This is a genomic window from Stenotrophomonas sp. RIT-551, from assembly GCF_026241915.1.
Lineage (GTDB): Bacteria > Pseudomonadota > Gammaproteobacteria > Xanthomonadales > Xanthomonadaceae > Stenotrophomonas > Stenotrophomonas bentonitica_A.
In genome coordinates, this window is the sequence record NZ_JAPJIU010000001.1 from 1 (window position 1) to 115343 (window position 115343).

The following is a 115343-nucleotide window of genomic DNA, read 5'->3' on the forward strand; positions in this document are numbered from 1 at the left end:
TTTTTGTCCGCGATTCAGCGCCTGGCTCCGCCGCCTTCCGGCAACCAGGCACGCCCTGCCGGTGTCTGGCGCAGCTGTCTGTAAAGCACGTCGCCATGCAGACGTACCGTCATGGCTGCTGATGACGGACAACTCCACCCCGCTGACCTGCGTGATTCTCGACGACCACCCGGGGGGCGTGGCGATCTCGTCCGCCGATTGGCGCTGGCTCGCCGATGCCGTGCAGATACGCAGGTCGGCGACGCCCCACACCGGGGATGCGCTGGTGACCGCACTCGCAGGATGCCGGGACACGGGGGTGATGCGCATGCGCACGCCGATCACCGCCGCGAAGGCGCAAGGCGTGGTCGTGTGCGGAACCGACAGCCATCCCCAACCGGCGATGGAACTGACCTGGGTGCTGATCCTGGCGGTAATGCGGAATCTGGTGCCGGAGGCGAACGCGCTGCGTGTGCAAGGACCGTGGCAGCAGAGCGTCGGTCGTGATCTGCACGGCGCACGCCTGGGGCTGCCGACTGGGCGGGATCGGTCAGCGGGTCGCGCGGATCGGCCCGGGAGTCGGCTTGCAGGTCAATGCGTGGCGTTTGAATCTGGATGCTGGCCAAGCAGAGGCCGCCGGCGTGCACCTGGCGGTATCCAGGCAGGCGCTGTTCGCCAGCAGAACATACTGGCGACGCGGCAATGGGGCGAAGTCACCGAGCGCAACGATCGCGATGCCTTCAGCCAGGCGGTCGAACGCATCGCCGCCTGACTGCAGGACGCGCCGCGGCGCGTGCTGGGCTGACGCCGATCAGGCCACTGCGGCCGCGCGGTAGGCCTGTTCCTGATGGCGGAACACCGCGACCGCCTGGGTCAGGTCGGCAGCCTGCGCTTCCAGCAACCGCGCCGCAGCACTGGCTTCCTCGACCAGCGCCGCGTTCTGCTGGGTGGCATCGTCCATCTGCGCCACGGTCTGGTTGACCTGGTCGATGCCGGCCGCCTGCTCCTGCGACGCAGAAGAGATCTCGGCCATGATGCCGCTGACACTGGCGACGCGGGTGACGATCTCGCCCATGGTCTGTCCGGCGTCCTGGACCAGACGGGCGCCCTCGGCGACCTGTTCCACGGAGGCCTCGATCAGGCCCTTGATCTCCTTGGCCGCTTCGGCCGATCGCTGCGCCAGGCTGCGCACTTCGCTGGCGACCACGGCGAAGCCCCGGCCCTGCTCGCCGGCGCGCGCGGCTTCCACCGCCGCGTTGAGTGCCAGGATGTTGGTCTGGAAGGCGATGCCGTCGATCACCCGGGTGATGTCGCCGATCCGGTGGGAGGCGCTCTGGATGGCGTCCATGGTGGTCACCACCTGGCCCACCACCTGGCTGCCGCGCGTGGCGACGTCATGTGCGCCGTGGGCCAGCGCGCTGGCCTGGCGCGCATGCTCGGCGTTCTGGCGGACGGTCGAGGTCAGCTCTTCCATCGAGGCGGCGGTTTCCTCCAGATGTGCGGCCTGGCGTTCGGTGCGCTCGGAGAGGTCATCGTTGCCGCTGGCGATCTCGCTGGCGGCCAGCGAGATAGAGCCGGTGCACCGCTTGATCCGCTCGACCATCGCGGTCAACTGTTCGGCGGTCGCGTTGGCATCGCGTTGCATGGCTTGGAACGAGCCGTGGAAGTCGCCGCGCATGCGCTGGCCCAGGTCGCCGTCGGCCAGCGCGGAAAGCATGCGGCGGATCTCGCCGACCGTACCACCAACACTGTCCAGCAACTGGTTGATGCCGCCGGTCAGGCCATTGAGGAAGCCGGCGCCGCCGTCGGTGGCCTGCAGGCGACGATCGAGGTCGCCCTTGCTGGCCGCCTCGACGATGTCGGCCACGGCGGTCTCCAGCAGCAGCTCGTGGGTACGGTCATGCCACTCCACCGCGAAGCCCTGGCGCTGGCCCTGCGCATCGAACACCGGCGTCACCACCTGGGCGAAATGCACCGGGCCGATCCGCACGCGGCCATGATGGGTGGCCATCAGGGTGTTGAGGATGCCGCGGATACGGTCCGGGTTGGCATGGAAACGGTGGATGCTGCTGCCGACCAGGCGCTCGGCGTCGAAATCGGGGAAGGCCTCGCGCAGACTGGCCTGCTGGTTGCGCAGCAGCGTCACCACCGACTGGTTGACGTAGCGGATCACGTGGTCGTTGTCGGCAATCATCATCGCCGTGCGGGAGACATCCAGCGCCTGCCGCACCTGGGCATCGTGGGCGTGGTAGACGCTGTCGCGCGCCTGCGCGCGCGCCGCCTCTGTGGCCAGCGAAAGCGCTCGCGTCTCTGCCTGCCGCAGGGCATGACCCTGCTGCCTCACACGCAGCGCCACCAGGCCCAGCAGCAGCCCCGCGATCGCGACCGGAAGCAGCGCCCAGGGCTGCCGCTGCCAGACCGCAGCGATCACGGCCGCGGCGATCAGCAGCCCCGCGGTGATCAGACAGGCCGCGTCCGCGAACGGTCGGGACGTGCGCGTGCGCAGCAGATCGGGTGGGCGGGTCGAGGCAACGGGAAGGGCGGACATGGCGGCTCCAGAATCATCAGAAAGCAGAAATCCTGCGGCGCTCGCGCGCACAGGCGGGTGCCGCACCCCTCACCGGCGATTCGGTGGGCGCAGCAGCGAAAGGAAGCAGGGAGGCGCGTAGGGAGCACACAGCGAACGCCGCGTCGGCGGTGGCGATCACCGCCGGCATGGCCCGGTCCTGTGGGCGATGGCACGGCCAATCCGGCATTGCGACGACGTTCCCTGGAAGCCTGGGTGATGCGCGGCTTCGCAACGGCGGAGCAAGCGACGACAGTGCAGTCGAGAAAATCGCCTGCACCCTCGGTATCGGTCGCTGCCGGGATAAGTTGAGTGCGACCGTGTGTCGCACCGTGCAGGCTTACCCGGCGAGGAAGCCCTGGATCACCTCGGCCACCACCTGCGGGTGCTCCATGTGCAGGTGATGGGTGCCCGGGAACACGGCCAGGCGGCCTTCGCGCAGCAGCCCGATGCGCTGGCTGCGCAGCGGCTCGGGGTAATACGGCTGCGCCGGCGTGGCGTAGATCACCTGGGTCGGGCACTCGATCGCGGCGAGCAGGTCGTCGATCTGCGCCTCACTCAGGCGCATCGCGGTGGGCAGCATCAGGCGTTGATCGCTGCACCAGCTGTACCCGCCCTCGACCGGTTTGACGCCACGTTCGACCAGCAGGCGCGCGCACGGCTCGCTGAGCTGGTTGGCCATCATGCGGGCGCGGATCGGCGCAGCCAGATCGGGAAACACACGCAGCCTGCGGGTGGACAGTGCACGCGCGGCGCGCACGTGTTCGCGAAGACGCTGTGCTGTCTCATTCTCCGGACCGCGCAGGCCGCCGAGCGCCTCGATCGCGATCAGGCGCTCCACGCGCTCCGGTGCGGCTGCCGCGGTGAGGCTGGCGATGCCCGCGCCCATCGAATGGCCGAGCAGCACGAAGCGATCCCAGCCCAGCGCATCGGCGACTTCAAGGACATGGCAGATCGCACCGGGCGTGTTGTATTGCGTGCCGGGCGGCAGATGCGCGCTGTGGCCGTGCCCGGGCAGATCGATCGCCACCAGCTCGAGCCCGGGCAGCTGCGCGGCCAACGGCACGAAGCTGGCCGCGTTGTCGAGCCAGCCGTGCAGCGCCAGCACACGCAGGCCACCGCTCACAGGCGACCGCAGCCCGGCCACGGTGCTGCCGGCGACCGCCAGGGAGAACGGCTGCAGGGTCATGCCAGCGCCGCGATGCTCAGTCGCGACAGCGCCAGTGCATGCGCCTGCGCATCGTTGAGGCAGGGGATGTAGCGCATGGTCGCGCCGCGCTGGGCCACGGTTTCGGTAAAGCCCATCGCCACTTCCTCCAGCGTTTCCAGGCAGTCCGTGGCAAAGCCAGGGCAGACCACGTCCATGCTGCGCACGCCGCTGTCTGCCATTGCCCACAGGGTGGGCTCGGCATAGGGCTGCAGCCACTTCTCGCGGCCGAACCGCGACTGGTAGGTCAACTGCCAGGCATCGTCGGTCAGCTCCAGGGCCTGCGCGATCGCCCGCGCACTGGCCTCGCAGCGTTGCGGATACGGATCGCCGGCATCGGCCAGGCGCTGCGGGATGCCATGGAAAGAGAACACCAGCTTCTCGCCGCGACCGTGGTGCTCCCACCACTGGCGGATGCTGCCGGCGACGGCGGCGACCCAGTCCGGATCGACCGCGTAATCGCGCACCAGGGTCACGGTGACGCCGGGATGTGCCGGCTGCCACTGACGCACCTGATCCTCGATGGAGGCGGTGGTGGTGGTCGAATACTGGGGATACAGCGGCAGCACCACGATCCGCTTGATGCCCTCGGCGGCCAGCCGATCCAGCTCGGCCGGCAGCGCCGGCGCGCCGTAGCGCATCGCATGACGCACCCGCAGGTCCGGCATGAGGCCCTGCATGGCCTCGGCCAGCCGGCGGGTGTAGACCATCAGCGGGGAGCCGTCCGGCAGCCAGACCTGGGCGTACTTGGCGGCCGAGCGACCACTGCGCAATGGCAGGATCAGCCCGTACAGCAAGGGTTTCCAGAACAGTGGCGGAATCGCGACCACGCGCGGATCGCTGAGGAACTCAGCCAGGTAGCGACGCACCGCCGGGGCGGTTGGCGTCTCGGGCGTGCCTAGATTGACCGCCAGCACGGCGGTGTCGGGTGCGTCGAGCATGTCGCCATTCTCGCAGGTCTGCGCGATTGGCGGGATGGATTTGGATGATGAACACGATCCAGCAGGGATATCGATAGCCCGGAATACTCATTGCCGATTCATCGCCGGGCTTCTAACGTCCAGAAGCGTATCGACCCCGGTCGAACGTGCCGCTATCTTGTATGAATCGACTTTCTGGAGCCCACCCATGCGCCGCCTCAGCCTTGTACTGCTGATCACCGCCAGCCTGCTGTCGACCCAGGCCATGGCCGGGCCACAGGAGGACCAGCGCGCCCGCAATGCCGTGCGCGTCCTGAATGAAATCCAGGGCATCCCCGAGCAGGGGATTCCCGACAAGCTGCTCGACGAAGGTCGCGCGGTCGTCGTCATCCCTGACACCATCAAAGCCGGCCTGGTGATCGGTGGCCGTCGCGGCCACGGCCTGATGTCGGTCAAGACGCCCGACGGCAGCTGGTCCAACCCGGTGTTCGTGAAGCTCACCGGCGGCAGCATCGGCTTCCAGGCCGGTGTGCAGTCCTCCGACGTGGTGCTGGTGTTCCGCAATGACCGCAGCCTGGACAATCTCGTCAACGGCAAATTCACCCTGGGCGCCGATGCCGGTGTCGCCGCCGGTCCTGTCGGCCGCAACGCCGCGGCCGCCACCGATGGCCAGTTGAAGGCCGAAATCTGGTCCTGGTCGCGCGCCCGCGGGCTGTTCGCCGGTGTGGCGCTGGATGGCGCCGTGCTGCAGATCGACGATGCCGCCAACCTGGATGCCTACGGCAGCAATACCACGCCGCGCATGGTGTTCGAAGGCCGCGTCGGCGAGCCGCCGTCGGTGGACGTGGTCGCCTTCCGCGATCGCCTGGAAGAAGCCACCTACACCGCCCGTGAAAAGCGCGGGACCGCAGGCAGCGCGCCTGCACCGGCCCCGGCACCGCGCGCGGCCACCGTGCCGGTTCGACCTGAACAGGCGCCGGCTCCGGCCGCTGCCGGCGCGACCACCGCCCCGTTGCAGTCCGTGCCGGCGCAACCGGCCCCGCAGCAGGGCTTCCAGCCGGTCGGTGACGGTGAAGTCCGTACCGAATCGCTGGACGGCAACTGACTTTTGTCACGCGCGCCGGCTTACCGCCGGTGCGCTATGCTCAACCGTCTGATCACTACGTAACGCGAGCGGCTCATGGGCACTTTCAGCATCTGGCATTGGTTGGTCGTGCTGGTCATCGTTCTGCTGGTGTTCGGCACCAAGAAACTGACCAGCGGCGCCAAGGACCTTGGCAGCGCCGTCAAGGAATTCAAGAAGGGCATGCGCGACGAGGACAAGCCGAACGCGCAGCTCAGCGACAGCTCGCGTCCGCAGGACTCGACGACGACGTCGCAGACCGAGCACGACCGCGACCCGCGCTGATCCGGGCGGCTTGGCGTGTTCGATATCGGTTTCAGTGAACTGCTGGTCATCGCGGTGGTGGCCCTGGTCGTGCTCGGCCCCGAGCGGCTGCCCAAGGCGGCCCGCTTCGCCGGGTTGTGGGTGCGCCGTGCCCGCAACCAGTGGGATTCGGTGAAGCAGGAGCTTGAGCGCGAGCTGCATGCCGAAGAGATCAAGCGCCAGTTCGATGATGTGAAGTCTTCGGTACGCGATACCGAGTCGCAGCTGCGCGCCAGCGGCGAAGCGGTGCGCCGCGAGGCCGAGCAGATGCGCCAGGACGTGGCGCGTCACGGCGAGGGTGTTGCCGCCGCGGACGACGCGCCGGTGATGACCGGCCCGGCGCCGGGTTCTCCGGCCAGCGTGGCCCAGCATGCGGTGGCGACCGATGAGGTCGAGCCGCCGCGCGATGCGATGGCTCCGCCCGGGATCGATGGCAGTGCGCCCCGTGCGGACGTGTCGGCACCGCTGCCGCCATCGACGGATACCGCGGCGCCTGCGCCCACGCCCACGCCGCCCAACGACGAGGCACCGCGATGAGCGAGCATGAAAGCAGCGAGAGCTCGCTGGTCGAACACCTGATTGAACTGCGTGCGCGCCTGGTGCGCGCGTTGATCGGCCTGGGCGTGGTGCTGCTGGGGCTGATGCCGTTCTCGCGTCAGATCTACACGATGGTCGCCGAACCGCTGATCTCGCAGCTGCCGAACGGGCAGACGATGATCGCGACCAATCCTGCGGGTGCCTTCTTCGCGCCGTTGAAGCTGACCTTCTTCGTAGCGGTGTTCATCGCCGTGCCGTGGCTGCTGTTCCAGCTGTGGTCGTTCGTGGCACCGGGCCTGTATGCCCGCGAAAAACGCCTGGCCGTGCCGTTGCTGGCCTCGTCGGTCCTGCTGTTCTATCTGGGCTGCGCGTTCGCGTACTTCCTGGTGCTGCCGGCGGTGTTCCACTTCCTGACCACGTTCCGCCCGGAGGTGATCGCGATCACTCCGGACGCAACGGCTTACCTGGATTTCGTGCTGGCGATCTTCTTCGCCTTCGGCACCAGTTTCGAGCTGCCGGTGGCGATGGTGATCCTGGTGCTGCTGGGCTGGATCACGCCGCAGCAGTTCAAGGAAGGCCGCGGCTACGCGATCGTCGGCATCTTCGTGCTGGCCGCGGTGCTGACGCCGCCGGACGTGGTCTCGCAGCTGATGCTGGCCATTCCGATGTGCCTGCTCTACGAACTGGGCATCCATGCGGCACGCTGGCTGGTGCCACGCCCCGGTGGGAAAGCACAGCCGGAGTAATGGCGCGAAAAATGCATCCGGTTGCAGCGAGGCAACTTGTTGCCACGGCCACGTCAATCTGCACAGCGACGTAGACCCAGGGCTCTTTTTCGGCTGAGCGTATTTGAACAGCCATGAATGGCTGCGCTGAGCACCAGCCGTCACGCCGAGCAGCGTTACCTGTGTCTTCGCGCCACGAAGAGCAATGACCAGAGTGATCAACGCGTAACGCCCCGCTTTTCGACTGCTCCGCTGCTGAGCGGGTAGTGGGGGGATTTCTAAAAGGTCCCGACACGGTTAAGAGCCCTTTAAGCGGCGGTGGCATGGAATACAGAGGCGCAAGCGGGCAGGGCGTACGGTTTGAGGCAGACGGTTCCTTCAATACTTTCTTGGATCCAAAAAAATAGGTGTGCTATGAGCGGTTTTTCAGTGGACTTTGTAAGTCCTGCGAAATTCAATTCACTTGCTGCGGAAGTTTCATTTGAGTCTCAGATCCTCTGCCGTATCGACAAGGAGCGCGCAGACGGGGCTTTGGAGATCGAGTTTTTCCACGAAACCCGACTGCTCGGCGTTGACCCCAAGATGAAGTTCCCGATCAAGGATTTCCTCGAGGTCGTCGAGCAGGCTTGCACGGATCTTCGAAACATCCCGGAGTGATGTTTTCGGATGCTGCAATGCATGGACCGAAAGCGAAGAATCTTGTGACCACTCCGACAGCAATTTCGTAAATCTTCAACGCCCTCCGCGCAACAAGCGTCAAATTGCTGACCGGAGTGATCCCCCGGCGCTGCAGAAATGTGTACTCCCACCGCCGTCAGCAACGTTGAACAGCGAAGTGCGCCGACATCGAGCTGTTCGCGTAGAGAGGACACAGAACCGTACCAGCGAGATCGGGGGTGGAATTTTGTGTAGCACAATCGCTTTGGCGGACAGCACTACGGCCAAAGCCGGGGTTTTGTGTTGATCAGGCGGCGAACACGTTGTTCGGGCCCGGCATCGGCGGCGGGGTCTGCGGACCCTGCTGGCCGAACATCTGCTTCCACGCGGTGTAGATGGCACCGGCGAACACCGGCATCACCACCCCCATCAGCAGCAGCTGCGCGACGAACAGGGCGAGCATGGTGCCGCCGATCAGCTGCGCGATCAGGGCCACCAGCATCACGCCGAAGTAGATCGCAAACACCGCCACGAAGGCGAGCAGGAAGAACACCAGCATCGCCAGCACGTTGTGCAGGCAGGCGCGCAGGCTCAGGCGCATCGCCTGCAGACCGTTGCGGTGCTCGAACATCACCTGCGGCGGCAGGGTGAACAGCGCCAGCGCCATGGCCAGGAAGGTGACCACCACCAGCGCCAGCCACAGCAGGATGCGCATCGCCGGCAGGCTCGCCATCAACTCTTCGATCTGCGCCGGGTCCGGCTGCGCGCCGGACTGGCTGATCGTGTTGAGCTGGACCATCACCTCGCTGAGGTGCTGCAGGCCGCTGCTACCGATCAGCACCAGCAGCAGCACGCCCAGGAACAGGCCGGCCACCAGCTGCGGCAGCAGCGAGGCGAGCAGGTTCAGGGCGCGGCCTTCATGCAGCCCCTGCAGCAGGTGCGCAGGCTGTGCAACGCGCCCCTGGTCCACTTCGCGCACGGCCCAGACCAGGCCACCGAAGAACAACGGGCCGGCCAGCGCCATCAACAGCTGCGCCAGTGTGCTCAGTGCCGGGCTGACCATCGCCAGCGACATCACCAGCAACGCGGCCACGGCCCAGATCACGCCGAGCAGGCCCAGCGCCAACGGCGCCTTGCGCAGCAGGGTGAAACCCGACACCAGCCATTCCGCGCCGGCGGAGGCCGGCAGCTTGCGAATCTCGCTCATAACATTCCGGGGACAGGGGAGGAGGCGCGAACGCCCGATTGCGGTCGATTATCCCTGTTTTCCCGGCGCGTGACCTGAAGGCCGCCCAGCGCGGCGCGGACGCTGCGTTGCGCCCGGTGCCTTGCCGGTGCTGGCCTCAGGCGTTGCGCGCCTGGCGGACGAAACGGCGCAGCAGCTGGCGGGCCAGCGGCGCGGCGCTGACCTCGCGGGCGACGCGGCGCGCGCAGCCGCCGTGCTGGCGGATGCACTCGGCGCGGGCGCGGACATAGCCGCGCATGTGGTGGGTGGCGAACTCGGGGTGGAACTGCACGCCCCAGGCATGCGCGCCCCAGCGGAAGGCGTGGCAGTTGTCCTGCGCCGAGCGCGCCAGGATCGCCGCGCCCTCGGGGGCGCGCAGGACCGTCTGCAGGTGGGTGGCGTGCGCCGGGAAGCGCGCGGGCAGGCCACTGAACAGCGGATCGTCGATCGCTGACGGATCGAGCGCCAGCTCGATCGTGCCCGATTCGCGGCCTGCCGGGTTGTAGGCGACTTCGCCGCCCAGCGCGTGGGCCAGCAGCTGGTGGCCGTAGCAGATGCCGAACACCGGGCGGTCGTCGTGGGCGGCATCGCGCAGCCATTGCGCGCTGCGCTCGCTCCAGTCGGCGCGGTCGGTGACATAGGCGGCCGAGCCGCTGACGATCACGCCGGCGAAATCGCGGTGGCTGGGCAGGGTGCCGCCGTGCTCGACATCGACCACCACGGTCTCGTCGGCGCCGAGCCCGGCCGCGACCCGGATCCAGTGCGAAAACCGCCCGTAGCGGCGCAGCGAGGCGACGGGTTGGCCGGTTTCAAGAATCAGGAACGGGGCGGAATTCATCCGGGGGAGGCAGGACCGAGAGGACTTCCTCGATTGTAGTCAGCCCTGCCGCTACCTTTTCAAGCCCTGCGCGGCGCAGGGTTCGTACCCCTTCAGCACGTGCGGCACGGTTGAAGGCGGCCAGATCCATGTCCGCGCGGATGTGCCGGCGCAGGCTGGAACCCAATGGCAGCAACTCATACAGGCCCACGCGGCCGAGGAAACCGGTGCGCCGGCAGTCGATGCAGCCGACCGGTGCATATGGCGTGGGTGCCTCAGGTAATGCCGCATCGGCATCAGCCAACACCGCCCATTGCTCGGCCGAGAGCACCGCGGGCACCTTGCAGTGGGTGCACAGGGTGCGCACCAGACGCTGGGCCAATACCCCGTTGAGGGTGGAGGCGAGCAGGTAGTGCGGCACCCCCAGGTCCAGCAGGCGGGTGATCGCCGAGGGCGCATCGTTGGTGTGCAGGGTGGACAGCACCAGGTGGCCGGTCAGCGAGGCCTGCACCGCCATCTGCGCGGTCTCCAGGTCGCGGATCTCGCCGATCATGATGATGTCCGGGTCCTGCCGCAGCAGGGTGCGCACGCCGCTGGCGAAGTCCAGATCGATGTTGGTCTGCACCTGCATCTGGTTGAATTCCGGCGCGATCATTTCGATCGGGTCTTCCACCGTGCAGACATTCACGTCCGGTGTGGCCAGCCGCTTCAGCGTGGAATACAGAGTGGTGGTCTTGCCCGAGCCGGTCGGCCCGGTGACCAGCACGATGCCGTGCGGGCGCTCGACCAGGGCGCTCCAGCCAGCCGCTTCCTGCGGGCTGAAACCCAGCTGGTCGATGCTCTTGAACGCCGCATCCGGGTCGAAGATGCGCATCACGCACTTTTCGCCGAACGCGGTGGGCATGGTCGACAGGCGCATCTCCACCTCGCGCCCGCCCGGCGAACGGGTCTTGATGCGGCCATCCTGCGGGCGGCGACGCTCGGCCAGGTCCATCCGGCCCAGCACCTTGATGCGGCTGACCACGGCGGTCATCACCGCCGGCGGCACCTCGAACACCTTGTGCAGCACCCCATCGATGCGGAAGCGCATGCGGCCCATGTCGCGGCGCGGCTCCAGGTGGATGTCCGAGGCGCGCTGCTCATAGGCGTACTGCAGCAGCCAATCCACGATGTGCACGATGTGCTGGTCGTCGGCGTTGACGTCACCGGCGCGGCCCAGCTCGACCAGCTGCTCGAAGCTGGGCAGGGTGCTGCTGGCCTCGCCCCGGACATCGCCGCGGGCGCCGCGCACCGAGCGCGTGACCCCGTAGAACTCCATGGTGTAGCGGTGCAGGTCGAGCGGGTTGACCATCGCCAGCTCGATCCGGCGGCGGCTCAGGTGCTGCAGGTCGCGCAGCCACTCCTGGGCCAGCGGTTCGCTGGTGGCGACCAGCACGCGCTCGCTGTCCACGGCCAGTGGCAGGAAGCGGTGGCGGCGTGCATAGGCATGGGAGACCAGGGCGGTGACCGCCGAGACGTCGACCCGGGTCGGGTCCACCCGCAGGTAGCGCACGCCCGCGCGCTGGGCCAGCCATTCGCTGAGGCGCTCCAGGCCGAGTTCACCGCCGCCGCTGGCGCCCAGCTTCAGGTTGGCCAGCAGAACCAGTGGATGGACCTCGCTGGCATTGCGTGCGCCCGGGGCGGAGAAGCGGATCCGCTCCAGATCGGCAGGGGCGACCAGGCCATCGGCGACCAGTGCTGCAGCGACCTGGTCGAAGTCCAGGCGGCCGTGCGGCAGGGGCACGGCCGGCGCAGGAACACGGGCAATGGCCGCGGGCAGGCGTGGATCCATCCTCCAATTCCCCAAGGCACGGAAGGCCCGTGCGGTCGGTCGCTATACTAGCGCACCCCTCCTGCAGGCAAGAATCCGCCGCATGTCCGTCACGAAGAGCGTTCCGATCACTTTCCAGGGCCTGATCCAGACCCTCAACCAGTATTGGGCACAGCAGGGCTGCGTGCTGATCCAGCCGCTGGACCTGGAGGTCGGTGCCGGTACGTTCCACCCGGCCACCTTCCTGCGCTCGATCGGTCCGGAAAGCTGGAACGCCGCGTACGTGCAGCCCTCGCGCCGCCCGACCGACGGCCGCTACGGTGAGAACCCCAACCGCCTGCAGCGCTACTACCAGTACCAGGTGGCGATGAAGCCGAGCCCGGACAACATCCAGCAGCTGTACCTGGATTCGCTCAAGGCGCTGGGCATCGATCCGCTGGTGCACGACCTGCGCTTCGTCGAGGACAACTGGGAATCGCCGACCCTCGGCGCCTGGGGCCTGGGCTGGGAAGTGTGGTTGAACGGGATGGAAGTCACCCAGTTCACCTATTTCCAGCAGGCCGGTGGCCTGGAGTGCAAGCCGGTGCTCGGCGAGATCACCTACGGTCTGGAGCGCCTGTGCATGTACCTGCAGAACTGCGACAACGTCTATGACCTGATCTGGACCTACGGTCCGGATGGCACCCCGGTCACCTATGGCGATGTGTACCTGCAGAACGAGATCGAGCAGAGCACCTACAACTTCGAATACGCCGACGTGGATGAAATGTTCCATCGCTTCGATGCCTGCGAAAAAGAGGCGCAGAAGCTGGTCGATGTCGGCCTGCCGCTGCCGGCCTATGAGCAGGTCTGCAAGGCCAGCCATGCCTTCAACCTGCTGGATGCGCGCCGCGCGATCAGCGTGACCGAGCGCCAGCGCTACATCCTGCGCGTGCGCGCGCTGGCCCAGGCCGTGGCCAGGCTGTACGAGGCCAAGCGCCTGGAAGCCGTCGCCGCCAAGGAGGTGCAGGCATGAGCACGATGCAGCCGCTGCTGATTGAACTGGGTACCGAAGAATTGCCGGTCAAGGCGCTGCCGGGCCTGGCCCAGGCCTTCTTCGATGGCATCGTCGACGGCCTGACCAAGCGTGGCGTGGCCATCGAACGTGGCGATGCCAAGCCGCTGTCGACCCCGCGCCGCCTGGCCGTGCTGCTGCCCGGCGTGGCCGTTGAGCAGCCGGAACAGCACAGCGAAGTGCTGGGCCCGTACCTGAACATCGCGCTGGATGCCGAGGGTCAGCCGACCAAGGCGCTGCAGGGCTTCGCCGCCAAGGCCGGGATCGACTGGACCGCGCTGGAGCGCACCACCGATGCCAAGGGCGAGCGCTTCGTGCACCGCTCCACCACGCCGGGCGCGCGCACCGCGACCCTGCTGCCGGAGATCCTGCGCGAGGCGATCGCGGCGATGCCGATTCCCAAGCCCATGCGCTGGGGCAGCCACACCTACGGCTTCGCCCGCCCGGTGCATTGGCTGGTGCTGCTGCACGGCCCGGACATCATCGAGGCCGAGGTGCTGGGCCTGAAGGCCGACCGCATGAGCCGCGGCCATCGCTTCATGCACGACAAGACCGTGCGGCTGAGCGCGCCGGAGGACTACGTCGCCTCGCTGCAGGCCGCCTACGTGCTGGTCGATGCCGACGCGCGCCGCGCGCGCATCGTCGAACAGGTCAACGCGGCGGCCGCGCAGGCCGGCGGCCAGGCGCGCATCACTCCGGACAACCTGGAGCAGGTGGTCAACCTGGTCGAATGGCCGGCGCCGGTGCTGTGCAGCTTCGAGCGCGAGTTCCTGGCGGTCCCGCAGGAAGCGCTGATCGAGACGATGGAGATCAACCAGAAGTTCTTCCCGGTGCTCGATGCCGGCGGCACGCTGACCGAGAAGTTCATCGGCATCGCCAACATCGAATCCAAGGACGTGGCCGAAGTGGCCAAGGGCTACGAGCGCGTGATCCGTCCGCGGTTCTCCGATGCCAAGTTCTTCTTCGACGAAGATCTGAAGCAGGGCCTGGACGCCATGGGCGACGGCCTGAAGACCGTCACCTACCAGGCCAAGCTGGGCTCGGTGGCCGACAAGGTCGCCCGCGTGGCCGCACTGGCCGAGGCCATCGCGCCGCAGGTCGGCGTGGACCCGGTGCTGGCCAAGCGCGCGGCGCTGCTGGCCAAGAACGACCTGCAGTCGCGCATGGTCAACGAGTTCCCGGAACTGCAGGGCATCGCCGGCCGGCATTACGCCGTGGTCGGCGGCGAGTCGCCGGAGGTGGCGCTGGCCATCGACGAGGCCTACCAGCCGCGCTTCGGTGGCGATGACATCGCGCTCTCGCCGCTGGGCAAGGTGCTGGCCATCGCCGAGCGCCTGGACACGCTGGCCGGTGGCTTTGCCGCAGGCCTGAAGCCGACCGGCAACAAGGATCCGTTCGCACTGCGCCGCAATGCGCTGGGCCTGGCCCGCACGGTGATCGAGAGCGGGTTTGATCTGGATCTGCGCGCGCTGGTCGCCACCGCCATCGCCGGTCTGCCGGCGGGCGTGCAGCCCAGTGCCGAGCGCAAGACCGAGGCGCTGCCGCAGGAGCTGTACGACTTCGTGATCGATCGTCTGCGCGGCTATTACGCCGACAAGGGCGTGCCGGCCACGCACTTCAACGCGGTCGCCGAGCTGAAGCCGGTCTCGCTCTACGACTTCGACCGCCGCATCGATGCCATCGGCACCTTTGCCGCGCTGCCGGAAGCGGAAGCACTGGCCGCGGCCAACAAGCGCATCCGCAACATCCTGCGCAAGGCCGAGGGCGCGATCCCGGGCATGATCGACCCGGCGCTGCTGGCCGAGCCGGCCGAGAGCGAACTGGCCGAAGCGGTGGAAGCGGCCATCGATGACAGCAACGCCAGCCTGCACCAGAAGGACTACGTGAGCGTGTTGAACCGGTTGGCGCGCCTGCGCCCGCAGGTGGATGCGTTCTTCGATGCGGTGATGGTCAATGCCGAGGACCCGGCGCTGCGGGCCAATCGCCTGGCCCTGCTCAAGCGCCTGGGCGACCGCCTGGGCAGCGTGGCGGCGATCGAACACCTGTCCAACTGACGCTGCGGGGCAGGACGCCCCGAGGCTCACCAGAAGGCGCGACGGCTTCGGCGGTTCGCGCCTTCTGCGTTTCCTAGGGGTGGCCGGCGCAATGCGCACCATTCGCGCCGGGAACGTCATGAGCCGTCGCGGACGGTTCTGTCCGACACCGTGTCGGCATCGCTCAGGGCCGATGCGTCCGCAGCGACTTTCTCGCGGAATTTAACGGCTTCTTCACCGCCGTTCTGAAACAGCCACGCCGATTTCGCATGCTCGCGATGGCCCGTTATGCTGTCGCCATGCAGCCAACGAAATTCGCCCTTCCGCTGATGTTCCTGTCCTTTGCCACCGTCTCGGTGGCACATGCACGGGGGACCATCGAGAAAGTGGACATCAAAGGATTGGACAAGGGCGACGACGCCGAGATGATCGAGAACATCGAGGTCTCGCTGTCCCTGTACGACACCATCGGCAAGGTCCAGGGCGAGTCGCGGCTGGAGTACCTGTTGTCCCAGGCCGAGCGCCAGACCCGCGAGGCGCTGGAACCGTTCGGCTACTACAACCCGACCATCACGGTGGAAAGCCCCCGCGAAGGCGAGAACCTGCGCGTGGTGATCCAGGTGGACAAGGGGCCGCCGACCGTGGTCCGTCGCGAGCACATCGACATCACCGGCCCGGCCCAGCTGGACCAGTACCTCCAGGAAGACCTGGAGAACTTCAAGCCGCGCAAGGGCCAGCGCTTCGAGCACACCGAGTACGAAGCCAGCAAGATCCGGGTAACCCGGCGCCTGGCCGAACGTGGTTACTTCGATGCCGACTTCACCCAGCGCCAGGTCCAGATCACCCGTGCCGAGAACGCGGCCGACGTCGATCTCACCTGGGACAGCGGCCGCCGCTACAACATGGGCGAAATCCGCTTCCACCAGGATTACTTCGTCGACAAGCTGTTCGACCCGCTGGTCTATTGGGACGAAGGCAGCTACTTCCACGAAGGCAAGCTGGACCGCCTGCGCGAATCACTGACCAAGCTGGATTACTTCAGCGTGATCGACATCCAGCCGCGCCCGGACCAGGCCGATGAGAACGGCGATGTGCCGGTGGACGTCAACCTCACCCGCGCCAAGCGCACGATCTACACGGCCGGCCTGAGCTACGGCAGCGAGAGTGGCGCCGGTGTGCGCGGCGGCCTGGAGCGGCGCTTCCTCAACAGCCGCGGGCACAAGATGAACACCCAGCTCGACTATGCGCAGAAGCGCAAGAGCCTGGTCACCAGCTACCGCATTCCGGCCTTCAACTGGCTCGATGGCTGGTATGCGTTCACCGCCAGCGCGTATGACGAGCAGACCGACTACATCGACCTGCGCAACTTCAAGCTGTCGGCCAGCCGCAGTGGCGAGATCAACGAGTACTGGACCGCGATCGCCTCGATCAACGCCCTGCGCGAGCGCTGGCGTTACGCTTCGGGCACCGAGTTCACCGATGCGGTCTACAACACCTCCACGCTGGTCTACCCGCAGCTGGTGGCCGACTACGTCAACGTTGACGATGAAATGTTCCCGCGGCGTGGCCTGAGTGGCAGCGCGACGCTGCGCGGCGGCATCGAAGGCGCCGGCTCGGACACCAGCTTCGTGCAGGCCAACATGGTGCTGCGCTGGTATGTGCCGATCGGCGACACCGACCGCCTGATCCTGCGCGGTGAAGGCGGCAGCACCTGGACCAGCGACCTGGTGGCGATGCCGCCGAGCCTGCGCTTCTTCGCCGGTGGCGACCGCAGCATCCGCGGCTATGCCTTCCGCGAAGTCGGCCCGCGCACCGCACCGCCGGACAAGTACGCGCTCGGCGCGAAGAACCTGGTGGTCGGCTCGGCCGAGTATGAGCATTACTTCAAGGGCGGGCCGTGGGGCGCGGCGGTGTTCGTCGATACCGGCAGCGCGTTCGACAACACCATCGACCTGCACACCGGCGTGGGCTTCGGCGTGCGCTGGAAATCGCCGGTGGGCCCGGTGCGCGTGGATATCGCGCACGGCCTGAACAACCCGGATTCGCAGTTCCAGCTGTACCTGAACATCGGAGCGGACCTGTGAGCACGCCGACGCCTTCCGCACCCGCCACCCCGCCGCCGCCGCGCGTGCGTTTCTACCGCAGGCGCCGCTTCTGGGCGTGGTCCGGCTTCACCGTGCTCGGCCTGGTGCTGCTCGCGCTGCTGCTGGTGTACTGGCTGCTGCAGACCGTGGCCGGCCGCGATGTGCTGCTGGCGCAGGTGGTCGCACGCTTGCCGGTCGGCGCGTCGCTGACGTGGAGCAAGGTGGATGGTCCCGTCGCCGGGCCGCTGGTGCTGCACGATCTGGACTTCCGCTACGACGATATCCATTTCACCGCCGAGCGCGCCTATCTGGATCCGGACATCCGCCCGCTGCTGGGGCGCAAGCTGCAGCTCGATGCCCTGCAGATCAAGAACGCGACGCTGAACCTGGCCAAGAGCGATGAGCCGTTCGAGCTGCCCTCGTGGCCGGACTCGCTGCCGCAGATCGAAATGCCCCTGGCGATCCAGGCCGACACGATCATCATCGATGGCTTCCGCATCACCCAGGCGCAGCAGCCGCTGATCGACATCGCCAAGGTGCGCGGTGGCGTGGAGATCGCCAATGGCGAATTCCGCGCGACCCAGCTCAAGGTCGACAGCGACATGGGCGATTTCCGCGTGGACGGCCGTTATCTGCCACGCAGCGATTACGACACCGACATCACCATCGGCGCGCTGATGCCGGCCCCGCGCGGGCGTACCCCGGCGCGGCTGGGGCTGGTCGCACGCGGCGACCTGGGGCACATGGAAGTGGCGATCGCCGGCAACGCACCGGCGCCGCTGCAGGCCAGCCTGGTCTTTGATGGCCGCACCGATCCGGTCTGGAAACTCACCGCACGCAGCAAGGAACTCGACCTGGCACTGCTGGTGCCGGGGATGGACGCGAGCACCAGCACGCCGATGGCGCTGGATGTGCAGGCCGACGGCAAGGGCGGCCAGGCCAATCTGCAGGGCAGCTTCAAGCAGGGCGACATCGCGGTGGAACTGGCGCCCTCCAAGGTCGGCCTGGCCGACCAGGTGCTGACCGTGGCGCCGCTGCAGGTGAAGGGCTTCGGTGGCCAGGCGAGGCTGGAAGGCATCGCCGATTTCACCGACAAGGAAAACGCGAGCCTGCGGTTCTCCGTCGTCGCCAACGACCTGACCTTCGTGCCCGCCGCCGACACCACCACCCCGGGCGCCGCTGCGCCGGTGCCGGTGACGCTCAAGGAAGCGCGCATGGGCCTGGCCGGCACGCTGAAGGCCTGGGCGGCGGTTGGCCGTGCCTCGGTTGAGCGCGAGAAGCAGGTCGCCGACCTGACGTTCGACGTGCGCGGCAACGACCAGGTCGCCGTGATCAAGCAGCTGCAGGCGAGCACGCCGGGCGGCTCGCTGGATGTCACCGGCCAGGTCGCCTGGGCACCGCAGCTGGATTGGGACGTCGCCGCCAAACTGGCCGGCTTCGATCCGGGTTACTTCGCGCCGGGGTGGGACGGCAAGCTGTCCGGTTCGTTCGCATCGAAGGGCCGCCAGTTGCCGCCGCCCGCCGGCAGTCCGGCCGGTACCGCCGGCAGCTATGAAGCCACCGTCGATGTGCCCGGCATCAAGGGCACGCTGCGCAAGCGCGCGCTGGATGCACAGGGCAGGTTCGCCCTGCGCGGCGAGCAGGGCGAGGGCAACCTCAAGCTCGCGCTGGGCAACAGCCGCCTGACCGCCAAGGGCTCGGTCGGTGACCGCCTGGATATCGATGCACAGCTGGAACCGGTGCAGCTGGCGGACCTGTTGCCCAACAGCACCGGCAGCCTGCGCGGCCACGTGCTGATCAAGGGCGCTCGCACCGCACCGGACATCACCGCCGATCTGGTCGGCAGTGGCCTGCGCTGGGACGACTGGAGCGCCGAGGCGATCAGCATCAAGGGCCGCCTGCCATGGCAGGGCGACAGCGGCACGCTGGCGGTGCAGGGCAGCAAGCTGCAGGTGGGCATGCTGCTGGACACGCTCAACGTGGATGCGCGCGGCAGCCTGTCCAACCTGCGCGTGGATGCGCAGACGAAAAACGAACTTGGTGCCGTTGCGCTGCAGGGCGGTGTGCGCCAGCAGGGCCAGGCCTGGCGCGGTGACCTGACCGCGCTGCGCATCGCACCGATGAAGGGCGATGCCTGGAGCCTGCGTGCGCCGGCCACCTTCAGCGTGCAGGGCAGCAACGTCACCCTGAGCGATGCCTGCCTGGGGGCGGCCACCGGTGGTGCGCTGTGCGCCAGCGCGAACTGGCCGCGCGAAGGCCTGCTCGTACGTGGCGATGCATTGCCGCTGGCGCTGGTGCAGCCCTGGCTGCCGCCGCAGTCCGGCCGCCGCATCTTCCTGCGCGGTGAAGTGAATCTGGACGGGCGCATCCGCCCCCGCGGCAACGCGTGGGAAGGCAGTGCCTCGGTCACCTCGCGCGAAGGCGGCGTGCGCCTGGGCGACAACGCCCGTGGCGAACTGGTGCGCTACGACCAGTTCTCGGTGAACCTGGAGATGACCCCGCAGCAGATCAACGCCAAGCTCGGTGTCGGCTTCCAGGGCGACGGCTTCGTCGATGCCAAGGTGCAGACCGGCTGGGATGCCAACGCACCGCTGACCGGCGAGCTCTACATGAACATCGCGCGCCTGTACTGGCTCGAACTGTTCTCCCCGGATATCGTGCGCCCGACCGGGCTGATCGAAGGCCACGTCAGCCTGCGCGGCACCCGTGGCACGCCCTCGCTGGGGGGGGAGGCCACGTTGAGCAAGTTCAATGGCGAGTTCCCCGCGCTGGGCCTGACCTTCGCCGAGGGCAAGGGCAGCTTCACCGCACAGCCGGACGGCTCGGCCAAGATCACCGCCCAGGCCAACTCGGGCAAGGGCACGCTGTACGTCGATGGCGGGCTGTCCTGGTTCGGTGACGCGCAGCCGCTGCAGCTGCATATCCACGGCGAGAACGTGCTGCTGGCCAATACCAGCGAACTGCGCGTGGTGGCCAACCCCAACCTGGACTTCACCCTGGCCGGCAGCGCGATGCAGCTGCGTGGCACGGTGCATGTGCCCGAAGCGGATCTGGACCTGGAGCGCCTGGATCGCGGTACCTCGGTCTCTGAAGACGTGGTGGTGCTTGATCCGGTCGATCCGGAAGAGGGCCCGAGTTCGCCGCTGGACATGGACCTGACCGTCAGCCTGGGCGACCAGGTCAAGATGGCCGGGTTCGGGTTGAAGGGCGCGCTGACCGGCAAGATGCAGGTGTGGGCGCGCCCCGGACGCGAGATGACCGCCAACGGCGGGCTCGAAGTCAGTGGCCGCTACAAGGCCTACGGCCAGGACCTGACCATCACCCGCGGCAACTTGAACTGGAACTACAACGCGGTCTCCGATCCGCGCATCAACATCCGTGCCCAGCGCACTGTCGGCGACATCACTGCCGGTATCGATGTGACCGGGCGGGCGCAGTCGCCGCGCGTGGACGTGTGGTCGGACCCGGCCATGTCGCAGTCCGAAGCACTGGCCTACCTGGTGCTGGGCCGCAGCCTCACCGGTGCCAGCAGCGACCAGGCCCAGCAGGTCAACGCGGCCTCGGCGGCGCTGTCGGCCGGCAGTGGCCTGCTCGCTTCCCAGCTGGGGGCCAAGCTCGGCCTGGACGATGCCGGCGTGAGCCAGTCGCGCGCGCTGGGCGGCTCGGTCATCGGCTTCGGCAAGTACATCTCGCCCAAGCTCTACATCGGCTACGGCGTCTCGCTGGTCGGCAGTGGTTCGGTACTGACGCTGAAGTACCTGCTGCGGCGTGGCTTCGATGTGGAGCTGGAATCGAGCACGGTGGAGAACCGCGGGTCGCTGAACTGGCGGCGGGAGAAGTAAGCCGCGGCCGGTGGTTCAGGTGCCCCTGACCATCGGCCGTTGCCCTGCCGGGCCTCAGTGGCTAAGGTCTCGGGCTGTTCTGACGTACCGGAAGTGCCCATGTCTTCACGCAAACCCCTCACCGCCGCGCTGGCGCTTGGCCTGACCCTCGCCGCCGGCGCCCATGCCGATGAAGGCATGTGGATGCCGACCCAGCTGCCAGAACTGGCCAAACCGCTGAAGGCAGCCGGCTTCAAGGGCAACCCGGGCGACCTGGCCAACGTTACGGCGCCCCCGCTGAGCGCGGTGGTGCGGGCCGGGGGCGGCACCGGTTCATTCGTCTCCGACGACGGCCTGCTGCTGACCAACCACCACGTGGCCATGGGTGTGATCCAGTACAACACCTCGCCCGAGCACAACCTGATCAACGACGGTTTCATCGCCAAGGGCCGCAGCGACGAGCGCGCGGCCAATCCGGATTTCCGCGTGCTGGTCACGGTCGGGTTCGACAAGGTCACCGATGAGGTGCTGCGCGATGCGCGCGGCAAGACCGGGCGGGCGTACTTCGATGCCGTCGACCGCGCCAGCAAGCAGCTGGTGGCCGAGTGCGAGAAGGAAGGCAACATCCGCTGCAGCGTGGCGGACATGTACTACGGCACCGATTTCTACCGCATCCGCCAGCTCGAGCTGAGCGATGTGCGCCTGGTCTACGCGCCGCCGCGCGCGATCGGCAACTACGGCGATGAGATCGACAACTTCATGTGGCCGCGCCACACCGGCGACTTCACCCTGCTGCGTGCCTACGTCGGCAAGGACGGCAAGCCTGCGCCGTACAGCGTGGACAACGTGCCCTACCACCCGCCGGCGCACCTGAAGATGGCGATCGACGGCCCGAAGACCGGCGATTACGCGATGTTGGCCGGTTACCCGGGCATCACCTACCGCCATCGCACCGCCGCCGAATTCGCCAGCCAGATCGATGCGGTGTTGCCGCGCCGCGTGTCGGTGTTCCAGCAGATGATCGACACCATCGAGTCGGCAAGTGCCAAGGACGCGCAGGCGCGTACCCGGTACGCCTCGCAGCTGCAGTCGCTGAAGAACAACCGCAAGCGTGCCGCTGGCGAGCTGGAAGGGCTGCTGCGCAGCGATGCCAAGGCCCAGCGCGCCGCGGATGAAGCGGCGATGCTGCAGGCCACCGACGCGCGCTACCAGGGCGACATCCAGTCGCTGCTGACCTCGCTGTCCAGCGGTGCCTCGGTGGGCGAGCGCGACCTGCTGCTCGACCTGGTGGCGGCGCAGAGCCAGCTGCTGCGCTCGGCACTGACCCTGGAGCGCCTGCGCATCGAATCGGCCAAGCCCGACGCCGAGCGCGACAGCGGCTACCAGCAGCGCGATCTGGCGCTGATCGAAGGCGTGCTCAAGCAGGTCCAGCGCCGCTACGATCCGGCCATCGAAAAAGCCCTGCTGACCACGCTGCTGACCCGTTACCAGCAGCTGCCCGACGCGCAGCGCGTGCCCGAGTTCGACGCTGCCTTCGGCCGGACCCCGGCTGCGCTGGCCAAGACCCTGGATACGCTGTACGCCAGCACCCGCCTGGGCGACGAAGCCGAGCGCCTGTCGCGCTTTGCCGCGGCCAAGGAGGGCAAGGCGCTGGCGCGCGATCCGCTGATCGACCTGGCCGGCCCGCTGGTGGCCGCGCAGCTGCGCCTGGATGACGAACGCAAGACCCGCGAAGGCGAGCAGCTGCGCCTGCGCCCGGCCTACATGCAGGCGCTGTTCGCCTGGCGGGCCAAGCAGGGCCGCGCGGTGTACCCCGACGCCAACCGTACGCTGCGCATCAGCTACGGCAAGGTCGAGGCGCTCTCGCCGCGCGATGCCGTGCATTTCGACCCGGTGACCACCGTGGCCGGAATCGTGGAGAAGAACACCAACGCCTACCCGTTCGATGCGCCCAAGCCGCTGCTGGCCGCGATCGCCAAGGGCGATTTCGGCTCCACCGCCGACCCGGTGCTCAAGACCCAGACGGTCAACTTCCTGACCAATCTGGACACCACCGGCGGCAACTCCGGCTCACCGGTGCTCAATGCCAAGGGCGAGCTGATCGGCCTCAACTTCGACAGCAACTGGGAGTCGGTCAGCGCCAGCTGGTGGTTCGACCCGCGCTTCAAGCGCGCGGTGCACGTGGACATGCGCTACCTGCGCTGGCTGCTGGCCAAGGTCTACCCGGCGCCGGAGCTGTTGAAGGAAATGGGCGTCCCCGCCGAGTAAGCGACGCCGGCCGGCCCTGTGGCGCCACGACCAACGGTCGTGGCCTACACTGCGGGCTGCTCTTGCGGAAACAACCCTGTGGTTTCTAGCTGGATCCTGCTGCTGGTCTCGGTGGTCTACGCCGCGCTGCTGTTCGCCGTGGCGTGGTGGGGCGACCGCCGCCCGATGTATCCGGACCGGCCATGGCTGCGCCCGGTGGTCTACAGCCTGGCGCTGGCGGTGTACTGCTCGTCGTGGACGTTCTACGGGGCGGTCGGCACGGCGGTGCGCAACGGCATCGGCTATCTGCCGATCTACCTGGGGCCGCTGCTGCTGTGGGTGTTCGGCTGGCGCATCATCGAGCGCCTGGCACTGATCGCACGCAGCCAGAACGTGGTGTCCATCGCCGATTTCATCTCTTCGCGGTTCGGCCGCTCGCGGCGCCTGGCCGCGCTGGTGGCGGTGATCGCACTGATCGGCATCGTGCCGTACCTGGCATTGCAGTACAAAGCCGTGGCGATGAGCCTGCAGGTGCTGACCGGCAACGTCGGCCCGACCGGCTTCTTCACCGACCCGGCGCTGTACGTGGCGCTGCTGATGGCCTTGTTCGCCACGCTGTTCGGCACCCGCCAGGTGGACGCCACCGAGCACCACCACGGCATGATGCTGGCGATCGCGCTGGAATCGATGATCAAGCTGATCGCGATGGTGGCGCTGGGCCTGTTCGCCTACCTGTGGCTCAACGACCGCACCGATGCGGTGATCGAGTCGGCGCATACGCTGTTCACCGGGCTGCCACCGGTCGGCTTCATCTCGCAGACGCTGCTCAGCTTCCTGGCGATCATCTGCCTGCCGCGCCAGTTCCATGTAGCGGTGGTGGAGTGCGGCGACGTGCGCGACATCCGCCGCGCGCGCTGGATGTTCGGGGCCTATCTGGTGATCATTTCGGCGATGGTGATTCCGATCGCCACGGCTGGCGTGACCCTGTTCGGGACCGGCGGCAGCGTCGCCGACGACAGCATGGTACTGGCGCTGCCGCTGGCCGAGGGGCGCAAGTTCCTGGCGCTGGTGGCCTACGTGGGCGGCTTCTCGGCCGCGACCGGGATGGTGATCGTGGCCTCGATCGCGCTGGCCACCATGGTCAGCAACGATCTGGTGATGCCGGTGCTGCTGCGCCGCAGTGGCGACCACCAGGAGGCGGCCGACGTTGCCTCGCGCGTGCTGTGGATCCGGCGCACGGCGATCCTGCTGCTGGCCCTGGTGGCCTACAGCTACTACCGCGGCAGCAGCAACGACAGCACCCTGGCCTCGTACGGGCTGATGGCCTTCGCTGCCGTGGCGCAGTTCGCGCCAGGCTTGATCGGCGGCCTGTACTGGCGGGGAGCGAGCCGCCGGGGCGTGGAGGTCGGCATGCTGTTCGGCTTCGCCACCTGGGTGTACACGTTGCTCTTGCCCGCGCTCACGCATGCCGGCTGGATGGACGAGGCCTGGCTGGTGCACGGGCCGTTCGGGATCGGCTGGCTGCAGCCGCAGCATCTGTTCGGCATGAGCGGCTGGGACCCGTTGACCCACGGCACGTTCTGGTCGCTGCTGGTCAATGTCGCGGCGATGGTGCTGGTCTCCGTGCGCTGGCGCCCGGGCGTGGACGAGCGCCTGCGTGCCGCGCCCTTCCTGGACCCGTACGCGCAGCGGCCTTCGGTGGCCGGTGTGTGGCCCGGCAACGTGCATGTGGGCGACCTGCTGGCGCTGGCCTCACGGGTGGTCGGTGACCGCCATGCGCGCCGGTCCTTCTTCGAGCAGGCGCAGTCGATGGATCGTGAGCTGCAGGCCTCCGCGCCGGCGGACCGGGCGTGGGTGCAGTTCACCGAGCGCCTGCTGGCGGCCTCGATCGGCGCCGCCTCCGCGCGCCTGCTGCTGACCAGCCTGCTGCGCGGCTCGGGCATGGACCTGGGGGAAGTGGTGGCGGTGCTCGACGAAGCCGGGCAGGAGCTGCGCTTCAACCGCGAGATTCTGTCCACCACGCTGGAGAACATCAGTGCCGGGGTCAGCGTGGTCGACCCGGACATGCGCCTGACCGCCTGGAACCGCCGTTACCAGCAGATGTTCGGGTACCCCGACGGGATGCTCTACGTCGGCCGCCCGGTGGCCGACCTGATCCGCTACAACGCCGAGCGTGGCGAGCTGGGCGAGGGCGACATCGAAGTGCAGATCAACCGCCGCATCGGCTACATGCGTGCCGGTTCACCGCACATCTTCGAGCGCACCCGCAGCGACGGCAAAGTGATCGAGATGCGCGGCCAGGCACTGCCCGGCGGTGGCTATGTCACCAGCTACAACGACATCACCGACTACAAGCACGCCGAGCGCGCGCTGCTGGAAGCCAACGAGACGCTGGAGCAGCGCGTGGCCGAGCGCTCGCACGAGGCCGAGATGGCGCAGCAGTCCAAGACGCGCTTCCTCGCGGCAATCAGCCACGACGTGCTGCAGCCGCTCAATGCTGCGCGCCTGTTCGCCTCGGCGCTGCGTGAGAGCCACCACAACAACGAAGAGCAGCGGCACCTGGCCGAGCGCGTGGATGCCTCGCTGCGCGCCGCCGAGGAGCTGCTGGATGGCCTGCTGGATGTCTCCCGCCTGGACGCCGGCGGCCTGCACCCGGTGATCGGCGATTTCGATGTCAGCCTGCTGATGCGCGAGCTGGCGGCGCAGTACTCGCCCGTCGCCGCCGGGCGCGGCCTGCGCATGGATCTGTTCGCGCGCCCGGCCTGGGTGCGCAGCGACCGCCGCCTGCTGCGGCGCGTGCTGCAGAACTTCCTGGCCAACGCACTGCGTTACACCCGCCAGGGGCGCATCGTGCTGGCCGTGCGCCATCGTGGGCCGGAGGTGGAGCTGCAGGTCTGGGATACCGGCCCGGGCATCCCCGAGCACCACATGCAGCAGATCTTCGACGAGTTCCACCGCTACCAGCAGCCGTTCGACTGGGGCGAGCAGGGCCTGGGGCTGGGCCTGTCGATCTGCCAGCGCATCTCGCGCCTGCTCGATCACCGCCTCAACGCCCGCAGCCGCGTGGGCAGCGGCAGCATGTTCTCGATCCTGCTGCCCCTGGTGGCCGCGCCGCAGCTGCCGGCCGCGACGTCCTCGCCGGCGCCCAGCCCGGTCACCCGTGCCGATTCGCTGGCCGGGATGCGCGTGCTGTGCGTGGACAACGACCAGGAAATCCTGGACGGCATGCGCGCGTTGCTGGGGCGCTGGCAGGTGCAGGTGATCACTGCCAGTACCGTCGACCAGGCGCTGGAGAAAGTCGTCGAGCGCCCGGATGTGATGCTGGTGGATTACCACCTGCATGACCGCCTGGATGGGCTGGATACGCTGGTGGCGCTGGGCCAGAAGGCCGGCCGTGCGATCCCCGGTGCGCTGCTCACCGCCGATGGCCGCGATGAGCTCAAGCGGATGGCGCGCGACCGTGGCTACCGGTTGTTGACCAAGCCGATCAAGCCGGCCTCGCTGCGCGCCTTCCTGGCGGCCTTCCACGACACCCGCGGCGATCTCTAGCCGCAGGCGTCCTGGGGAGGCGGCGGCAGGCGGTCAGGCCATGGCACCGCTGAGGTGTTCGTACAGGATGGTCGAGCCGATGATGATCAGGATCAGGCCGCCGATGATCTCCGCGCGCTTGCCGACCATGCCGCCCAGCACGCGGCCGAGCATGATGCCCATCGTCACCATGGTCAGCGTGCACAGGCCGATGATCAGCGCCATCACGCCGATATGCACATCGAGGAAGGCCAGACCGATGCCCACCGCCATCGCATCGATGCTGGTGGCGAAGCCGGTCACCGCCAGGCGCCAGAAGCCATGGTGTTTGCTGGTGTCTTCGTCCTCGGCACCGTCATCCGGGCGGAGCCCGTTGATGATCATGTGCACGCCCAGCGCACCGAGCAGGCCGAAAGCGATCCAGTGATCGAAGGCCTCCACGTACTGCAGCGCGGCGCGGCCGAGCAGCCAGCCGATCACCGGGGTGATGCCTTCGATGACACCGAAAATGAGGCCGGCGCGCAGCGCGTCGGAGAAACGGGGCTTGCGCATCGCCGCGCCTTTGCCGATCGCCGCGGCGAAGGCATCGGTGGACATGGCAAAGCCGATCAGCAGGATCGAAACAGGCGACATTGGGGTACGCGGCAGGTCGGGCGATATCGAGCAACGGACCGCGAACGCGCCCAACCTGTCGTTGCGCACGCGGACCGCTGGTCTCGCCAACCATGATGGTTGCCCGCACCACGGCGCACTGGCCGAGTATGTTGATGCGGGCGATTCCTGCAGCAGGAATCCGGCTACTCCCCAAGGGGACGCGAAGCTTAGCACCGGGGTTGTGGCGTGGCGCGTCTACCGGCAATTGCGCAGGTCACGCTGGATTTCATAGCCCCGGCTATAAGCCGTGGCGGGTAGAGCCGACCGTTGGTCGGCTGCACGGCGTGATCGGGCTCTGCAGCCGACCAACGGTCGGCTCTACGCCACCGATCCGCGTGGTGCCCTCACTCCTCTTCGGGCGGCAACACGATCTGCTCGTCATCAATGGCCAGCTTGCCGGCCATCAGCACCGCCTGGGTGCGGTTGGTGACGCCCAGCTTGCGCAGGATCGCGGTGACGTGCGCCTTGATCGTCGCCTCGGAGACATTGAGGTCGTAGGCGATCTGCTTGTTGAGGCGGCCGGCGCCGAGCATCTGCAGCACGCGGAACTGCTGCGGGGTCAGCTCGCGCAGGCGCTGGCCGATCTCGCGCTCTTCGCGGCCGGTCGGTGGCACGTTGTGTGCCTCCGGCGGGGCCCAGGTTTCGCCATCGAGGATGGTGCCCAGCGCATGGCCGATCGTGTCCGAATCGGCGGATTTGGGGATGAAGCCGAACGCACCGTGGTCCAGCGCACGGCGCATCACGGTCGGTTCCTCACGCGCGGAGACCACCACCACCGGCAGCTGCGGGTGCAGGGCACGCATATGGACCAGCGCATTGAAGCCCTGCGCACCGGGCATGTTGAGGTCCATCAGGACCAGGTCGGCGTCGGTGTGCTGGTCGGCCAGCTGGTACAGCGCTTCCACGCTGTCCGCTTCGTACAGCTGCACGCCGGGGATGACACGGCTCACGGCGCCGCGAAGGGCTTCGCGGAACAGCGGGTGGTCATCGGCAATCAGGAGGGTAGGCATGGTGGGGGCCATGTTGCGAAAGGGGTAACACGCTGAAACGGAACGAGTGTATCGAGACGGCAGCCCCCTGAGTCAGGGGGCGGCCGCGCGGCGGCGGGGGTGTGGGTGATCGTGAGAAAGGGCCCACGGTCCGCTTGCGGACCCCTCACTTCACCTTGCGTTCTTCCACCAGCGAGGCCACGACCGACGGATCGGCCAGGGTCGAGGTGTCGCCGAGCTGATCCGGCGCGTTCTCGGCGATCTTGCGCAGGATGCGGCGCATGATCTTGCCCGAGCGTGTCTTCGGCAGGCCAGGGGCCCACTGCAGGTGGTCGGGCGCGGCGATCGGCCCGATCTCCTTGCGCACCCAGGCGACCAGTTCCTTGTGCAGCTCCTCGCTCGGCGTCTCGTCGGCGATCAGGGTCACGTAGGCATAGATGCCCTGGCCCTTGATGTCGTGCGGGAAGCCGACCACGGCCGCTTCGGCCACCTTGGGATGCGAGACCAGCGCGCTTTCCACTTCGGCGGTACCAATGCGGTGGCCGGAGACGTTGATCACGTCGTCCACGCGGCCGGTGATCCAGTAGTAGCCATCCTCATCACGACGGCAGCCGTCGCCGGTGAAGTAGCTGCCCGGGTAGGTGCGGAAGTACGTATCGATGAAACGCTGATGGTCACCGTAGACCGTGCGCATCTGGCCCGGCCACGAATCGCGGATGATCAGGTTGCCTTCGGTGGCCCCTTCCTGGATCTCGCCATCGGCGTTGACCAGGGCCGGCTGCACGCCGAAGAAGGGCAGGGTGGCCGAGCCCGGCTTGAGATCGACCGCGCCGGGCAGCGGCGAGATCAGGATGCCGCCGGTTTCGGTCTGCCACCAGGTATCCACGATCGGGCAGCGGCTGTCGCCGACCACCTCGTAGTACCAGCGCCAGGCTTCGGGATTGATCGGCTCGCCGACGCTGCCAAGCAGGCGCAGCGAACTGCGCGAGGTGCGCTTGACCGGTGCATCGCCTTCGCGCATCAACGCGCGGATCGCGGTGGGGGCGGTGTAGAAGATGGTGACCTGGTGTTTGTCGATCACCTCCCAGAAGCGGGACGTGTTCGGGAAGTTCGGCACGCCTTCGAACATCACCGAGGTTGCGCCATTGGCCAGCGGCCCGTACACGATGTAGCTGTGGCCGGTGACCCAGCCCACGTCGGCGGTGCACCAGTAGATGTCGTCCTCGCGCAGGTCGAACACCGCTTCATGGGTGTAGGCCGCATACAGCAGGTAACCGCCGGTGGTGTGCAGCACGCCCTTGGGCTTGCCGGTGGAGCCGGAGGTGTAGAGGATGAACAGCGGATCCTCGGCATTCATGCGCTCGGGCTCGCACTGGGTCGGCTGCGGGTCCACCACATCGTGGAACCAGCGGTCGCGCGGGGCCTGCATGTCCACCGCGCCGCCGGTGTGGCGCACCACCAGCACCGTTTCCACGGTGGTGGTGCCGGGCAGCTTCAGCGCCGCATCGACGTTGGCCTTGAGCGGGATCTTCTTGCCACCGCGCAGCCCTTCATCGGCAGTGATGATCAGCTTGCTGCCGCAGTCGATGACGCGGTCGGCGATCGAGTTCGGGGCAAAGCCGCCGAACACCACCGAGTGGATCGCACCGATGCGTGCGCAGGCCAGCATGGCCACGGCGGCGTCGACGATCATCGGCAGGTAGATGGTGACCCGGTCGCCCTTCTTGACGCCGAGGTTGCGCAGCGCGTTGCCGAGGCGGCAGGTGCGCTCATACAGCTCGCGGTAGGTCACGCCCTGGGCGGGTGCATCGGGGCTGTCCGGTTCGAACAGCAGGGCGACCTTGTCACCGCGTTTGTCGAGCTGCCGGTCCAAACAGTTGACGCTGGCGTTGAGTTCGCCGTCTTCGAACCACTTGATGCGGAAATCATCGAGCTGGTAGCTGACGTTCTTGATGCGGGTCGGTTTCTTGAACCAGTCCAGGCGCTCGGCGGCCTTGCCCCAGAAGGCGTCCGGGTGCTCCACCGATTCACGGTAGCGCTGCTGGTACGTGTTCCTGTCGATCCGCGATGCCGCGGCGAACGCGGCGTCGACGGGGTAAAGATCAGCCATGGCACCCTCACTTGCACGTTGACTTGGGTTGTGCGGTCGCAGCATAAGCGGCGACCTCTCCCCCTCAGTTTGCCGCATCCACCCGCCTGCGCGGTGTCGAGGTGGTTAGACCATGGTCGAACGCCGCATGCCCTGGTATGACAGGGCCGTCGAGCCCGGCAGCTCACGACCGTTCGCTGCGGTAGCTCGCGACCATTGGTCGTGAGGCACTGCGTACCGGCCAACGGTCGGTACCTGCGCGGTGCCTGCGGCACCTGCCGGTCGCCTGCCGGCGCCCGGGTCGTACTCGCCCCTTGGGGCGAGTACGACTAATGGCCAATAGCTTCGGTGCGTCAACGCGCCGCACCCTCGGCTCGACCGTGCCCCACGCGCGGCATCACTTTGCCACCCGGGAGAGAGGGCAACATGAGCCACCGTTTGCTGAGGACGACACGCCGGCCGTTGGCCGCCGCCCTGTTCGTCGCACTGATCGCGCCAGGCATGGCGTTCGCTGAAACCGCAAAAGAGAAAGCGCTGGAAGCCCGCGTCGTCGAGCTTGAACGCCAGGTCCAGCTGCTGCTGAACAACCAGCAGCAACAGCAGGCCCAGATCAGCCAGGCCCAGACCGATGTCACCGCCGTGCGCACGGTGCAGGCGCAGCAGCCGGTGGCGGCCACCGTGCCGGCCGGCAAGCAGCCGATCCAGGTCACCACCATCACCCCCGGCGCCGCGCCGGGCACCACGGTCAAGATCGGTGGCTTCATCAAGGCCGACTTCCTGGCCACCCAGACCGGCGATGGCCAGCTGGCCGACGACGCTACCGGTCGCGCGCTGTACCTGCCGGGCCAGACCCCGGTGGCCGGTGCCGGCGGCAGCGGCAAGCGCTCGGACGTGGACTACAACGCCCACGCCAAGTTCTCGCGCTTCAACCTTGGCATCGACAATGTCAGCGAGGCCGGCAACAAGTCCGGTGCGTTCTTCGAGATGGACTTCTTCGGCAACTCGCTGGGCAACCAGACCGCGACCAATACCTACGGTGCGACCCTGCGTCACGCCTACATGTACTGGAACAACTGGATGGCCGGCCAGACCTGGTCGAACTTCATGGATGCGGCCTCGCTGCCGGAAGCGGCCGACTTCGTCGGTCCGACCGATGGCGTGATCTTCGTGCGCCAGGCCCAGATCCGCTACACCCAGGGGGGCTTCAGTGTCGCGCTGGAAAACCCGGAAACCACGCTGCTCACCGGCACCCGCAACCCGGTCACCGGCGTGTGGACCAATGTGGCCAGCAACTCCGACCGTGGCGCACTGCCGGACCTGACGCTGCGGTATGGCTGGAAGGGTGACTGGGGCACCTTCGGGGTCGGCGGCGTGGTTCGCCAGCTCAAGGTCGACAACCAGACCACCGGTGCCGACGCGGACAAGATCGCCGGCGGCCTGACCCTCGGCGGCAAGTGGGTGATGGGCCCGACCGACACCCTGCATTACCAGGTCACCGGCGGCGAAGGCATCGCGCGCTACATCGGCCTGGGTGTCACCGCCGATACCGCGTATGACATCGCCCGTGACGAACTCAACCCGACCGGTGTGCTGGCCGGTTACGTGGGCTGGCGCCACGCCTTCACCCCGAAGCTGCGCACCAACCTGATCTACGCGCGCAGTGATTACGACAACGACGGCAGTCTCGGCCCGCTGGTCACCAAGAGCGTGCAGAGCATCCGCGGCAACGTGTTCTACACGCCGATGCCCAAGGTCGATGTCGGCGCCGAGCTGATGTACGGCGTGCGCGAGATCGAGGATGGCCGCAAGGGCGATATCAGCCGCCTGCAGTTCACGACGAAGTACAGCTTCTAAATGCGTGCCGACCAACGGTCGGCACCTACCAACAACGATTGCTTCGGAGGGGAAGCGTCCCATGTCAACAACACCTGCACCGGCGAAAGCCCAACTCACCCAGGGACACAAGAAGGTCATCTTCGCGTCCAGCCTGGGGACCGTCTTCGAGTGGTACGACTTCTTCCTGTACGGCTCACTCGCCGCGATCATCGCCAAGCAGTTCTTCAGCGGTGTCAATGAAACCACCGGCATGATCTTCGCCCTGCTGGCGTTCGCGGCCGGCTTCTTCGTGCGCCCGTTCGGCGCGGCCTTCTTCGGCAGCCTCGGCGACCGCATCGGCCGCAAGTACACCTTCCTGGTCACGATCCTGATCATGGGCATCTCGACCTTCCTGGTCGGCGTGCTGCCAAACTATGCCTCGATCGGGTTCGCCGCCCCGGTGATCCTGATCATCCTGCGCCTGGCCCAGGGCCTGGCGATGGGTGGCGAATACGGTGGTGCCGCGACCTACGTCGCCGAGCACGCACCGGCCGACAAGCGTGGCCTGTACACCAGCTTCATCCAGTGCACCGCCACGCTCGGCCTGTTCATGTCGCTGCTGATCATCCTGGCCTGCCGCTACTTCCTGGGCAATGAAGCGTTCGAAGCCTGGGGCTGGCGTATTCCGTTCCTGGTCTCGATCGTGCTGCTGGGCATCTCGGTGTGGATCCGCCTGCAGCTGAGCGAATCCCCGCTGTTCCAGCAGATGAAGGCTGAAGGCAAGGGCTCCAAGACCCCGTTCCGTGACAGCCTCAAGGACGGCAACCTCAAGCTGATGCTGCTGGTCCTGCTCGGTGCCGCAGCCGGCCAGGCCGTGGTGTGGTACGGCGGCCAGTTCTACGCGCTGTTCTTCCTGAGCAGCATGCTCAAGGTCGACGCCACCACCTCCTATCTGCTGATCGCTGCAGCGCTGGCGCTGGGCGTGCCGTTCTTCATCTTCTTCGGCTGGCTGTCCGACCGTATCGGCCGCAAGAAGATCATCCTGGCCGGCTGTCTGTTGGCCGCGGTCACCTACATCCCGATCTTCAAGGGCCTGACCCACTTCGCCAACCCGGCCATCGAAGAAGCCCGCACCAACTCACCGGCGCTGGTCAATGCCGATCCGAACACCTGCTCGTTCCAGTTCGATCCGGTCGGCCTGCGCAAGTTCACCAGCTCCTGCGACGTGGCCACCGCGGCCCTGACCAAGGCCGGTGTGCCCTACGACGTGAAGCCGGCCCCGGCCGGTACGCTGGCCACGGTCAACGTGGGCAATACCGCGGTGACCTCCTACGAGGCTGCAGGCCTGACCAAGGAAGAACTCAAGGCCAAGGGCGATGCCTTCGGCGGCGAGCTCAAGGGTGCATTGGGTGCGGCGGGCTACCCGGCCAAGGCCGACAATGCGCGCATCAACATCCCCGGCACGATCTTCATGCTCTGGCTGCTGGTGCTGTATGTGACCATGGTCTACGGCCCGATCGCCGCCTACCTGGTCGAGCTGTTCCCGACCCGCATCCGCTACACCTCGATGTCGCTGCCGTACCACATCGGTAACGGCTGGTTCGGTGGTTTCCTGCCGGCGATCTCGTTCGCACTGGTGGCCGGTACCGGCAACCTCTACTACGGCCTGTGGTACCCGATCATCATCGCGCTGATGACGGTCGTGGTCGGTGGCCTGTTCCTGCATGAAACCAAGGACGTGGACATCACCAAGTAACGGTGATCCACCCGGCAGGACGAAGGGGCCGCGATGCGAATCGCGGCTCTTTTTGTTTGCGGTTCGCGCGGTTTGGGGAGCGGGTAGAGTCGACTGTCAGTCGACTCTCCGCGGCGCTTGGTTGAAGCCCCACGCTGCGAACGATGGACGTCTGCGTCTGCCCTGCTTTACGAAGTTCTGCACGGGTAGACACCGCGCTGGCGCGCAGATGCATCCGGTACGCTGCGCTGCCAACGCGAAAATTCATCCAGGCAGGCCTGATGCTGGCTACTTTCGTCGCCGGCCTGACTAAGCCGCTTGAGCACGGCATCACTCTCTGAGTAGGCCTCGGTCACTGCGGCGACGAGGTTGCACACAGGTACAAAGGGGAAATGAACCTCGTGGTGCGGAAGCCCGACTCTCTCGCCCCAGGCATTGAACGGGAAGAGCAGGTGCAGCAACCCGTCCGCGGCTTCGTCTTCGCTTGGCCGGGTCAGGACGATGTCCGGCGCATCCCTGAGCAAGATCTCATACGCCCCGAGGAGGCGGCGGCCATGCTGTTGGTGCTATGTCGGCGTCGTTGCTCTCCCAGCGAGCTGAGAACCGTGTTGATGGTGGCGCCGGGCGTAGCATCTCCTTCGAGCTCGCCCACGATGGCAATCTGCGCTTTCCTGACGCGGACACGAGTTGACGTGATTGGTCGGGTGCCTGAGGGAGTGTCTGGTTGAATCCGACAATCCACGACGTACGTGGCTTGAATCCGGACCGCGCATCCACGCGCCACGTAGCATGAAGGAACCATCGAACCAGAGTGGATCATGTACGGCCTCCTTCTAGTTGCAGCGTCCGTCATGGCGACGGCAGCACCGGCACCGGCCGCAGCGCGCGAAGCAGCCAATAGAGTGACTGGCGTGCGAAAAGGCATGGAATACGCACAGGTGCGCAGGATGCTGCTTGACGCAGGGTGGGTGCCGCTGGACGCAGAATACCTGCGACCGTCGCCCGCTTATCCGGACTATCCGGAGGTCAATTGTGGCACCGGGTGGCAAGCAACCTGCTCCGCATTCTTTTTTCGCGGTGACTATTACTTCGGGGTGGGACTGAACCCCCAGGATTCCCGACGCCATCTGCCCGTGGAGTGGACGTGGAGGTCGCATGATCCGGCCGGATTGGCACGCGATCGACAGGTTGTGAAAGCGGTCATCAGCACGACGCGCCAGGGCAACGTGCAGGTTGAGGAAAGATCACCCGTGATCAAAGCGGCGTGCGGAACGAACAAGGTCTGGTTGTCCTGGAACAACGCAGTACCAAACGCAACATTGGTGACCTGCGACTACGGCGGTACGGCGCATGACAATTGGGGTTGGTTGATCGAGACGGGGTTGGATGACGATGAGACGCAGGTGCGCCGTTTCTCTCTGGGCAAGGTGACCAGCGTCGCGGAGTTCAGTCGGATTGGCGCGCAGGTACCAGATGCTTTCACCTCGCATCCCTGGTGCTCAGGCGTCAAGCCGAAGACCCCATTGAATGCGGTATTTGCAACATTGGTGAAGACGCCCAGCGAGAGTGGAGATGCGCCGTACTGCTTCATGCCCCACTTCTTCGCAGGCAACACGGGTACGCCGTTGCGGAGGATGCCGGCGGCCGACGAAGTATCGCCGGACGTTCCGTGGGAAGAGGCTCGCCTGATCGCGAGGGAGGTCGAGATGCTGCGTGATTGGAGGCGGGAGTATGAGTCCGAGTAAGCCTGCGCGGGCCATTGATGCCCTCGGCCAGCACGTGAAGGTTGGCATGGGGGGAGAGCGTGACCCGCCTCTACAATCGGCCCATGACCATCACCACCGCAGCCGAACTCCCTACCGTCCTGCAGCGCCTACGTACCGCCTGGCAGGCCAACCGCCCGACGCTGGAACAGCGCCGCGATGACCTGCAGCGCCTGCGCGTCGCGCTCAAGGCGCGCCTGCCCGAAATGGCCGCCGCGATCTCGACCGACTTCGGCCACCGCTCCACCCACGAATCGCAGATCGCCGACGGCATGACCGTGCTCGGCGACATCGACCATCTGTGCAGCCACCTGCGCGGCTGGATGCGGCCGCGCCGGGTCGGGGTCGGCTGGCGGTTCTGGCCGGCACGCGCCCAGACCCGGCCGGTTCCTCTGGGTGTGGTCGGAGTGATCTCGCCCTGGAACTACCCGGTCAACCTGGCGTTGATTCCGCTGGCGACCGCGATCGCCGCCGGCAACCACGTGATCCTCAAGCCGTCCGAGCACACGCCGCGCACCAGCGCCTTCCTGCAGTCGCTGCTGGCGGAGGTGTTCCCCTCCGATCGCGTGGCGGTCGTGCAGGGCGATGGAGACCTCGCCAGCGCCGTGGCCGGCTCGCCGCTGGACCACCTGGTGTTCACTGGCTCCACCGCCATCGGCCGCAAGGTCATGGCGGCCGCCGCCGAGCACCTGACCCCGCTCACGCTGGAGCTGGGGGGCAAATCCCCGGCCATCGTCTGCAGCGATTACCCGTTGGAGAAGGCGGCCGCGCGGCTGGCCACCGGCAAGTTCTTCAATGCCGGCCAGACCTGCATCGCGCCGGACTACGTGCTGATCGACGGCCATCGCCAGCGCGAACTGGTGCAGCAGCTGCAGACCCAGGTGCAGGCGCGCTATGGCGATTTCAGCGACGCCGCCGATTACACCCGGATCATCCACGACGGCCAGTACCAGCGCCTGCGTGGCTATCTCGAAGAGGCCCGCGCGCGGGGCGTGCCGGTGATCGAACTGGCCACGGTCGATCCCGAGCGAGCGCAGCGCGAGCGGCTGATCGTGCCGACCATCGTGCTCGATCCGCCGGCGGATCTGGCGCTGATGCGCGAAGAGATCTTCGGTCCGATCCTGCCGGTCTGCGCGTATCCGGATCTGGACGCCGCCATCGCAGAGGTACAGTCCCGTGACCGCCCGTTGGCGCTGTACGTCTTCAGTCACGAACGTGCGCAGGTGGAACGGGTGCTGGCGCAGGTCGTGGCCGGCGGCGTCACCGTCAACGACACGCTGCTGCATTTTGCGGTCAATGGCCTGCCGTTCGGCGGGGTCGGCCCGAGTGGCATGGGCGCGTACCACGCGCGCGCCGGTTTCGATGCGATGAGCAAGCAGCTGCCGATCCTGTGGCAGTCACGTTGGGCGGCCAGCGATCTGCTCAAGCCGCCGTATTCGAAGATCGCCGGGATGTTGAAGGCGATGGTGCGTTAAACCCCAGCGTGTTGCACGGTAACGTCGAGACGTGCTCGGCTGCCGGGGTCCCGCGCAAGTAAAATCGGACCGATGCGCTGGTGAGCCGATTACCACGCCTATTCGGCTCACGCGGCCGTGCCTGAGCATCGGGCCTGCTCGAGCTTGGCGTTGCGCAAAGCACCCTCAACGCCCCGGCTGCGACGATCGGTCTTCGTGGAACCACGCATGGGCCGCAGCTTCCAGATCGCCTTCCTCGGCGATCACCGAACCGTCCTCGTCCAGCAGGGTGTAGTGGCGCTGGTCACCGCCCAGCGCAGCGCTGCCATCCAACCCGAGCAGCAGGGTATAGAGGGTGTCGGTGGTGAAGACATCGAGCATCTCCCGCAACAGCTGGGTCTGCTCGGGTGACAGGTCCATCGCGGCGATCCTTGCTGCGCACGCCGTGCCTGGGGTCCATGCCATGGCGAGCAGGTTCGCTTTCTCCGCGTACCACCTTGCTACGAAGGCATCTGCGTTCATTGAATATCTGCGCTACCGGGGGTGGGCCACAGCCTAGCGGCGACGCAGGCGTGTGGCAAAAATCTGCGTGCCCGGACGCGAGAGGCTGCCGGCCAGCAGCCGGCAGGGCGTGCGCCCACCGACCCACGGTCGGTGGCTACCGGTAGAATGCCTGCATGAAAATCGCCTCCTGGAACGTCAATTCGCTCAACGTGCGCCTGCCGCACCTGGAACAATGGCTCACGGCGTTCGCGCCGGACGTGGTCGGCATCCAGGAAACCAAGATGGAGGACCACAAGTTCCCCGATGCGGTGCTGGCCGGGCTGGGCTACCGCAGCGTGTTTGCCGGGCAGAAGACCTACAACGGCGTCGCGCTGCTTTCGCGCGAACCGGCGCAGGACGTGCAGATCGGCATTCCCGGTTTCGAGGATGAGCAGAAGCGCGTCATCGCCGGGACCGTCAACGGCGTGCGCATCATCAATCTGTACGTCGTCAACGGTCAGGACGTCGGCACCGACAAGTACGCCTACAAGCTGCGCTGGCTGGAGGCCGTGCATGCCTGGGTCGAGGCCGAACTGGCCAGGTACCCGGAACTGGTGGTGATGGGCGACTTCAACATCGCCCCCGATGCCCGCGACGTGCACGACCCGCTGGTCTGGAACGAGAACCACATCCTGACCTCCACCGCCGAGCGCGGCGCCCTGAACAAGCTGCTGCAGCTGGGCCTGCACGATGCGTTCCGCCTGCATAGCGAGGAAGAAGGTGTGTTCAGCTGGTGGGATTACCGGGCGGCCGGCTTCCGCCGCAACCTGGGCCTGCGCATCGACCTGACCTTGGTCTCCGACGCGCTCAAGGCGCGCGCGCTGGCCTCGGGCATCGACCGCGAGCCGCGCACCTGGGAGCGCCCCAGCGACCATGCGCCGGCGTGGGTGGAGCTGGCGCCGTAAACAACAAGGCCCGACAGTGCCGGGCCTTGTTGATCGAACGAAGTACGTGAGCGCGTCAGCGGACGCTTCGACGCGTAAACAGATTCACGATCGCCAGCAGAATGACTGCGCCGATCAACGAGAACAGGAACGTGCGGATGGTGATCGCTTCATTGATGCCACCGCCGAACAGCCAACCGGCCAGCAATGCGCCGACGATGCCGACCACGATGTTGAGGATGATGCCTTGCTGCGCGTCCCGCTTCATGATGATGCTGGCAAGCCAGCCCACGATGCCGCCGACGATCAACCAGATGATGATGCCCATAGCGTTGACTCCCTCTGTGCGGATGCGACCTGTGCAGTTGACGGCACACCCCGTGAAGTCGTCGTGCAGCCGGTATGGCGGGGGCGTGGCATGACCCTGCCTGCGACCTTGGACGGCCCCTGGCGCTTCGGCCCGGTCACGGTCTGGCGCCTGCCGCATGTGCCGGGCACCCGCGGCGAGCCCCAGGCCCGGGTCCTGCTGGCCGAGCAGCTGGGCGGGGCGCCGCAGGACCTGCCGCTGCAGCGTGACCCGCGTGGCCGCCCGGCGCTGCATGGTCCGTTGGCCCATGTGGGCACCGGCTGGAGCCACAGCCACGGCCTGCTGCTGGTCGCGATGGGTGAGGGGGTGCGGCTGGGCGTGGACCTGGAACCGCTGCGCCCGCGCCCGCGGATGCTGGAGATCGTGCAGCGCTTCTTCCACCCGGCCGAAATCGCCTGGCTGGAATCGCTGGACGAGAACGCCCGCAACCACTGGTTCTTCCGGGTGTGGTGCGCCAAGGAGGCGCTGCTTAAGGCGCAGGGGCAGGGCATCTCGTTTGGTCTGCACCGGCTGCAGCTGGCCCCCGGCATCGACGGAGGCCTGTACCTGGCCTGGTGCGACCCGGAACTGGGGCCGGCCGAGCGCTGGCACCTGCATGAGTGGCAGGCGGCGGATGATTTCCGCGCGGCGCTGGCCTGGCATGCGATGTGAAATCGAGGGCGTGGCCAATGATTGGGTGTGCGGGCGGAGGCAGCCGACCAACGGTCGGCTCTACCGACCTGCGATAATGGTGCCATGACTGAACACATCCTCCCCGCTGGCGTGGCCGACGCGCTTGAGCGCGGCCTGGCCGCCATGCAGCTGGACGCCGCGCTGGCACCGCCGCTGCTGACCTACCTGACCCTGCTCGACCGCTGGAACCGCACCTACAACCTCACCGCGATCCGCGACCCGCTGGAGATGGTCACCCGCCATCTGCTCGATTCGCTGGCGATGCAGCCGTACCTGGAGAGCGGCACCCTGGCGGACCTGGGCACCGGCCCCGGGCTGCCCGGCATCCCGCTGGCGATCGCGCGCCCGCAGCTGCAGGTGACCCTGGTCGAAAGCAATGGCAAGAAGGCCCGCTTCATGCGCGAGGCCGTGCGCCAGCTGGGCCTGGGCAACGCCCGCGTAGCCGAGTCGCGCGCCGAGGCACTGGCCGAACCGGCCGCGTATGACCATCTGACCGCGCGCGCGATGGACACCCTGGCCGGGATCATCCGCGTCGGTGGGCACCTGCTGCGCCCGGGCGGCCGCCTGCTGGCGATGAAAGGCGTGTACCCGCACGACGAGATCGCGCAGCTGCCGGCCGGTTGGTCGGTCGAACAGGTGCTGCCGTTGAGCGTCCCTGGATTGACCGGCGAGCGCCATCTGGTGGTGGTCACCGGCCCGTGAGCCGGTGACTCCCGCGCCCGCATCGCCCGCCCCAGCGTCGTCCCGGCGCCCTCCCGCGGTGGCCCCATGCGGCGCCACCGGCGTGCCCGTGGGCGTCGTTGCGGCATTGCGGCGCATGCCTGCCGCGCATCTCACAGTGCATGACACGCCCCATATACGCATAATGACCAGTCCCACTCCCTGCCGATGAGGCTCACCCGCATGGCCCGCATCATCGCCATCGCCAACCAGAAAGGTGGCGTCGGCAAGACCACGACCGCCGTCAATCTGGCCGCCTCCCTGGCTGCTGCACCCAAGCGCGTGCTTCTTGTCGACCTCGATTCCCAAGGCAATGCGACCATGGGCAGCGGCGTGGACAAGCGCGAAGTCGCCGCCTCCACCTGTGATCTGCTGCTGGGCGAAAGCACCGCGGCCGAGGTCCGGGTCAAGACGCCGGAGGGCTTCGACCTGCTCCCGGGCAACATCGACCTGACCGCCGCCGAGATCCAGCTGATGGACCAGAGCGAGCGCGAGCAGCGCCTCAAGCGCGCGCTGGCCCCGATCCGCGACGAATACGACTACATCCTGATCGACTGCCCGCCGGCGCTGTCGCTGCTGACGCTCAACGCGCTGGCCGCCGCCGATTCGGTGATCGTGCCGATGCAGTGCGAGTACTACGCGCTGGAAGGCCTGAGCGCGCTGGTGGAAACCATCGAAGCGCTGCGCGCCAACCTCAATCCCGCGCTGGAAATCGAGGGCGTGCTGCGCACCATGTTCGATGTGCGCAACAACCTGGCCAATGCCGTGTCGGCCGAGCTGACCGAGCACTTCGGCGAGCAGGTGTTCCGCACCATCGTGCCGCGCAACGTCCGCCTGGCCGAGGCGCCCAGCCATGGCCAGAGCATCGTCGGGTACGACCGTGCCTCGCGCGGTGGCGTTGCCTATCTCGGCCTGGCCGGCGAGATCATCCGTCGCAACAACCAACGCAAGAAGGCCGACAAGGCCATGGAGACCGCCTGATGAGCACCAAGCCTGCCCTCGGCAAGAAACGCGGCCTCGGCCGTGGCCTCGACGCGCTGTTGGGGCCCAAGGGGGCGGTGACACAGGTGCAGGCAGCGGCCGTGGTCGAACCGCAGCCGGGTGAACTCCTGCGCAAGCTGCCGGTGGGCCATCTGCAGCCGGGAAAATACCAGCCGCGCCGCGACATGGATGAAACCAAGCTCGCCGAGCTGGCCGAGTCCATCAAGGCCCAAGGCGTGATCCAGCCGATCCTGGTCCGCCAGCTCGGCCCGGACAGCTTCGAGATCGTGGCCGGCGAACGCCGCTGGCGCGCGTCGCAGCTGGCCGGCCTGGACGAAGTGCCGGTGGTGGTGCGCGAGCTGGAAGACCGCACCGTCATCGCGATGGCGCTGATCGAGAACATCCAGCGCGAAGACCTCAACCCGCTCGAGGAAGCCGAAGCCCTGCAGCGGCTGATCAGCGAATTCGCCCTGACCCATGCCGAGGCCGCCCAGGCCGTGGGCCGCTCGCGTGCGGCGGTGTCCAACCTGCTGCGCCTGCTGGAGCTGCCGATCGCGATCCGCCTGCTGCTGGAAACCCGCCGGCTGGAAATGGGCCATGCCCGCGCACTGCTGACCCTGGCGCCGGAACTGGCCAGCAAGCTCGCCCAGGAAGCGGCCGACCAGGGCTGGTCGGTACGCGAAGTGGAACACCGCGCGCAGCAGTTCGCTGCCGGCAAGGTGCCCGGCGCGCTGCGCAAGAAGCCCTCCGCCGCTGCACCGCAGGCCGACATCGCCTCGCTGGAAACCGAACTGTCCGAGTCGCTGGGCGCCCGCGTGGCAATCAACCACGGCCGCGGCGGCAAGGGCAAGCTGATCATCCATTACACCGACCTGGACACGCTGGATGGCGTGCTCGACCGACTTCGCGCACAGAAGGGCTGAGTCCCCCGCAGGCGTCAGAGGATTTCCCCCCAGCAATGAACCCCACCAAGGTCGACCGCAACCATCTGTTGCGTCTGACCGACCTGCCGAATGTCGGGCCGGCCTGTGAGAAAGATCTCCGTCTGATCGGCATCCGCGTGCCAGCGCATCTGCGCGGTCGCGATGCCTATGACATGTACGCGCAGCTGTGCCTGCGCACGGGGGTGATGCACGACCCCTGCGTGATCGATGTATTCCTGTCGGTGCTGCGTTTCATGCAGGGCGAAGCGCCGCGGCCGTGGTGGGATTTCAGCAAGGAACGCAAGGCCACCCTGGCCAAGGAAGCGCCGCTCAGCCTCTGGTGAAGCGGACCACCGGGACGTGTGCAACGCCACGCGGGCGTCCCGGGAAAGCACTGTATTGATACGTGGCAAGTAGGACGGACGGACCCCATGACCATTCTCGTGACCGGCGCTGCCGGCTTCATCGGCGCCAACACCTGCAAGGCCCTGCTCGCGCGCGGTGAGCGCGTCGTCGGCCTGGACAACTACAACGACTACTACGATCCGCAGATCAAGCGCGATCGCGTGGCTGCGCTGTGCCCGCAGGCCGATATCCGCGTGCTCGACCTGACCGACCGCGACGGCCTGGCCGCGCTGTTCGACGAGGTGCAGCCGACCCGGGTCATCCACCTGGCTGCCCAGGCCGGCGTGCGGTACTCGCTGGAAAACCCGCATGCCTACGTCGACAGCAACCTGACCGGCTTCGTCAACATGCTGGAGCTGTGCCGCCACCGCGGCGTGGCCCATCTGGTGTATGCCTCGAGCAGCTCGGTGTACGGCGATTCGGCCACCCCGCCGTTCTCCGAAGACCAGCGCATCGACAAGCCGCGCTCGCTGTACGCCGCGACCAAGGCCGCCAACGAGCTGATGGCCTACACCTACGCCCAGCTGTTCGGCCTGCATGCCACCGGGCTGCGCTTCTTCACCGTGTACGGCCCGTGGGGCCGCCCGGACATGGCGCCGCTGCTGTTCTCGCGCGCGGTCCTGGCCGGCCGTCCGATCGACGTGTTCAACGACGGAAAAATGCAGCGCGACTTCACACATGTCTCCGACATCGTGGATGGCATCCTCGGCGCGCTGGCGCATCCGTCCAGCGACACGGTGCCGCACCGGGTGTTCAACCTCGGCAACCACACGCCGATCGAACTGGAGCACTTCATCGGGGTCATCGAGTCCGCCGCCGGACGCCCGGCGCAGAAGGTCTACAAGCCGATGCAGCCCGGCGACATGGTCCGCACGATGGCCGATACCACGCGGGCGCATGACGCCTTCGGGTACGAGCCGGCGATGCCGATCGAGCGCGGTCTGCCGCCGGTGGTGGCCTGGTGCCGGGATTATTTCGGGGATCACGCCTGACACACACGCCTCGATTCATCTTCGGATAACCTCGGGTGCGGAAAATGCGCGCTCTTTTTCGATCCTGGCCATTCGCAGAGCCCGACCATGAGCCAACCCCAGTTGTCGGTCGTCGTCCCGGTCTTCAATGAACGCGACAACGTCACGCCCCTGATCAACGAGATCACCACCGCGCTGCGCGGGCAGGTCGATTTCGAAATCGTCTACATCGACGACCATTCGCGCGACGACACCCTGGCGGTCCTGCAGGCCCTGAAGGCCATCACGCCCGAGCTGCGGGTACTGCACCACGTCACCCAGAGCGGGCAGAGCACCGCGGTGCGCAACGGCGTCAAGCACGCCCGCGCGCCGTGGATCGCCACCCTGGACGGTGACGGCCAGAACGATCCGGCCGACATCCCCAAGCTGCTCGCCGCGCGCGCGGCGGCCGCTACCGAGGTCAAGCTGTTCGCCGGGTGGCGTGTGAACCGCCAGGATTCGGGCAGCAAGCGCTGGGCCAGCAAGTGGGCCAATGCGATCCGCGCGCGCATGCTGCACGACGATACCCCCGATACCGGCTGCGGCATCAAGCTGTTCGAGCGTGCGGCGTTCCTGGAGCTGCCGTACTTCGACCACATGCACCGCTACCTGCCCGCGCTGATGCAGCGGGCCGGCTGGAAGAGCACCAGCGTGCCGGTCAACCATCGGCACCGCACCGCGGGTGTGTCCAAGTACAACAACCTGGGCCGCGCGCTGGTCGGCATCCGCGACCTGCGCGGCGTAGCCTGGCTGATCACGCGCAGCAAGCGCACCGCCGTGGAAGAGCGCTGATGGAACTGCACTGGCTCGACCAGCCACTGACGTGGCTTTACTGGACCGGCCTGCACGTCACCGGCTGGAAGTTGATCGGCTACACCGGCGCGCTGATGTTCGGTGGCCGCTGGCTGGTCCAGTTCATCGCCTCGCGCCGGGCCGGCAAGCCGGTGATCCCGCGCCTGTTCTGGTACATGAGCGTGGTCGGCAGCCTGATGACGCTGAGCTACTTCCTGTTCTCGGCCAAGCAGGACTCGGTGGGCGTGCTGCAGAACCTGTTCCCGGCGTTCACCGCGCTGTACAGCCTGAAGCTGGATATCGACCATCGTGGGTGGAAGCGGGACAAGGCGGCGCATTGAGGGCGTGCCGACCGACCAACGGTCGGTGGCTACCTCGCGCCTTCGGCGCTGGGGTCCCAGCCTGCGGCCGGTCCCCGGTCCTGCCCGCGACGCGGGCAGGACCTTTGATCCATGCGCGGCCCCTTCGCCGGGTGCCATGATCGGGGTTTGCCGTCCCCCGGGAACCCTGATCGTGAAATCACCGCTCGTTGCTGCGCTGCTGCTCGCCCTGGCCCTTCCTGCCGGCGCCGCCCTGGCCGCGCCTCCAGCTGCCCCGGCCGCCGCCCCGGCCAGCCTGGCCACCGAAAGCCCCGCCGATGCACAGTTCCGCGCCATCTACGAGAAGGAATGGGCCTGGCGCGAAGCCGGTGGCGGTGAGGCCAGCGAAGACGGCGACGGCCCGGCCAACGCCACCCGCATGCCCGATGTCGGCGCGGCCGCGCAGCAGGGCCGGTTGAAGGTCTGGGACGACGTGCTGGCCCAGCTGGACAAGGTCGACACCCAGGCGCTCTCGGCCGAGAACCGCATCAACTACGCGATCTACCGCGACCAGGTGTTCAACCTGGCCGCCGATGTGCGCCTGCGTGCCTACGAAATGCCGTTCAACGCGGACTCCTCGTTCTGGTCCAACCTGTCCTTCATGGCCCGGCGCGAGATGAAGACCGCGCAGGACTACCGCAACTACATCGCGCGCCTGAACGATGTACCGCGCTACTTCGACCAGCAGACCGACAACATGCGTGCCGGCCTCAAGCGTGGCTTCAGCGTGCCGCGCGCGGTGCTCGATGGCCGCGAGGTGTCCATCGCCACGGTCTCCGAACTGAAGGACCCGACCCAGTCGCCGCTGTACGCGCCGTTCAAGAGGCTGCCGGCCAGCATCCCGGCCGCCGAGCAGGCACAGCTGCAGGAGCAGGCCCGCCAGGCCATCGGCGGCAGCGTGGTGCCGGCCTTCGCCAAGCTGCGCACCTTCTTCGTCAGCGAGTACGTGCCGCAGGCGCGCACCACCCTGGCCGCCGAAGCGATGCCCGGCGGCAAGGCGTACTACAAGCAGCAGATCCACGAATACACCACGCTGGACCTGACCCCGCAGCAGATCCACGAGATCGGCCTGAAGGAAGTGGCGCGCATCCAGGCCGAGATGGACGGCATCATCAAGCAGGTCGAGTTCAAGGGCAGCTTCGCCGAGTTCCTGACCTTCCTGCGCACCGATCCGCAGTTCTATGCCAAGACCCCGGACGAGCTGCTGCACCGCGCGGCGTGGATCTCCAAGCGCGTGGATGGCGTGATCGGCAAGTACATGACCCTGCCGCGCGCGCGCTTCACCATCGTGCCGGTACCGCCGGACATCGCCCCGTTCTGGACCGCCGGCCGCGGTGGCATGGGCACCTACTGGCTCAACACCTACAACCTGCCGGCACGGCCGCTGTACAACCTGCCGGCGCTGACCCTGCACGAGTCCGATCCGGGCCATGCCCTGCAGGGCGCGCTGGCGGCCGAGCAGGGCGAGCAGCCCGCGTTCCGCCGCAACAACTACATCTCCGCCTACGGCGAAGGGTGGGGCCTGTACTGCGAGAAGCTCGGCGTGGAGATGGGCATCTACGAAACCCCGTACGAGGATTTCGGCCGCCTCACCTACGAGATGTGGCGTGCCGCGCGCCTGGTGATCGATACCGGCGTGCACCACAAGGGCTGGACCCGCGAGCAGGCGCTGTCCTACCTGCGCGACCACACCGCGCTGAGCGAGCATGAAGTGACCACCGAAGTGGACCGCTACATCTCCTGGCCGGGCCAGGCGCTGAGCTACAAGCTCGGTGAGATCGCGATCGTGCGCCTGCGTGCGCAGGCCGAGCAGGAGCTGGGTGACCGCTTCGACGTCAAGGCCTTCCACGACGCCGTGCTGAGCCAGGGCTCGGTGCCGCTGCCGGTGCTGGAGGCGCAGATCCAGGCCTTCATCGCCCAGCGCAAGGCTGCCGCCAGCTGAGGTGCGCGGGGGCCGGCCGTCGCGCCGGCCCCGCCAACGTGAACCAACCTGCCGGCCTGCGATTGTGTAACGGCTTCACGCCCGGCTACCCTGCGGGCCATGTTCCGTCGTGCCCGCCCGCGTCCGTCCCTGCTGCTCCGCCTGCTGATGCTGGTGGTGGTCGGTGTGGGCGTGTTCGGCAGTTCGCTGGCCTCGGCCCTGGCCGATATCCACCTGAGCGTGCATGCCGACAGCAGCGAGCTGCATGGCAGCGATGACACCGCCGGCACCGCCTCCAGCGACGACGACGGCAACGAAGACTGGCTGCATGCCCTGGTGCATTGCGGCCACTGCCATGGCCACGGCGGCGTGCTGCCGATGGCGGCGATGGCCTGGAGCCTGCCCGCCGCCCCCAGCCACGGCGTCCCTGCCGGGTTGGTCGCGCAACTGCGCACCCAGCCGCCCGAGAACCTGCTGCGTCCTCCGATAGCGATCTGATGCCCTGCGGCCGCGTGCCGCCGTTTGCCATCTGATTGTTTTCTGGAGACTCCCATGTGGATGCGTCTGGCAGCGTTGGCTGCCATTGCGTTCGTGCCGTGCGTATACGCACAGGGCACGACACCTGCTGCACCGTTGACCCTCGACGACGCCATCGCGCGCGTCGCCCAGTACCACCCCGACCTGCGCCTGGCGCAGGCCCAGCGCCCGGTGTGGGAAGCCCGCCGTGACGCGGCCGGCCTGTCGCCGCCGTTGACCGTGGGCGTGGAACTGGAGAACGCGCTCGGCACCGGCGAGGCCCGCGGCGTCGATGCCGCCGAGGTCACCGTCACCCTGGCCGGCGTGCTGGAGCGGGGCGGCAAGCTGGATGCCCGCCGCGCCGTAGCCCAGGCCAACCTCGACAGCCTCGCCCCGCAACGCGAAACCGCGCGGCTGGACCTGATGGCCGAGGTCGCCCGCCGCTACCTGGCGGTGACCGACGCGCGCCAGCAGCTGCGCATCGCCGAGACCGATATCGAACAGCGCAGGCGCGCGGTGGCCGCCGCGCGGCTGCGCCTGCAGGCCGGCGCCTCGCCGGAATCGGTGCTGATGACGGCCCAGGCGATGCTGGCCCAGGCTGAGCTGGACCGCGATCGCGCCACGCAGATGGATCAGTCCGCGCGTGCGGCACTGTCGGCGTTGTGGCGCCAGCGTGATCCCGGGTTCGATGTGGTGAGTGGCGACCCGATGCAGCTGCCCGCGCTGCAGGACTTTGCCGTGCTCGCCGACGAACTCCAGCGCACGCCGGAACTGGCGGTGCTGGCCGGTGAGCGCCGCATCCGCGAAGCGCAGGTGCAGCTGGCCCGAACCGAAGCACGGCCCGACGTCAGCTGGCAGGTGGGCGTGCGCAACAGCCGCGATACCCGCGATACCTCGCTGGTGGCTGGTTTCAGCCTGCCGCTGGGCAGCGTGCGCCGCGCCGAGCCGGAGATCCGCGCGGCCGAGGCCGAGCTGGCGCTCAACAGCGTGGAGCGCGAGGCGCGCGGGCTGCAGCTGTACGCCACGCTCGCTGAAGCGCATGGCCGCTACCTGACCTCGCGATTGGAAGTCACGCGCATGGCGCGCGACGTCCTGCCCCAGCTCAAGCGCGCCGAGAATGCCGCCGAGAAGGCCTGGCGTGCCGGCGCCATCAGCTACATGGAATGGGCCCAGCTGCAGGCGATGCGGATCGAAGCACGCCAGCGCCAGCTGGAAGCGGCCATCGCCGCACAGACCGCCCTCATTGAAATCCAGCGGCTGACCGGCCAGAGCATGGTCGCCGCCACCGACACCGTGTCCACGGAGGACCGCCGATGACCGCTTCCCTGACCCGTACCGTGCTGGCCGGCAGCCTGTTGATCGCGCTGATGGCGCTCACCGGCTGCGGCAGCAGTGACCCCGCGGCAGCGCCGACCAAGGCCGCTGCGACGGACGCCGGCCATGGCGAGGCCGGGCATGACGATGATCATGACGATCATGACGCACCGGAAAGCACCACCATCGCCGCAGCGATGGCCGAACAGGCCGGCATCCGGGTGGCGCCGGTGGTGGCCGGCACCATCGCCGACGAGCACGACGTGCAGGGCCTGCTGACCCCGGTCGATGGCCGCGTCGCGCAGGTAATGGCGCGCTTCCCCGGGCCGATCCGCTCGCTGCGCGCCAATGTCGGCGACCGCGTGCGCGCCGGCCAGGTGCTGGCCAGCATCGAGAGCAACCTGAGTCTCACCACCTACACCGTGACCGCACCGATCGGTGGCGTGGTGCTCGCGCGCCAGGCCCAGGTCGGCGGCGTGGCCGGCGAGGGCACCCCCTTGTTCGAGATCGGTGATCTGTCCACGTTGTGGGTGGACCTGCATATCTTCGGCAACGACACCCAGCACATCACCGCCGGTGTGCCGGTCACGGTGTCGCGGATGACCGACGGCGTCAGCCAGGCCACCACGCTGGAGCGTGTGCTGCCCGGTACCGCCACCGCCAGCCAGAGCACGGTCGCCCGTGCCACGCTGCGCAACGATGATGGCCAATGGCGGCCCGGTGCCGCGGTCAAGGCCCGCATCGTGGTCGCTACCACGCCGGCGGCGCAGGTGGTGCCGCTGAGCGCCCTGCAGACGATGGACGGCAAGGACGTGGTGTTCGTGCGCGAAGGCGAGACCTACACCGCACGCGCGGTGACGCTGGGTGCACGCGATGCCGGCAAGGTGGAAGTGCTCGATGGCCTGACCCTCGGCGAAGAGGTGGTCGTCGAGCAGAGCTACGTGGTCAAGGCCGACATCGGCAAGGCGGGGGCATCGCATGAACATTGACGCCTCGCCACGCCCCGCATCCGGAGGGCGCCGTCATGCTTGAGCGCATCATCCGCGCCGCCATCGCCCATCGCTGGTTGATGATGGCCCTGACGTTGGTGCTGATCGCGCTGGGCAGCTGGAGTTTCACCAAGCTGCCGATCGACGCCACCCCGGACATCACCAACGTCCAGGTGCAGATCAACACCGCCGCGCCGGGCTACTCGCCGCTGGAGACCGAACAGCGCATCACCTATCCGGTGGAAACGGTGATGGCCGGCCTGCCGGCGATGGAGCAGGCCCGGTCGCTGTCACGCTACGGCCTCTCGCAGGTGACCGTGGTGTTCAAGGACGGCACCGATATCTACTTCGCCCGGCAGCAGGTCGCCGAGCGCCTGCAGCAGGTCAAATCGCAGATCCCCGAGGGACTGGATCCGCAGCTGGGGCCGATCTCCACCGGCCTCGGCGAGATCTTCATGTACACCATCGACGCCGATCCCAAGGCGCGCAAGGCCGATGGCACGCCCTACACCGCCACCGACCTGCGCACGCTGCAGGACTGGGTGATCCGCCCGCAGCTGCGCAACGTGCCGGGCGTGACCGAGGTCAACACCATCGGTGGTTTCCAGCGCCAGGTGCACATCACCCCGGATCCGGCACGCCTGCGCGCGCTGGGCTTCACCCTGGAAGATGTCGCCCAGGCGGTGGAAACCAACAACCAGAACGTCGGCGCCGGCTACATCGAACGCAACGGCCAGCAGTTCCTGGTGCGCATCCCCGGGCAGGTCGCCAACCTGGAGGAGATCGGCAACATCGTGCTGGCCCGCCGCGAAGGCGTTCCGATCCATGTGCACGATGTGGCCCAGGTGCAGGACGGCCCGGAACTGCGCAGCGGCGCGGCCACCCAGAACGGCCATGAAGTGGTGATGGGCACGGTGGTGATGCTGATCGGCGCCAACAGCCGTGATGTCGCCCAGGCCGCGGCCGCGCGCCTGCAGCAGGCGCAGGCCAGCCTGCCCGAGGGCGTCACCGTCACCGCCAGCTACGACCGCACCGCGCTGGTCGACCGCACCATCGAGACTGTCGCCAGGAACCTGATCGAAGGCGCCCTGCTGGTGATCGTGGTGCTGTTCCTGCTGCTCGGCAATTTCCGTGCGGCGTTGATCACCGCGGCGGTGATTCCACTGGCGATGCTGTTCACGCTGACCGGCATGGCCCGGGGCGGTGTGTCGGCCAATCTGATGAGCCTGGGCGCGCTGGACTTCGGCCTGATCGTCGATGGTGCGGTGATCATCATCGAGAACTGCCTGCGCCGCTTCGGCGAACGCCAGCACCTGCTCGGCCGCGACATGACCCGCGAAGAACGCTTCGCCGAAACCGCCAGCGCCACCGCCGAAGTGATCCGCCCGAGCCTGTTCGGGCTGGGCATCATCACCGCGGTGTATCTGCCGATCTTCGCGCTCACCGGCGTGGAAGGAAAAATGTTCCACCCGATGGCGATCACCGTGGTGCTGGCCCTGACCGGTGCGATGGTGCTGGCGCTGACCTTCGTGCCCGCCGCGATCGCGCTGTTCCTCGGTGGCCGTGTGCAGGAGAAGGAAAACCGCCTGATGGCCTGGGTGCGTCGGCGCTATGAGCCGATGCTGGCCTTCGCCCTGCGGCGCGGCCGCTGGATGGTCGCCGGCGCGCTGGTGCTGGTGATCGGCTGCGGCCTGCTGGCCACGCGGCTGGGCAGCGAGTTCGTGCCGAACCTGGACGAAGGCGATGTCGCCATGCACGCCATGCGCATCCCCGGCACCAGCCTCACCCAGTCCATCGAGATGCAGAAGCAGATCGAGAACCGGCTGGTGCAGTTCGCCGAGGTGGACAAGGTGTTCTCCAAGATCGGCACGCCGGAGGTCGCGTCCGATCCGATGCCGCCCTCGGTCGCCGATACCTTCATCATGATGAAGCCGCGCAAGGCCTGGCCGGATCCGCGCAAGACACGTGCGGCGCTGCTGGCCGAACTGGAAGACGCGGTCGAGCAGTTGCCCGGCAACAACTACGAGTTCACCCAGCCGATCCAGATGCGCACCAACGAGTTGATTTCCGGCGTGCGTGCCGACGTGGCGGTGATGCTGTTCGGCGATGACCTGGAGACGCTGCTGTCGGTCGGCAAGCGCATCGCGGCGGTGGCCGGCAGCGTGCCGGGTGCGGCCGACGTGCGGGTAGAAGAGACGAGCGGCCTGCCACTGCTGACCGTTACCCCCAACCGCACCGCGTTGGCCGGGTATGGCTTGAACCCGGGCCAGGTGCAGTCGACCGTGGCCACTGCGGTGGGTGGCCAGGTGGCAGGGCAGCTGTTCGAAGGCGATCGCCGCTTCGATATCGTGGTGCGCCTGCCCGAAGCGTTGCGCCAGGATCCGGCCGCGCTGGCGGACCTGCCGGTGTCGTTGGAGACTGCACTGGCCGATGACGCTGACGAGTCCAGCCGCCCCGGCAGCTGGACCAGTGGCAGTGCGCGCACGGTGCCGCTGCGTGAGCTGGCGACGCTGAGCAACAGCGAAGGGCCGAACCAGATCAACCGCGAGAACGGCAAACGCCGGATCGTGGTCACCGCCAACGTGCGTGACCGCGACCTTGGTGGATTTGTCGGTGATCTGCAGCAGGCGATCGGGCGCGATGTGCAGGTGCCCAACGGCTACTGGATCGAGTACGGCGGCAGTTTCGAGCAGCTGATCTCGGCCAGCCAGCGCCTGTCCATCGTGGTGCCGGTGACGCTGGCGATCATCTTCGCGCTGCTGTTCTGGGCGTTCGGCTCGGTCAAGGATGCGGCGATCGTGTTCAGCGGCGTGCCGCTGGCGCTTACCGGTGGCGTGCTGGCGTTGGCGCTGCGCGGCATTCCGCTGTCGATCTCGGCCGGTGTCGGCTTCATCGCACTATCCGGCGTGGCGGTACTCAACGGCCTGGTGATGATCAGCTTCGTGCGCAGCCTGCGCGAGCAGGGGATGCCATTGCCGCAGGCGGTACGCGAGGGTGCCTTGGGCCGTCTGCGCCCGGTGCTGATGACCGCATTGGTGGCCTCGCTGGGCTTCGTGCCGATGGCCTTCAACGTGGGCGCCGGCTCGGAGGTGCAGCGTCCGCTGGCGACCGTGGTGATCGGCGGCATCGTCTCGTCCACGCTGCTGACCTTGCTGGTGCTGCCGGTGCTGTATCGCTGGCTGCATCGGAAAGGATGAGGCGGCACGGGTGGTCGGGTAACCCTTCATCGATGGGGTAGCACCCGACCGTTGGTCGGGTGATTCTTCAGGCGGCACAGAAAAATCCGTGCGCGCCGTGGCCGCTGCTATCAAGGTGACAACCACGCCTCGATGGCAGCGACGCCGGCGCGGACGCCGTTCTCGGCCGTCATCGCCTGACCCAGCGCGCTGGCGCGGTCGCGGGTATCGGCATGCTCTGCAAAGGCGATCGCCCGCTGCAGTGTCCTGGCGTCCAGGCGCTTCGGCGACAACGCCGCCGGTGCCACGCCCAGCTCGCGCAGCCGGGCCGCCCAGAAGAACTGATCTGCGGCGAACGGCATCACCAGCGACGGCACCCCGGCCCGGCAGGCCGAGTGCGTGGTGCCGCTGCCACCGTGGTGGATGACGAGCGAGCAGCGCGGGAACAAGGCCTCATGCGGGGTCGGCCCGATCACGAACACATTGTGCGGCAAGGGAGCGCTGGGCAACCCTGCCCAGCCCGGGAACAGCAGTACCCGCCGCGGCGCCAAGGCCGCCAGCAGCGCGGGCAGCACCTGGTCGCGATCGAAGCCGGTCATGCTGCCGAACCCGAGGTAGACCGGGGCGGGGCCGGCGTCCAGGAAGGCCTGCAGGGCCGGCGGCGGCTGCCAGCCGTGCTCCGATGCTCGCCACTGGCCGCAGATTCGGTGGTTGGCGGGCCAGTCCGGCGGCGGGGGCAGCAGGCTGGGCGAGATGCCGTACAGCATCGGTAGATCCCGCCAGGGCGAGGCGCGCCGCGGCATGCCCAATGCCCGTCGCGCGGCGTTGATCGGACCGCGGAAGGTGCGCCATACCGCCTGGTTGACCAAGGTGTAGCTGAGGCGATTGAGCGCGCCGGGCAGGCGCAGCCGTGGCAGGAACGGAGAGGGGAAGCCGGCGGTCGGGGTCAGCGGAATCATCCCGGTGCCGATCACCGGCAGCCCATGGTGTTCGGCCACGGCCAGGCCCACGAACGCGGCCAGCCCGCCGGTCAGCACCACATCGCACCCGGCGGCGGCCGCGTCGGCCTGGCGCATCCAGCCGGGCACGTGCCGTTGCGCCATTCGCGCCAAGCCCCGCGAGGCCGCAAGGCGGGCGTTGCCGCGCGACACCAGCGCCACCACCTCGTCATGGATGTCGCCCTCCAGCGCGGCATGCGGGACGCCCAGCTGGCGCGCGGTATCCAGCGTGCCGCGCTCGGCCAGCAGCAGCACCTCATGGCCGGCGCCGATCAGCCCATGACAGAGCATCACCAGCGGGCGGGTGTCGCCTTCGGTGCCGTAGGTCAGGGCGAGCAGCTTCATGAAAGGCCGCGGGCGAGGGGGAGGGGAGGCGTTGGGGTCATCTATTCAGTCCGGGTTCGATGCCCGGGCAGCCTAGCGGAGGGGCCGTCATGGAACCGGCATGGCTCCGCCGGGCCATGCCAGCTTGCCGCAGGCCCTTCAAGCGGGCATAATGCGCGGCTCGCTGTGTCCAAAAACCTTTGGATCGGTGGCCGGGAACACGTCATCCGGCCCGCCCTCGACAGCGTAACCCTTTGATTCTCATGACGTGTGGCGGGAAACCGCCGAGGCCGCCGTCGCCCGGGCTATGGGCTGACAACTACTTTATCGAGGTGCGCAATGTCCCGCGTATGCCAAGTTTCCGGCAAGCGAGTGCAGACGGGTAACAACGTCTCGCACGCCAACAACAAGACCCGTCGTCGTTTCCTGCCCAACCTGCACGAGCGCCGCTTCTGGGTTGCCAGCGAGAACCGCTGGGTCAAGCTTCGTGTTTCCGCGCATGCCCTGCGCACCATCGACAAGAACGGCATCGACTCCGTTCTGGCTGAGCTGCGTTCGCGCGGCGAAAAGGTCTGAGGAGTAAACGATCATGGCAGGCAAGCGCGATAAGATCCGTCTGATTTCGACGGCCAACACTGGCCACTTCTACACGACGGACAAGAACAAGAAGAACACCCCCGGGAAGATGGAATTCCTGAAGTACGATCCGGTCGTGCGCAAGCACGTCCTGTACAAGGAAGGCAAGATCAAGTAATCCGCGAGGATGCTTGAGCTTCCCGAAAAAACCCGCCCCTCGTGGCGGGTTTTTTCATGCGCCGCGCCCGGGCCCGCACCCGGCATGACCGGTTGCATGCAGCGACCCATGGCAGAATGCGGTTCCCCTCCCGACGGGCGACGCGATGCTGTTCGAGTGGCTGCTGGGTTCGTGGTTGTTGATGCTGGATTGGCTGATCCGGCTGGCCGCGCTGTTCTGGATTCCCAGCCGCACCACGCCCGGTGCCGCGCGCAGCTGGCTGCTGCTGGTCGGCTTCGTGCCGCTGCTCGGGCTGCCGCTGTACCTGCTGTTCGGCCACCCCTGGCTGTCGCGCCAGCGCGTGCAGCGCCAGGCCGAGGCGTCCCAGGTGATCCGAGAGGAGCAGGCCCTGCAGCCGCCGCTGCGCTGGACCCCCGCGCCAGATACCGCCACCGCCGAGATCGTGCCGCTGATCGAGCGCCAGGGCGATTTCATGCCCATCCATGGCAACGCGGTGGATCTGCTCAATGACTACGATGCCTCGCTGCAGGCGCTGATCGAAGACATCGACCAGGCGCGCGAACGCGTCCACCTGCTGTATTACCTGATGTTCGACGATGCGGTCGGTGAGGCCATCGTGCAGGCACTGCAGCGCGCCGCGGCGCGTGGCGTGCACTGCCGGTTGCTGCTGGATGCTGTCGGCGCCAAGCGCGGGCTGCGCCACTATCGCCACCGCCTGCAGGCGATCGGCGTGGATGTGCGCGCGATGCTGCCCGGTGGCCTGCGCTGGCGCCGCAGTGGCCGCATGGACCTGCGCAATCACCGCAAGATCGCGGTGATCGACAACCGCGTCGGTTACATCGGCTCGCAGAACCTGGCGCGGGCGCAGTTCGTGGCCGGGTTCCCGAACAAGGAACTGGTCGCGCGCGTGCGTGGGCCCGTAGTCGCCCATCTGGAGGCCGTGTTCGCCAGCGACTGGTACATGGAAACCGGACAGCGCCTGGATGTGTTGACCGCAGTGCCGGTGTGCTCGGCCGATGTCCCGACCCAGCTGCTGCCCAGCGGCCCGGCGTATCCCTTCAGCAACGCGCGTGATGCGGTGAACGCGCTGATCCATCTGGCCCGGCGGCGGATCGTGCTGGTCACGCCCTATTTCGTGCCCGACGAAGCGACCTTGAGCGCGCTGCGCATCGCCGCGCTGTCCGGCGTGCAGGTGCAGCTGATCCTGTCGGCCAGCACCAACCAGCGGCTGACCTCCTGGGCGCAGGAGGCCTACTACGACGAGCTGCTGCGCAGTGGCGTGCGCATCGCGCTGTACGCACCCAACTTCCTGCACGCCAAGCACCTGACCGTCGATGAGGATATCGCGCTGGTCGGCTCGATCAATCTTGATATCCGCTCGTTCGCGCTCAATGCCGAGATCGGCATGCTCTGCTACGACGCCGGCATGGTGCGCCAGCTGGCGCAGATCGAAGCGGACTATCTGGAGCAGTCGCGTCAGCTGGATCTGGCGACGTGGCGCCAACGTCCGGCCTGGAAGCGCAGCCGCGAAGGCATCGCGCGGCTGGCCGATGCCTTGATGTAGTCCGCTGTGACGCACGTGGACGGCCGGTCCACGTGCATCGCCTACAATCGGGGCATGACTGCGTCCGATACCCATCGCCAGTGTGATCTGGCCATCGTCGGCGGCGGCGCTGCCGGCGTCCTTGTCGCACTGCAGGCGCTGCGCCATGCCGAGCGGCCGTCACGCATCGTGCTGTTTGAGCCGGCCTCGGTGCTGGCCGAAGGCATCGCCTACGCCACTCCGTGGCCCGAGCATCTGCTCAATGTGCCGGCCGGCAAAATGAGCGGGCTGCCGGACCAGCCCGCGGATTTTCTCGATTACCTGATCGACAGCGAGGCGATCGCCGATGTGCCGCGCGAGGTGCTGGCCGAACAGTTCGTGCCGCGCCGCCATTACGCTGCCTACCTGCGCCAGCGCCTGGAACAGGCGCGCGAACGCAGCGTGGCGGTGCTGGAGGTGGTCGAACAGCCGGTCTTCGCGCTGGTTCCCCACGCACAGGGCGTGCAGCTGCGGCTCGATGACGACGTGACCTGGAGCGCACAGCGCGTGGTGCTGGCCTGCGGCAACAGCATGCGCCCGCTGCCGGTGCCCGGTGCCGACGCACTGCCGCCCGCGCAGGCGGTGGAAGCCTGGGATTACGACGGCGTGCGTGTTCTGGCCGGCGATGACGATCTGGCCATCATCGGCTCGGGCCTGAGCATGGCCGACAGCGTGGTCGCCCTCGCCGCCGCTGGTCACCGTGGGCGCATTTTCGTGCTCTCGCGTCATGCGTTGCTGCCGTTGCCGCAGGCGCATGGCGCATCCGTCACCTTCGATCCGCAGCCACTGCTGGCGATGTCGCTGCGCCAGCGCATGCGGGAGCTGCGTGCGCAGGCCGATGCCGCCGTGGCGCGGGGCATTCCGTGGCAGAGCGTGATGGACCGCATCCGGCCGATGGGCCAGGCGCTGTGGCTGAGCTTGAGCGAGGCCGACCAGCGCCGTTTCCTGCGCCACGTGGTGCGCTATTGGGACGTACACCGCCACCGCATCGCCGAATCGGTGCACGCCCAGGTGGCCGAACTGGAGCGTCGTGGCCAGCTGCAGCGCCACCGCGCCCGCCTGGACACGCTGCTGGTGCAGGAAAGCGGGCTGCAGCTGCACGGCCGCAGCCCGGACGGTGGCCTGCCGCCATTGACCGTGGCCGCGGTGATCAATGCCACCGGGGTGGAGACGCGCGCACTGTCCATGCGCAATCCGCTGATCCGGCAGCTGCTGGCCGACGGGCATGCCCGCCCGGGCCCGCATGGCCTGGGCCTGGATACCACGGAGGAGGAGGGCGGCCTGATCGACGGTCGTGGCCAGCCGCAGCCGGCGATCCGGGTGGTCGGCAGCCTGCGCATCGGCACCCTGTGGGAAAGCCTGGCGATCCCGGAGCTGCGGGTGCAGGCCGAACAGGCCGCGCGACGCAGCCTGGGCTGACGGCGACATCCTTCCCGGGGCCGCGCAACCAGCCGCAGAGCCACCTCATGCCTCCCTTTCGAAATCTGCATTGGTGATGGGGTGGAGACGGCTCTAGGCTCGTGTGTTTCACAGAGGGAAATGCCCATGTCGTCCAGCCCCGACCGGACCGCCACCCCTGCCCCTGCGAGGGCCACGCTGCGCGCACTCACCTTGCTGGGCGCCATGCTGGGTCTGGCCGCCTGCCATCGTCAGGCACCTGCTGATGGCGCTGTTGCGACCGCTCGGGGTGCCGAGGCAGCGGCCGCCGCCACCGCGCTGGGCGACATTCCCGCCTGTCCGGCGGGTGCGAGCGTGATGGAGGGATGGAACGATCGTGCCCCGCCGCGGCGTATCTTCGGCAATACGTGGTACGTGGGCACCTGTGGCCTGGCGGCCGTGCTGGTGACGTCCGATCAGGGCCATGTGCTCATCGATGGCGGCACGACACCGGCTGGCCCGCTGATCGAGGCCAATATCCGCACGCTGGGCTTCGACCCGCGCGACGTGACGTACCTGCTGAACTCGCACGAGCATTACGATCACGCCGCCGGCCTGGCGCATCTGCAGGCGGCCACCGGTGCACCGCTGCTGGCGCGGGCCCCTGCCGTGGCCACCCTGCGCAACGGCAGAAGCGACCGCAATGATCCACAGTACCTTGAGGAAGGCGCGGCATTTCCACCGGTAGCGCAGGTTCGGGCCATCGGCGATGACGAGGTCGTCCGCGTCGGTCCGCTGGCATTGACTGCCCACGCCACCCCGGGCCATACGCCGGGCGGAACCAGCTGGACCTGGCGTTCATGCGACGCTGGGCGCTGCCTGGATATCGCTTACACCGACAGCGTCAGTGCGATCTCCGATGCGCAGTACCGCTATATCGATCACCCGCGGATGGTGGAGGCCTTCCGGCGCGGCCTGGACCGCTTGGCCGCGCTTCCCTGCGACGTGCATGTCACGCCGCATCCACTGGGCAGCGACCTGTTCGCCCGTCTGCAGGACGACGCGGCCTCTCCGCTGGTCGATGCCGGCGCCTGCCGCCGCTACGCACAGCAGGGGCGCATCAACCTGGACAAACGGCTTGCCGAGGAAGCGGCCGGACGCGCGCCCTGACGCAGGGGCGGCCCGGAGGGCGTAAAATGGGGACATGGATGTTTCCCACTTGCTCGACGGGTTGAACCCCGCCCAGCGCGAAGCTGTGTCCGCCCCGCCCGGCCACCATCTGGTGCTTGCCGGTGCCGGTTCCGGCAAGACCCGCGTGCTTATCCACCGCATCGCCTGGCTCAATGAAGTCTGCGGCGTGCCGACCCATGGCATTTTTGCGGTCACCTTCACCAACAAGGCCGCCGGGGAGATGCGTCACCGCATCGACCTGCAGCTGCCGCAGGGCAGCCGCGGCGCCTGGATCGGCACCTTCCACGGCCTGGCCCACCGCCTGCTGCGCCTGCATTACCAGGACGCCAAGCTGCCCGACAGCTTCCAGGTGATGGACTCGGACGACCAGCTGCGGCTGGTCAAGCGCGTGGTCCAGCAGCTGGAGATCGACGACGGCAAGTTCCCGCCGAAGCAGATCGCCTGGTGGATCAACGAGCAGAAGGACGAGGGCCGCCGCCCACAGCACATCCAGCCCGAGCCGCATGATGCGTGGCTGGAGACCATGCGCCAGGCCTACGCGGCCTACCAGGAGCGCTGCGACCGTGCCGGCCTGGTCGATTTCGCCGAGCTGCTGCTGCGCGCGCATGAACTGCTGCGCGACAACCCGGCCCTGCTGGCCCACTACCGTTCGCGCTTCCGCGAAATCCTGGTGGACGAGTTCCAGGACACCAACGCCATCCAGTACGCCTTCGTGCGCGTGCTGGCCGGCGACAGCGGCCACGTGTTCGTGGTCGGCGACGACGACCAGGCCATCTACGGCTGGCGCGGCGCCAAGGTCGAGAACGTCCAGCGCTTCCTGAAGGATTTCCCGGGTGCGCAGACCGTGCGCCTGGAGCAGAACTACCGCTCCACCGCCAACATCCTCGGCGCGGCCAATGCGGTGATCGCGCACAACCCGGACCGCATCGGCAAGGAGTTGTGGACCGACAGCGGCGATGGCGATCCGATCGATCTGTACGCGGCCTACAACGAAATGGACGAGGCGCGTTACGTGGTCGAGCGGGCGCGCCAGTGGGTGCGCGATGGCGGCAGCTACGGCGACGTGGCCGTGCTCTACCGCAGCAACGCACAGTCGCGCGCGTTCGAAGAAGCACTGCTCTCCGAGCAGGTGCCGTACCGTGTGTATGGCGGCATGCGCTTCTTCGAGCGCGCCGAAATCAAGGACGCGCTGGCATACCTGCGGTTGATGACCAACCGCAACGATGACGCCGCCTTCGAACGCGCGGTCAACACGCCGACGCGCGGCATCGGCGACCGCACCCTGGATGAAGTGCGCCGGTTGGCGCGCGCCCAGGCGATCTCGCTGTGGGAAGCGACCATGCTGACCACCCAGGGGAATGCGCTGGCCGCACGCGCACGCAACGCGCTGGCCGGTTTCCTGGTGCTGGTCAATCAGCTCCAGGCCGAAGCGGACACGATGACCCTGGCCGAACGCATCGACCACGTGCTCATGCGCTCGGGCCTGCGCGAGCACTGGTCCAAGGAAAGCCGCAACGCGCTGGACTCGGAATCGCGCGCGGACAACCTGGACGAACTGGTCTCGGTGGCCTCGCGCTTCGTGCGTCGCGAGGATGACGTCGAAGAAACCCAGGACATGAGCGAGCTGGTCGCCTTCCTCGCCTACGCCTCGCTGGAGGCTGGCGAAGGCCAGGCCCAGGCCGGCGAAGAGGGCGTGCAGTTGATGACGCTGCACGCCGCCAAGGGCCTGGAATTCCCGCTGGTGTTCCTGGCCGGCATGGAAGACGGCCTGTTCCCGAGTGCACGCTCGCTGGAAGAAAGCGGCCGGCTGGAAGAAGAGCGTCGCCTGGCCTACGTGGGCATCACCCGCGCGCGCCAGAAGCTGGTGCTCTGCTACGCCGAATCGCGCCGCATCCACGGCCAGGACAACTACAACGTGCCCTCGCGTTTCCTGCGCGAGATCCCGCGTGAGCTGGTGAACGAAGTGCGCCCCAAGGTGCAGGTCTCGCGCGGCACCTCGCTGGGCGCCAACCGGGTGATGGGCCATGCGGCGCTGGAAGCACCGCCGCTCAAGCTGGGCGCGATGGTCAACCATCCCAAGTTCGGCGAAGGCATGGTCACCGACTACGAAGGCAGCGGCCAGCACGCCCGCGTGCAGGTGGAATTCATCGAAGCCGGCAGCAAGTGGCTGGTGATGGCGTATGCCAACCTGACGGTGATCTGATCACCGTCGGGGGCCGGGAATTCCTGTAGAGCCGAGCCATGCTCGGCTCCTCAACAGCGGTCGATCGTCAGCCGGTGGTGAACGTCTCCACGGCTGCCACCACCCCGGCGCGTTCCATCAGCTCTTCATGCTGACGGTTTTGGATCAGCACGTAGCGCCCTTCCTCCGGCGACAGCACTTCGATCACCTCGTCGCGATAATTGGTGATCTCGATGAAGCCATCGCTCACTCCGTTGAGGTTTTCGATTTCGGCCATCAGTGTCTCAAGACTCACGATGGCCCCGTCCTTGTCCGCTCCGCCGCCAGTCCGGGGGTTGTCGAAATACAGGCTGATTTTCGGTTGCCTGATCCTGCGCCAGTTGTTGACGTCGACGATGTGATGCGTGGACCACTTGAAATCCTCTTCTGATTCGTTGCCGCTGAACTCGCACTGGAAGATCGGCAGACACAGGAACAGGTCGGTTCGATTCGCACTGCGGTTCAGGAGCCCGTGATACGTGCTGGGAACCGCTATCGCGTGGGTGAATCCATAGATGTTTGGTGGAATAGCAAAAATCGTCGGTTTGTCATGAGGCAGGTGGGACGGAGCGCTCAGCCCTACGCTGGAAGCGAACTGCGGATCATGGATGTCCTTCGAGGTGATCGCCAGATCATGCCCGTCGGCGTTTCGCAGGCAGCAATAAAGCGTGTACGTCGCAACGACGTATTTGCCAACGTAGCAACCATGGGCTTCGCCGACCTCGCCAAATTCCCTCAACAGCTCATCTCTGGTGATCATGGTTATCTGGACGGTGGGGAAGCCCATGATGGCTGTCGGAACCTTCGTCAGCAATGCAATTTGTTTAGATTGTCCTGTGGGGTCAGATCCCTTTTCCGATGGAAAAGGAATCTGCCCCCGATTACGCTGCGAGCCATGACCCGCAACGTACTTTTCCTTTGCAGCCAGAACCGCCTGCGCAGCCCGACGGCCGAGCAGGTATTTGCCGATTGGCCCGGTATCAAGACCGCCTCGGCAGGGCTGCTGGCCCACGCCGAGGAAGTGCTCAGTCCGGAACTGTTGCAGTGGGCCGACCTGGTCTTCGTGATGGAGAAGGCGCACCGCAACCGGCTGTCCAGTCGCTACAACGCATGGCTGGGCGGCAAGCGGGTAATCTGCCTGGATATCCCCGACGACTACGAGTACATGGACCCGGTGCTGGTGGAGTTGCTCAAACGTAAGGTGGCGCCGTTCCTGCGTTGACCGCGCTGTTGTAGCGCCGAGCCATGCTCGGCTGCTTACTGCCGAAAGGCAGTCGAGCACCGCTCGACTCTACACATGGGAGCCGGCCAGCGGCCGGCACTACAATGGGCGGCATATCTTTCGCGCAGGCCCCCGCCATGACCGATTCGCCGCTGCACGTCACCGTGAAGTTGAACGCCAAGCTTCAGCCCGAGCATCGCCACGAGCTGTTCGAAGATCCGCTGGATGCCCTGCTGGGCACTGCCGAACTGGGCGAGATCACGGGCGGTGGCACCGCGCTGACCGACGACGGCGAAGTGGACTATGGCGATATCGAGATCGCGTTGAACGATCCGGCCTCGCTGCCCGGCGTGATCGAGCTGCTGCAGCAGCTGGGTGCACCCAAGGGCTCGCTGATCCAGCGCGAAGGCGTTGCCGATCAGCCGTTCGGTGTCACCGAGGGCCTGGCGTTGTACTTGAACGGCACCGACCTGCCCGATGAGGTCTACGAGCAGTGCGATTCGAACTACGTGTTCGAGCAGATCGTCGAGCGTATCGAAGGCCACGGCGAGATCTGCAGCTGGTGGCAGGGCCCGACCGAGACGGCGCTGTATCTGTATGGCGCCTCGTTCGACACGATGCACGAGCGTATCGCCGACCTGCTGGCGAGCTACCCGCTGTGCCAGGGCGCGCGCGTGGTACGCACCGCCTGATCGATCAACACGCCGGCGCGTGGCCTGCCGCATAGCGCAGGCCACGGCGCAGCTGCGCGCGCACATTCGGGTCGGCATACACCGCCGCGTCGTGGCCCAGCCCGGTATACCAGCTGCGGCCGCCATCGAAGGGCCGGCACCAGGCGATGGGATGATCGGCACCCATGGTGCCGCCGTCGTAGCGCGATTCGTCCACCGTCGCGATGACCTGCACCATCCCACGGGGATTGCGCCGGTAGTTGTAGAGCTCATCGCGGATCGGCCAGGCCACTCCGGAAGCCTTCCCGTCCCGTTCGGGCTGCACCAACGTGTCCTGCAGACCTTCCGGGTGTTTGTGGAACCACGCGCCCACCAGCTCGCCATACCATGGCCAGTCGTACTCGGTGTCCGCGGCAGCGTGCACGCCCATGAAACCGCCGCCGTTGCGGATGAACTGCTCCATCGCGGCCTGCTGCGTGGCATCGAGCACATCGCCCGTGGTGTTGGCGAAGACCACGGCGCGGTAGCGGGCGAGGGTGTCGGCGCGGAAGTCGCGCGGGTCCTCGCTGTGGTCCGCCCTCAATCCGGCCTCGGTGCTCAGCTGGCGCAGCGTCGCCACGGCCACTGGAATCGAGTCGTGGTGGAACTTGGCGGTGCGGGTGAAGATCAGGATGCGGTCGGCGCCGGGTGGGGCGGCAAGCCCGGCCATCGGGAGCAGGAGCAGCGAACACAGCAGGGCGATGAGCAGTCGGCGCATGCGCGGAGTCTGTCACGGGCCGTGGCGCCTGGCGTCCTGCGCTGCAGCACGGGCAACGCATGCGCGCGCGATCGGGCAGGGGGCGGGGCAGGCGGCCACGCTTCATCCCGGATCCTCCCCGGCTCATCCCGGATTTCACGCGCTTCGTCGCGTGCCGCTTGTCGCTTCCAAGGGCGGCGCCCAGAGTCTGCCCCTGTCCGCTGGGAGCGCACTCGTGAACAAGGGAATTCCGTATCTGCTTGCTGCACTGGTCCTGCTGACGTGGTCGGCAGGCTGGGCCGAGCCGGTGCTGGCCCTGGTCCACCACGCGCAGAGCTGCCTGGCCGGCGGCGGCGACTTCGATCTGCTGCGCCTGCGCTGCCAGCCACAGCCCAGCGTGGTGTGCATCGGCCCCGCAACGTTGTGGTTCTGGCTGAGCGGCGTCGTCTTCGCGGTGGTGGCACTGCTGGGCACACGGCGTGGCGCACGCTGACACGCGCGTGGGCAACCGGCATCATCGGGCTCTGTCTGATGGAGGCCACATGGGTCCGAGCGAAAAGGAAAAGATGCTGTCCGGGATGCCGTATCGTCCGGGCGACCCGGAACTGCAGGCCGAGATGGCGGCGGCCAAGGTCTGGATGGTCCGTTACAACGCGGCCCTGGCCGAAAGCCCGGCCGTGCGCCGCGCGCTGTTGCGCGAGCAGCTCGGTGCGGTCGGCGAAGGCGCGGTGATCCGGCCGCCGTTCCACTGCGATTACGGCAGCAACATCCGCCTGGGCCAGGGCGTATTCCTCAACTACAACTGCGTGATCCTGGACGTGGCCGAGGTCAGCATCGGCGATGGCACCCAGATCGGCCCGGCGGTGCAGATCTATGCGGCCGACCATCCGCGCGATCCGCAGGCACGCGCGCAGGGCCTGGAGTCGGCCAGGCCGGTGCGCATCGGCCGCAATGTCTGGATCGGCGGCGGCGCGATCATACTGCCCGGCGTAACCATTGGCGATGACGCGGTGGTCGGTGCCGGCAGCGTGGTCACCCGCGATGTACCGGCCGGTGCGACGGTGGTGGGCAACCCGGCACGGGGAGTGACTGCACGCACCCACGGCGATTGATCCAGCTCAAGGCACCGCGTCCACATCGGGTGTGCAATGGTGATGTTCCCATTGCCACCCCAAGGAGCTCTGCCATGTACAAGCGCATCCTGATCGCCACCGATGGTTCGGAGCTGGCTGAAAAAGGCCTGGCCAAGGGCCTGGAGCTGGCCAGGGACCTCGATGCCGAGGTCGATATCGTGACCGTCTCCGAACCGTGGGCGGTGGGCATGTACGACGCCATGGGCTGGAGCGTGGGCTACATGAACACGCCCGAGTACAAAGCCGACCGCGAAGAGACCGCGCAGAAGGTGCTGCAGCCGGCCAAGGCCGCCGCCGAGGCGCAGGGACTGCGCACCACCACCGTGCACGTGCTTGACCGCTATGCCGCCGACGGCATCATCGATACCGCCACTGAACGCGGCAGCGACCTGATCGTGATGACCTCGCATGGTCGCCGTGGCGTTACCCGTGTGCTGCTCGGCAGCCAGACCGCCGAAGTGCTGGCACGCAGCACCGTACCGGTACTGGTCATCCGGTAATGGGGAAAGCGGTAGTGCCGGCCGCTGGCCGGCTCCCAGGTTGGCCTGATGCACGCGCAGCCGGCCAGCGGCCGGCACTACCTCCCCTTCGTCGCAAAGCGTGCGCGTCCGATCAGTCGCGCAGCTTCAACGTCTGCGATTCATCCAGCGTGCCATCGGGCTGCAGCACCACATAGCGCTCACCGTGGCGGTCGAACAGTACCGGGATCGGGTCGCGGAACAGCGGGCGGCGCACGAAGCGCAGCTGCCAGCCGAAATGCTCCAGCGTTTCCACCGCCTGGCGCTGCTCCGCCGTCAGGCCGGCGCGCAGTTCAGCCGGGTTCGGGGCAGTGCGGCGTTCGGGTGTGGTCATCGAGCGTAGGCGTGCAGGGACGGGCGTGTTGCCCCGGCCACCGCGTGCGGACACGGGGCGGCCGGGCGCACAACGCCGCGGTTCACCAGCTGTAGAGCTTCCAGTAGACCGGCGAGACGCCGTCCTTGTCACTGTCCATGCGGCCATCGCCGTTCTGGTCATACATGTAGAACGGGGCACCGCGCGACGGGGTCACCTTGACCATCCGCAGCTGGCCACCCACCCGGTATTCCTCGATGGTGTCGCCGTTGTCCTGGACCGTCTTGACCACGTCGGCACCGGTGACATCGACCGGGGGCCTGCCGCCGCCACCGGTGGCACAGCCGGCCAGCGCGAGCAGGCCTGCGAGCAACAGAATCTTCATGGGCCGGGAGTCCTTGGGCGAAGAGGGCCTGATTATGCCCGATGGATCGTGAGCCCGGTGCCGACGACGGTCAGGGCCGGGCGCGTAGAATCGTCGCATGAGCCGATTAGTCCTGATTGACGGGTCCAGTTACCTGTATCGCGCGTTCCACGCGCTTCCGCCGCTGACCAACGCACACGGTGAACCCACCGGCGCGTTGTTCGGTGTGGTCAACATGCTGCGCGCCACCCTGAAGGAGCGCCCCGAGTACGTCGCTTTCGTGGTCGATGCGCCCGGCAAGACCTTCCGTGACGACCTGTACGCCGACTACAAGGCCAACCGCCCGCCGATGCCCGACGACCTGCGCCCGCAGATCGAGCCGATGTGCCGCATCGTCGAAGCGCTGGGCCTGAGCATCCTGCGCATCCCCGGCGTGGAAGCCGATGACGTGATCGGCACGCTGGCCCTGCAGGGCCACCGCGATGGCCTGCAGGTCACCATTTCCACCGGTGACAAGGACTTCGCCCAGCTGGTCCGCCCGGGCATCGAGCTGGTCAACACCATGACCGGCAGCCGCATGGATTCGGACGCGGCGGTGATGGAGAAGTTCGGCGTGCGTGCCGACCAGATCGTCGACCTGCTGGCGCTGATGGGCGACGCGGTGGACAACGTGCCGGGGGTGGAAAAGTGCGGCCCCAAGACCGCCGCCAAGTGGCTGGCCGAGTACCAGCACCTGGACGGCGTGATCGCCGCAGCCCCGACCATGAAGGGCAAGATCGGCGAAAACCTGCGCGCGGCGCTGGAGCGCCTGCCGCTCAACCGCGAGCTGGTCACGATCCGCACCGACGTGCCGCTGGAAGTGACGCCGCAGACGCTGCCGCTGCGCGAGCCGGATGTGCCCTCGCTGAGCGAGCTGTACCTGCGCTACGGTTTCACCCAGGCCCTCAAGGAGCTGGGCGGCCCGGTGCCGGCCCCCGCCGCCGCCAGCGATGCCCCGGTCAGCCTGCGCGGCACCGCGGCCGGCTACGCCCGCGGCACGGCGGAGGAGGCGGTGGTGCCGGTCGACCCGGCGCTCTCCGCCCCCGGTGAGTACGAGATGGTGCTGACCACTGAACAGCTGGACGCCTGGGTGCAGCGCCTGGCCACGGCCGAACTGATCTCCTTCGATACCGAGACCGACGCGCTGGACGCCATGCGCGCCAACCTGGTCGGTATCAGCCTGGCGGTCGAGCCGGGCCGGGCGGCCTACATCCCGGTCGGCCACGATTACCCGGGTGCGCCGGCCCAGCTGCCGCGCGAGCAGGTGCTGGCAGCGCTGCGCCCTGCCCTGGAAGACCCCACCAGGAAGAAGCTTGGCCAGCACGGCAAGTACGACCTGCACGTGCTGCGCCGCCACGGCGTGAACCTGCAGGGGTACCACGACGACACCATGCTGGAGAGCTTCGTGCTCAATTCCACCGCCACGCGCCATGACATGGACTCGCTGGCGATGCGCTACCTGGGCTACACCACGATCAAGTTCGAGGAGGTGGCCGGCAAGGGCGCCAAGCAGATCTCGTTCTCGCAGGTGGGCCTGGACGAAGCGTGCCGTTACGCTGCCGAAGATGCCGACGTGACCCTGCGCCTGCACCACGCGCTGCAGCCACAACTGCAGGCCACGCCCTCGCTGGACGGCGTCTACCGCGACATCGAGATGCCGCTGGTGCCGGTGCTGGCGCGGATCGAAGCCAATGGCGTGCACATCGACATGGCCGAGCTGCGCCGGCAGAGCCAGGACCTGGGCTCGCGCATGCTGGCCGCCCAGCAGAAGGCCACCGAGCTGGCCGGGCGCACCTTCAACCTGGATTCGCCCAAGCAGCTGCAGGCCGTGCTGTTCGACGAACTGCAGCTGCCGGCACTGGTGAAGACGCCCAAGGGCCAGCCCAGCACCAACGAAGAGGCGCTGGAGGCGATCGCCGAGCAGCATGAACTGCCGCGGGTGATCCTGGAGTACCGCGGGCTGGCCAAGCTGCGCAGCACCTACACCGACAAGCTGCCGGAGATGATCAACCAGGACACCGGGCGGGTACACACCAGCTACCACCAGTCCGGCGCCGCCACCGGCCGGCTGTCCTCGTCCGACCCGAACCTGCAGAACATCCCGATCCGCACCGAGGACGGCCGCCGCATCCGCCGCGCCTTCGTCGCCCCGCCGGGCCGCAAGATCCTGGCCTGCGATTACTCGCAGATCGAACTGCGGATCATGGCCCACCTCTCCGAAGACCCCGGCCTGGTGCGGGCCTTCGAGCAGGGCGTGGACGTGCACCGGGCGACCGCGGCCGAAGTCTTCAGCCGCAGCCTGGAGGAGGTCACCTCCAACGAGCGCCGGGCCGCCAAGGCGATCAACTTCGGGCTGATGTACGGCATGAGTGCGTTCGGGCTGGCCCGCAACCTGGGCATCGACCGCGGCCAGGCCCAGGATTACGTGGCGCTGTACTTCAGCCGCTACCCGGGCGTGCGTGATTTCATGGAACGGATGCGCCAGCAGGCCCGGGACCAGGGCTACGTGGAGACCCTGTTCGGCCGTCGGCTGTACCTGAACGACATCAACGCCCGCAACCAGGGCCTGCGCGCCGGGGCGGAACGCGCCGCCATCAATGCCCCCATGCAGGGCACGGCGGCCGACATCATCAAGCGCGCCATGGTGAAGGTGGACAGCTGGCTGCTCGACCACAGCGACCAGGCCAAGATGATTCTGCAGGTACACGATGAACTGGTCTTTGAAACCGAAAGTAGTTTCCTCGATACCTTGCGTTTGAAAGTCGTTGAATTGATGTCGTCAGCGGCCGAACTGCGGGTACCGCTGGTGGTGGATGCCGGCGTCGGTGATAACTGGGATGAGGCACATTGAGGCCTGAATCACAGTCAAAAGGCTGAATCGGTTCATTGCGCCACGATAATCTGACTGTTGGATGAATGTTTCCGGGATGAGGGGCGGATTAATTGGGCCCCTTCACGAACTATCAATGTTCGGAGTGCTTTGATAGACCTCGACAGGCGCAATGCCTGTTGTGGATCTCTCCCATCCCCTGGAGCAGATCTCGGAACGGGGGCTCCTCCCCAAGCGCCCGTTCCCCGGCCCCGCTAACCTCCCCCTGGTTGGCGGGGCTTTTTATTTGTGGCGCCGAAAGCAGCCCCTCCGCGCCGCCCGGCCATTGCCTCGCAGCGGGTGCCGGCCCATGCTGGCTGGACCAGTCCGGGGAAAGGCGATGAGCGACCTGTTTGCATTGGCCATGCCGTGGTGGGAATTCATCCTGCGCGCGGTGGTGGTGTACGTGGTGGTCCTGGGCATGGTCCGGCTGTCCGGCAAGCGCGCGCTGGGCCAGATCACCCCGTTCGACGTGCTGTTGATCGTGTTGCTCGGCAACGCGGTGCAGAACGCCCTGCTGGGCCAGGACACCTCCCTGGGCGGCGGCCTGCTGCTGGCGGCGACGCTGATCTCGATCAACTACGGCGTGGGCTGGCTCAGCACGCGCAGCCGACGGGTGGAAACCCTGGTTGAAGGCGAGCCGATCCTGATCGCGCGCGATGGCAAGGTGCTCGATTCCGTGCTCAAGCGCGAACTGGTCACCCCGGCCGACCTGGACGCGGCGATGCGTCAGCAGGGCTGCCTGTCCATCGACGATGTCGCCCTGGCGGTGCTGGAGATCAACGGCCACATCACGATCGTGCCGAAGAAGGGGTAGCGCTCCGGCCGCTGCGGTGCCGCGGCCGGTTACACCCAGTCGCGCGGCACGAGATAGTCGGCCAGACGCGCCTCGTCGCTGCCGGCCTCCGGCTGGAAGCCATACTCCCAGCGCACGCGCGGGGGCAGGCTCATCAGGATGCTCTCGCTGCGCCCGCCGCTCTGCAGCCCGAACAGGGTGCCGCGGTCGTAGACCAGGTTGAACTCGACATAGCGGCCGCGCCGGTACAGCTGGAATTCGCGCTCGCGCTCGCCATACGGCGTGTCCTTGCGGCGCTCGACCAGCGGCAGATAGGCGTCCATGAAGCCGTCGCCGACCGCGCGCAGATACGCAAAATCGCGCTCGAAGTCGCCATGCAGGTCGTCGAAGAACAATCCGCCTACGCCCCGCGTCTCGTTGCGGTGGCGCAGGAAGAAATACTCATCGCACCAGCGCTTGTGCGCCGCATAGCGCTCTTCGCCGAAAGGCGCGCACAGATCGTGCGCAACCTGGTGCCAGTGCCGCACGTCTTCGTCGATCGGGTAGAACGGGGTGAGGTCGAAGCCGCCGCCGAACCAGGACGCCACCGCCACGCCATCGCGCTCGGCGCGGAAGTAGCGCACGTTGGCGTGCGTGGTCGGCAGATAGGGATTGGCCGGATGGAACACCAGCGAGACGCCGGTCGCGCGCCATGACGCGCCGGCCAGCTCCGGCCGGTTCGCCGAGGCCGATGGCGGCAGGCGGGTACCGGCCACATCGGAAAACCCGATCCCGGCCTGCTCGAACACCGCGCCGTCGCGCAGGATGCGGGTACGGCCACCGCCACCCTCCGCACGCTGCCAGAGATCTTCGGCAAAGCGGGCCTGGCCGTCGGCGGTTTCGATCGCCGCACAGATGCGGTCCTGCAGGTCGGTCAGATACGCGCGGACGCGGTCGAAGTCGTTCATGGCGCTACTTTACCGCAGGCCGGTGCACGGCCTGCGTGTGCTCAGTGGCCGCTCTTGCGGTTGCGGTTGCTGCTGTCCTTTGTCGCGGCAGGGGCCTGGGCCGGCGCATCGGCATCGTCGTCCGCCTCGGCCTCGGCGGCCATGCGCTCGGCGATCTGCTCCAGCCCGGCGCTGACCTGCAGCAGGCCCCAGTTGCGGGTCGCGTGCACATCGCAGGCGACGTGGGTGCCGTTGCCGTCCTTTGCGCAGATCGCGGCCATCTGCTCGGGCAGCGCCTCGTCACCGGTGTGTTCGTAGACGCTGGCCAGGTTCTCGCAGCCCTCGCGCACGCCGGCGGTGCACAGCGTCAGATAGAACGGCGACGCCTCGGCCCAGCGGTTGCGCAGCGCCAGCTGATGACCGGCGGCATTGCAGCCCTGCAGCTTGCCGGCCGCGCAGCACGCCTGGGCACCGCCTTCGCGGGCCAGCGTCGGGCAGTCCTGCGGCAGCGGGGTTTCGACGAAGACCACCGGCGCGCTGCACTGCTGCGCCTCGCCGGTGTGTGCGTAGTAGCTGAAGCGGTTCCAGCTGTCCATGCCGATGAGGTTGCCATTGGCCAGGCGCTTGAAGACGAAATCGTCGCCCTGGTCGTGACGTACGCGGATGTCGCCATCGACCAGGCGCGCGCGCAGCTTGCCGCCGAAGCCGCTGTCGATCATGCCGCCATCGCCGAACGGCAGATGGTCCATCAGGCCCTGGCTGGCCACATAGCTGCCGCAGGGCAGGGACGTGGCTGCCACCGGGCTCAACGCCGTGGCGTCCAGCCCCGCCAGCGGGGCGGCCCGCTCACAGGCGCGCGGGTCGTGGCCCCGGGTGCAGGCCCGATGCAGTGCATCGCGGGCGGGAACCAGGCGGCCGGCGTCCCACAGTGCTTCGGCGGCCTTGGCGCAGAACGTGCCGCTGGTCTGTGCCTGGCAGAGCGCGGTGATCTCATCCAGTTGCGCGGCCGGCAGCGGCGAGGCATCGGCGGTGAGGCCGCCGAGCAGAGCCTTGGCAAAGGCTTGGCTCACGGCTTCGCGCGCGGCCTCCAGGCAGGCGTCCTCGTCATACTGAGCGGATTCGGGCTTGCAGACGTCCGGTTCGGGCGGCTCTGCGGCAATGCTCTGTCTCGCGACCACCCTGTCGGCCTCGCGCGCTTCGGTCTGGAAGTTGGCCAGCAGGCGCTTGCAGGCGGCCGGGACATCCTCGTGGCACCACTGGCGGAGGCGGTCGTTGCTGGCGAAAAGCATGTCGTCCAGGCAGGTGCCGATCTCGGCCCGGCAGGACGCAGCGGGGAACACCGTGGCGGGGCGACAGGTGGCGGCCTTCTGCAGGCGGTACGCGTTGAAGCGGTCGCTGAGCAGGCGGCCGCCGTCCTCTACGGTCAGCGCGCCGACGCCGCCATTGTCCAGGTCGGCCAGCTTCAGCTCGTCGCCGAGGCGGCTGAGGAGGTACGGCTCGGGTGCCTGGCCGGGAATCTGCCGCACGCCTTCATTCGCACTGTGCAGGGTCAACGTGGTGCCGGTGTCCTCGGAGACGAACGTGCCGCACACCATCGCCTGGGCGGCTGCGGTCGCGGGCAGGCTGACCGCCGTGAGCAGGGTGAACAGGGTCGTGCGCCAGCCGTGGCGGCGCAGAAGGGGGAGGGAAACGGTCACACCATCATCCTTGCAGGTCGTGCAGCGCACGGTGGCGCTGCGGGGGAAATGTCAGCGGCGGAACAGGGCACGCACATCGGCCGCGCACAGGCGCACGATCAGCCAGCCCTGCAGGACCGCGAAGGCCAGCGCGGTCATGCCGGCAAGGCCGCTGCAGATCACGCGCTGCACGCGCAGTTCACTGCGCAGCTTGAGCAGTTCAATCGACATCGTGTCGTCGGGTATCTGCGCCAGCAGGTGGCCGAACGCATCGTCCAGCAACCACGCGGCGATCACGTTGAGCACGGCGGTGACCGCCAGCAGCACGATGAACAGTGCCCATGCCCAGCGCCAGCGACGCAGCATCCCCCAGCACGCCGCACTGCCCAGCAGGCTGGACATGCACAGCAGCACGTTGGCGAGCACCGGGTGGGTCAGCAGCCAGCGCAGCGAGCCGGGCAGCCAGTGCAGCTCCTCATCGGCCAGCAGCGCCTGCAGCGCCTCCGCGCCCGACAGTGGAATGGCAACCAGGGCCAGGACGGCCCACATCGCGGCCGAGGCCAGGCAGACCAGCAGGACGGACTTGAGCAGGGGGGCGAGAAAGGCAGGGGCGCCATCCCCGCTGGGCCGGGGCATGGAGGAAGGCAATTGCGGGGGAAGCGACGCTGACATCCGGTGTCCTGGTTGGGCAGGCCGCAACGTCTAGGTCGCCGCCACCGCGTTTGCGGCCGCGGGCAGGATATGGTCTGCGCTCAACGGTGCCAAGCGCCGCCCATGCGGCGGGCGCAACGGCACCCAGGCCAGTTCGGCGATTTCCGCCTGTGGCCGCGGCGTCCCGGTGATCGTGACCAGGAACGCGTGGGCCCGTACGCGGTGCCCGGCTTCGTGCACCGCCCACGCCTCGAAGCAGCCCAGCGCCACGGCGCTTCCAGCCACCAGGGTGACGCCGAGTTCTTCGTCCAGCTCACGCGCCAGGGCGGCCAGCGGCGCCTCGCCCGGCTCGGGCTTGCCACCCGGCTGGATGAAGGTCGCCGAGCCCTGTTTGCGCACCACCAGCACGTGGCCACCGGCATCGAAAACGACCGCGGCGACGATATCGATCGTCGCCGCGGCGTGCTGCACGTCAGTGGGCACCGACGTCATCGCTGGCTTACTTCAGGTTCTCTTCGAACAGCTTGAGGATGCGCTTGTACTGGTCCAGCCAGGAATCGGCACGCACATAGCCGTGGCGTTCCAGCGGGTACGGCGCGATCGACCAGTTGTCCTTGTGCAGCTCGATCAGCTTCTGGGTGAGGTTGACCGAGTCCTGGAAGAACACGTTGTCATCCATCATCCCGTGCGCGATCAGCAGGTGGTCCTGCAGGCCGTCGGCGTATTCGATCGGCGACGATTTGCGGTACGCCTCCGGGTCGATGTCCGGGGTGTTGAGGATGTTGGCGGTGTAGCCGTGGTTGTACTGGTGCCAGTCGACCACCGGGCGCAGCGCGGCGCCGGCCTTGAACGTGCCCGGCGAGCGGAACAGCGCCATGAAGGTCATGAAGCCGCCGTAGGAGCCGCCGTAGATGCCGGCGTGGTCACGGTCGCCCTGCTTGGTCTGGACCAGCCAGTCCAGGCCGTCCTTGTAGTCTTCCAGTTCCGGGTGGCCCATGTTGCGGTAGATCGCCGTGCGCCAGTCGCGGCCGTAGCCGGCGCTGCCGCGGTAATCCATGTCCAGCACCACGTAGCCCTTCTGCACCAGCAGGTTGTGGAACATCTGCTCGCGGAAGTAGGCCGGGTACTGCTGGTGCACGTTCTGCAGGTAACCGGCGCCGTGCACGAACATGGCGATCGGGTACTGCTTGCCCGGCTCGAAGGTGTCCGGGCCGTAGTACTTGGCCCAGACCACACCGGCACCGTGCTTGGACGGCACCTGCACCAGCTTGGGCTGGATCCACTCGCGCGCCTTGAACTCGGCGGTGCGGGTGTCGGTCAGCACCTTGGCCTGGCCACCGGCGGCGGGCACCACGGCCAGCTGGGTCGGCAGGTAGGCACCGGAGTACCGCACCAGCAGCTGCTGGCCGTCCGGGGAGAGAGAGAAGTCCTCGACACCGTTGAGCGCGGTCAGCTCACGCACCTGCCTGCTGGCGGTATCGACCGCGCACACTTCGTAATCGCCCGGCGACTGCTGGTTGCACAGGAAGTAGAAGCCACGGCCATCGGCGCTGGGCACCGGCATCGAGGTTTCCCACTTGCCGCCGGTCAGCGCCTGCGGCTTGGCCGTGCCCTGCTGGGTGTACAGGTGCGAGTAGCCGGATTCTTCGGACAGCAGCCACAGCGTACGGTTGTCGTTGGACCAGCCGAAATCGTTGAAGCTCCAGTTGATCCAGGCGCTGTCGGTCAAGCGATGACGCGTCTCCAGCTTGGCGCTGGCCGGGGTCACGCTGGCGATCCAGCGGTCCTTGTTGTCATTGGCGCGCAGCATGATCGCGGCCTGCTGGCCATCGGCGCTCCAGCGGATGCCGGGCGCGCCGGGGCCGCCCAGCACTTCCACCGGGCGATTGCCTTTCAGCGCGTCCTTGCCGGCGGCCTTGCGCAGCGCGGCCAGCGGGTCGGTGGCGATGCCCGGCAGACCGTCCAGCGACAGCGGCTTGACCGTGCCGGCCACGGCATCGACCAGCCACAGCGCATTCGGCTCCGGATCATTGCGGCCGACGCGGGTGCGGGTGTCTTCGAATTCTTCGTAACCCGATTCGGTCACGTATTTGGGCATCTTGCCGCCGCGGCCTTCATCGAAGCTCTTCGGCTTGGTGACCACGATCAGGGTGCGCGCATCGGGCGAGAGCACGCTGTCGACGATCTCCACATCGGCGCCCAGATACACCGGACCCGGCGCACGGGTGCCGTCGGCACGGCGCCAGCTGGCTTCCTGCGCCTTGAGCGCCTCGCGCTGGGCGCGATCGTTGCGCAGCGTGGCCAGGGTGCGCAGCTGCTGCTCGCGCAGGGTGTCGGCCTTGGGCGCGTCGTCCGGGTTCTTTTCGGCCTTCAGGCTGGCGACCTGCTGCACGCCGGCGGCGGCCGTCCAATGGAACCAGTTCTGGCCGGTGCGCCAGATCACGCCGCCATCGCGGGCGAAATTGACCGCGCCGGACTTCTCGGTGCTGCGGGTCAGCTGGGTCAGCGCGCCACTGCGCAGGTCACGCACGAACACATCGCCATTGCGCACGAACGCCGAGCGCTGTCGCGCGCTGTCGTAGACCGGGCTGTCCACATCCAGGGTGCCGCGCTGGTCATCGCCAACCTGCGCCGCCACCCCACCGGCGACCGGCTGGCGGAAGGTGTCGCGCACCGGGCTGCCAGTGCGCTTGAGCTGGTACTCCACCTGCTGGCTGTTCCACGACCACCAGGCGCTCTCGACCGGCGGACCGATCCAGTCCGGGTCGGCCATGGCCTGCTCGATGGTGATCGGCGTCGGCGCCGCATGGGCAGCGCCGCCAAGGGCGGCGAGCAGCAGCAGGGACAAAGGCAGCGTTCTGGGCATTGCGGGCGGCACCAATGAGGAAAACCCGGCAAGCGTAGCAGCCGCAAGGGCCGCGGGAAGGGGCCACAGGTCATGGGCGTGCGCTCATGAGCGACGGCCGGTGGGTCGGGCGCTGGGCCCCCATACCCTTTCCGGCGAATGTCCTCCGGCGTCGGCCTGCGGCCGCCCCCTCCCCCTTTATTTCGCCTCCAAGGGTATGGGGGCCCAGCGCCCGACCCACCTGCGACAAAGTGAAGCAGCGCGTCACCGGGTCGCATGTGCCTTTCACGGATACAGGCCCAGACTGGTGCGGATTCCAGAAGCCAGTCGGAGGCGTCTCTTGGACGCGTTGTTGTTGTCCCGGATCCAGTTCGGGTTCGTCATCAGTTTCCACGTGCTGTTCCCGGCCTTCACGATCGGCACGGCCAGCTGGCTGGCCTTTGTCGAATCGCGCTGGCTGCGCACCGGCAATCCGGTCTGGCGCGAGCTGTATTTCTTCTGGCAGAAGATCTTCGCCGTGTCCTTCGGCATGGGCGTGGTCAGCGGCATCGTCATGGCCTTCCAGTTCGGGACCAACTGGCCGCGGCTGAGCGAGGTCGCCGGTACCGTGATCGGGCCGCTGCTCACCTATGAAGTGCTCACCGCGTTCTTCCTGGAAGCCAGCTTCCTGGGCGTGATGATGTTCGGCTGGGGCAAGGTCTCGCCGCGGCTGCATTTCTTCTCCACCTGCATGGTGGCGCTGGGCACGCTGGTCTCCACGTTCTGGATCCTGTCCTCCAACAGTTGGCTGCAGACGCCGGCCGGCTACGACATCATCGACGGCATCGTGCACCCGCAGAACTGGTGGCAGGTGGTGTTCAACCCCTCCTTCCCGTATCGCCTCGCGCACATGGCCCTGGGCTCGTTCATCACCACCTGCTTCGTGATCGGCGGCGTGGGGGCGTGGTACCTGCGCAAGGACGTGCACCGCGAGGCCGGTCGCAAGATGCTGCTGGCCGCGGTGGGCTTCGCCGCGCTGACGGTGCCGGTACAGATCTTCGTCGGCGACATGCATGGCCTGAACACGTTGAAGCACCAGCCGATGAAGATCGCGGCGATGGAAGCGCACTGGCATTCCGAAGGTGAGGGCAAGGGCGTGCCGCTGGTGGTGTTCGCGGTACCCAATGAAAAGGCCGAGCGCAATGATTATGAAATCGCGATCCCGCGCCTGGGCAGTTTGATCCTCACCCATTCACTGGATGGCACCTTCGATCCGCTCACCTCGGTGCCTGCCAGCGATCGGCCGCCGGTGGTCCCGGTGTTCTTCGCATTCCGGGTGATGGTCGGGCTGGGCACGCTGATGCTGCTGCTGGCCTGGGTCTCGGCGTTCCAGTGGTGGCGCGGCAAACTGCTGCAGTCGCGCTGGTTGATCCGCGGCTGGAACTGGATGCTGCCCAGCGGCTTCATCGCGCTGATTTCCGGCTGGTTCGTGACCGAGATGGGCCGGCAACCGTGGGTGGTCTATGGCGTACTGCGCACGGCCGATGCAGTCGGCCCGCAGACTGCGTGGATGACGGCGTTGTCGCTCGGTGTGTACATCGTGGGCTATGCGTTCGTGTTCGGCTGGGGCATCTGGTACCTGGTGAAGATCATCCGCACCGGTCCCAAGCCGCATGAGCCGGCACCGAAGCTGGATGCCGGCAGCCACACCCCGGCGCGGCCGCTGTCCGGTGCCGATGAACCGCTGGAGGAGCGCTGAGATGGAGATGACCACCTGGTTGCCCGTGGCATGGTTCGCGGTGATCGGCTTCGGCGTGCTGATGTACGTGGTGCTGGATGGCTTCGTGCTCGGCATCGGCATCCTGGCGCCGATGGCCGAGGATGAAGAACAGCTCGACATCATGATGAACACCGCCGCGCCGATCTGGGACGGCAACGAAACCTGGCTGGTGCTGGGCGGGGCCGGGTTGATGGCGGCCTTCCCGAAGGCGTACGCCGCGCTGCTGTCCGCGCTGTACCTGCCGGTGCTGCTGCTGGTGGTGGCGCTGGTGTTCCGCGGCGTGGCCTTCGAATTCCGCTTCAAGGCACACCGCTCGCGCAAGCTGTGGAGCGTGGCGTTCGGCCTGGGTTCGCTGCTGGCCGCGTTCGCGCAGGGCGTGATCCTCGGCGCGCTTGTGCAGGGCCTTCAGGTCGTGGATGGCCGTTACGTGGGCGGCGCCTTCAGCTGGTTCAGCCCGTTCTCGATGCTGACCGGCGCTGCCGTGGTGTTCGGCTACGCGCTGCTGGGCAGCACCTGGCTGATCCTCAAGACCGAGGGCCGCGAGCAGACCTTCGCGCGCACCTTGACCCGCCCGCTGGTGGTCGCCGTGATCGTGTTCATGGGCCTGGTCAGCGCGTGGCTGCCGTTCCTGGATTCGCGCCTGATGGCGCGCTGGTTCAGCGATGGCAACTTCTGGTGGCTCTCGCCGGTGCCGTTGCTGACCTTGGCGGTCGCCACGGCGCTGTGGCGCAGCGCGATGCACCCCAAGCGCGATCTGCCGCCGTTCCTGTTGACGCTGGGCCTGTTCGTGCTGGGCTTCATCGGCCTGGTGCTGGGCATGTGGCCGTACCTGCTGCCCCCCAGCATGACCTTGTGGCAGGCCGCCGCGCCGGCCTCGTCGCTGAGCTTCAGCCTGGTCGGGCTGGTGATCCTGCTGCCGGTGATCCTGGGCTATACGGCGTGGTCGTACCGGGTGTTCCGCGGCAAGGTGCGGGCGGATGTGGGGTATCACTGAGGAAAGCGCGGTGGCTATTCCCGGTTCCGTGTGGGCGAGGGCGGTCAGACCCTGCCCGCACGTGCCGTAAACCCATCTATGGGGGCTCGACGGGTGCCAGCGATGGCGAAGAGCAGCCGACCGACGGTCGGCTCTACGGGCAGCACGCCACCGACGCCGACCCCGATCAGGCACGACCGGCACATCACGCCGTTTGGCTCAGCCGTGCAGCCCCTCGATCTCCACCAGCAGCTCCGCGCGGCACACCTCCGCATGCAGCACCACGAACGGCGGTGCCGTCGGCAGCGCCGCCATCTGCGCCGCCACCGGGCCCATATCCTCCGCCCGGCGCACATACACCTTGAGCACCGAGCCCGAACCCAGCACCGGTGACAACGACGGCCGCTGGCCGCGCGCCGTATCCACCAGGCTCTGCAGATTCGTCAGCGTCTCGCGCAACTGCTCATCCACCGCCCCCGTGTGCTGCGACACATGGCCCACGATCGCCGCCGTCCCCGACTGCAGCAACGGCAGGCCCGTCGCCAGCGGCGGCAGCAGCGCACGCGAAAAACTGGGCGACTGCGGCCCGTACTGGCGCGGGTACCGGAACGCGCTCACCTGGCGCGGATTCTCCAGCGGCTGGCCCGGTTCACGCGCGGCCAGCCAATACACCTGCAGGCGGCGCTCGCCATCGAAACGGCCGATGCAGGTCGCCGCCGGGAGCGCGGCCTCGTCCAGCTCGCGCAGGCCACGGACGCGGCCCACGCAGAAGCGCCGATAACGTTCCTGGTCACCGTCGCCCTCGGTCACGGCATCAAGATAGTTCCAGGTCCGCAGCAGGTGCGGATAGCCGCACCGCGACAGGAACGCGCTCATCCGCGCGTAGGCCTCGGCCGCAGCCGATTCGATATCGCTGTCGGTCTCCTCGATCTCCAGCACCCCGAACAGCAGGCTGTCGTTGTGCGACCAGCGCACCCCGTCGGTGACCCCGTGTTCGACCGGCGTGCCGCCGCGCCAGACCTCGATCTGCGCCGGGCCCTGTTCGGCCAGCGGCACCTGCAGCCAGCGCGGGTCGTCCAGCGTGGCGCGGGGAAGGCCGAAGCCGAACACGGCCAGTGTGCGCGGGTCGGCCAGTGCCGCCTCGCGCTGCGTGGCCGGGACGTACGCGACACGGAACAACGCGGGTCCGGAGGAAAGGGAAGCGACTGCCGGGGCCGTTGCGTTGTCGATCGTGTTGCTCATTTCAGAATGTGAATGCAGCCAGTGCCGAGAGTGTCATGATAGCGTGCGCTCCTTTCCCGGCGCCGCCACCGGTGCCAGGCGATGTCGACGGCCTTCTCCTGGTACCCATCCATCATGTTGGCGGGAATGATTGAGTTTTCTGTAATCGATTGGGCGGCGTGGGCGCCGGGCATCACCACCCACGCGCAGTGGCAGGCGTGGGCGAAGGCCCCCTGGCTGCCCACCGGTGAGGACACCCCCGCGTTGTCCGAAGTGCCCGCCATGCAGCGACGTCGCATCGAGCGGCTCGGACGCATGGCGATCCAGACCGCCTGCTGGTGCGAGCAGCCCGACGACGGTGGCCGGGTGCCGCTGGTGTTCGCCTCGCGGCACGGCGACGTGGCCCGTTCGATGGAGCTGCTCAACACCCTGAGTGCAGACCAGCCGATGTCGCCGACCGGCTTCGGCCTGTCGGTGCACAACGCGATCGCCGCGCTGTACTCGATCGCCCGCGGCCAGCGGGGCAACTATCTGGCCCTCGCGGCCGGCCGGGCCACGGTGGAAACGGCCTGCGTGGAGGCCTTCGGGCTGCTCGCCGATGGTGCGCCGGAGGTGCGGCTGGTGGTGTACGAATCGCCGCTGCCGCCGATCTATGCCGGCTTCGCCGACGAGCCCGACCCTTTCTTCGCGTGGTGCTGGCGGCTCGGGCCAGCCAGCGGCCCCGGCACCCGACTGTCGCTGGGCTGGGGTGCCGGCGGCGGGGATCGTCCCTCCGACGGTCTGCCGCATGGCCTTGAAGCGCTGCGCTTCCTGCTGGCGGGGTCGCCTTCGCTGGGCCTGGAGGCCGACGGCCAGCACTGGAGCTGGCAACGCCATGGCTGAGCGCTGGCCGGCCCGGATCAACCGTGCCTGGCGGGTGCTGGGCACGGGGCTGAGCTTTGCCGCCTTCGGGATCGGCGGGCTGGTCCTGGGCGGGATGCTGTTCCTGTCCCTGTTGCTGGTCCGCGACCCGGTCCGCCGGCGCGTGCTGGCGCGGCGCCTGGTCCAGGCCGGTTTCGCCACCCACGTCGGCCTGATGCGCCGGCTGGGGCTGATGACCTACGAGATCCGCGGGGGCGAGCGCCTGCAGCGCAACGGCCTGCTGATCCTGGCCAACCATCCGACCCTGATCGACGTGGTGCTGCTGATCGCCCAGCTGCCCAATGCCGACTGCGTGGTCAAGCAGGCCGTGGCCCGCAACCCGTTCATGCGCGGCCCGGTCCGTGCCGCCGGTTATGTCTCCAATGATGATGGGGCCGGGCTGGTGGACGACTGCATCGCCGCGGTCCAGGCCGGCGGCAACCTGGTGATCTTCCCGGAAGGGACCCGCACCGTGCCCGGGCAGCCGCCGCGCCTGCAGCGTGGCGCGGCCAACATCGCGGTGCGGGGCCGGCTGGACATCACCCCGGTGCGGATCACCTGCACCCCGCCGACCCTGACCAAGGGCCAGAAATGGTATCGTGTGCCATCACGGCGATTTCACGTTCAGCTGGAAGTCGGGGAGGATCTCCCGATCGCCCCGTTTCTGAACGAGACCGGCGATGCGCCCAGGGGGGATGCCTTGGCGGCCAGGCGTGTGACCGATCATCTTGCCCATTACTTCGACTTCGCTGGAGACCCGACCCGTGCAGGCACTTGAGCACGAGATCAAGGAATTGATCATTTCATCGCTTTCACTGGAAGACATCACTCCCGAAGACATCGATTCCGCCGCCCCCCTGTTTGTCGAGGGGCTGGGCCTGGATTCGATCGACGCGCTGGAACTTGGATTGGCCCTGCAGAAAAAGTACGGTGTCAGCCTGTCAGCCGATTCGGAAGAGACCCGTCGCCATTTCTCCAGCGTGCGTGCCCTGAGCGAGTTTGTCGCCGCACGCCAGCCGTCCTAACGGCGCGTCAGGATTTACCCATGACCAAGAACGAACTTTTCGAGCGCATCGTCAAGATCCTCAAGGACAGCTTTGAGATCGAGCCGAGCCGCATCACGCCTGCCGCGCGGCTGTACGACGACCTGGACATCGACAGCATCGACGCGGTCGACCTGATCGTGCAGCTCAAGCCGCTGCTCGGCCGCAATCTGCAACCGGAAGCCTTCAAGCAGGTGCGCACCGTGCAGGACATCGTGGATGTGGTGCACGGGCTGTTGCCCGGTCAAGCGGCCGCCTGACGGCCATCGCTGAAGACTGACCATGGTCCGGGTACGCGTCGCGGCGTTTGCGTTGCTGTCGCTGGCATACCCGCTGGTGGTGTACCTGTCGCTGGGCCGGTTCGAGCCGCGCTGGTTGTCGCTGCTGCTGTTCACCCTGGCCGCGCTGCGCGCGCTGACCACCCGCCAGGCGGTGTGGTGGGTGGCCGCGCTCGGTACCGGCGTGCTCGCCCTGGTCGCCACGGCCTTCAACCAGGCGCTGCCGCTGAAGCTGTACCCGGCGCTGGTGAATGCGGTGATGCTGGTGATCTTCGCTACCAGCCTGCGCTTCGGCCCCAGCGCGGTGGAGCGTCTGGCGCGGCTGAGCGAGCCGGACCTGCCGCCGTTCGCCGTGATCTATACCCGCCGCGTCACCTGGATCTGGTGCGGATTCTTTGTTCTCAACGGAAGTCTGGCCCTGGCCACGGCGCTGTGGGCGTCCAACCAGGTCTGGGCGTTCTACAACGGATTGTTGGCGTACGTGATGATGGGTGCTCTGTTTGGTGGGGAATGGCTGGTCCGGCGACGGGTCAAGGCGGCGCATGCGCATGGCTGAGTGGATCGCACTGGACCGGCTGGCGCTGGTGCCGCGCCCGGGCCGTATCGTCGGCATCGCCGGCGACACCGTGGTGGACCATCCGCAGTTCCGCACGCAGGTGCTGCGCTGGCAGCAGGCCTTTGCACGCGCGCCCGGCACCGACTGGGCGCTGTATTTCGATGACACGCTCACCTTCGCCGCCGCTCTGCTGGGGGCGTGGCATGCCGGCAAGCGCGTGTTCCTCGGGGGCGACAACCTGCCGGCCACGCTGGAAGGATTGAGCCCACGCGTGGCCGGTTTTGCGGGTGACGTGCCGGCGCGCTATGCGCCGCTGCAGCCGGATCCGGAGGTCGATCCCGCCGTGGTGCTGCAACCGCTGGATGAAGCCGCACTGGCACTGGTGGTGTTCACCTCCGGCAGCACCGGTGCGCCGAGCGCGATCGTCAAACGCATGCGCCAGCTTACCCGCGAGGTGGATGCGTTGCAGGCCGCCTTCGGCGAGCAGATGGACGGCGCGCAGGTGCAGGGCACGGTTTCGCACCAGCACATCTACGGCCTGCTGTTCCGCGTGCTGTGGCCGCTGGTGGCCGGCCGCGCGATCCAGCCGCGCCGGTTTTTCCATGAGGACCTGGTCAGCGCGCTGGGCGGCCAGCCGTCGGTGCTGGTGGCGACCCCGGCCCACCTCAAACGGTTGCCCGAACAGCTGGACTGGTCCTCGCTGGGCGGCCAGCTGCGTGCGGTGTTCTCCTCCGGCGGCCCGCTGCCGACCGAGGCGGCGCTGCAGGTCCGCGCCCTGATGGGCGTGGCCCCGACCGAGGTCTTCGGCAGCAGCGAGACCGGTGGCGTGGCCTGGCGGCGCTGGAGTGCCGCCCAGCCGCAGTGGCATCCGTTGCCGGGCGTTGCCTGGCGGATCGAGGAAGGTTGCCTGGCGGTGCGTTCGCCGCACCTGGACAACGACGACTGGTGGCTGACCCAGGACCGCGCCGTCGCCGATGACGGCCACAGCTTCCGGCTGCTCGGCCGCGCCGACCGCATCGTCAAGATCGAAGAGCGCCGTGTCTCGCTGGACGCCCTCGAACAGCAGCTGCGTGCGCACCCGGCGGTGCAGGACGTGCGCGTGCTGGTGCTGCCGGGCGCGCGCGAACAGCTGGCCGCCGTGGTGGTGCCGCAGGCGGCGGGCGCCGCGAACTGGGACGATGCACAGCGCCGCCGCCAGGCGCAGCAGCTCGGCGCGCATCTGGCCCAAAGCCACGATGCCGTGACCCGGCCGCGCCGCTGGCGTTTCATCGACGAACTGCCGCTCAACGCGCAGGGCAAGGTTACGGCCGCGGCACTGGCGGCCCTGTTCCGGCCGCTGATGCCGACCCCCGAGTGGCAGCAGCGCGATGCCACCAGCGCCTCGCTGCAGCTCGTGCTGGATCCGGACCTGGTCGCATTCGACGGGCACTTCCCGCAGGCCAGGATCCTGCCCGGCGTGGTCCAGCTGGACTGGGCGATCCACTACGGCCGCAGCGCATTCACGATGCCGCCGCAGTTCCTGCGCATGGACGCGGTCAAGTTCCAGCACGTGGCCCGCCCGGGCGACTGCCTGCAGCTGAGCCTGGGCTGGGATGCGGCCAGGTCGGCGATGAGCTTCCGCTACGTCTCCGTCCATGGCGTGCACGCCAGCGGCCGGGTGGTGTTTGGTGATGCGTGATGACTCCGGTGACGGCATGAGCAGATCGGCCTTCGCCCCGCTGGTGGTGATCCCGGTGTACGACCACGCGCATGCGATCGGTGCGGTGGTGCAGGGCGTGCTGGCCAGTGGGCAGCCGTGCCTGCTGGTCGACGATGGCTCGCACCGGGAGTGCGCGCAGGTGCTTGATGCGCTGGCCCGCGAGCACGCACCGCGGGTCACGCTGCTGCGGCTGGCGGTGAACCAGGGCAAAGGTGGCGCGATGCTGGCCGGCTTTGCCGAAGCCGCGCGCCTGGGCTACAGCCACGTGCTGCAGATCGATGCCGACGGCCAGCACGAGACCGCCGATATCCCCCGTTTCGTCGCGCTGTCGCAGGCGCAGCCGGAGGCGGTGATCTGTGGTATCCCGCGCTATGACGCCAGCGTGCCCAAGGCGCGCCTGTACGGCCGCTACGCCACGCATATCTGGGTCTGGATCAACACGCTGTCACTGCAGATCCGCGACTCGATGTGTGGCTTCCGCCTGTATCCACTGGCCCCGGTGATCCGCCTGATGGGCGAGGAAACCATCGGCCGGCGCATGGATTTCGACAGTGAAATCCTGGTGCGGCTGTTCTGGCGTGGGGTGAAGGTGATCAGTGTGCCGACCGCCGTTACCTATCCCAGCGACGGCGTCTCGCACTTCGATGTGTGGCGCGACAACGTGCGCATCAGCCGCATGCACGCGCGCCTGTTCGTCGGGATGCTGTGGCGCGCGCCGCGGCTGCTGTGGCAGCGCATCGCAGGGCCCGGCGCATGACCACGCCCGCCCCCGGCAGCGCCCCGCACTGGGCCGACATCGGCGAGTCCACCTCGGCCGCCGGCGTGCTGTTCCTGTGCTGGGTGCACCGCTGGTTCGGCCGCTGGCCGTTCCGGCTGTGCGTGTACCCGGTGGTGCTCTGCCACTGGTTGAGCAACCGGGTCGCGCGCGAATCGTCGCTGCAGTACCTGGAGCGCCTGCAGGCCCATACCGGCGTGTTCCCCTCGGCACCCGGGCGATGGCAGAGCCTGAAGCACTTCGCGCTGTTTGCCGACACCATGCTCGACAAGCTGCTCGGCCTGGGCGGCCGCTATCCGCCCGAGCACATCCATCTGCAGCGCGACCTGGTGCTGGACAAGATCGCGCGCCGCGAAGGCGGGCTGATCCTCACCGCGCACATCGGTTGCCTGGAGCTGTGCCAGGTATTGGCCGAGCGGGTGCCGGGCTTCCACATCACCGTGCTGGTCCACACTGCGCACGCGCAGCGCTTCAACCGCCTGATGCAGCGGCTCGATCCGCTGGCCTCGGTGGAGCTGCTGCAGGTCACCGACATGGGCCCGGCCACCGCGGTCGAGCTGCAGCGCCGGGTCGAGGCGGGTGGTTTCGTGGCCATCGTCGGCGACCGCGTGCCGCTGCGTGGCGGGCGCACCGTGCCGGCCCCGTTCCTCGGCCACACCGCGCAGTTCCCGATCGGCGCCTATGTACTGGCCGCGGCGCTGGCGTGCCCGGTCTACACCATGGCCTGCCTGCATCACGGGCGTGGCTACCAGGTGCGCTTTGAACAGTTCACCGACCGCATCGTATTGCCGCGCGGTTCGCGTGACGCCGCGCTGACCGCGCAGGCGGAACATTTCGCCCGGTGGCTGGAAGTTCAGGTCACCCAGGCACCCTTGGACTGGTTCAATTTCTTCCCCTTCTGGGATCAGGCATCTCATGGCAAGTAAGGCCGATCAGGCACCCTCCGTCCGCTTCGGCGATGCGCCGCTGACCATCGAAGACGTGGTCGCGCTGTCACAGCGCCAGGCCCAGGCCGTGGTCACCGACGATGCCGCGTTCACCGCACACATCCAGCGCGGCGCGGACTTCCTCGATCGCCTGCTGCGCGAAGATGGCGTCATCTACGGGGTGACCACCGGCTACGGCGATTCGTGCACGGTGAACATTCCGCCAGCGCTGGTGGCCGAACTGCCGCACCACCTGTTCACCTACCACGGCTGTGGACTGGGCCGTTTCCTGGACCCGCAGGAAACCCGTGCGGTGATCGCCGCGCGCCTGGCTTCGCTGGTGCGCGGCATGTCCGGGGTCAGCCATCCGCTGTTGCAGGGCCTGGCCACGCTGCTGCGGCATGACGTGCTGCCGCTGATCCCGGCCGAAGGCTCGGTCGGCGCCAGCGGCGACCTCACCCCGCTGTCCTACGTGGCCGCGGTGCTGTGCGGCGAGCGCGAGGTGATGTACCAGGGCGAGCGCCGCCCGGCGGCCGAGGTGCTGGCCGAGATCGGCATGGCGCCGCTGCGGCTGCGCCCCAAGGAAGGCCTGGCGATCATGAACGGCACCGCCGTGATGACGGCGCTGGCCTGCCTGGCGTACGACCGCGCCGACTACCTGACCAGGCTGGCCACGCGCCTGACCGCCTTCAACGTGCTGGCCAGTGACGGTAACGCCCATCATTTCGATGAAATGCTGTTCGCTGCCAAGCCGCACCCGGGGCAGACCCGGATCGCCGCGCGCCTGCGCCAGGACCTGCACAGCGACCGGCCGCCGCGCAACGAACAGCGCCTGCAGGACCGTTACTCGCTGCGCTGCGCCCCGCACGTGATCGGCGTGGTGCAGGACGCCCTGCCGTTCTTCCGCCAGCTGATCGAAACCGAACTCAACAGCGCCAACGACAACCCGCTGATCGATGTCGAGGGCGAGCGCATCCTGCATGGTGGCCACTTCTACGGCGGCCACATCGCCTTCGCGATGGACGCGCTGAAGAACACCATCGCCAATCTGGCCGACCTGCTCGACCGGCAGATGGCGCTGGTGGTGGATGCACGCTTCAACCATGGCCTGCCGGCCAACCTGTCGGCCGCCACCGGTGAGCGCGCGGCGATCAACCATGGTCTGAAGGCGCTGCAGATCAGTGTCTCGGCGTGGACCGCCGAAGCGCTCAAGCAGACCATGCCGGCCTCGGTGTTCTCGCGTTCCACCGAATGCCACAATCAGGACAAGGTCAGCATGGGCACCATCGCCGCGCGCGACTGCCTGCGTGTGATCGAGCTGACCGAGCAGGTCGTGGCGGCGCTGCTGATCACCGCCCGCCAAGGCGTGGCGCTGCGTGAGCGCGTCGGCATGAAGGCCACGCTGCACGGCGATCTGGCCGCGATGTACCAGGACCTGTCCGAGCGCATCGCCCTGATCGAGGAGGACCGCGCGCTGGATGGTGAGCTGCGCGCCCTGCTCGACGATATCCGCGCACAGCGCTGGGAGCTGTATGTCGACGCCTGATCTGAGCTTCGAGGTCGCGCTGTCGCCGGCCTTCCATGACTGCGATGCGATGCAGGTGGTCTGGCACGGCAACTATTTCAAGTACTTCGAGATCGCGCGTTGCGCCCTGCTGCAGCGCCATGACTACGATTACCCGCAGATGCGCGATTCCGGTTACCTGTGGCCGGTGGTCGATGCGCGGGTGAAGTACATCCGCCCGCTGCTGTACGGCCAGGCACTGCGCGTGCGCGCCACGATCACCGAGTGGGAAAACCGCCTGAAGATCGCCTATGAAATCGTGGATGCGGACAGCGGTACCACGCTGACCCGCGCCCATACCATCCAGGTCGCGGTCGACGCGGCCACCAATGAAATGCTCTACCTGTGCCCGCCGGTGCTGTGGGAGCGTCTGGGAGTGCAACCGCAATGAACCGTTTCCTGCGCATGCTGTGCGTGCTGGTGATGCTGGCCATGGTCGCCCCGGCGTTCGCCGCCACCGATGTGGAGGTAGTCAAGCAGCGTGTGGCCAAGGTCGACGTGCTGCGCGGCGAGTTCACCCAGGAGAAACAGGTCGCCGGGTTCAAGAACCCGCTGCGCTCGCAGGGTCGCTTCGTGCTGGCCCAGGACCACGGGGTGGTCTGGACCACGCTCAAGCCGTTCCCCTCCGAGGTGGTGGTCACCCGCGACCGCATCCTCAGCCGGCAAAGCGACGGCAGCAGCCGGGTCGAACTGGATGGCCGCCAGCAGCCGGCGATGCGCTCGGTCAACGCGATCATGTTCGCGTTGATGAGCGGCGATGCGCAGGCGCTGTCGGCGCAGTTCACGGTCAAGGTCGAGGTATTGCCCGGCAATGCCTGGCGCATGCAGCTGACGCCGCGCTCGGCGATGCTCGGCAAGGTGTTTGCGCAGCTCACTCTGAGCGGTGACCGCTACGTGCGCGAGGTGCAGATCAACGAGGCCAACCAGGATGTGACCCGCATCCACTTTGCCGGCATGAGCGATACGCCGGCGGCGTTGAGCGCCGACGAGGGCCGCAAGTTTGAATGACGTGCTGACGTCCAACGGCCGCCTGCAGCGCCTCTGGCGCTGGCTGGCCATTGCCTGGCTGCTGGTGCTGATCGGCTTGGGCGTGCAGCAATGGCAGTTGTGGAAGAGCGAATCGCGGATCGATACCGACATCCTCGCGCTGCTGCCGCAGGATGCGCACGACCGCCTGCTGTCCGATGTCACCCGCCGTATTGCCGATGCCAACGCGCGCCAGATCGTGGTGTTGCTGGGCAGTACCGATGCGGCGCAGACCAAGGCGGCCGAGGCCGCATTCCGCGATGCCATCAAGGTGGAGCGGGGCGCTGCCCCGCTGCTCCAGGAAAGCGGCTCGATCGAAGGCTGGTTCGATCAGGCACGGGCGTTCTACGCACCGTATCGCGACCGCCTGCTGACCAGTGCACAGCGCGAGCGGCTGCAGAACGAACCCACCGATGGCCTGGCCGAATCGGCACTGGCGGCGCTGTACGGCCCGATGGGCGCGCCGCGCCTGACCGAGTGGCGCCAGGATCCGCTCTCGCTGTGGCCGCAGTGGTGGCAGGAGCGCGCGCTGGGTTCGGGCCTGCAGATGGGCGATGACGGCCTGCTGGAAGCCGATGGAAAGCATTGGTCGATCGTGCAGTACGACACGGTCGGCTCGGCGTTCCAGCTCGATGGCGAGCGCCATATCGACCTGCTGCTGGACACCGCCGCCGAGGCCGCCACGAAGCAGGCGCCGGGTCTGGAAGTGCTGCGTGCCGGTGTGCCGCTGCATGCGGAAGCCGCGGCCGTGCAGGCCAACTGGGAGATCAATACGATCGGCTGGGGTTCGCTGGCCGCGGTACTGCTGCTGGTCTGGCTGGCGTTCCGTTCGCTGCGCCCGATCCTGCTGGTGGCCGCCTCGCTGCTGATCGGCTGTGGCGTCGCGCTGGCGGTGACGGTGCTGGTGTTCGGCAAGGTGCATGTGCTGACGCTGGTGTTCGGTGCCTCGCTGGTGGGCGTGGCCGAGGATTACGGCATCCACTGGTTCGCCTCGCGCCAGGCCGAACCGGCGGACCGCCGCTGGAAGCTGCTGCGGCATCTGCTGCCGGGCCTGTGGCTGGCGTTGCTGACCAGCGCACTGGCCTATCTCGCGCTGGGCCTGGCGCCGTTCCCGGGGCTGCGCCAGATGGCGCTGTTCTCGGTGGTCGGCCTGGCCGCCGCCTTCCTGACCGTGATCTTCTGGTTCCCGTGGCTGGATGGCGGCGAAATCCGTCGTACCGGTTTCGCCCGCTGGCTGGGCGCCACGCTGGAGCGCTGGCCGCGCCTGCACGGGCGCAAGGCGGCGATGTTCCTGGGCGTGGTGACGGTGCTCTCGGCGATCGGCATCGCCCGCCTGCAGACCAATGACGACCTGCGCAGCCTGCAGTCATCGCCGCCGGACCTGATCGCCCAGCAGATCCGCATCAGCCAGATGCTGGGCATGCCCAGCCCGGCGCAGTTCTATCTGGTCCAGGGCGATACCGCCGAGCAGGTGCTGGAGCGCGAAGAGGCACTGATCGATCGTCTGCGCGTGCTCGAAGCGGACAAGCAGATCGGTGGCTACCGTGCGATCAGCGACTGGCTGCCCTCGCAGCAGCGCCAACATGCCGATGCGGCCCTGACCGCCAGGGTCGAGCCGCAGGTGCTGGCACGGGTCGGTGCGGCGGTGGGTGAGCCACTGCTGCGCCCGGCCTATGCTGCGCAGGACCTGCAGGCCGACGCCTTCCTTGCCTCGCCGGCAGCCATGCCGTTCCGACATCTGTGGCTGGGCACGGTCGGGCAGGGCGTGGCGTCGGTGGTGATGGTCGATGACCTCTCGCGTGCCGATGCGCTGGCACTGCTGGAAGCACAGGCCAAGGGCATCGATGGCGTGCGCTGGGTGGACCGGACCGCCGATTTCTCGCAGCTGCTCAAGCATTACCGCAAGCTGATGAGCGGGCTGCTGCTGATCGGCATCGCACTGGTGTTTGCGGTGCTGTTCTGGCGCTACCGCGGCCAGGCCTGGCGCGTGCTCGCCCCGACCCTGATCGCCGGCGCACTGACACTGGCGCTGCTGGGGCTGTTCGGCCAGCCACTGCAACTGTTCAACGTCCTCGCGCTGATGCTGCTGCTCGGCATGGGCATCGACTACGGCATCTTCCTGATCGAACACCGCGGCGATGCCAGTGCCTGGCTCGCGGTCTGCGTGGGCGCGGCCAGCACCTGGTTGTCGTTCGGCCTGCTCGGGCTGTCGGCCACGCCGGCGCTGCGCGCCTTCGGGTTGACCCTGTTGTTCGGCATCGGCCTGGTCTGGCTGATCTCGCCGCTGTTCCGCCCGCCACCGCACGACGCACCGCACTGAGCGACCGCGTTTCCCTCTCATGATCTGATCAAGGATGTATCGATGAACCCGCAGGTGGAACGTACTGAAATCCTCGTCATTGGCGCCGGCCCGGCCGGCTCCGTGGCGGCGGCGATGCTGCGCCGGCAGGGGCGCCAGGTGCTGATCCTGGAGCGCCAGGCGTTCCCGCGGTTCTCGATCGGCGAGAGCCTGCTGCCGCAGAGCATGGAATACATCGAGGCGGCCGGACTGCTGCAGGATGTGGTGCAGGCCGGGTTCCAGTACAAGAACGGTGCGGCGTTCGTGCGCGGCGAGGCGACCACCGAGTTTGATTTCCGCGACAAGTTCTCGCCGGGCTGGGGCACCACCTACCAGGTGCAGCGCGCCGACTTCGATGACGTGCTGGCGCGCGGTGCCGAGCGCATGGGCGCTACGCTGCGCTTCGGTGATGAGGTGCTGTCCGTGCAGCCCGGGCGTCCGGCGCAGGTGCAGGTGCGTCGGCCCGATGGCAGCGAGTACACCATCGAGGCCGGTTTCATTCTCGACGCCAGCGGCTTCGCCCGGTTGCTGCCGCGCCTGCTGGACCTGGAGTCGCCGTCGAATTTCCCGGTGCGCGGTGCGATCTTCTGCCATGTGCGCGACCACATTCCTGCAGGCGCGGGCTTTGATCGCAACAAGATCCTGATCACCACCCATCCCGAGCACGTGGACGTGTGGTACTGGACGATTCCGTTCTCCAACGGTTGCTGTTCGCTGGGCGTGGTGGCCGAGCCGAGCTTCTTCGCGCGCTACCCGGGCACCGATCTGGAGAAGCTGCAGGCCATCGTCGGTGAGGACCCGAACTTGGCCCGCCTGCTCGGGAACGCCGAATGGGCGGTGCTGCCGGTGCGCACCATCACCGGGTACTCGGCCAATGTCTCCTCGTTGTGGGGCGAAGGCTATGCCCTGCTCGGCAACGCCGGCGAGTTCCTCGATCCGGTGTTTTCCTCGGGGGTGACCATCGCGTTCAAATCGGCCCAGCTGGCCAGCGATTGCCTGGCCCGCGAGCACGCCGGTGAGACGGTCGACTGGGAACAGGACTTCTCGGTGCCGCTGCGCGCCGGGGTGAAAACCTTCCGGCGCTTCGTCGAGGCCTGGTACGCCGGTGGCTTCCAGAAGATCATCTACCATCCCGATCCGCAGCCGGAGGTGCGCCGCATGATCTCCTCGATCCTGGCCGGCTATGCCTGGGATACCAACAATCCGTACGTTGCCGACGCCAGCGGCCGGCGCCTGCGCGTGCTGGAGGAACTGTGCAGCGCCTGATCCTGACCCTGTTGTTGAGCCTGCTGCTGGCCGCATGCGCCAGCACCCGCATGCCCACGCCGCTGGTACAGCTGCCCGTGCTGCAGCTGGCGCCCTCGGCATTGCCGCAGCCGGTGCAGCTGCAGCAGCGCCTGCAGTTCCGCTTCGGCAGCCACGAGCGTGAGCTGGATGCCCTGCTGGAGGTGGATGCCGAACAGGTGCGGCTGGCGGTGCAGGCGATGGGCCAGACCGGCGTGCGCATGGTCTGGGACGGGCAGCATCTGGAACAGACCCGGGCGCCGTGGCTGCCGCCGCAGGTGCGCGGCGAGCGCGTGCTCGACGACCTGCAGTTCGCGTTGTGGCCCGCCGCGGCGATCCGTGCCGCGCTGCCGGACGGCTGGAGCCTGCAGGAAACCGACGGCGTGCGCAGCCTGGTCCAGGGCGGCACACCCTGGCTGGTGCGCGAGACATTGCCCGATGGTCGCGTGCGGCTGCGCAACCTGGCCGAGGGCTACGAACTGGTGATCGAATCAATGGACATGGGGCAGGGCCGAGAGTGAGCAGCAGCGCGGTCTATCTGAACGAGCTGGGAGTGATCTGCGCACTGGGGGCCGACCGCGCCCAGGTGCGCGAGGGCCTGTTCGCGGCGCAGCCCGGCGGGCTGCACGACAACGACACCCTCCTGCCTGGCCGCACCCTGGCGCTGGGCGAAGTGCAGGCGCCGCTGCCGGACCTGGCCGACCTGCCGGTCGCCCTGCGCGGCCGCAACAACGGCCTGCTGGACGCTGCGCTCGGCCAGATCCGCGAGGCCGTCGATGCCGCCGTCGCCCGTTTTGGTGCCGAGCGCGTGGCGGTGATCATCGGTACCAGCACCTCGGGCATCGGCGAGTCGGAGCACGCACTGCGCACCTATCACCGCGATGGCGTGTGGCCGGCGGATTTCCATTACGCCCAGCAGGAAATGGGCACCGCCGCGCGCTTCGTGCGTGAGCGGATCGGCAGCACCGGCCCGGCCTGGACGATCTCCACCGCGTGCTCGTCCAGCGCCAAGGCGCTGATGTCGGCCGCACGCCTGCTGCGCGCCGGCGTGGTCGATGCGGTGGTCGCCGGCGGGGCGGACTCGATGTGCCGCTTCACCGTGGCCGGGTTCAGCGCGCTGGAGTCGGTCTCGGCGGTGCGCTGCAATCCCTTCTCGGTAAACCGCAGCGGCATCAACATCGGCGAAGGCGCCGCGCTGTTCCTGATGACCCGCGAGCCGGGCCCGGTGCGGCTGTCCGGCTGGGGCGAATCGTCCGATGCCCACCACATGTCTGCGCCGGATCCGCAGGGACGCGGCGCGATCGATGCCATGCAGCAGGCCCTGGACCGGGCCGGGCTGGCGCCGGCGCAGATCGACTACGTGAACCTGCATGGCACCGCCACTGGTCACAACGATGCGATGGAAAGCCAGGCGGTCGCCGCGGTGCTGGGCACGCAGGTGCCGGCCAGCTCGACCAAGCCGCTGACCGGGCACACGCTCGGCGCCTCGGGCGCGATCGAAGCGGCGCTGTGCTGGATGACCCTGGCCGACAACCCGGACCAGCATCTGCCCACCCACTGGTGGGACGGGCAGGCCGATGATGCCTTGCCGGCGCTGGCCCTGGTGGCACCGGGCACGCGCGCTGCGCAACCGCTGCAGCACGTGCTCAGCCATTCGTTCGCCTTCGGCGGCAGCAACGCCGTGCTGGCCCTGGCGCGAGGATGAGCATGCCGCTGCCCGATGACATCGACGCGGTGCTGCCGCACCGCGACAGCATGCGCCTGATCCACCGCGTGGTGGCCTGGCAGGACGAGTCCATCGCCGTTGAGGTGGACGTGCCCGCGCAGGGGCTGTTCTGCACGCCTGATGGCGTGCCCGCCTGGGTCGGGGTGGAGTACATGGCGCAGGCGATCGCCGCCTGGGCTGGGTGCCGCGCACGCCACGCCGGCCGCGCGCCGTCGATCGGCTTCCTGCTTGGCACCCGCCGGTACACCGCCCACCAGCCGTTCTTTGCCGCCGGCAGCTGCCTGCGGGTGGAGGCGAACTGCGAGTTGTTGGGCGAGAATGGCCTGGGCATGTTCGCCTGCCGGATCCTGGCGGGCGATATCGAAATGGCGGTTGCCAACGTCTCCGTGTTTGAACCCACGGACGCGATGGCCTATCTGGAGAGTGGAGAGGCATGACAGGGAATCTGACCGTGCTGGTGACCGGCGCCAGCCGGGGCATCGGCCGTGCCGTGGCGCTGCGTTGCGCGCGCGACGGCTTCGATGTGGTGGTGCATTGCCGCAGCCGCATCGAGGAAGCACAGGCCGTGGTGGCCGAGATCCAGGCGCTGGGCCGACAGGCCCGGGTGCTCATGTTCGACGTGAGCGACCGCGATGCCGCGCGTACCGCGCTGGAAGCGGACATCGAAGCGCACGGCACGTATTACGGGGTGGTCTGCAATGCCGGCATCGCCCGCGATGGCGCCTTCCCGGCGATGCCGGCCGAGGATTGGGATGCGGTCATCCACACCAACCTGGACAGCTTCTACAACGTGCTGCACCCGCTGGTGATGCCGCTGGTGCGCCGGCGCAAGCCTGGCCGCATCGTCACCTTGTCCTCGGTCTCCGGCCTGGTCGGCAACCGCGGCCAGACCAACTACAGCGCGGCCAAGGCCGGCATCATCGGCGCCACCAAGGCGCTGGCGCTGGAGCTGGCCAGCCGCGCGATCACGGTCAACTGCGTGGCCCCCGGGCTGATCGAGACCGAGATGGTCAATGAAGAAGTGGTCGAGCACGCGCTCAAGCTGATCCCGGCCAACCGCCTGGGCCAGCCGGAGGAGGTCGCTGCCGCGGTCTCGTTCCTGCTCTCCGAATCGGCCGGCTACATCACCCGCCAGGTGATCTCGGTCAACGGAGGGATGGTCTGATGGCCCGCCCCGATCGTCGCGTGGTGGTCACCGGCGCGGCTGCCATCAGCCCGCTCGGGCAGGACTGGGCGAGCATCCGTGCGCGCCTGCAGGCCAGGACCAATGCGGTGCGCTACATCGCCGAGTGGGAGGTCTTCGATGGCCTCAACACGCGGCTGGCCGCACCGGCGGAAGATTTCGAACTGCCCGCCAACTACAACCGCAAGACCACCCGCAGCATGGGCAAGGTCGCGGTGATGTCGGTGCGCGCCACCGAGCTGGCGCTGGAGGCGGCCGGCCTGCTCGGCCACCCGGTGCTGCGCAGTGGCATGGCCGGCGTGGCCTATGGCTCGTCCTCGGGCAGCCACGAGGCTACCGCCGAGTTCGGCCGGATGCTGCATGAGCACACCACCGAAGGCATCAGCGCCACCACCTACCTGAAAATGATGAGCCACACCTCGCCGGTGAACATCGGCGTGTTCTTCGGCTTGTCCGGGCGGGTCTACACCACCTCCAGCGCCTGCACCTCGGGCAGCCAGGGCGTGGGCTCGGGCTATGAAGCGATCCGCAGCGGCAAGCAGACCGTGATGGTCACCGGCGGTGCCGAGCAGCTCGACGCCACCGCCGCCGCCGTGTTCGACACCCTGTTCGCCACCAGCGTGCGCAACGATGCGCCGCAGACCACGCCCAGTCCGTTCGATGCGCACCGCGACGGCCTGGTGCTGGGCGAGGGCGCCTGCACGCTGATCCTGGAAGAGCTGGAGCATGCCCAGGCCCGCGGCGCCACGATCCTGGCCGAAGTGGTCGGCTACGGCACCAACAGCGACGGCCAGCACGTCACCCAGCCCAGCGCCGGAACCATGGCGCAGGCCATGCGGCTGGCGCTGGAGGATGCCGACCTGGCTGCCGACCGGATCGGTTACGTCAACGCGCACGGCACCGCCACCGAGCACGGCGACATCGCCGAAACCCAGGCCACCCACCAGGTGTTCGGCCCCGGCGTGCCGATCAGCTCGCTCAAGAGTTATGTGGGTCACATGCTCGGTGCCTGTGGCGCGTTCGAGGCCTGGCTGAGCATCGAGATGATGCGCGAGGGCTGGTTCGCCCCCACCCTGAACCTGCACGAGGTCGATCCCCGCTGCGGCGCGCTGGATTACATCCATGGCGACGGCCGTGCCCTGCAGACCGACTACGTCATGAGCAACAACTTCGCCTTCGGCGGCATCAACACCTCGTTGATCTTCCGCCGCTGGCAGGATTGACCGCAGTTTCCGGCCCGCGTTGCGGGCCGGCCGTTCCGTAGACCCCTCGCATCCCCCCAACAAGGAGAAAGTTGAATGCGTCGTTTTGCCCTGATCGCCGCCACCGCGCTGCTCGCCCTGGCCAGTACCGCCCAGGCCCGCGAAACCCGTGTCGAGCAGTCGCTGCATGAGCTGGTCAATTCCGCTGAAGCCCGCAACGTGGGCATCGACGGCAGCGTGAAGTTCTATCTGGCCGGTGAAAAGGTCAGCGTGGTGGAGCGCCTGGGCGAGGACGTGACCAACAAGAAGACCAACGCCGCCAACAAGAGCGATGCCGAAGCCTGCCGCTGGGTGGCGCTGTCGGCGCTGCGCGCGCTGCAGGATGGGGCAAAGTCGCGCGGTGCCAATGCCGTGGTCGACATCGTCAGCTACTACAAGAAGAACGAGTTCAAGAGCACCACCAGCTACGAATGCTACGCGGGCGCGATCCTGGCCGGCGTGGCGCTGAAGGGCACCTACGCCAAGGTGAAGTGAGCCCCCGGACCACCGTCCCTGCCGGGGCGGTGGTCCATGCAGCGGCCAACGCAGGTACCGGCGGCATCGCCGCAGCGACGCATTCATCACAGCGCCATCGGCAGACTGCAGCGGCGCCCAGCTGAACGACATCACGACATTGATGAACCTGATGCTGTCGCGTGACGGAAAACCGACAGTAGACAGTGCACGTGGCTTTCACCTGTGCCGGCTTTCCTCCACAATCATTGTCATTCACTACCCTGGGCAACGCCCTGCGGCATGCAAGCCTACGTCTATAAAAGCCAACGCAAGCAGGACAGCTTCGTCTATCTCGCCGTTCGTGATGACTTCTCGGTCATCCCTGACGCGGTAAAGGCCTCGCTGGCGCCGTTCCAGTTCGTTCTCGAAGTGGCCCTGACTCCCGACCGTCGCCTCGCCCAGGTCGATGCCGCACAAGTGCGCCAGAACCTGACCGAGCGTGGATTCCATCTGCAGTTGCCGCCGCCTCCGTTGGCGCCGGTCAGGTTCCCGCGACGCAATGATTGAATCCCAACGCCCCCGCGCCGTCGCATCTGCTGCCGCCCTCGGTGCGCTGCTGGCCCTGGCTGCGGCCATCGGCGGCGTGCCCGGTGCCGTGTGCGCTGCGTTGGCCCAGCCGGCGTTCGCGCTGGCGGTCTCGTGGTGGCGCCGCACCCGCTCGCTGCAGCCGCTGCCGCAGGTGGTCCGTCAGGATGCGCCTGCGCTGCTGGCGCTGTGGGGGCTGGGCCCGCTGCTGCTGACCCTGCTGGTGGCCTGGCCGCTGAGTGCCCTGCACGACAGCGGCAGCCTGGCCGCCGTGCTCGGCGTGAGCGTGGCAGTCAGCGCCGCGCTGCTCGGGGTCTGGCGGACCTGGCCGCTGTGGAATGACGTGGAACGCAGCGAAGGCAGCCTGGCCCGTCACTGGCAGACCCTGGCCGGACGCGACCTGACCGCCTGGCGCGGGCTGGCCGTTGCTGCGCTGGTGGTGCTGGTGTGCGCGCTGGTGGTGCTGCCGGCGTGGCCGGGCCTGGTCTCGGCGGCGCTGCACTGGCCGGTCGCCGCTGCGGTGGTACTGCTGTCCCCGCTGGCGCACGTGCTGCTGCAGGCGATCGCCCCCGCATCGACCCTGAGCGCACCGGTACCGGCCGAGACCCGCGGTGACCGCGATGATCTGTTCGCCGACGCGTACGCCGAGCCCAAACCGCTGGAATCGATCAGCCTGCACGAACAGCAGCCGGCGCTGTACGACGCGGCGCGCAGCGGCCGGGTCGACCGTGCCCTGCAGTTGCTGCAGGCCGGCGCCGACCCGCACGGGCTGCCCGATCCGGCCTGGCGCGACCAGCGCAGCCTGGCCGTGCTGGCCGCGGTGCTGCCCGACCTGCGCCTGCTGCGCGAACTGATCGCGCGCGGCGTGGGCGTCAATGCCCCGCACCGTGGCATGACCCCGCTGCTGGCCGCTACCCGCGACAGTTGGCACGGTCGCCCCGAGGCAGTGATGACCCTGCTCGCCAATGGCGCCGACCCGCGCGCGGTGGACAGCGAGGGCAACACGCCGCTGCATCACGCGGCGCGCAGTTCCGATCCCGGTGTCGCCGCGCTGCTGCGCGATGCCGCCGCCGAAGTGGACGCGCTCAATGACGACGGCTGGTCGCCGCTGGCCGTGGCCTGCCAGGTCGGCAACTGGCGGCTGGCCAAGTTCCTGCTCGAACGCGGGGCCAAGACCGAGCCGGCCGAGGGCACGCCCGTGCTGCTGGCCGCGGCCGGCACTGAAGAAGACGACCCGGCCGGTGTGCAGCTGCTGCTCAAGCACAAGGCCCGCGCCGATGCGCGCGACCGCCAGCGCCGCAGTGCGCTGCACGAAGCCGCGCTGGCCGGCCATGTCGACATCATCGACGTGCTGCTGGCCGCCGGCGCCAACCTGGAAGCACGCGATGCACTGGCGCGCACGCCGTGGTTGGAGGCCGCGCGTGGTGGCCGGGCCGGCGTGGTCGAACACCTGCTGCCGCACCATCCTGACCTCAATGCGGTGGATGGCGAAGGCCGCAACGCGGTGCTGCTGGCCTGCATGGCCGACAACGTCTCGCCGCTGCTGGTGCGCCGCCTGCGCGACCTGGGCATCGCCGCCGACGTGGCCGATCCGCAGGGCCGACGCGCGGTGGACATCGCCGCCGGTGCCGGGCGCTGGGCCATCGTATCGCTGCTGGATCCGTCCTATCCGCTGCCCTCGGCGGTCAGCGATGGGCTGGTGATCTCCGGTGACAGCGATGCGGCTCCTGCGTCGCTGCCGGACCGCCCGCCGCTGGAACTGCTGCGCGAAGCACTGAGCTTCGGCAACGTCGAGGGCATGGCGGCCCTGGCCCGCCTGTGCGCGCCCGAAGAACTCGGTGCGCTGCTGCACGATGCCGAACTGGCCCTGGACCCGCAGGCGCTGGACTGGCTGCTGGCGCATGGTGCGGCCCCGGAAGTGCTCGATGCCTGCGGAGATACCCCGATGTTCGCGCTGCTGGCGCGCGGCATCGATGCGGTGCCGGCCCTGCAGGTGCTGCTGCGCCGCGGCCTCTCCCCGGCCGGTCGCGGTGGCCTGGCGCGCCTGCTGAGCGCCTGCGCCCAGCATGACCACGCCTCGCGTGGCCTGGAGCAACTTGCACTCGAACTGCTGGAACGCGGCGCCGACCCGTTCGCGCCGTCGCCGGCGGGCGACCCGCCGCTCTCGCTGGCCGTCCGCCTGGGCTGGCTGCGCCTGCAGCAGGCCCTGCTGACGCTGGGCGTGGACCGCGAAGCGCGCGACAGCCATGGCATGACCGCCCTGCATCTGGCCACGGCGCTCGCGCGCGAAGGCTCGATCAAACTGCTGGTGCAGCAGGGCGCCTCACCCGAAGCCCGCGCCGCCGACGGCCAGACCCCGCTGGGCGTGGCACTGTCGATCGGCCGCCGCGACCTCGCCGACTGGCTGGACTGGCGGGTGTGGCCGTTGCCGCGCCGCGCGCTGCGCGACGGTGACCTGCCGGCCGCTGCGATGGCCGGCGATGCCGATGCCGTGCGTCGCCTGATCGACCTGGGGTTCGGGGTCGATGCCGTCGACGCCCAGGGCTGCACTGCGCTGCTGCGCGCCGCTGGTGGCGGTCACCTGGCCGTGGTGGATCTGCTGCTGACCCGCGGTGCCAACCCGCAGCATGCCGCCGCCAGTGGCGCCACGCCGCTTTCGGCGGCAGTGAGCATGCGCCAGGTGGATATCGTCTCGGCGCTGCTCGATGCCGGTGCCGAACTCGAATACCGCCTGCCGGGCGGCGTCACCGTGCTGATGCTGGCCGCCGCACTGGGCCTGCCGGACATCGTTTCGCGCCTGCTCACCGCCGGTGCCGACGTGCACGCCGGCGATGCCCAGCAACTGGGTCCGCTGCACTGCGCGGCGCTGTACGGCTTCAGTGCGCGGGACCGTGCGCGTCTGCTCGCCCTGCTCGACACCCTGCTGCTGGCCGGTGCCGAACCGGACCAGGCCGCCGCCGGCTCGGTCACGCCGCTGCTGCTGCTGCTCGGCGCACGCGCCGAGCCGGGCACCGCCTGCGACGAGCAGATCGTGCTCGCTGCGGTGGAGCGTCTGCTGGACGAAGAGGTCTCGCTGGACGTGCGTGATCCGCGTGGCTTCGGTCCGCTGCATCTGGCGGCGCTGCACGGCCTGCCGCTGCTGGTGCAGCGCCTGCTGCGTGCCGGTGCCGATCCGGATGTACGCGACGCGCTCAACCGCAGCCCGCGCGAGATCGCGGTGATGCGCGGCTTCATCGACGTCGCTGGCGAATTCGAACCGCTGGTGCCGGGCGTCTCCTCGATGGCCCGGTTCCTGCGCGATAACGGCTGACTCCGCGGCGGGTAGTGCCGGCCGCTGGCCGGCAGCGGATCAATGATGCACGCGACGGTGCATCCGCAGGTTCATCAATGCTGCGGACGGTCGTCCGCGCCCTTCCCATCACTCTCCGCATCCGCCTCGAACAGATGCATCAGGTCCGCACGCGCATCGCGCGAGGTCTGGATCACCGCCGCTTCGTCGTCGTAGACCAGGTACTGATCACGCAGGAGTTTTTCGTCGTGCTCGCGGAAGCGCTGCACATGGCTGCGTGCGGTCTCCACCGACATGCCCAGCGCGATCAGCATCCGTTCGCTCAGTTCCAGGCTGGTGCCGAACACCTCGCGGAACGGCTCGGCGGACATGTCCATCAGCCGCCACGCATGCTGGCGGTTGCGTGCGCGCACCAGCACCACCGCATCCGGATACATGCGCCGGATCAGCCGCGTGGCCCGCATGTTGGCGTCCGGATCATCCAGCGTGACCACGTACACGCGGATGTGTTCGCCACCTGCGGCGCGCAGCATCTCCGGTCGGGTCGGGTCGCCGTAATAGAGTTTGTTGCCGAACCGGCGCAGGTCCGAGACCGTGTCCGGGTTCGACTCCAGCGCCACGAAGGGAATCTTCTGCGCGGTCAGCAGGCGCGCCACCACCTGGCCGAAGCGGCCCATGCCGGCAATCATCACCTGCGGTTGTACATCGTTGATGTCGACCTTGTCAGCGGGCTGGACGGGGGCCTTGGGTCCCTCGTCGCGACCCAGCAGGCGGATCAGGACGATCATCAGCAGCGGTGTGATCGCCATCGACAGACCCACGATCGCCACCAGCCGATCATGGTTGGCGCTGCCCAGCAGATGCGCGCGCTGCGCCTCGTTGAACACCACGAAGGCGAACTCGCCGCCCAGCCACAGCACGCTGCCCAGCAGTACCGCATGGCGGGTACGCAGCTTGGCCAGCTTGCCGATCCCGAACAGGAGGCCGAACTTCACCACCAGCAGGATCGCCACGCCGGCGGCGATCATCATCGGCTCGGCGATGATGCGGTCCAGGTCGATGCCCATGCCCACCGCGATGAAGAACAGGCCGAGCAGCAGGCCCTTGAACGGCTCGATCTGCGATTCCAGTTCGTGCCGGAATTCCGAATCGGACAACAGCACGCCGGCCAGGAACGCCCCCAGGCTGGGGCTCAGGCCGGCCTCCTGCATGAACCACGCGGTGCCCAGCACCACCAGCAGCGCAGTGGCGGTGAATACTTCGGGGCTGCGTGTACGCGCGATGATGTTGAACAACCGGCGCAGCACCGGCCGGCCGCACAGGATCACCACGGCCAGCGCGCCGATCGCGATCGCCACGTCGTTCCACTGCAGGGTGTCGTTGCGCGCACCGCCGAGCAACGGAATCGCGGCCAGCAACGGGATCGCGATCAGATCCTGGAACAGCAGGATCGCAAACCCGAGCCGCCCGTAATCGCTGTTGATCGCCTTGTGCTCGGACAGCAGCTGCAGGCCGACCGCCGTGGAGGACAGCGCCAGCGCGATGCCGACGATCAACGCACTCTTCCACTGGAAATGATCGAGCATCAGCAGGCTGCCGAGCACGAGGGCGCTGAGCGCCACCTGCAGCGCGCCGGCCCCGAACACCGAGCGGCGCATCACCTTCAGGCGGGCGGGGGACAACTCCAGGCCGATCACGAACAGCAGCATCACCACACCGATCTCGGCGGCGCTGAGGATGCGGTCGGCGTCCTGCACGAAGCCCAGCCCATCGGGGCCGAGCACCACGCCGGCGGCGAGGTAGCCGAGCACCGCGCCCAGGCCGAGCTTCTTGAACACCGGCACCGCGATCACCGCGGCCAGCAGCAGCACCAGGGCCAGCTCGAGCGCGCCGCTATGCATGGGAGAACCTGCTCATGGGATCGTGTGCCGTGCGGGTGGAAAGCCTCCCCGGGGCAGCCGGGGCCCGTGGCCGGGGCCACGCGCCATTATGCGGCCGCGATGCCGGCCGAAGGCCACTGTTACCCGAACGGCGCGCTCCCCAAGGGTTGACCTGCGTCACACCCGGGTCCAGACTGCCCGCCGCTGCTGGCGTCCGCCGTCGGCAGTAAACCCATCCGGAGTTCCCAACCCATGTCCAGCGACAGTAGAAGTCGACCTTGCTCGACGCCAGCGATGGCGACCGCCTGACACGGGTCGGTTCGCCAGCGTTGGCGTCGCGCAATGCGATACCCACAGGCGAATACGATGAACCAGAAAGACCTGCTGCGCCCGGTGGCCGATGCCGCCTCCTTGAGCGCACCCCTCGATAATTTCAACACCGCCGATGCGGTGGAATTCCTCAACACGCTGAGCCTGTCGCGCGCCGCCGATACGCTGGCCGCGCTGCCGTTGCCGCGCGCGGTGAAGATGCTCGAGCAGCCCGAGCTCAACCGCGGTGGCGATCTGGTGGCGGCCATGCCGGTCGCCCGCGCCGCCGCCCTGCTCGGCCTGATGGCCGATGACCGCGCCACCGATATCGTCCACGAGCTGGACGAGGACGAGCGCGCGCGCCTGATCCCGCTGCTCAGCCCCGAGGCCCGCAAGGCGATCCAGCAGCTGCTCAGCTACCCGGCCCACACCGCCGGCGCCTTGATGACCACCGAGTTCGTCAGCGTGCCCTCGGACTGGACGGTCGGCCGCACCCTGCAGCACATCCGCGAGGTGGAGCGCACCCGCGAGACCGTCTACGCGATCTACGTGCTGGACCCGCATACCCGTGCGCTGGTGCAGGTCGTCACCATGCGCCGGTTGATCACCGGGCTGCCCGAGGAGCCCATCCTCGACGTCGCCCAGGTCAATCCGCCGGTGACGGTGGATGTGCAGCTGGACCAGGAAGAAGTCGCGCAGCTGATCCGCCGCCACGACCTGCTCGCGATCCCGGTGGTGGATGCGCAGCACCATGTGCTGGGCATCGTCACGGTGGACGACATCCTTGATGCACTGATCGAAGAATCCACCGAGGACGTGCACAAGTTCGGCGGCATGGAAGCGCTGGAAAAGCCGTACATGCAGATCGGCTTCTTCGAAATGCTGCGCAAGCGTGCCGGCTGGCTGAGCGTGCTGTTCCTGGGTGAGATGCTGACCGCCAGCGCGATGCAGCACTACGAAGACGAGCTGGCGCGCGCGGTGGTGCTGACGCTGTTCATCCCGCTGATCATGAGCTCGGGCGGCAACTCCGGCTCGCAGGCGACCTCGCTGCTGATCCGCAGCCTGGCCCTGCGCGAGCTGCGCCTGCGCGACTGGTGGAAGGTGGCGCTGCGCGAGGTGCCGACCGGCATCACCCTGGGCGCGATCCTGGGCGTGCTGGCGATCATCCGCATCGTCTCCTGGCAGCTGCTGGGCCTGCATGACTACGGCGATCACTGGCAGCTGCTGGCACTGACCATCGGCGCGGCCCTGGTCGGTATCGTCACCTTCGGCTCGCTGTCCGGCTCGATGCTGCCCTTCATCCTCAAGCGGCTGGGCTTCGACCCGGCCAGCGCCTCGGCCCCGTTCGTGGCCACGCTGGTGGACGTCACCGGCCTGGTCATCTACTTCAGCATCGCCGCGATGATCCTGCGCGGCACCCTGCTTTAACAGGGACGGGGGTGGTTAATAACCACCCCCGTCCCTGTTACTGTCTGGTCGCATGAGCACCTACCACCTGCAAGCCGTCTTCCGCCCGCAGTCGGTCGCCGTGATCGGCGGCAGCCCGCGTGAACGCTCCGCCGGCCGGGCGGTGATGCGCAACCTGCGCGGCACCGGCTTCCCGGGCAAGGTGGCCTGGATCAATCCGCGGTACAGCGAGATCGACGGCATCCGCACCGTGAAGCGGCTCAAGGACCTGGATTGGGTGCCCGAGCTGGTGGTGATCACCGCCCCGGCCAGCATCGTGCCGCAGGTGGTGGCCACCGCCGCCGAGCGCGGCGTCAGCGCGGCGATCATCCTCACTGCCAACCTGGGCGAGGGCCCGGGCTCGCTGGCGGCACAGGTGGAAGCGGCGGCACGGCCCAAGGGCCTGCGCATACTCGGTCCGCACTGCCTGGGCGTGATCGCCCCGCACGCGCGCTTGAACGCCAGCATCGCCGCGCATTTCCCGCAGGCCGGCGATCTGGCCCTGATCTCCGAATCCAGCGCGATCGCCGCGGCCCTGGTGGAGTGGGGCGTGGCACGCTCGGTCGGTTTCTCCGCCGTGGTCTCGCTGGGTGACACCCTGGATGTCGACTTCGGCGATCTGCTCGACTACTTCGCCACCGATTACCGCACCCGCGCGATCCTGCTCTACGTCGAGCACATCCGTGACGCGCGCAAGTTCATGTCGGCCGCGCGCGCCGCGGCGCGTGCCAAGCCGGTGGTGGTGGTCAAGTCCGGCCGTCATATCCGCATCAATCCCGATGCCGATACCCACGTACAGGCGCTGGCCAGTGCCGATGCGGTGTATGGGGCGGCGTTCAACCGCGCCGGCCTGCTGCGCGTCAGCGCGCTGGACGAACTGTTCACCGCGGCCGAAACGCTGGGCCGGCTCGGCACCTTCCCCGGGCGCCGGCTGGCGATCCTGAGCAACGGCGGCGGGGTAGGGCGGCTGGCGGTGGATCAGCTGCTGGCCCTGCGCGGCAGCCTGGCCGAGCTGTCGCCGGCCACCGTCGCCCAGCTCGATGCGGTGCTGCCGCAGGGCTGGTCGCGCAGCAATCCGGTCGACATCGTGGTCGATGCCGACGGCGACCGCTACGCTGCGGCGATCGAAGCGCTGATGTCCGATACCGAGAACGACGCGGTCCTGGTGGTCAACGTGCCGACCGCGTTCACCTCCTCGGCCGATGCCGCGCAGGCGCTGACCCGCACGCTGGGCCTGCGCCCGCGCCATCACCGCGACAAGCCGGTGTTCGCGGTGTGGCTGGGCAACGACGACCGCGCCACCGCCACGCTCAACGCCGCACGTGTGCCGACCTACCCGACCGAAGCCGAGGCCGTGCGCGGTTTCCAGCACCTGGTGCGCTACCGAGACGCGCAGGCCGCGTTGATGGAAACCCCGCCCAGCCTGCCCGAGGATTTCGTGGTCGATACCGCCGGCGCCCGCGCGCTGGTGGAGGCTGCGCTTGCCGCCGGCCAACAGTGGCTGGACCCGATCGCTACCCACCAGCTGCTGAGCGCCTATGGCATTCCGTCCGCACCGGTGATGCAGGCACGGGATGCGCACGAGGCGATGGACCTGGCCCAGCCGCTGCTGGAGCAGGGCGCCACGGTCGCGATCAAGGTGTTCTCGGCCGACATTCCGCACAAATCCGATGTGGACGGGGTGCGTTTGAACCTCAGCACCCTGCAGTCGGTGCATGCGGCAGCTACTTCGATCATCGCGCGCGCGCACGAGAAACGGCCCGATGCGCGCATCGATGGCGTGCTGGTGCAGCCGACCATCGTGCGGCCCAAGGCCCGCGAGCTGATCGCCGGCATCGCCGATGACCCGACCTTCGGCCCGGTGGTCGTGTTCGGCCGCGGCGGCACCGCGGTCGAAGTGATCGATGACAAGGCGATCGCCCTGCCGCCGCTGGACCTGCGCCTGTCGCATGAACTGATCGGCCGCACGCGGGTCTCACGCATCCTCAAGGCGTACCGCGATGTCCCGGCCGCCGACGAACGTGCAGTCGCGCTGATCCTGGTCAAGCTTGCCCAGCTTGCCGCCGACATCCCCGAGATCCGCACGCTCGACATCAATCCGCTGCTGGCTGACCGCGACGGTGTGATCGCACTCGATGCGCGCGTGGCCATCGAACCGTCGCGCAAGCTGCACAAAGGCCGCGGTCATCCGCGCTTCGCGGTGTTCCCCTACCCGAAGGAGTGGGAGCGCACCATCACCCTGTCCGACGGCGCGCCGGCGTTCGTACGCCCGGTCCGCCCCGAGGACGACGCGCTGTTCCGCGCGTTCTTCGCCCGCGTGACCGACGACGACCTGCGCCTGCGCTTCTTCCAGTCGGTGAAGCATTTCAGCCACGAGTTCATCGCACGCCTGACCCAGCTCGACTACGCGCGCTCCATCGCGCTGGTGGCGATCGACCCGCGCAGCGGCGACATGCTTGGCGCGGTGCGGCTGCACGCCGATGCGGACTACGACCGCGGCGAGTACGGCATCCTGATCCGCTCCGACCTCAAGGGCCATGGCATCGGCTGGCGGCTGATGGCGATCATGATCGAGTATGCCCAGTGGCTCGGCCTGAACATCATTGAAGGCCAGGTGCTGCGCGAAAACAGCACCATGCTGGCGATGTGCCAGAGTCTGGGCTTCAAGACGCGACTGGACCCGGACGATTCCACGGTGATGGTGGTGACCCTGCCTGTGCAGGACGTGCAGGTGCCGCAGGCGCCCGATCCTGCAACGCACTGAGCCGAACGCGGTACGACGTGTGCACGTTGGCGGAGCGACAATACGGCATGACCGATCGCCTCCCCCTGCTGCTGCTCCCCGGCCTGCTCAACGACGCTGAACTCTGGCGTGCGCAGATTGCCGACTTGTCCGATATCGCCGACTGCATCGTCGGCGACCAGACCCGTGGCGAGACGATGCAGGCGGTGGTCGATGACGTGCTGGCCCAGGCACCGGCGCGTTTCGCCTTGGCCGGTTTCTCGCTGGGTGGGTTCGTGGCGCAGGCGATCCTGCGCACCGCGCCGGAACGCGTTCTGCGGCTGGCCCTGATCGACACCTCGATCCATGCCGACTCGCCCGAGCGTGCCAGGCAACGCCAGACCCAGCAGGCCAGCGTACGCCTGCCCGGGAAATTCCACGGCTTCGGCGATACGTTGATGCGCAGCTACATCGACGCCTCGCGGCTGGAAGACGATGTGCTGGTGCAGCGCGTACGCGACATGACCGCGCGGCTGGGTGCGGAGGTGTTCCTGCGCCAGAGCGCCCTGGATCGGGTGGATGGCCACGACGTGCTGGCCGGGTACCGCGATCCCCTGTTGATCGTGTGTGGTGCGAACGACCGCATCACCCCGCTGGCGATCAGCGAGGAGATGCATGCGCTGGTGCCGCACTCGCGCCTGGTGGTGCTGCCCGACTGCGGGCATCTGGCCCCGATGGAGAAGCCGGACGAGGTCAGCGCCGCAATGCGGGATTGGTTGCGGTGATGCCGGCCAGCGGCCGGCGCTACCCGATGATGCCCACGTCGTTGATCAGGCGCTGGCTCTTCCGGTAGGTGCCGACGGTTGGTCGGCACGCACCACCCACGCCCGACCAACCCTCGGACCCTGCCGATCAATCCCAGGCTGGCGCGATCGCTTCCGGATTGGCCAGGCGATGCCCGCGATCCAGCGTGGCGATCTGCGCCATGTCCTCATCGCTCAAACGCAGGTCGGCCGCCAGTAGGTTGCCGGCCAGGTTGTCGCGCTTGGTCGAGGACGGAATCACCGCAAAGCCCTGCTGCAACGCCCACGCCAGCGCGACCTGGGCCGGGGTGGCCTGGTGACGCTCGGCGATGGCCTGGATGACCGGGTCCTTGAGTACTTCGCCGTAGGCCAGGCTCATGTACGCGGTGACATGGATGCCCTGGTCCTTCAGGAACGCGATCAACGCGCGGTTCTGCAGGTACGGGTGGACTTCGATCTGGTTGGTGGCGATCGCCCCGGCCCCCAGGATCTCGATGGCCTGGCGGGTCTGGGCGATGGTGAAGTTGGAGATGCCGATCTGCCGGGTCAGGCCCTGCGACTTCGCCTCGGCCAATGCACCCAGATACTCGGCCATCGGCACGGCATCCTTCGGCGAGGGCCAGTGGATCAGGGTCAGCTCGACATGGTCGGTGCGCAGCTTGCGCAGGCTCTCGCGCAGGCTGTCCAGCAGCGCGCCGTGGTGGAAGTTGGCGATCCAGATCTTGGTGGTGATGAACAGCTCATCGCGGGCCACGCCGGATTCGGCGATGGCCTGGCCGACCTCGGCCTCGTTCTCGTAGATCTGCGCGGTATCGATGGCGCGGTAGCCGACGTCCAGCGCGTTGCGCACCGAATCGATGACGGTCTGGCCTTTCAGTCGGAACGTGCCGAGGCCGAATGCGGGAATGCTCATGGAAACTCCTTCATGGGGTGAGGTGCAGGCTACGCCGCGCACCGTAAAGCGACGTAGAGCCGACCGTTGGTCGGCTGCGGTTGCGTGAAACTAATCGTTGGGCGACTGCTGTCGCGTAAGGCGAACCGTCGGTCCGATCGATCAATGCGCACTCACGGCGATGCCTTCGGCGCGGTCGGCCACCCCATCGCGGCGGTCCAGGCGGCCGCTCAACGCGGTCAGGCCGAAGGCGCCCATCACCACCAGCGCGCCCAGCCACGGGGTGTGCATCAGGCCGAAGTGATCGACCACCAGGCCACCCAGCGAAGCACCGAGCGCGATGCCGATGTTGAAGGCGGCGATGTTCAGGCCCGACGCCACGTCGGCGGCCTGCGGAGCGAAACGCTGTGCCTGCTTGACCACGTACACCTGCAGCCCCGGCACGTTGCCGAACGCCACCGCGCCCAGCGCCAGCACGGTCAGCAGCACCAGCCAGGTGTTGTAGGCGGTGAAGGTGAGCACGAACAGCACGGCCGCCAGCAGCGCGAAGATCAGCTTCAGTGCCGGGATCGGACCGCGGCGGTCGGCCAGGCGGCCGCCCCACAGGTTGCCGATCGCCACCGACACGCCATAGACCAGCAGCACGCCGCTGACCGCATTGGCCGAGAAACCGGTGACGTCCTGCAGGATCGACGCCAGGTAGGTGAACGACAGGAAGGTGCCGCCGTAGCCGAGCGCGGTGATCGCATACACCAGCAGCAGGCGCGGCTGCGCCAGCACCGACAGCTGCTGGCCGAAGGTCGCCGGCGCGCTGCGCTGCAGGTTGCGCGGCACGAACAGCAGGCTGCCGATCAGCGCGATCACGCCCAGCGCGGCCACCGCCAGGAAGGTCGCACGCCAGCCCAGGTGCTGGCCGATGAAGGTGCCCAGCGGCACGCCGGTGACCAGGGCCACGGTGAGGCCGGTGAACATGATCGCGATCGCGCTGGCCGCTTTCTCCTTGGGCACGACCGAGGTGGCGATGATCGAGCCGATCGAGAAGAACACGCCGTGCGCCAGGCCGGTGAGCACGCGCGCGACGATCAGCGAGCCATAGCCCGGCGCCATCCAGGCGATCACGTTGCCGAGCGTGAACAGCAGCATCAGCGCGACCAGCAGGGTCTTGCGCGGCACCCGGCCGGTCAGCGCGGTGAGCACCGGGGCACCGACCGCCACGCCCAGTGCGTACAGCGACACCAGCAGGCCGGCCGAGGGCAGGGTGACGCCGAGGTCGGCGGCGATCGTCGGAATCAGGCCGACGATGACGAATTCAGTCGTGCCGATGGCGTACGCACCCAGCGTCAGCGCCAACAAGGCCAAAGGGATACCACGGGACATGGACAGATACCGGTGGGGAGTGAGGCTGCGCAGTCTGCGCGCCGCACTCTTGCGGAAAAAGCGGCCTTCACGCCAATCAATGTTGCTTCATGGTCAATAATGGGCGGTCTCCCGCCGTGTCACCGCCATGAAAACCACCCTTGATGAAATGCAGGCCTTCATCGCCGTGATCGACAGCGGGTCGATCACCGCTGCCGCCGAACAGCTGGGCCAGACCACCTCCGGTGTGAGCCGGGCGCTTGGCCGGCTGGAGGAGAAACTCGGTACCACGTTGTTGACCCGCACCACCCGTCGTCTGCAGCTGACCGAGGAGGGCGACGCGTTCCTGGCCCAGGCACGCGTGATCGTGGCCTCGGTGCAGGCAGCCGAAGAGCAGATCGCCGCGCGCCGTGAGCGACCGGCCGGGCGCCTGCGCGTGGATGCGGCGATGCCGTTCGTCCTGCACGTGATCGCCCCGCTGGTGGCCAGCTACCGCGCGCGCTATCCCGAGGTGGCGCTGGAGCTCAACAGCAGCGAGCGCTACATCGATCTGCTGGAGCGGCGCACCGATGTGGCGATCCGGATCGGGCCGCTGGCCGATTCCACCCTGCACGCGCGGCCGCTGGCCCACAGCCGGCTGCGCGTGATGGCCAGCCCGGCATATCTGGCGCAGCACGGTACCCCGCGCGACGTGGATGCGCTGGCGGGGCACACCCTGCTCGGCTTCAACGAGCCTGACTCGCTCAATCACTGGCCGCTGCCCGGGGCGACCGACGCGCTGCTGCACGTGCGCCCGGCGGTGGCGGTCTCCAGCGGCGAAACGCTGCGCCGGCTGGCGCTGGAAGGGGTCGGGATCGTCAGCCTGTCTGATTTCATGACCCACCGCGACCGCGAGGCCGGCGCCCTGGTGCAGGTGCTGCCGGATATCACCGTGGAGGTGCGGCAGCCGATCCACGCCGTGTACTACCGCAACACGGCGGTCTCGGCACGGATCAGCTCCTTCCTCGATCACCTGGCGCAGGCCATGCTCGGCACGCCCTACGTCCGTTAGTGCCGGCCGCTGGCCGGCTCCCTCGCGATGCCCACTGCGTGCGGTTGCCGGCCAGCGGCCGGCACGACGGCTGCATCATGCCGCGCGCGCCAAGCCGCCCATCGCACCGCGCCCGGCATCCAGCACGAACACATCCACCGCCGCGTTCAGGGCCAGCGCCTGGTCTTCCATGCTGCGCGCCGCCGCTGAAGCTTCTTCCACCAGCGCTGCGTTCTGCTGCGTGGTTTCGTCCATCTGCACCACGGTCTGGTTGACCTGCTCGATCCCGGCGGACTGCTCCTGCGAGGCGGCTGCGATGTCGGCCATGATGTCGGTGACGCGCTGCACACTGCCGACGATCTCGCCCATGGTCTGTCCGGCCTGCTGCACCAGCGCGGCGCCACTGTCGACATCGGTGACGGATTGATCGATCAGCCCCTTGATCTCCTTGGCCGCGCTGGCCGAGCGCTGCGCCAGCGTGCGCACTTCGCTGGCGACCACCGCAAAGCCGCGGCCCTGCTCGCCGGCGCGCGCCGCTTCCACCGCAGCGTTGAGCGCAAGGATGTTCGTCTGGAACGCGATGCCGTCGATGACGCTGATGATCTCGGCGATCTGCCGCGACGAGGCCTGGATCGCCCCCATCGTGGTGACCACCTGGCCGACCACCTCGCCGCCTTGCGAAGCGACCGAGGCGGCGTTGATCGAGAGCTGGTTGGCCTGGCGCGCATGCTCGGCGTTCTGGCGCACGGTGGAGGTGAGTTCCTCCATCGAGGCGGCGGTTTCTTCCAGGTTGGCGGCCTGCTGTTCGGTGCGGCGCGACAGGTCGCTGTTGCCCGCGGCGATCTCGCCGGCGGCGGTCTGGATCGACTGCGCGGCGTGCTTGATGTCGCCAACGATGGTGGTCAGCTGACCGGTGGTACGCGCCATGTCATCGCGCATGCGCGCGAACACCCCGTGGAAGTCGCCGTGCATGCGCGCGCTCAGATCACCTCCGGCGATCGCCTGCAGCACGCGCGACACTTCGCCCAGATCCTGCTCGGTGGTCTGCATCAGGCGGTTGAGGCCGCCGACCATCTCGCCGAAGTCGTGCTGGTAGCGTGCCTCATCGCCGCGCTGGCTGAAATCGCCCACGGCCGCTGCTGCCGCCAATCGTTTGATCTCGGCATTGATCGCACCGAGGTTGGCCTTGGCGGTATCCAGCGCCTGGGTGATCACCGCCTTCTCGCCGGGCAGGCGTTCCATGTCCACCGACAGATCGCCGACGGCATAGTGGCTCATGATCTCGATCGCCCGCAGCTTCACCTGGATGTGGTTGGCGACCAGGGTGTTGGTGTCGCGGACCATCTGCCCGTAGCCGCCCGGGAATGCCGTGGCGTCCATGCGGTAGCTGATCTCACCGGCGTCGTGGCGCTGGGCCATCGTCGCCTGCGCGGCCAGCACGCCCTTCAGGGTCTGGGTAACCTCGCGCATCGCGGTGCCAAGGCGACCGATCTCATCGCCGCTGCGCACCACCACCACATGCTCCAGATCGCCGCGCGCCACCGCGCGGGCCGCGGCTTCGACCGCGACCACCGGGGCGATCACCGCGCGCCGCAGCCACAGGGTGAGCACGGCCAGCAGCACCAGCGCCGCCAGCGCCGTGACCATGGCCGAGGCGACCAGCGCGGCGCGTGCGCGCTCGGAGGTTGCACTGGTCTCGTACTCGGCCCGTTCGCTGGCGCGCGCCGCCAGGGCATCCAGCGTGGCGCCCACGGCGCGGTCGGCGCCGCGCACCAGCGCGTCGCCGGCCTGGGTGTCATAGCCACTGGCCGCGAACGCCTCCAGCGCGCCGCGGTAGCGGGCCTCCAATGCGCGGTGCTCGGCCAGGAACCGGTTGGCCAGCGTGCGTGTCTGTTCATCGCGGCTGGTCGCCAGCGTGCCGGCCAGGGCTTCAATGCGGCGTCCTTCCGCATCGAACGCCGCCAGGTGGCGCTCGCGCAGCGCTTCATCGGCGCCGCGGATCAACACGTTCTTCCACTCCTGCACCTGCAGCCGGAACTCGCGCTGCAGCAGCTCGGCCTGCGCTTTGCGGGCGACCTCGACCGGCACCTCGGCCGACAGGTTCCGCCAGGCCGACCCCAGCCCGGCCAGGGCCGCCAGCACGATGATGACCAGGCCGAGCGACAGCGCGCCCAGCAGTTTGAATTGAAGACTCAGGGCGCGTGGACGCGCCGGTGCGGAGGACGTCATGAGAGATCAAAAGTAAGGAAGGGCGATGCGGTATCGGTCTGCCGGAGAAGGCCTGAAGTGCGACGCCAATCACGGTTACCGTTCCATTAAACGTTGTGACGATGGTGTGTAGATGAAATTTGCTCACATATGGAACAAAGCAGGACTGGACACGCTGGCTATATGTAACTAATGTTGTTACATGAAATCCAGTAACCAGTTTTCCGACGCGCTGCATGTGATGGCCCATCTGGTCGGCCAGGACGGCCCACGCACCTCCGAGCAGCTCGCGACCTGCCTGCCCACCCACCCCGTGGTCATCCGTCGCCTGCTGTCCGCCCTGCACAAGGGCGGTCTGGTGACCACGGTGCGGGGCCACGGCGGCGGCAGCCAACTGGCGCGGGCACCGGCGCAGATCACCCTGCACGACGTGTATGTCGCCATCGGTGCACCCACCCTGGTGCACACCGGTGCGCGCGAGACCGGGCGCGGCTGCCCGGTGCAGCGCGTGGTCAACGAGGCGCTGGACGCCAGTTACCGCCAGGCCCAGGCGCTGCTCGAGGCCCGCCTGCGTGACACCACCCTGGCCACGCTGGGCGAAGAATTCGCCCGCCACCTGGCCCACCACGCTGCAGGAGTTCCCCATGACGTTTGATGCGATTGTCGTCGGCGGCAGTTTCGCCGGCCTGTCCGCGGCCCTGATCCTGGCGCGTGCGCGCCGCGAGATCCTGGTGATCGACAGCGGCCTGCCGCGCAACCGCTTCGCCGCCCATTCCCAGGGCGTGCTGGGCCAGGATGGCATCGCCGGCGCCGAGCTGCTGCGCAACGCCAAGGCGCAGCTGTTGGACTACCCGACGGTGCGCTGGGTCAACGATACGGTCAGCACGGCCCAGCCGACCGTGGATGGCTTCGTGGTCGGCACCGCCAACGGTGACACCTGGGCCACGCGCAAGCTGCTGCTGGCCACCGGCATCGCCGATGAACTGCCCGAACTGCCCGGCCTGGCCGAGCGCTGGGGCCACAGCGTGGTGCACTGCCCGTACTGCCATGGCTATGAAATCGGCGGCGGCGCGATCGGCCTGCTGGGCGGGCATGAGAAATCCGCCACGATGGCCGCGTTGCTCGCGGACTGGGGCAACGTCACCCTGTTCGCGCACGGCATGACACTGGCACCGGAGGAACTCGCCGCCCTGCAGCACCGCGGGGTCGGCATCGAGCACGAGGCGGTGATCGGTCTCGAAGGCGAGGCACCGGCGCTGAGCGCTGCCGTGCTCGCCGATGGCCGCCGGGTCGAACTGCGCGCGCTGTTCGTCACCGCGCGCCAGCATATGGCGACCCCCCTGGTGGAACAGCTGGGCTGCGTGCTGGAGGACAGCCCGGTCGGTGTGCTGGTCCAGGTCGACCCGGGCAAGCAGACCAGCGTGCCGGGCATCTATGCCGCGGGCGATGCCACGCTGGTCGGCAACATCAGCCTGGCCAGTGCCGAAGGCGTGCGCGCCGGCGTCAGCCTGCACCACGCGCTGGTCGCCGAGGACAGCCGGGCCAGCCGATAAGGCGAGGGCGCTCGGCCGGGCCGGAAACCGAGCGCCGCCCCATACGGAAACAGCCGCCCCGGGGCGGCTGTCCGTCATCCATGGCGGTGGGCTCAGGCCTGTTCGGCGCTCGCCGCATCCAGCTGCTGCACTTCCTGCGCCGACAGCGCGACCTTCGCGGCGGCCAGCACATCGTTCAACTGCTCGACACTGGTGGCGCTGACGATCGGCGCGGTGATGCCCGGGCGGGCGATCAACCAGGCGATCGCGATCTGCGACGGGCTCACGCCATGCGTGCTGGCGACGTCGTCCAGTGCGCCGAGGATGCGCAGGCCACGCGGATTGACGTACTTGTCCACCACGCTCTGGCCGCGCGCGCTGCTCTTGCCCGCATCGGCGGCACTGCGGTACTTGCCGCTGAGGAAGCCGC

Annotated in this window: 99 protein-coding genes and 1 riboswitch (1 of these 100 running past the window's edge); of the genes, 72 read left to right on the top strand and 27 right to left on the bottom strand. The window is 68.0% G+C overall.

All coding sequences use genetic code 11. From position 1 onward, the window contains the following. Nucleotides 1–751, top strand: a 751-nt coding sequence (locus ORK51_RS00005) for a Rossmann-fold NAD(P)-binding domain-containing protein (RefSeq protein WP_266083392.1), incomplete at its 5' end; no start/stop codon positions are given. Nucleotides 752–790: 39 nt separating this feature from the next. Here ORK51_RS00005 and ORK51_RS00010 read toward each other — a convergent pair. The 3 genes from ORK51_RS00010 to hemH form a co-directional block, all read right to left on the bottom strand. Next, a complete protein-coding gene (locus tag ORK51_RS00010; protein ID WP_323053898.1) occupies nucleotides 791–2527 on the bottom strand; it encodes a methyl-accepting chemotaxis protein in 1737 nt (578 codons plus the stop codon). Nucleotides 2528–2885: 358 nt separating this feature from the next. After that, nucleotides 2886–3734, bottom strand: a complete 849-nt coding sequence (locus ORK51_RS00015; RefSeq protein WP_070426252.1) for an alpha/beta fold hydrolase — start codon at nucleotides 3732–3734, stop codon at nucleotides 2886–2888. Further along, on the bottom strand, nucleotides 3731–4693 hold the full coding sequence (gene hemH, locus ORK51_RS00020) for a ferrochelatase (protein ID WP_019185584.1): 963 nt from the start codon (nucleotides 4691–4693) through the stop codon (nucleotides 3731–3733). The genes ORK51_RS00015 and hemH overlap by 4 nt, the downstream gene beginning before the upstream one ends. Nucleotides 4694–4880: 187 nt before the next feature. Here hemH and ORK51_RS00025 point away from each other — a divergent pair, with 187 nt between their 5' ends. The 5 genes from ORK51_RS00025 (at nucleotide 4881) to ORK51_RS00045 (ending at nucleotide 8017) form a co-directional block, all read left to right on the top strand. After that, nucleotides 4881–5777 carry a lipid-binding SYLF domain-containing protein gene (locus ORK51_RS00025; protein WP_019185585.1) on the top strand — a complete coding sequence of 299 codons (897 nt, stop codon included), beginning with the start codon at nucleotides 4881–4883 and terminating at the stop codon, nucleotides 5775–5777. Between the two features lie 75 nt (nucleotides 5778–5852). Further along, nucleotides 5853–6080: a Sec-independent protein translocase subunit TatA gene (gene tatA / locus ORK51_RS00030; protein WP_070426251.1), complete on the top strand. Its 228-nt coding sequence runs from the start codon at nucleotides 5853–5855 to the stop codon at nucleotides 6078–6080. Between the two features lie 15 nt (nucleotides 6081–6095). After that, the gene (tatB, locus tag ORK51_RS00035) at nucleotides 6096–6635 is read left to right on the top strand and encodes a Sec-independent protein translocase protein TatB (RefSeq protein WP_070426250.1); all 540 of its coding nucleotides are present in this window, start codon (nucleotides 6096–6098) and stop codon (nucleotides 6633–6635) included. Continuing rightward, nucleotides 6632–7381, top strand: a complete 750-nt coding sequence (gene tatC / locus ORK51_RS00040) for a twin-arginine translocase subunit TatC (protein ID WP_019185588.1) — start codon at nucleotides 6632–6634, stop codon at nucleotides 7379–7381. Before tatB ends, tatC begins: the two co-directional genes overlap by 4 nt. A gap of 393 nt (nucleotides 7382–7774) precedes the next feature. Next, entirely contained in the window at nucleotides 7775–8017 is a 243-nt protein-coding gene (locus tag ORK51_RS00045; RefSeq protein ID WP_266083393.1) for a hypothetical protein, read from the top strand. Nucleotides 8018–8324: 307 nt separating this feature from the next. Here the strand turns inward: ORK51_RS00045 and ORK51_RS00050 are convergent, their stop codons facing one another. From ORK51_RS00050 to ORK51_RS00060, 3 genes are all read right to left on the bottom strand, one after another. Beyond that, nucleotides 8325–9224 carry a BPSS1780 family membrane protein gene (locus tag ORK51_RS00050; RefSeq protein ID WP_266083394.1) on the bottom strand — a complete coding sequence of 300 codons (900 nt, stop codon included), beginning with the start codon at nucleotides 9222–9224 and terminating at the stop codon, nucleotides 8325–8327. 136 nt (nucleotides 9225–9360) lie between these two features. Continuing rightward, the gene (locus ORK51_RS00055; RefSeq protein ID WP_070426248.1) at nucleotides 9361–10080 is read right to left on the bottom strand and encodes a glutamine amidotransferase; all 720 of its coding nucleotides are present in this window, start codon (nucleotides 10078–10080) and stop codon (nucleotides 9361–9363) included. Next, nucleotides 10052–11890 (bottom strand): GspE/PulE family protein, encoded by a 1839-nt coding sequence (locus ORK51_RS00060; RefSeq protein WP_266083395.1) that lies wholly within the window; start codon nucleotides 11888–11890, stop codon nucleotides 10052–10054. The genes ORK51_RS00055 and ORK51_RS00060 overlap by 29 nt, the downstream gene beginning before the upstream one ends. An 82-nt stretch (nucleotides 11891–11972) precedes the next feature. Here ORK51_RS00060 and glyQ point away from each other — a divergent pair, with 82 nt between their 5' ends. The 6 genes from glyQ (at nucleotide 11973) to ORK51_RS00090 (ending at nucleotide 26657) form a co-directional block, all read left to right on the top strand. After that, nucleotides 11973–12884 (top strand): glycine--tRNA ligase subunit alpha, encoded by a 912-nt coding sequence (glyQ, locus tag ORK51_RS00065; protein WP_070426246.1) that lies wholly within the window; start codon nucleotides 11973–11975, stop codon nucleotides 12882–12884. Then, nucleotides 12881–14977: a glycine--tRNA ligase subunit beta gene (gene glyS / locus ORK51_RS00070; RefSeq protein WP_070426245.1), complete on the top strand. Its 2097-nt coding sequence runs from the start codon at nucleotides 12881–12883 to the stop codon at nucleotides 14975–14977. Before glyQ ends, glyS begins: the two co-directional genes overlap by 4 nt. A gap of 257 nt (nucleotides 14978–15234) precedes the next feature. Then, nucleotides 15235–17040, top strand: a complete 1806-nt coding sequence (locus ORK51_RS00075; RefSeq protein ID WP_429000588.1) for an autotransporter assembly complex protein TamA — start codon at nucleotides 15235–15237, stop codon at nucleotides 17038–17040. Beyond that, nucleotides 17037–20882 (top strand): translocation/assembly module TamB domain-containing protein, encoded by a 3846-nt coding sequence (locus ORK51_RS00080; RefSeq protein WP_266083396.1) that lies wholly within the window; start codon nucleotides 17037–17039, stop codon nucleotides 20880–20882. Before ORK51_RS00075 ends, ORK51_RS00080 begins: the two co-directional genes overlap by 4 nt. A 99-nt stretch (nucleotides 20883–20981) precedes the next feature. After that, on the top strand, nucleotides 20982–23129 hold the full coding sequence (locus ORK51_RS00085) for a S46 family peptidase (protein ID WP_266083397.1): 2148 nt from the start codon (nucleotides 20982–20984) through the stop codon (nucleotides 23127–23129). 78 nt (nucleotides 23130–23207) lie between these two features. After that, nucleotides 23208–26657, top strand: coding sequence for a hybrid sensor histidine kinase/response regulator (locus ORK51_RS00090; RefSeq protein WP_070426242.1), 3450 nt, complete (start codon nucleotides 23208–23210; stop codon nucleotides 26655–26657). Nucleotides 26658–26690: 33 nt separating this feature from the next. On the opposite strand, the gene mntP is transcribed toward ORK51_RS00090, so the two are convergent. The 3 genes from mntP to acs all read right to left on the bottom strand — a co-directional run bounded on the left by mntP (nucleotide 26691) and on the right by acs (nucleotide 30389). Continuing rightward, entirely contained in the window at nucleotides 26691–27269 is a 579-nt protein-coding gene (gene mntP, locus ORK51_RS00095) for a manganese efflux pump MntP (protein WP_046272969.1), read from the bottom strand. 88 nt (nucleotides 27270–27357) lie between these two features. Then, a riboswitch (yybP-ykoY riboswitch) is annotated at nucleotides 27358–27448 on the bottom strand. A 186-nt stretch (nucleotides 27449–27634) separates the two neighbouring features. After that, on the bottom strand, nucleotides 27635–28300 hold the full coding sequence (locus tag ORK51_RS00100) for a response regulator transcription factor (RefSeq protein WP_019185603.1): 666 nt from the start codon (nucleotides 28298–28300) through the stop codon (nucleotides 27635–27637). A gap of 145 nt (nucleotides 28301–28445) precedes the next feature. Then, on the bottom strand, nucleotides 28446–30389 hold the full coding sequence (gene acs / locus ORK51_RS00105; protein WP_070426241.1) for an acetate--CoA ligase: 1944 nt from the start codon (nucleotides 30387–30389) through the stop codon (nucleotides 28446–28448). Nucleotides 30390–30794: 405 nt separating this feature from the next. Here acs and ORK51_RS00110 point away from each other — a divergent pair, with 405 nt between their 5' ends. The 4 genes from ORK51_RS00110 (at nucleotide 30795) to ORK51_RS00125 (ending at nucleotide 37156) form a co-directional block, all read left to right on the top strand. Beyond that, complete coding sequence (locus ORK51_RS00110; RefSeq protein ID WP_070426240.1) at nucleotides 30795–32222, top strand: DcaP family trimeric outer membrane transporter; 1428 nt, start codon at nucleotides 30795–30797, stop codon at nucleotides 32220–32222. Between the two features lie 61 nt (nucleotides 32223–32283). Then, a complete protein-coding gene (locus ORK51_RS00115) occupies nucleotides 32284–33939 on the top strand; it encodes an MFS transporter (RefSeq protein WP_266083398.1) in 1656 nt (551 codons plus the stop codon). A 797-nt stretch (nucleotides 33940–34736) separates the two neighbouring features. Then, on the top strand, nucleotides 34737–35663 hold the full coding sequence (locus tag ORK51_RS00120; protein WP_266083399.1) for a hypothetical protein: 927 nt from the start codon (nucleotides 34737–34739) through the stop codon (nucleotides 35661–35663). Nucleotides 35664–35746: 83 nt separating this feature from the next. After that, nucleotides 35747–37156: a coniferyl aldehyde dehydrogenase gene (locus tag ORK51_RS00125; RefSeq protein WP_266083400.1), complete on the top strand. Its 1410-nt coding sequence runs from the start codon at nucleotides 35747–35749 to the stop codon at nucleotides 37154–37156. Between the two features lie 165 nt (nucleotides 37157–37321). Here ORK51_RS00125 and ORK51_RS00130 read toward each other — a convergent pair whose 3' ends face one another. Beyond that, the gene (locus tag ORK51_RS00130) at nucleotides 37322–37555 is read right to left on the bottom strand and encodes a hypothetical protein (protein WP_266083401.1); all 234 of its coding nucleotides are present in this window, start codon (nucleotides 37553–37555) and stop codon (nucleotides 37322–37324) included. 257 nt (nucleotides 37556–37812) lie between these two features. On the opposite strand from ORK51_RS00130, the gene xth reads away from it, so the two are divergent. Continuing rightward, entirely contained in the window at nucleotides 37813–38583 is a 771-nt protein-coding gene (xth, locus tag ORK51_RS00135; RefSeq protein ID WP_019185609.1) for an exodeoxyribonuclease III, read from the top strand. Nucleotides 38584–38638: 55 nt separating this feature from the next. On the opposite strand, the gene ORK51_RS00140 is transcribed toward xth, so the two are convergent. Beyond that, nucleotides 38639–38890 carry a GlsB/YeaQ/YmgE family stress response membrane protein gene (locus ORK51_RS00140; protein ID WP_070426235.1) on the bottom strand — a complete coding sequence of 84 codons (252 nt, stop codon included), beginning with the start codon at nucleotides 38888–38890 and terminating at the stop codon, nucleotides 38639–38641. Nucleotides 38891–38980: 90 nt separating this feature from the next. Between ORK51_RS00140 and ORK51_RS00145 the strand changes: the two genes are divergently transcribed. The 13 genes from ORK51_RS00145 (at nucleotide 38981) to ORK51_RS00205 (ending at nucleotide 52728) form a co-directional block, all read left to right on the top strand. Beyond that, nucleotides 38981–39580, top strand: a complete 600-nt coding sequence (locus ORK51_RS00145; RefSeq protein ID WP_070426234.1) for a 4'-phosphopantetheinyl transferase family protein — start codon at nucleotides 38981–38983, stop codon at nucleotides 39578–39580. An 84-nt stretch (nucleotides 39581–39664) separates the two neighbouring features. Then, complete coding sequence (gene rsmG, locus ORK51_RS00150) at nucleotides 39665–40303, top strand: 16S rRNA (guanine(527)-N(7))-methyltransferase RsmG (RefSeq protein WP_019185612.1); 639 nt, start codon at nucleotides 39665–39667, stop codon at nucleotides 40301–40303. Nucleotides 40304–40504: 201 nt separating this feature from the next. Continuing rightward, complete coding sequence (locus ORK51_RS00155; RefSeq protein WP_019185613.1) at nucleotides 40505–41302, top strand: ParA family protein; 798 nt, start codon at nucleotides 40505–40507, stop codon at nucleotides 41300–41302. Then, entirely contained in the window at nucleotides 41302–42225 is a 924-nt protein-coding gene (locus ORK51_RS00160) for a ParB/RepB/Spo0J family partition protein (RefSeq protein WP_019185614.1), read from the top strand. The genes ORK51_RS00155 and ORK51_RS00160 overlap by 1 nt, the downstream gene beginning before the upstream one ends. A 35-nt stretch (nucleotides 42226–42260) precedes the next feature. Beyond that, entirely contained in the window at nucleotides 42261–42569 is a 309-nt protein-coding gene (locus ORK51_RS00165) for a helix-hairpin-helix domain-containing protein (RefSeq protein WP_019185615.1), read from the top strand. 87 nt (nucleotides 42570–42656) lie between these two features. Next, on the top strand, nucleotides 42657–43622 hold the full coding sequence (locus ORK51_RS00170) for an SDR family NAD(P)-dependent oxidoreductase (protein ID WP_070426232.1): 966 nt from the start codon (nucleotides 42657–42659) through the stop codon (nucleotides 43620–43622). A gap of 87 nt (nucleotides 43623–43709) precedes the next feature. Further along, a complete protein-coding gene (locus tag ORK51_RS00175; protein WP_266083402.1) occupies nucleotides 43710–44432 on the top strand; it encodes a glycosyltransferase family 2 protein in 723 nt (240 codons plus the stop codon). After that, complete coding sequence (locus tag ORK51_RS00180; RefSeq protein ID WP_019185618.1) at nucleotides 44432–44773, top strand: lipid-A-disaccharide synthase N-terminal domain-containing protein; 342 nt, start codon at nucleotides 44432–44434, stop codon at nucleotides 44771–44773. The genes ORK51_RS00175 and ORK51_RS00180 overlap by 1 nt, the downstream gene beginning before the upstream one ends. A gap of 136 nt (nucleotides 44774–44909) precedes the next feature. Beyond that, on the top strand, nucleotides 44910–46733 hold the full coding sequence (locus ORK51_RS00185; protein ID WP_429000590.1) for a DUF885 domain-containing protein: 1824 nt from the start codon (nucleotides 44910–44912) through the stop codon (nucleotides 46731–46733). A 99-nt stretch (nucleotides 46734–46832) separates the two neighbouring features. Beyond that, nucleotides 46833–47210, top strand: a complete 378-nt coding sequence (locus ORK51_RS00190) for a DUF2946 family protein (RefSeq protein ID WP_019185620.1) — start codon at nucleotides 46833–46835, stop codon at nucleotides 47208–47210. Between the two features lie 54 nt (nucleotides 47211–47264). Further along, entirely contained in the window at nucleotides 47265–48545 is a 1281-nt protein-coding gene (locus ORK51_RS00195) for a TolC family protein (RefSeq protein ID WP_266083404.1), read from the top strand. Further along, nucleotides 48542–49531, top strand: a complete 990-nt coding sequence (locus tag ORK51_RS00200; RefSeq protein ID WP_266083405.1) for an efflux RND transporter periplasmic adaptor subunit — start codon at nucleotides 48542–48544, stop codon at nucleotides 49529–49531. The genes ORK51_RS00195 and ORK51_RS00200 overlap by 4 nt, the downstream gene beginning before the upstream one ends. A gap of 35 nt (nucleotides 49532–49566) precedes the next feature. Beyond that, nucleotides 49567–52728 carry an efflux RND transporter permease subunit gene (locus ORK51_RS00205; protein WP_266083406.1) on the top strand — a complete coding sequence of 1054 codons (3162 nt, stop codon included), beginning with the start codon at nucleotides 49567–49569 and terminating at the stop codon, nucleotides 52726–52728. Nucleotides 52729–52838: 110 nt separating this feature from the next. On the opposite strand, the gene ORK51_RS00210 is transcribed toward ORK51_RS00205, so the two are convergent. Further along, complete coding sequence (locus ORK51_RS00210) at nucleotides 52839–54050, bottom strand: glycosyltransferase (RefSeq protein WP_266083407.1); 1212 nt, start codon at nucleotides 54048–54050, stop codon at nucleotides 52839–52841. A gap of 318 nt (nucleotides 54051–54368) precedes the next feature. Between ORK51_RS00210 and rpmB the strand changes: the two genes are divergently transcribed. The 6 genes from rpmB to uvrD all read left to right on the top strand — a co-directional run bounded on the left by rpmB (nucleotide 54369) and on the right by uvrD (nucleotide 61136). Further along, nucleotides 54369–54605: a 50S ribosomal protein L28 gene (gene rpmB, locus ORK51_RS00215; protein ID WP_019185625.1), complete on the top strand. Its 237-nt coding sequence runs from the start codon at nucleotides 54369–54371 to the stop codon at nucleotides 54603–54605. A 10-nt stretch (nucleotides 54606–54615) separates the two neighbouring features. Next, on the top strand, nucleotides 54616–54783 hold the full coding sequence (gene rpmG / locus ORK51_RS00220) for a 50S ribosomal protein L33 (protein WP_172407465.1): 168 nt from the start codon (nucleotides 54616–54618) through the stop codon (nucleotides 54781–54783). 145 nt (nucleotides 54784–54928) lie between these two features. Further along, the gene (gene cls / locus ORK51_RS00225) at nucleotides 54929–56347 is read left to right on the top strand and encodes a cardiolipin synthase (protein WP_070426225.1); all 1419 of its coding nucleotides are present in this window, start codon (nucleotides 54929–54931) and stop codon (nucleotides 56345–56347) included. Nucleotides 56348–56383: 36 nt separating this feature from the next. Continuing rightward, nucleotides 56384–57784 (top strand): FAD/NAD(P)-binding protein, encoded by a 1401-nt coding sequence (locus tag ORK51_RS00230; protein WP_070427492.1) that lies wholly within the window; start codon nucleotides 56384–56386, stop codon nucleotides 57782–57784. A gap of 126 nt (nucleotides 57785–57910) precedes the next feature. Beyond that, the gene (gene bla, locus ORK51_RS00235) at nucleotides 57911–58912 is read left to right on the top strand and encodes a subclass B3 metallo-beta-lactamase (protein WP_216636712.1); all 1002 of its coding nucleotides are present in this window, start codon (nucleotides 57911–57913) and stop codon (nucleotides 58910–58912) included. A gap of 34 nt (nucleotides 58913–58946) precedes the next feature. After that, nucleotides 58947–61136, top strand: coding sequence for a DNA helicase II (gene uvrD, locus ORK51_RS00240; protein WP_019185629.1), 2190 nt, complete (start codon nucleotides 58947–58949; stop codon nucleotides 61134–61136). A 67-nt stretch (nucleotides 61137–61203) separates the two neighbouring features. Here uvrD and ORK51_RS00245 read toward each other — a convergent pair whose 3' ends face one another. Then, nucleotides 61204–61941 carry a hypothetical protein gene (locus ORK51_RS00245; protein ID WP_266083408.1) on the bottom strand — a complete coding sequence of 246 codons (738 nt, stop codon included), beginning with the start codon at nucleotides 61939–61941 and terminating at the stop codon, nucleotides 61204–61206. Between the two features lie 108 nt (nucleotides 61942–62049). Between ORK51_RS00245 and ORK51_RS00250 the strand changes: the two genes are divergently transcribed. Both ORK51_RS00250 and ORK51_RS00255 read left to right on the top strand, forming a co-directional pair. Continuing rightward, nucleotides 62050–62376, top strand: coding sequence for a low molecular weight protein tyrosine phosphatase family protein (locus ORK51_RS00250; RefSeq protein WP_266083409.1), 327 nt, complete (start codon nucleotides 62050–62052; stop codon nucleotides 62374–62376). Nucleotides 62377–62513: 137 nt separating this feature from the next. After that, a complete protein-coding gene (locus ORK51_RS00255; RefSeq protein ID WP_026070161.1) occupies nucleotides 62514–63068 on the top strand; it encodes a hypothetical protein in 555 nt (184 codons plus the stop codon). A 4-nt stretch (nucleotides 63069–63072) separates the two neighbouring features. Here the strand turns inward: ORK51_RS00255 and ORK51_RS00260 are convergent, their stop codons facing one another. Further along, complete coding sequence (locus tag ORK51_RS00260; RefSeq protein WP_070426222.1) at nucleotides 63073–63804, bottom strand: ThuA domain-containing protein; 732 nt, start codon at nucleotides 63802–63804, stop codon at nucleotides 63073–63075. A 214-nt stretch (nucleotides 63805–64018) separates the two neighbouring features. On the opposite strand from ORK51_RS00260, the gene ORK51_RS00265 reads away from it, so the two are divergent. The 3 genes from ORK51_RS00265 (at nucleotide 64019) to ORK51_RS00275 (ending at nucleotide 65416) form a co-directional block, all read left to right on the top strand. After that, entirely contained in the window at nucleotides 64019–64276 is a 258-nt protein-coding gene (locus ORK51_RS00265; RefSeq protein ID WP_019185634.1) for a hypothetical protein, read from the top strand. Between the two features lie 49 nt (nucleotides 64277–64325). Further along, nucleotides 64326–64895, top strand: a complete 570-nt coding sequence (locus ORK51_RS00270; protein ID WP_070426221.1) for a sugar O-acetyltransferase — start codon at nucleotides 64326–64328, stop codon at nucleotides 64893–64895. Between the two features lie 74 nt (nucleotides 64896–64969). Then, a complete protein-coding gene (locus tag ORK51_RS00275) occupies nucleotides 64970–65416 on the top strand; it encodes a universal stress protein (RefSeq protein ID WP_019185636.1) in 447 nt (148 codons plus the stop codon). Between the two features lie 112 nt (nucleotides 65417–65528). On the opposite strand, the gene ORK51_RS00280 is transcribed toward ORK51_RS00275, so the two are convergent. Continuing rightward, entirely contained in the window at nucleotides 65529–65768 is a 240-nt protein-coding gene (locus ORK51_RS00280) for a hypothetical protein (RefSeq protein ID WP_019185637.1), read from the bottom strand. Between the two features lie 82 nt (nucleotides 65769–65850). Continuing rightward, nucleotides 65851–66132, bottom strand: a complete 282-nt coding sequence (locus ORK51_RS00285; RefSeq protein WP_019185638.1) for a DUF2782 domain-containing protein — start codon at nucleotides 66130–66132, stop codon at nucleotides 65851–65853. A gap of 97 nt (nucleotides 66133–66229) precedes the next feature. Here ORK51_RS00285 and polA point away from each other — a divergent pair, with 97 nt between their 5' ends. Together polA and ORK51_RS00295 are read left to right on the top strand one after the other, a co-directional pair. After that, the gene (gene polA, locus ORK51_RS00290) at nucleotides 66230–69001 is read left to right on the top strand and encodes a DNA polymerase I (protein WP_070426219.1); all 2772 of its coding nucleotides are present in this window, start codon (nucleotides 66230–66232) and stop codon (nucleotides 68999–69001) included. A gap of 358 nt (nucleotides 69002–69359) precedes the next feature. Beyond that, nucleotides 69360–69836, top strand: coding sequence for a DUF421 domain-containing protein (locus ORK51_RS00295; protein WP_070426218.1), 477 nt, complete (start codon nucleotides 69360–69362; stop codon nucleotides 69834–69836). Nucleotides 69837–69865: 29 nt separating this feature from the next. Here ORK51_RS00295 and hemF read toward each other — a convergent pair whose 3' ends face one another. The 5 genes from hemF to ORK51_RS00320 all read right to left on the bottom strand — a co-directional run bounded on the left by hemF (nucleotide 69866) and on the right by ORK51_RS00320 (nucleotide 75934). Further along, on the bottom strand, nucleotides 69866–70762 hold the full coding sequence (gene hemF, locus ORK51_RS00300) for an oxygen-dependent coproporphyrinogen oxidase (protein WP_019185641.1): 897 nt from the start codon (nucleotides 70760–70762) through the stop codon (nucleotides 69866–69868). A 41-nt stretch (nucleotides 70763–70803) separates the two neighbouring features. After that, nucleotides 70804–72438 (bottom strand): hypothetical protein, encoded by a 1635-nt coding sequence (locus tag ORK51_RS00305; RefSeq protein ID WP_070426217.1) that lies wholly within the window; start codon nucleotides 72436–72438, stop codon nucleotides 70804–70806. Between the two features lie 51 nt (nucleotides 72439–72489). After that, nucleotides 72490–73053, bottom strand: a complete 564-nt coding sequence (locus tag ORK51_RS00310; protein WP_070426216.1) for a hypothetical protein — start codon at nucleotides 73051–73053, stop codon at nucleotides 72490–72492. A 66-nt stretch (nucleotides 73054–73119) separates the two neighbouring features. Continuing rightward, complete coding sequence (locus ORK51_RS00315; protein ID WP_070427489.1) at nucleotides 73120–73539, bottom strand: NUDIX hydrolase; 420 nt, start codon at nucleotides 73537–73539, stop codon at nucleotides 73120–73122. Nucleotides 73540–73567: 28 nt separating this feature from the next. After that, the gene (locus ORK51_RS00320) at nucleotides 73568–75934 is read right to left on the bottom strand and encodes a S9 family peptidase (protein ID WP_266083410.1); all 2367 of its coding nucleotides are present in this window, start codon (nucleotides 75932–75934) and stop codon (nucleotides 73568–73570) included. 319 nt (nucleotides 75935–76253) lie between these two features. Between ORK51_RS00320 and ORK51_RS00325 the strand changes: the two genes are divergently transcribed. Then, nucleotides 76254–77651 (top strand): cytochrome ubiquinol oxidase subunit I, encoded by a 1398-nt coding sequence (locus tag ORK51_RS00325; protein ID WP_266083411.1) that lies wholly within the window; start codon nucleotides 76254–76256, stop codon nucleotides 77649–77651. Nucleotide 77652: 1 nt separating this feature from the next. Continuing rightward, the gene (gene cydB / locus ORK51_RS00330) at nucleotides 77653–78666 is read left to right on the top strand and encodes a cytochrome d ubiquinol oxidase subunit II (RefSeq protein ID WP_019185501.1); all 1014 of its coding nucleotides are present in this window, start codon (nucleotides 77653–77655) and stop codon (nucleotides 78664–78666) included. Between the two features lie 198 nt (nucleotides 78667–78864). On the opposite strand, the gene ORK51_RS00335 is transcribed toward cydB, so the two are convergent. Further along, on the bottom strand, nucleotides 78865–79887 hold the full coding sequence (locus ORK51_RS00335; RefSeq protein ID WP_266083412.1) for a chorismate transformation FkbO/Hyg5 family protein: 1023 nt from the start codon (nucleotides 79885–79887) through the stop codon (nucleotides 78865–78867). 126 nt (nucleotides 79888–80013) lie between these two features. Between ORK51_RS00335 and ORK51_RS00340 the strand changes: the two genes are divergently transcribed. From ORK51_RS00340 to ORK51_RS00440, 21 genes are all read left to right on the top strand, one after another. Beyond that, nucleotides 80014–80748, top strand: coding sequence for a beta-ketoacyl synthase chain length factor (locus ORK51_RS00340; protein WP_070426212.1), 735 nt, complete (start codon nucleotides 80014–80016; stop codon nucleotides 80746–80748). Then, on the top strand, nucleotides 80741–81544 hold the full coding sequence (locus ORK51_RS00345; RefSeq protein ID WP_266083413.1) for a lysophospholipid acyltransferase family protein: 804 nt from the start codon (nucleotides 80741–80743) through the stop codon (nucleotides 81542–81544). Before ORK51_RS00340 ends, ORK51_RS00345 begins: the two co-directional genes overlap by 8 nt. Further along, nucleotides 81531–81791 carry a phosphopantetheine-binding protein gene (locus ORK51_RS00350; protein WP_019185497.1) on the top strand — a complete coding sequence of 87 codons (261 nt, stop codon included), beginning with the start codon at nucleotides 81531–81533 and terminating at the stop codon, nucleotides 81789–81791. The genes ORK51_RS00345 and ORK51_RS00350 overlap by 14 nt, the downstream gene beginning before the upstream one ends. 20 nt (nucleotides 81792–81811) lie before the next feature. After that, nucleotides 81812–82069 carry an acyl carrier protein gene (locus tag ORK51_RS00355; protein WP_019185496.1) on the top strand — a complete coding sequence of 86 codons (258 nt, stop codon included), beginning with the start codon at nucleotides 81812–81814 and terminating at the stop codon, nucleotides 82067–82069. Nucleotides 82070–82091: 22 nt separating this feature from the next. Beyond that, entirely contained in the window at nucleotides 82092–82643 is a 552-nt protein-coding gene (locus ORK51_RS00360) for a COG4648 family protein (RefSeq protein ID WP_019185495.1), read from the top strand. After that, the gene (locus tag ORK51_RS00365; RefSeq protein WP_266083414.1) at nucleotides 82636–84321 is read left to right on the top strand and encodes an ApeI family dehydratase; all 1686 of its coding nucleotides are present in this window, start codon (nucleotides 82636–82638) and stop codon (nucleotides 84319–84321) included. Before ORK51_RS00360 ends, ORK51_RS00365 begins: the two co-directional genes overlap by 8 nt. Nucleotides 84322–84337: 16 nt before the next feature. Continuing rightward, a complete protein-coding gene (locus ORK51_RS00370; protein WP_429000591.1) occupies nucleotides 84338–85099 on the top strand; it encodes a glycosyltransferase family 2 protein in 762 nt (253 codons plus the stop codon). Continuing rightward, complete coding sequence (locus ORK51_RS00375) at nucleotides 85096–86043, top strand: lysophospholipid acyltransferase family protein (RefSeq protein ID WP_019185492.1); 948 nt, start codon at nucleotides 85096–85098, stop codon at nucleotides 86041–86043. The genes ORK51_RS00370 and ORK51_RS00375 overlap by 4 nt, the downstream gene beginning before the upstream one ends. Beyond that, nucleotides 86033–87589: an HAL/PAL/TAL family ammonia-lyase gene (locus tag ORK51_RS00380; protein ID WP_266083415.1), complete on the top strand. Its 1557-nt coding sequence runs from the start codon at nucleotides 86033–86035 to the stop codon at nucleotides 87587–87589. The genes ORK51_RS00375 and ORK51_RS00380 overlap by 11 nt, the downstream gene beginning before the upstream one ends. Beyond that, entirely contained in the window at nucleotides 87576–87998 is a 423-nt protein-coding gene (locus tag ORK51_RS00385) for an acyl-CoA thioesterase (protein ID WP_019185490.1), read from the top strand. The genes ORK51_RS00380 and ORK51_RS00385 overlap by 14 nt, the downstream gene beginning before the upstream one ends. Next, nucleotides 87995–88615, top strand: a complete 621-nt coding sequence (locus tag ORK51_RS00390) for an outer membrane lipoprotein carrier protein LolA (RefSeq protein WP_266083416.1) — start codon at nucleotides 87995–87997, stop codon at nucleotides 88613–88615. Before ORK51_RS00385 ends, ORK51_RS00390 begins: the two co-directional genes overlap by 4 nt. Next, nucleotides 88608–90953 (top strand): MMPL family transporter, encoded by a 2346-nt coding sequence (locus ORK51_RS00395; protein WP_266083417.1) that lies wholly within the window; start codon nucleotides 88608–88610, stop codon nucleotides 90951–90953. The genes ORK51_RS00390 and ORK51_RS00395 overlap by 8 nt, the downstream gene beginning before the upstream one ends. Before the next feature lie 42 nt (nucleotides 90954–90995). Continuing rightward, nucleotides 90996–92237: an NAD(P)/FAD-dependent oxidoreductase gene (locus ORK51_RS00400; RefSeq protein WP_019185487.1), complete on the top strand. Its 1242-nt coding sequence runs from the start codon at nucleotides 90996–90998 to the stop codon at nucleotides 92235–92237. Continuing rightward, a complete protein-coding gene (locus ORK51_RS00405; protein WP_266083418.1) occupies nucleotides 92225–92776 on the top strand; it encodes a DUF3261 domain-containing protein in 552 nt (183 codons plus the stop codon). Before ORK51_RS00400 ends, ORK51_RS00405 begins: the two co-directional genes overlap by 13 nt. Next, complete coding sequence (locus ORK51_RS00410) at nucleotides 92773–93960, top strand: beta-ketoacyl-[acyl-carrier-protein] synthase family protein (protein ID WP_266083419.1); 1188 nt, start codon at nucleotides 92773–92775, stop codon at nucleotides 93958–93960. Before ORK51_RS00405 ends, ORK51_RS00410 begins: the two co-directional genes overlap by 4 nt. Beyond that, on the top strand, nucleotides 93957–94418 hold the full coding sequence (locus ORK51_RS00415; protein WP_019185484.1) for a hotdog family protein: 462 nt from the start codon (nucleotides 93957–93959) through the stop codon (nucleotides 94416–94418). The genes ORK51_RS00410 and ORK51_RS00415 overlap by 4 nt, the downstream gene beginning before the upstream one ends. Further along, entirely contained in the window at nucleotides 94415–95146 is a 732-nt protein-coding gene (gene fabG, locus ORK51_RS00420) for a 3-oxoacyl-ACP reductase FabG (protein WP_070426205.1), read from the top strand. Before ORK51_RS00415 ends, fabG begins: the two co-directional genes overlap by 4 nt. After that, complete coding sequence (locus ORK51_RS00425) at nucleotides 95146–96387, top strand: beta-ketoacyl-ACP synthase (protein WP_266083420.1); 1242 nt, start codon at nucleotides 95146–95148, stop codon at nucleotides 96385–96387. Before fabG ends, ORK51_RS00425 begins: the two co-directional genes overlap by 1 nt. 75 nt (nucleotides 96388–96462) lie before the next feature. Next, nucleotides 96463–96900 (top strand): excinuclease ATPase subunit, encoded by a 438-nt coding sequence (locus tag ORK51_RS00430; protein ID WP_070426203.1) that lies wholly within the window; start codon nucleotides 96463–96465, stop codon nucleotides 96898–96900. Nucleotides 96901–97161: 261 nt separating this feature from the next. Then, complete coding sequence (locus tag ORK51_RS00435; protein WP_019185480.1) at nucleotides 97162–97428, top strand: YcgL domain-containing protein; 267 nt, start codon at nucleotides 97162–97164, stop codon at nucleotides 97426–97428. Further along, nucleotides 97421–100756 (top strand): ankyrin repeat domain-containing protein, encoded by a 3336-nt coding sequence (locus ORK51_RS00440; RefSeq protein WP_266083421.1) that lies wholly within the window; start codon nucleotides 97421–97423, stop codon nucleotides 100754–100756. Before ORK51_RS00435 ends, ORK51_RS00440 begins: the two co-directional genes overlap by 8 nt. Nucleotides 100757–100830: 74 nt before the next feature. On the opposite strand, the gene ORK51_RS00445 is transcribed toward ORK51_RS00440, so the two are convergent. Beyond that, the gene (locus ORK51_RS00445; RefSeq protein WP_070426201.1) at nucleotides 100831–102636 is read right to left on the bottom strand and encodes a monovalent cation:proton antiporter-2 (CPA2) family protein; all 1806 of its coding nucleotides are present in this window, start codon (nucleotides 102634–102636) and stop codon (nucleotides 100831–100833) included. A gap of 345 nt (nucleotides 102637–102981) precedes the next feature. On the opposite strand from ORK51_RS00445, the gene mgtE reads away from it, so the two are divergent. The 3 genes from mgtE to ORK51_RS00460 are packed head-to-tail and all read left to right on the top strand — an operon-like array spanning nucleotide 102982 to nucleotide 107877. Next, nucleotides 102982–104352: a magnesium transporter gene (gene mgtE, locus ORK51_RS00450; protein ID WP_019185477.1), complete on the top strand. Its 1371-nt coding sequence runs from the start codon at nucleotides 102982–102984 to the stop codon at nucleotides 104350–104352. A 52-nt stretch (nucleotides 104353–104404) separates the two neighbouring features. Then, nucleotides 104405–107134, top strand: coding sequence for a bifunctional acetate--CoA ligase family protein/GNAT family N-acetyltransferase (locus ORK51_RS00455; RefSeq protein WP_019185476.1), 2730 nt, complete (start codon nucleotides 104405–104407; stop codon nucleotides 107132–107134). A 47-nt stretch (nucleotides 107135–107181) separates the two neighbouring features. Then, a complete protein-coding gene (locus ORK51_RS00460) occupies nucleotides 107182–107877 on the top strand; it encodes an alpha/beta fold hydrolase (protein ID WP_266083422.1) in 696 nt (231 codons plus the stop codon). 127 nt (nucleotides 107878–108004) lie between these two features. On the opposite strand, the gene dkgB is transcribed toward ORK51_RS00460, so the two are convergent. Then, the gene (dkgB, locus tag ORK51_RS00465; protein WP_266083423.1) at nucleotides 108005–108808 is read right to left on the bottom strand and encodes a 2,5-didehydrogluconate reductase DkgB; all 804 of its coding nucleotides are present in this window, start codon (nucleotides 108806–108808) and stop codon (nucleotides 108005–108007) included. Between the two features lie 141 nt (nucleotides 108809–108949). Next, a complete protein-coding gene (locus ORK51_RS00470) occupies nucleotides 108950–110164 on the bottom strand; it encodes an MFS transporter (protein WP_266083424.1) in 1215 nt (404 codons plus the stop codon). A gap of 127 nt (nucleotides 110165–110291) precedes the next feature. On the opposite strand from ORK51_RS00470, the gene ORK51_RS00475 reads away from it, so the two are divergent. Beyond that, a complete protein-coding gene (locus ORK51_RS00475) occupies nucleotides 110292–111194 on the top strand; it encodes a LysR family transcriptional regulator (RefSeq protein WP_266083425.1) in 903 nt (300 codons plus the stop codon). Between the two features lie 75 nt (nucleotides 111195–111269). On the opposite strand, the gene ORK51_RS00480 is transcribed toward ORK51_RS00475, so the two are convergent. Beyond that, nucleotides 111270–113402: a methyl-accepting chemotaxis protein gene (locus ORK51_RS00480; protein ID WP_266083426.1), complete on the bottom strand. Its 2133-nt coding sequence runs from the start codon at nucleotides 113400–113402 to the stop codon at nucleotides 111270–111272. Nucleotides 113403–113583: 181 nt separating this feature from the next. Between ORK51_RS00480 and ORK51_RS00485 the strand changes: the two genes are divergently transcribed. Beyond that, complete coding sequence (locus tag ORK51_RS00485) at nucleotides 113584–114036, top strand: Rrf2 family transcriptional regulator (protein ID WP_266083427.1); 453 nt, start codon at nucleotides 113584–113586, stop codon at nucleotides 114034–114036. Then, nucleotides 114026–114934, top strand: a complete 909-nt coding sequence (locus ORK51_RS00490; RefSeq protein WP_261998029.1) for an NAD(P)/FAD-dependent oxidoreductase — start codon at nucleotides 114026–114028, stop codon at nucleotides 114932–114934. Before ORK51_RS00485 ends, ORK51_RS00490 begins: the two co-directional genes overlap by 11 nt. 92 nt (nucleotides 114935–115026) lie before the next feature. On the opposite strand, the gene ORK51_RS00495 is transcribed toward ORK51_RS00490, so the two are convergent. Beyond that, on the bottom strand, nucleotides 115027–115343 hold the final stretch of the coding sequence (locus tag ORK51_RS00495) for an aldo/keto reductase (protein ID WP_070426191.1). 643 nt of this gene lie beyond the right edge of the window; 317 of the gene's 960 nt are visible here — the last part of the coding sequence; its start codon lies beyond the right edge, outside the window; the stop codon is at nucleotides 115027–115029.

Coding starts and splice junctions, on each gene's coding strand:
- ORK51_RS00010 (WP_323053898.1), bottom strand. CDS start 2,527: ATGTCCGCCCTTCCCGTTGCCTCGACCCGCCCACCCGATCTGCTGCGC.
- ORK51_RS00015 (WP_070426252.1), bottom strand. CDS start 3,734: ATGACCCTGCAGCCGTTCTCCCTGGCGGTCGCCGGCAGCACCGTGGCC.
- hemH (WP_019185584.1), bottom strand. CDS start 4,693: ATGCTCGACGCACCCGACACCGCCGTGCTGGCGGTCAATCTAGGCACG.
- ORK51_RS00025 (WP_019185585.1), top strand. CDS start 4,881: ATGCGCCGCCTCAGCCTTGTACTGCTGATCACCGCCAGCCTGCTGTCG.
- tatA (WP_070426251.1), top strand. CDS start 5,853: ATGGGCACTTTCAGCATCTGGCATTGGTTGGTCGTGCTGGTCATCGTT.
- tatC (WP_019185588.1), top strand. CDS start 6,632: ATGAGCGAGCATGAAAGCAGCGAGAGCTCGCTGGTCGAACACCTGATT.
- ORK51_RS00045 (WP_266083393.1), top strand. CDS start 7,775: ATGAGCGGTTTTTCAGTGGACTTTGTAAGTCCTGCGAAATTCAATTCA.
- ORK51_RS00050 (WP_266083394.1), bottom strand. CDS start 9,224: ATGAGCGAGATTCGCAAGCTGCCGGCCTCCGCCGGCGCGGAATGGCTG.
- ORK51_RS00055 (WP_070426248.1), bottom strand. CDS start 10,080: ATGAATTCCGCCCCGTTCCTGATTCTTGAAACCGGCCAACCCGTCGCC.
- ORK51_RS00060 (WP_266083395.1), bottom strand. CDS start 11,890: ATGGATCCACGCCTGCCCGCGGCCATTGCCCGTGTTCCTGCGCCGGCC.
- glyQ (WP_070426246.1), top strand. CDS start 11,973: ATGTCCGTCACGAAGAGCGTTCCGATCACTTTCCAGGGCCTGATCCAG.
- glyS (WP_070426245.1), top strand. CDS start 12,881: ATGAGCACGATGCAGCCGCTGCTGATTGAACTGGGTACCGAAGAATTG.
- ORK51_RS00075 (WP_429000588.1), top strand. CDS start 15,235: ATGGCCCGTTATGCTGTCGCCATGCAGCCAACGAAATTCGCCCTTCCG.
- ORK51_RS00085 (WP_266083397.1), top strand. CDS start 20,982: ATGTCTTCACGCAAACCCCTCACCGCCGCGCTGGCGCTTGGCCTGACC.
- mntP (WP_046272969.1), bottom strand. CDS start 27,269: ATGTCGCCTGTTTCGATCCTGCTGATCGGCTTTGCCATGTCCACCGAT.
- ORK51_RS00100 (WP_019185603.1), bottom strand. CDS start 28,300: ATGCCTACCCTCCTGATTGCCGATGACCACCCGCTGTTCCGCGAAGCC.
- acs (WP_070426241.1), bottom strand. CDS start 30,389: ATGGCTGATCTTTACCCCGTCGACGCCGCGTTCGCCGCGGCATCGCGG.
- ORK51_RS00110 (WP_070426240.1), top strand. CDS start 30,795: ATGAGCCACCGTTTGCTGAGGACGACACGCCGGCCGTTGGCCGCCGCC.
- ORK51_RS00115 (WP_266083398.1), top strand. CDS start 32,284: ATGTCAACAACACCTGCACCGGCGAAAGCCCAACTCACCCAGGGACAC.
- ORK51_RS00120 (WP_266083399.1), top strand. CDS start 34,737: ATGTACGGCCTCCTTCTAGTTGCAGCGTCCGTCATGGCGACGGCAGCA.
- ORK51_RS00125 (WP_266083400.1), top strand. CDS start 35,747: ATGACCATCACCACCGCAGCCGAACTCCCTACCGTCCTGCAGCGCCTA.
- ORK51_RS00130 (WP_266083401.1), bottom strand. CDS start 37,555: ATGGACCTGTCACCCGAGCAGACCCAGCTGTTGCGGGAGATGCTCGAT.
- xth (WP_019185609.1), top strand. CDS start 37,813: ATGAAAATCGCCTCCTGGAACGTCAATTCGCTCAACGTGCGCCTGCCG.
- ORK51_RS00140 (WP_070426235.1), bottom strand. CDS start 38,890: ATGGGCATCATCATCTGGTTGATCGTCGGCGGCATCGTGGGCTGGCTT.
- ORK51_RS00145 (WP_070426234.1), top strand. CDS start 38,981: ATGACCCTGCCTGCGACCTTGGACGGCCCCTGGCGCTTCGGCCCGGTC.
- rsmG (WP_019185612.1), top strand. CDS start 39,665: ATGACTGAACACATCCTCCCCGCTGGCGTGGCCGACGCGCTTGAGCGC.
- ORK51_RS00155 (WP_019185613.1), top strand. CDS start 40,505: ATGGCCCGCATCATCGCCATCGCCAACCAGAAAGGTGGCGTCGGCAAG.
- ORK51_RS00160 (WP_019185614.1), top strand. CDS start 41,302: ATGAGCACCAAGCCTGCCCTCGGCAAGAAACGCGGCCTCGGCCGTGGC.
- ORK51_RS00165 (WP_019185615.1), top strand. CDS start 42,261: ATGAACCCCACCAAGGTCGACCGCAACCATCTGTTGCGTCTGACCGAC.
- ORK51_RS00170 (WP_070426232.1), top strand. CDS start 42,657: ATGACCATTCTCGTGACCGGCGCTGCCGGCTTCATCGGCGCCAACACC.
- ORK51_RS00175 (WP_266083402.1), top strand. CDS start 43,710: ATGAGCCAACCCCAGTTGTCGGTCGTCGTCCCGGTCTTCAATGAACGC.
- ORK51_RS00180 (WP_019185618.1), top strand. CDS start 44,432: ATGGAACTGCACTGGCTCGACCAGCCACTGACGTGGCTTTACTGGACC.
- ORK51_RS00185 (WP_429000590.1), top strand. CDS start 44,910: ATGATCGGGGTTTGCCGTCCCCCGGGAACCCTGATCGTGAAATCACCG.
- ORK51_RS00190 (WP_019185620.1), top strand. CDS start 46,833: ATGTTCCGTCGTGCCCGCCCGCGTCCGTCCCTGCTGCTCCGCCTGCTG.
- ORK51_RS00195 (WP_266083404.1), top strand. CDS start 47,265: ATGTGGATGCGTCTGGCAGCGTTGGCTGCCATTGCGTTCGTGCCGTGC.
- ORK51_RS00200 (WP_266083405.1), top strand. CDS start 48,542: ATGACCGCTTCCCTGACCCGTACCGTGCTGGCCGGCAGCCTGTTGATC.
- ORK51_RS00205 (WP_266083406.1), top strand. CDS start 49,567: ATGCTTGAGCGCATCATCCGCGCCGCCATCGCCCATCGCTGGTTGATG.
- ORK51_RS00210 (WP_266083407.1), bottom strand. CDS start 54,050: ATGAAGCTGCTCGCCCTGACCTACGGCACCGAAGGCGACACCCGCCCG.
- rpmB (WP_019185625.1), top strand. CDS start 54,369: ATGTCCCGCGTATGCCAAGTTTCCGGCAAGCGAGTGCAGACGGGTAAC.
- cls (WP_070426225.1), top strand. CDS start 54,929: ATGCTGTTCGAGTGGCTGCTGGGTTCGTGGTTGTTGATGCTGGATTGG.
- bla (WP_216636712.1), top strand. CDS start 57,911: ATGTCGTCCAGCCCCGACCGGACCGCCACCCCTGCCCCTGCGAGGGCC.
- uvrD (WP_019185629.1), top strand. CDS start 58,947: ATGGATGTTTCCCACTTGCTCGACGGGTTGAACCCCGCCCAGCGCGAA.
- ORK51_RS00245 (WP_266083408.1), bottom strand. CDS start 61,941: ATGGGCTTCCCCACCGTCCAGATAACCATGATCACCAGAGATGAGCTG.
- ORK51_RS00250 (WP_266083409.1), top strand. CDS start 62,050: ATGACCCGCAACGTACTTTTCCTTTGCAGCCAGAACCGCCTGCGCAGC.
- ORK51_RS00255 (WP_026070161.1), top strand. CDS start 62,514: ATGACCGATTCGCCGCTGCACGTCACCGTGAAGTTGAACGCCAAGCTT.
- ORK51_RS00260 (WP_070426222.1), bottom strand. CDS start 63,804: ATGCGCCGACTGCTCATCGCCCTGCTGTGTTCGCTGCTCCTGCTCCCG.
- ORK51_RS00270 (WP_070426221.1), top strand. CDS start 64,326: ATGGGTCCGAGCGAAAAGGAAAAGATGCTGTCCGGGATGCCGTATCGT.
- ORK51_RS00275 (WP_019185636.1), top strand. CDS start 64,970: ATGTACAAGCGCATCCTGATCGCCACCGATGGTTCGGAGCTGGCTGAA.
- ORK51_RS00280 (WP_019185637.1), bottom strand. CDS start 65,768: ATGACCACACCCGAACGCCGCACTGCCCCGAACCCGGCTGAACTGCGC.
- ORK51_RS00285 (WP_019185638.1), bottom strand. CDS start 66,132: ATGAAGATTCTGTTGCTCGCAGGCCTGCTCGCGCTGGCCGGCTGTGCC.
- polA (WP_070426219.1), top strand. CDS start 66,230: ATGAGCCGATTAGTCCTGATTGACGGGTCCAGTTACCTGTATCGCGCG.
- ORK51_RS00295 (WP_070426218.1), top strand. CDS start 69,360: ATGAGCGACCTGTTTGCATTGGCCATGCCGTGGTGGGAATTCATCCTG.
- hemF (WP_019185641.1), bottom strand. CDS start 70,762: ATGAACGACTTCGACCGCGTCCGCGCGTATCTGACCGACCTGCAGGAC.
- ORK51_RS00310 (WP_070426216.1), bottom strand. CDS start 73,053: ATGCCCCGGCCCAGCGGGGATGGCGCCCCTGCCTTTCTCGCCCCCCTG.
- ORK51_RS00320 (WP_266083410.1), bottom strand. CDS start 75,934: ATGCCCAGAACGCTGCCTTTGTCCCTGCTGCTGCTCGCCGCCCTTGGC.
- cydB (WP_019185501.1), top strand. CDS start 77,653: ATGGAGATGACCACCTGGTTGCCCGTGGCATGGTTCGCGGTGATCGGC.
- ORK51_RS00335 (WP_266083412.1), bottom strand. CDS start 79,887: ATGAGCAACACGATCGACAACGCAACGGCCCCGGCAGTCGCTTCCCTT.
- ORK51_RS00340 (WP_070426212.1), top strand. CDS start 80,014: ATGATTGAGTTTTCTGTAATCGATTGGGCGGCGTGGGCGCCGGGCATC.
- ORK51_RS00345 (WP_266083413.1), top strand. CDS start 80,741: ATGGCTGAGCGCTGGCCGGCCCGGATCAACCGTGCCTGGCGGGTGCTG.
- ORK51_RS00355 (WP_019185496.1), top strand. CDS start 81,812: ATGACCAAGAACGAACTTTTCGAGCGCATCGTCAAGATCCTCAAGGAC.
- ORK51_RS00360 (WP_019185495.1), top strand. CDS start 82,092: ATGGTCCGGGTACGCGTCGCGGCGTTTGCGTTGCTGTCGCTGGCATAC.
- ORK51_RS00365 (WP_266083414.1), top strand. CDS start 82,636: ATGGCTGAGTGGATCGCACTGGACCGGCTGGCGCTGGTGCCGCGCCCG.
- ORK51_RS00370 (WP_429000591.1), top strand. CDS start 84,338: ATGAGCAGATCGGCCTTCGCCCCGCTGGTGGTGATCCCGGTGTACGAC.
- ORK51_RS00375 (WP_019185492.1), top strand. CDS start 85,096: ATGACCACGCCCGCCCCCGGCAGCGCCCCGCACTGGGCCGACATCGGC.
- ORK51_RS00380 (WP_266083415.1), top strand. CDS start 86,033: ATGGCAAGTAAGGCCGATCAGGCACCCTCCGTCCGCTTCGGCGATGCG.
- ORK51_RS00385 (WP_019185490.1), top strand. CDS start 87,576: ATGTCGACGCCTGATCTGAGCTTCGAGGTCGCGCTGTCGCCGGCCTTC.
- ORK51_RS00390 (WP_266083416.1), top strand. CDS start 87,995: ATGAACCGTTTCCTGCGCATGCTGTGCGTGCTGGTGATGCTGGCCATG.
- ORK51_RS00400 (WP_019185487.1), top strand. CDS start 90,996: ATGAACCCGCAGGTGGAACGTACTGAAATCCTCGTCATTGGCGCCGGC.
- ORK51_RS00415 (WP_019185484.1), top strand. CDS start 93,957: ATGAGCATGCCGCTGCCCGATGACATCGACGCGGTGCTGCCGCACCGC.
- fabG (WP_070426205.1), top strand. CDS start 94,415: ATGACAGGGAATCTGACCGTGCTGGTGACCGGCGCCAGCCGGGGCATC.
- ORK51_RS00425 (WP_266083420.1), top strand. CDS start 95,146: ATGGCCCGCCCCGATCGTCGCGTGGTGGTCACCGGCGCGGCTGCCATC.
- ORK51_RS00430 (WP_070426203.1), top strand. CDS start 96,463: ATGCGTCGTTTTGCCCTGATCGCCGCCACCGCGCTGCTCGCCCTGGCC.
- ORK51_RS00435 (WP_019185480.1), top strand. CDS start 97,162: ATGCAAGCCTACGTCTATAAAAGCCAACGCAAGCAGGACAGCTTCGTC.
- ORK51_RS00440 (WP_266083421.1), top strand. CDS start 97,421: ATGATTGAATCCCAACGCCCCCGCGCCGTCGCATCTGCTGCCGCCCTC.
- ORK51_RS00445 (WP_070426201.1), bottom strand. CDS start 102,636: ATGCATAGCGGCGCGCTCGAGCTGGCCCTGGTGCTGCTGCTGGCCGCG.
- mgtE (WP_019185477.1), top strand. CDS start 102,982: ATGAACCAGAAAGACCTGCTGCGCCCGGTGGCCGATGCCGCCTCCTTG.
- ORK51_RS00455 (WP_019185476.1), top strand. CDS start 104,405: ATGAGCACCTACCACCTGCAAGCCGTCTTCCGCCCGCAGTCGGTCGCC.
- ORK51_RS00460 (WP_266083422.1), top strand. CDS start 107,182: ATGACCGATCGCCTCCCCCTGCTGCTGCTCCCCGGCCTGCTCAACGAC.
- dkgB (WP_266083423.1), bottom strand. CDS start 108,808: ATGAGCATTCCCGCATTCGGCCTCGGCACGTTCCGACTGAAAGGCCAG.
- ORK51_RS00470 (WP_266083424.1), bottom strand. CDS start 110,164: ATGTCCCGTGGTATCCCTTTGGCCTTGTTGGCGCTGACGCTGGGTGCG.
- ORK51_RS00475 (WP_266083425.1), top strand. CDS start 110,292: ATGAAAACCACCCTTGATGAAATGCAGGCCTTCATCGCCGTGATCGAC.
- ORK51_RS00480 (WP_266083426.1), bottom strand. CDS start 113,402: ATGACGTCCTCCGCACCGGCGCGTCCACGCGCCCTGAGTCTTCAATTC.
- ORK51_RS00485 (WP_266083427.1), top strand. CDS start 113,584: ATGAAATCCAGTAACCAGTTTTCCGACGCGCTGCATGTGATGGCCCAT.
- ORK51_RS00490 (WP_261998029.1), top strand. CDS start 114,026: ATGACGTTTGATGCGATTGTCGTCGGCGGCAGTTTCGCCGGCCTGTCC.